General features: G+C 64.1%; 96 protein-coding genes, 2 tRNA genes and 1 other RNA gene. 57 read left to right on the top strand and 42 right to left on the bottom strand.

Annotated features, from left to right (window positions below):
- Positions 1 to 32: 32 nt before the first annotated feature.
- Entirely contained in the window at positions 33 to 785 is a 753-nt protein-coding gene (locus tag ACFOJE_RS14730) for an RsiV family protein (protein ID WP_377815196.1), read from the bottom strand.
- A gap of 162 nt (positions 786 to 947) precedes the next feature.
- Between ACFOJE_RS14730 and ACFOJE_RS14725 the strand changes: the two genes are divergently transcribed.
- The 9 genes from ACFOJE_RS14725 (at position 948) to ACFOJE_RS14685 (ending at position 10,289) form a co-directional block, all read left to right on the top strand.
- Complete coding sequence (locus tag ACFOJE_RS14725) at positions 948 to 1,565, top strand: NUDIX domain-containing protein (protein WP_377815195.1); 618 nt, start codon at positions 948 to 950, stop codon at positions 1,563 to 1,565.
- Positions 1,556 to 2,008: a DUF1249 domain-containing protein gene (locus ACFOJE_RS14720; RefSeq protein WP_377815193.1), complete on the top strand. Its 453-nt coding sequence runs from the start codon at positions 1,556 to 1,558 to the stop codon at positions 2,006 to 2,008. The genes ACFOJE_RS14725 and ACFOJE_RS14720 overlap by 10 nt, the downstream gene beginning before the upstream one ends.
- Positions 2,009 to 2,114: 106 nt before the next feature.
- A complete protein-coding gene (gene cpdA / locus ACFOJE_RS14715) occupies positions 2,115 to 2,927 on the top strand; it encodes a 3',5'-cyclic-AMP phosphodiesterase (protein WP_377815192.1) in 813 nt (270 codons plus the stop codon).
- Positions 2,928 to 3,048: 121 nt separating this feature from the next.
- On the top strand, positions 3,049 to 3,669 hold the full coding sequence (locus ACFOJE_RS14710) for a YqiA/YcfP family alpha/beta fold hydrolase (RefSeq protein ID WP_377815230.1): 621 nt from the start codon (positions 3,049 to 3,051) through the stop codon (positions 3,667 to 3,669).
- Between the two features lie 11 nt (positions 3,670 to 3,680).
- Positions 3,681 to 5,573, top strand: coding sequence for a DNA topoisomerase IV subunit B (gene parE, locus ACFOJE_RS14705; protein WP_377815191.1), 1,893 nt, complete (start codon positions 3,681 to 3,683; stop codon positions 5,571 to 5,573).
- Positions 5,573 to 6,649: an esterase-like activity of phytase family protein gene (locus tag ACFOJE_RS14700; RefSeq protein WP_377815190.1), complete on the top strand. Its 1,077-nt coding sequence runs from the start codon at positions 5,573 to 5,575 to the stop codon at positions 6,647 to 6,649. Before parE ends, ACFOJE_RS14700 begins: the two co-directional genes overlap by 1 nt.
- A 4-nt stretch (positions 6,650 to 6,653) precedes the next feature.
- Complete coding sequence (gene parC, locus ACFOJE_RS14695) at positions 6,654 to 8,912, top strand: DNA topoisomerase IV subunit A (protein ID WP_377815189.1); 2,259 nt, start codon at positions 6,654 to 6,656, stop codon at positions 8,910 to 8,912.
- A gap of 139 nt (positions 8,913 to 9,051) precedes the next feature.
- Positions 9,052 to 9,759 (top strand): PqiC family protein, encoded by a 708-nt coding sequence (locus ACFOJE_RS14690; RefSeq protein ID WP_377815188.1) that lies wholly within the window; start codon positions 9,052 to 9,054, stop codon positions 9,757 to 9,759.
- Between the two features lie 134 nt (positions 9,760 to 9,893).
- Entirely contained in the window at positions 9,894 to 10,289 is a 396-nt protein-coding gene (locus ACFOJE_RS14685; RefSeq protein ID WP_377815187.1) for a DUF4280 domain-containing protein, read from the top strand.
- 15 nt (positions 10,290 to 10,304) lie between these two features.
- Here the strand turns inward: ACFOJE_RS14685 and ACFOJE_RS14680 are convergent, their stop codons facing one another.
- From ACFOJE_RS14680 to tssB, 11 genes are all read right to left on the bottom strand, one after another.
- On the bottom strand, positions 10,305 to 10,850 hold the full coding sequence (locus tag ACFOJE_RS14680; protein ID WP_377815186.1) for a toxin-antitoxin system YwqK family antitoxin: 546 nt from the start codon (positions 10,848 to 10,850) through the stop codon (positions 10,305 to 10,307).
- A gap of 9 nt (positions 10,851 to 10,859) precedes the next feature.
- A complete protein-coding gene (gene tssI / locus ACFOJE_RS14675; RefSeq protein WP_377815185.1) occupies positions 10,860 to 12,848 on the bottom strand; it encodes a type VI secretion system Vgr family protein in 1,989 nt (662 codons plus the stop codon).
- Positions 12,849 to 13,080: 232 nt separating this feature from the next.
- Positions 13,081 to 13,821, bottom strand: coding sequence for a hypothetical protein (locus ACFOJE_RS14670; RefSeq protein ID WP_377815184.1), 741 nt, complete (start codon positions 13,819 to 13,821; stop codon positions 13,081 to 13,083).
- Between the two features lie 241 nt (positions 13,822 to 14,062).
- Positions 14,063 to 14,863 (bottom strand): hypothetical protein, encoded by an 801-nt coding sequence (locus tag ACFOJE_RS14665; RefSeq protein ID WP_377815183.1) that lies wholly within the window; start codon positions 14,861 to 14,863, stop codon positions 14,063 to 14,065.
- 390 nt (positions 14,864 to 15,253) lie between these two features.
- Entirely contained in the window at positions 15,254 to 17,806 is a 2,553-nt protein-coding gene (gene tssH / locus ACFOJE_RS14660) for a type VI secretion system ATPase TssH (RefSeq protein ID WP_377815182.1), read from the bottom strand.
- Position 17,807: 1 nt separating this feature from the next.
- Positions 17,808 to 18,827 carry a type VI secretion system baseplate subunit TssG gene (tssG, locus tag ACFOJE_RS14655; RefSeq protein ID WP_377815181.1) on the bottom strand — a complete coding sequence of 340 codons (1,020 nt, stop codon included), beginning with the start codon at positions 18,825 to 18,827 and terminating at the stop codon, positions 17,808 to 17,810.
- Entirely contained in the window at positions 18,791 to 20,584 is a 1,794-nt protein-coding gene (tssF, locus tag ACFOJE_RS14650; RefSeq protein ID WP_377815180.1) for a type VI secretion system baseplate subunit TssF, read from the bottom strand. The genes tssG and tssF overlap by 37 nt, the downstream gene beginning before the upstream one ends.
- The gene (gene tssE, locus ACFOJE_RS14645) at positions 20,568 to 21,014 is read right to left on the bottom strand and encodes a type VI secretion system baseplate subunit TssE (RefSeq protein ID WP_377815179.1); all 447 of its coding nucleotides are present in this window, start codon (positions 21,012 to 21,014) and stop codon (positions 20,568 to 20,570) included. The genes tssF and tssE overlap by 17 nt, the downstream gene beginning before the upstream one ends.
- A 15-nt stretch (positions 21,015 to 21,029) precedes the next feature.
- The gene (locus tag ACFOJE_RS14640; protein WP_377815178.1) at positions 21,030 to 21,527 is read right to left on the bottom strand and encodes an Hcp family type VI secretion system effector; all 498 of its coding nucleotides are present in this window, start codon (positions 21,525 to 21,527) and stop codon (positions 21,030 to 21,032) included.
- Positions 21,528 to 21,604: 77 nt separating this feature from the next.
- Complete coding sequence (gene tssC / locus ACFOJE_RS14635) at positions 21,605 to 23,086, bottom strand: type VI secretion system contractile sheath large subunit (protein ID WP_377815177.1); 1,482 nt, start codon at positions 23,084 to 23,086, stop codon at positions 21,605 to 21,607.
- 31 nt (positions 23,087 to 23,117) lie between these two features.
- The gene (gene tssB, locus ACFOJE_RS14630; protein WP_377815176.1) at positions 23,118 to 23,681 is read right to left on the bottom strand and encodes a type VI secretion system contractile sheath small subunit; all 564 of its coding nucleotides are present in this window, start codon (positions 23,679 to 23,681) and stop codon (positions 23,118 to 23,120) included.
- Between the two features lie 192 nt (positions 23,682 to 23,873).
- Here tssB and ACFOJE_RS14625 point away from each other — a divergent pair, with 192 nt between their 5' ends.
- From ACFOJE_RS14625 to tssA, 5 genes are read left to right on the top strand one after another with little or no spacing between them, the layout of a single operon-like run.
- The gene (locus ACFOJE_RS14625; RefSeq protein WP_377815175.1) at positions 23,874 to 24,368 is read left to right on the top strand and encodes a type VI secretion protein; all 495 of its coding nucleotides are present in this window, start codon (positions 23,874 to 23,876) and stop codon (positions 24,366 to 24,368) included.
- A 53-nt stretch (positions 24,369 to 24,421) separates the two neighbouring features.
- Positions 24,422 to 25,762 carry a type VI secretion system baseplate subunit TssK gene (tssK, locus tag ACFOJE_RS14620; RefSeq protein ID WP_377815174.1) on the top strand — a complete coding sequence of 447 codons (1,341 nt, stop codon included), beginning with the start codon at positions 24,422 to 24,424 and terminating at the stop codon, positions 25,760 to 25,762.
- 17 nt (positions 25,763 to 25,779) lie between these two features.
- On the top strand, positions 25,780 to 26,544 hold the full coding sequence (locus ACFOJE_RS14615) for a DotU family type IV/VI secretion system protein (protein WP_377815173.1): 765 nt from the start codon (positions 25,780 to 25,782) through the stop codon (positions 26,542 to 26,544).
- Positions 26,541 to 30,353: a type VI secretion system protein gene (locus ACFOJE_RS14610; protein WP_377815172.1), complete on the top strand. Its 3,813-nt coding sequence runs from the start codon at positions 26,541 to 26,543 to the stop codon at positions 30,351 to 30,353. Before ACFOJE_RS14615 ends, ACFOJE_RS14610 begins: the two co-directional genes overlap by 4 nt.
- A gap of 15 nt (positions 30,354 to 30,368) precedes the next feature.
- On the top strand, positions 30,369 to 31,463 hold the full coding sequence (gene tssA, locus ACFOJE_RS14605) for a type VI secretion system protein TssA (RefSeq protein WP_377815171.1): 1,095 nt from the start codon (positions 30,369 to 30,371) through the stop codon (positions 31,461 to 31,463).
- Between the two features lie 1,591 nt (positions 31,464 to 33,054).
- Here the strand turns inward: tssA and ssrA are convergent.
- Positions 33,055 to 33,433, bottom strand: a transfer-messenger RNA (tmRNA) gene (gene ssrA / locus ACFOJE_RS14600).
- A 131-nt stretch (positions 33,434 to 33,564) separates the two neighbouring features.
- Here ssrA and ACFOJE_RS14595 point away from each other — a divergent pair.
- On the top strand, positions 33,565 to 36,114 hold the full coding sequence (locus tag ACFOJE_RS14595) for a sensor histidine kinase (protein ID WP_377815170.1): 2,550 nt from the start codon (positions 33,565 to 33,567) through the stop codon (positions 36,112 to 36,114).
- A gap of 9 nt (positions 36,115 to 36,123) precedes the next feature.
- Here ACFOJE_RS14595 and ACFOJE_RS14590 read toward each other — a convergent pair whose 3' ends face one another.
- The 6 genes from ACFOJE_RS14590 to ACFOJE_RS14565 all read right to left on the bottom strand — a co-directional run bounded on the left by ACFOJE_RS14590 (position 36,124) and on the right by ACFOJE_RS14565 (position 44,046).
- Positions 36,124 to 36,369 (bottom strand): hypothetical protein, encoded by a 246-nt coding sequence (locus ACFOJE_RS14590; RefSeq protein ID WP_377815169.1) that lies wholly within the window; start codon positions 36,367 to 36,369, stop codon positions 36,124 to 36,126.
- 221 nt (positions 36,370 to 36,590) lie between these two features.
- A complete protein-coding gene (locus tag ACFOJE_RS14585; protein WP_377815168.1) occupies positions 36,591 to 39,398 on the bottom strand; it encodes an FAD-binding and (Fe-S)-binding domain-containing protein in 2,808 nt (935 codons plus the stop codon).
- Positions 39,395 to 40,066, bottom strand: a complete 672-nt coding sequence (locus ACFOJE_RS14580) for a LutC/YkgG family protein (RefSeq protein ID WP_377815167.1) — start codon at positions 40,064 to 40,066, stop codon at positions 39,395 to 39,397. Before ACFOJE_RS14580 ends, ACFOJE_RS14585 begins: the two co-directional genes overlap by 4 nt.
- 2 nt (positions 40,067 to 40,068) lie before the next feature.
- Positions 40,069 to 41,514: a LutB/LldF family L-lactate oxidation iron-sulfur protein gene (locus ACFOJE_RS14575; protein WP_377815166.1), complete on the bottom strand. Its 1,446-nt coding sequence runs from the start codon at positions 41,512 to 41,514 to the stop codon at positions 40,069 to 40,071.
- Positions 41,511 to 42,332, bottom strand: a complete 822-nt coding sequence (locus ACFOJE_RS14570; protein WP_377815165.1) for a (Fe-S)-binding protein — start codon at positions 42,330 to 42,332, stop codon at positions 41,511 to 41,513. Before ACFOJE_RS14570 ends, ACFOJE_RS14575 begins: the two co-directional genes overlap by 4 nt.
- A 28-nt stretch (positions 42,333 to 42,360) precedes the next feature.
- On the bottom strand, positions 42,361 to 44,046 hold the full coding sequence (locus ACFOJE_RS14565; protein WP_377815164.1) for a lactate permease LctP family transporter: 1,686 nt from the start codon (positions 44,044 to 44,046) through the stop codon (positions 42,361 to 42,363).
- 381 nt (positions 44,047 to 44,427) lie between these two features.
- On the opposite strand from ACFOJE_RS14565, the gene ACFOJE_RS14560 reads away from it, so the two are divergent.
- Positions 44,428 to 45,210, top strand: coding sequence for a GntR family transcriptional regulator (locus tag ACFOJE_RS14560; protein WP_377815162.1), 783 nt, complete (start codon positions 44,428 to 44,430; stop codon positions 45,208 to 45,210).
- 40 nt (positions 45,211 to 45,250) lie between these two features.
- On the opposite strand, the gene smpB is transcribed toward ACFOJE_RS14560, so the two are convergent.
- Positions 45,251 to 45,733 carry an SsrA-binding protein SmpB gene (smpB, locus tag ACFOJE_RS14555; protein ID WP_377815161.1) on the bottom strand — a complete coding sequence of 161 codons (483 nt, stop codon included), beginning with the start codon at positions 45,731 to 45,733 and terminating at the stop codon, positions 45,251 to 45,253.
- A gap of 254 nt (positions 45,734 to 45,987) precedes the next feature.
- On the opposite strand from smpB, the gene ACFOJE_RS14550 reads away from it, so the two are divergent.
- Complete coding sequence (locus ACFOJE_RS14550; RefSeq protein ID WP_377815160.1) at positions 45,988 to 46,422, top strand: type II toxin-antitoxin system RatA family toxin; 435 nt, start codon at positions 45,988 to 45,990, stop codon at positions 46,420 to 46,422.
- The gene (locus ACFOJE_RS14545; RefSeq protein WP_377815159.1) at positions 46,415 to 46,738 is read left to right on the top strand and encodes an RnfH family protein; all 324 of its coding nucleotides are present in this window, start codon (positions 46,415 to 46,417) and stop codon (positions 46,736 to 46,738) included. Before ACFOJE_RS14550 ends, ACFOJE_RS14545 begins: the two co-directional genes overlap by 8 nt.
- Positions 46,739 to 46,801: 63 nt before the next feature.
- Here ACFOJE_RS14545 and ACFOJE_RS14540 read toward each other — a convergent pair whose 3' ends face one another.
- Positions 46,802 to 47,302, bottom strand: coding sequence for an outer membrane protein assembly factor BamE (locus ACFOJE_RS14540; protein WP_377815158.1), 501 nt, complete (start codon positions 47,300 to 47,302; stop codon positions 46,802 to 46,804).
- Between the two features lie 92 nt (positions 47,303 to 47,394).
- Between ACFOJE_RS14540 and fur the strand changes: the two genes are divergently transcribed.
- Positions 47,395 to 47,799: a ferric iron uptake transcriptional regulator gene (fur, locus tag ACFOJE_RS14535; RefSeq protein ID WP_377815229.1), complete on the top strand. Its 405-nt coding sequence runs from the start codon at positions 47,395 to 47,397 to the stop codon at positions 47,797 to 47,799.
- A 68-nt stretch (positions 47,800 to 47,867) separates the two neighbouring features.
- Here fur and recN read toward each other — a convergent pair whose 3' ends face one another.
- On the bottom strand, positions 47,868 to 49,544 hold the full coding sequence (recN, locus tag ACFOJE_RS14530) for a DNA repair protein RecN (RefSeq protein WP_377815157.1): 1,677 nt from the start codon (positions 49,542 to 49,544) through the stop codon (positions 47,868 to 47,870).
- 189 nt (positions 49,545 to 49,733) lie between these two features.
- Between recN and grpE the strand changes: the two genes are divergently transcribed.
- The 8 genes from grpE to ACFOJE_RS14490 all read left to right on the top strand — a co-directional run bounded on the left by grpE (position 49,734) and on the right by ACFOJE_RS14490 (position 59,921).
- Positions 49,734 to 50,285: a nucleotide exchange factor GrpE gene (gene grpE / locus ACFOJE_RS14525; protein ID WP_377815156.1), complete on the top strand. Its 552-nt coding sequence runs from the start codon at positions 49,734 to 49,736 to the stop codon at positions 50,283 to 50,285.
- Positions 50,286 to 50,414: 129 nt separating this feature from the next.
- On the top strand, positions 50,415 to 52,334 hold the full coding sequence (gene dnaK / locus ACFOJE_RS14520; RefSeq protein ID WP_377815155.1) for a molecular chaperone DnaK: 1,920 nt from the start codon (positions 50,415 to 50,417) through the stop codon (positions 52,332 to 52,334).
- Between the two features lie 127 nt (positions 52,335 to 52,461).
- On the top strand, positions 52,462 to 53,583 hold the full coding sequence (gene dnaJ, locus ACFOJE_RS14515) for a molecular chaperone DnaJ (protein ID WP_377815154.1): 1,122 nt from the start codon (positions 52,462 to 52,464) through the stop codon (positions 53,581 to 53,583).
- Between the two features lie 69 nt (positions 53,584 to 53,652).
- Entirely contained in the window at positions 53,653 to 54,456 is an 804-nt protein-coding gene (dapB, locus tag ACFOJE_RS14510; protein ID WP_377815153.1) for a 4-hydroxy-tetrahydrodipicolinate reductase, read from the top strand.
- A 181-nt stretch (positions 54,457 to 54,637) separates the two neighbouring features.
- Positions 54,638 to 55,774, top strand: a complete 1,137-nt coding sequence (gene carA / locus ACFOJE_RS14505) for a glutamine-hydrolyzing carbamoyl-phosphate synthase small subunit (RefSeq protein ID WP_377815151.1) — start codon at positions 54,638 to 54,640, stop codon at positions 55,772 to 55,774.
- A gap of 37 nt (positions 55,775 to 55,811) precedes the next feature.
- Positions 55,812 to 59,033, top strand: a complete 3,222-nt coding sequence (carB, locus tag ACFOJE_RS14500) for a carbamoyl-phosphate synthase large subunit (protein ID WP_377815150.1) — start codon at positions 55,812 to 55,814, stop codon at positions 59,031 to 59,033.
- Positions 59,030 to 59,506 (top strand): transcription elongation factor GreA, encoded by a 477-nt coding sequence (gene greA, locus ACFOJE_RS14495; protein ID WP_377815149.1) that lies wholly within the window; start codon positions 59,030 to 59,032, stop codon positions 59,504 to 59,506. Before carB ends, greA begins: the two co-directional genes overlap by 4 nt.
- On the top strand, positions 59,484 to 59,921 hold the full coding sequence (locus tag ACFOJE_RS14490; protein WP_377815147.1) for a DUF4149 domain-containing protein: 438 nt from the start codon (positions 59,484 to 59,486) through the stop codon (positions 59,919 to 59,921). Before greA ends, ACFOJE_RS14490 begins: the two co-directional genes overlap by 23 nt.
- 25 nt (positions 59,922 to 59,946) lie before the next feature.
- Here the strand turns inward: ACFOJE_RS14490 and yhbY are convergent, their stop codons facing one another.
- A complete protein-coding gene (gene yhbY / locus ACFOJE_RS14485) occupies positions 59,947 to 60,258 on the bottom strand; it encodes a ribosome assembly RNA-binding protein YhbY (protein ID WP_377815145.1) in 312 nt (103 codons plus the stop codon).
- An 88-nt stretch (positions 60,259 to 60,346) separates the two neighbouring features.
- On the opposite strand from yhbY, the gene rlmE reads away from it, so the two are divergent.
- From rlmE to ACFOJE_RS14405, 16 genes are all read left to right on the top strand, one after another.
- Positions 60,347 to 60,970: a 23S rRNA (uridine(2552)-2'-O)-methyltransferase RlmE gene (gene rlmE / locus ACFOJE_RS14480; RefSeq protein WP_377815143.1), complete on the top strand. Its 624-nt coding sequence runs from the start codon at positions 60,347 to 60,349 to the stop codon at positions 60,968 to 60,970.
- Between the two features lie 161 nt (positions 60,971 to 61,131).
- Positions 61,132 to 63,045, top strand: a complete 1,914-nt coding sequence (gene ftsH, locus ACFOJE_RS14475; protein WP_377815141.1) for an ATP-dependent zinc metalloprotease FtsH — start codon at positions 61,132 to 61,134, stop codon at positions 63,043 to 63,045.
- Positions 63,046 to 63,054: 9 nt separating this feature from the next.
- Entirely contained in the window at positions 63,055 to 63,903 is an 849-nt protein-coding gene (gene folP / locus ACFOJE_RS14470) for a dihydropteroate synthase (protein ID WP_377815139.1), read from the top strand.
- 13 nt (positions 63,904 to 63,916) lie between these two features.
- The gene (gene glmM, locus ACFOJE_RS14465; RefSeq protein ID WP_377815137.1) at positions 63,917 to 65,254 is read left to right on the top strand and encodes a phosphoglucosamine mutase; all 1,338 of its coding nucleotides are present in this window, start codon (positions 63,917 to 63,919) and stop codon (positions 65,252 to 65,254) included.
- 64 nt (positions 65,255 to 65,318) lie between these two features.
- A complete protein-coding gene (tpiA, locus tag ACFOJE_RS14460) occupies positions 65,319 to 66,074 on the top strand; it encodes a triose-phosphate isomerase (protein WP_377815135.1) in 756 nt (251 codons plus the stop codon).
- A 2-nt stretch (positions 66,075 to 66,076) separates the two neighbouring features.
- Positions 66,077 to 66,460, top strand: coding sequence for a preprotein translocase subunit SecG (gene secG / locus ACFOJE_RS14455; protein ID WP_377815133.1), 384 nt, complete (start codon positions 66,077 to 66,079; stop codon positions 66,458 to 66,460).
- A gap of 7 nt (positions 66,461 to 66,467) precedes the next feature.
- A tRNA-Leu gene (locus ACFOJE_RS14450) sits at positions 66,468 to 66,553 on the top strand.
- Between the two features lie 97 nt (positions 66,554 to 66,650).
- A tRNA-Met gene (locus ACFOJE_RS14445) sits at positions 66,651 to 66,727 on the top strand.
- 134 nt (positions 66,728 to 66,861) lie between these two features.
- Complete coding sequence (rimP, locus tag ACFOJE_RS14440; RefSeq protein WP_377815130.1) at positions 66,862 to 67,320, top strand: ribosome maturation factor RimP; 459 nt, start codon at positions 66,862 to 66,864, stop codon at positions 67,318 to 67,320.
- A gap of 45 nt (positions 67,321 to 67,365) precedes the next feature.
- Complete coding sequence (gene nusA / locus ACFOJE_RS14435) at positions 67,366 to 68,847, top strand: transcription termination factor NusA (RefSeq protein WP_377815128.1); 1,482 nt, start codon at positions 67,366 to 67,368, stop codon at positions 68,845 to 68,847.
- A 26-nt stretch (positions 68,848 to 68,873) separates the two neighbouring features.
- Positions 68,874 to 71,390, top strand: a complete 2,517-nt coding sequence (gene infB, locus ACFOJE_RS14430; protein WP_377815126.1) for a translation initiation factor IF-2 — start codon at positions 68,874 to 68,876, stop codon at positions 71,388 to 71,390.
- Positions 71,391 to 71,515: 125 nt separating this feature from the next.
- On the top strand, positions 71,516 to 71,905 hold the full coding sequence (gene rbfA, locus ACFOJE_RS14425) for a 30S ribosome-binding factor RbfA (protein WP_377815124.1): 390 nt from the start codon (positions 71,516 to 71,518) through the stop codon (positions 71,903 to 71,905).
- 3 nt (positions 71,906 to 71,908) lie between these two features.
- Positions 71,909 to 72,826, top strand: a complete 918-nt coding sequence (gene truB, locus ACFOJE_RS14420; protein WP_377815122.1) for a tRNA pseudouridine(55) synthase TruB — start codon at positions 71,909 to 71,911, stop codon at positions 72,824 to 72,826.
- A 144-nt stretch (positions 72,827 to 72,970) separates the two neighbouring features.
- Complete coding sequence (rpsO, locus tag ACFOJE_RS14415) at positions 72,971 to 73,240, top strand: 30S ribosomal protein S15 (RefSeq protein ID WP_377815120.1); 270 nt, start codon at positions 72,971 to 72,973, stop codon at positions 73,238 to 73,240.
- Positions 73,241 to 73,402: 162 nt separating this feature from the next.
- A complete protein-coding gene (gene pnp / locus ACFOJE_RS14410) occupies positions 73,403 to 75,508 on the top strand; it encodes a polyribonucleotide nucleotidyltransferase (protein WP_377815118.1) in 2,106 nt (701 codons plus the stop codon).
- A 425-nt stretch (positions 75,509 to 75,933) separates the two neighbouring features.
- Entirely contained in the window at positions 75,934 to 76,245 is a 312-nt protein-coding gene (locus ACFOJE_RS14405; protein WP_377815228.1) for a BON domain-containing protein, read from the top strand.
- Between the two features lie 45 nt (positions 76,246 to 76,290).
- Here the strand turns inward: ACFOJE_RS14405 and ACFOJE_RS14400 are convergent, their stop codons facing one another.
- The 16 genes from ACFOJE_RS14400 to dksA all read right to left on the bottom strand — a co-directional run bounded on the left by ACFOJE_RS14400 (position 76,291) and on the right by dksA (position 95,592).
- Complete coding sequence (locus tag ACFOJE_RS14400; RefSeq protein WP_377815117.1) at positions 76,291 to 76,590, bottom strand: DUF2845 domain-containing protein; 300 nt, start codon at positions 76,588 to 76,590, stop codon at positions 76,291 to 76,293.
- A gap of 39 nt (positions 76,591 to 76,629) precedes the next feature.
- Positions 76,630 to 76,932: a DUF2845 domain-containing protein gene (locus tag ACFOJE_RS14395; protein ID WP_377815115.1), complete on the bottom strand. Its 303-nt coding sequence runs from the start codon at positions 76,930 to 76,932 to the stop codon at positions 76,630 to 76,632.
- Entirely contained in the window at positions 76,932 to 79,853 is a 2,922-nt protein-coding gene (locus tag ACFOJE_RS14390) for a DUF748 domain-containing protein (RefSeq protein ID WP_377815113.1), read from the bottom strand. Before ACFOJE_RS14390 ends, ACFOJE_RS14395 begins: the two co-directional genes overlap by 1 nt.
- A 95-nt stretch (positions 79,854 to 79,948) precedes the next feature.
- On the bottom strand, positions 79,949 to 80,827 hold the full coding sequence (locus ACFOJE_RS14385; protein ID WP_377815112.1) for an oxygenase MpaB family protein: 879 nt from the start codon (positions 80,825 to 80,827) through the stop codon (positions 79,949 to 79,951).
- Positions 80,828 to 80,879: 52 nt separating this feature from the next.
- A complete protein-coding gene (acs, locus tag ACFOJE_RS14380; protein ID WP_377815110.1) occupies positions 80,880 to 82,817 on the bottom strand; it encodes an acetate--CoA ligase in 1,938 nt (645 codons plus the stop codon).
- A 126-nt stretch (positions 82,818 to 82,943) separates the two neighbouring features.
- Positions 82,944 to 84,608: a glucose-6-phosphate isomerase gene (gene pgi, locus ACFOJE_RS14375; RefSeq protein ID WP_377815108.1), complete on the bottom strand. Its 1,665-nt coding sequence runs from the start codon at positions 84,606 to 84,608 to the stop codon at positions 82,944 to 82,946.
- A gap of 96 nt (positions 84,609 to 84,704) precedes the next feature.
- On the bottom strand, positions 84,705 to 85,085 hold the full coding sequence (gene panD / locus ACFOJE_RS14370; RefSeq protein WP_377815106.1) for an aspartate 1-decarboxylase: 381 nt from the start codon (positions 85,083 to 85,085) through the stop codon (positions 84,705 to 84,707).
- A gap of 123 nt (positions 85,086 to 85,208) precedes the next feature.
- Positions 85,209 to 86,066: a pantoate--beta-alanine ligase gene (gene panC, locus ACFOJE_RS14365; protein ID WP_377815104.1), complete on the bottom strand. Its 858-nt coding sequence runs from the start codon at positions 86,064 to 86,066 to the stop codon at positions 85,209 to 85,211.
- Positions 86,063 to 86,863: a 3-methyl-2-oxobutanoate hydroxymethyltransferase gene (gene panB, locus ACFOJE_RS14360; protein WP_377815102.1), complete on the bottom strand. Its 801-nt coding sequence runs from the start codon at positions 86,861 to 86,863 to the stop codon at positions 86,063 to 86,065. The genes panC and panB overlap by 4 nt, the downstream gene beginning before the upstream one ends.
- A gap of 107 nt (positions 86,864 to 86,970) precedes the next feature.
- Entirely contained in the window at positions 86,971 to 87,468 is a 498-nt protein-coding gene (gene folK / locus ACFOJE_RS14355; protein ID WP_377815100.1) for a 2-amino-4-hydroxy-6-hydroxymethyldihydropteridine diphosphokinase, read from the bottom strand.
- A 2-nt stretch (positions 87,469 to 87,470) separates the two neighbouring features.
- Positions 87,471 to 88,871, bottom strand: a complete 1,401-nt coding sequence (locus ACFOJE_RS14350; protein WP_377815098.1) for a polynucleotide adenylyltransferase PcnB — start codon at positions 88,869 to 88,871, stop codon at positions 87,471 to 87,473.
- 638 nt (positions 88,872 to 89,509) lie between these two features.
- On the bottom strand, positions 89,510 to 90,925 hold the full coding sequence (locus ACFOJE_RS14345) for a sigma-54-dependent transcriptional regulator (protein WP_377815096.1): 1,416 nt from the start codon (positions 90,923 to 90,925) through the stop codon (positions 89,510 to 89,512).
- A 22-nt stretch (positions 90,926 to 90,947) separates the two neighbouring features.
- Positions 90,948 to 93,899, bottom strand: a complete 2,952-nt coding sequence (locus tag ACFOJE_RS14340; RefSeq protein WP_377815094.1) for a sensor histidine kinase — start codon at positions 93,897 to 93,899, stop codon at positions 90,948 to 90,950.
- Positions 93,883 to 94,059 carry a hypothetical protein gene (locus ACFOJE_RS14335; protein WP_377815093.1) on the bottom strand — a complete coding sequence of 59 codons (177 nt, stop codon included), beginning with the start codon at positions 94,057 to 94,059 and terminating at the stop codon, positions 93,883 to 93,885. Before ACFOJE_RS14335 ends, ACFOJE_RS14340 begins: the two co-directional genes overlap by 17 nt.
- A 98-nt stretch (positions 94,060 to 94,157) precedes the next feature.
- Positions 94,158 to 95,063, bottom strand: a complete 906-nt coding sequence (gene gluQRS, locus ACFOJE_RS14330; protein ID WP_377815091.1) for a tRNA glutamyl-Q(34) synthetase GluQRS — start codon at positions 95,061 to 95,063, stop codon at positions 94,158 to 94,160.
- Between the two features lie 85 nt (positions 95,064 to 95,148).
- The gene (dksA, locus tag ACFOJE_RS14325) at positions 95,149 to 95,592 is read right to left on the bottom strand and encodes an RNA polymerase-binding protein DksA (RefSeq protein ID WP_377815089.1); all 444 of its coding nucleotides are present in this window, start codon (positions 95,590 to 95,592) and stop codon (positions 95,149 to 95,151) included.
- 196 nt (positions 95,593 to 95,788) lie between these two features.
- Between dksA and ACFOJE_RS14320 the strand changes: the two genes are divergently transcribed.
- Together ACFOJE_RS14320 and sfsA are read left to right on the top strand one after the other, a co-directional pair.
- The gene (locus tag ACFOJE_RS14320; RefSeq protein WP_377815087.1) at positions 95,789 to 96,961 is read left to right on the top strand and encodes a pyridoxal phosphate-dependent aminotransferase; all 1,173 of its coding nucleotides are present in this window, start codon (positions 95,789 to 95,791) and stop codon (positions 96,959 to 96,961) included.
- Positions 96,961 to 97,686 carry a DNA/RNA nuclease SfsA gene (sfsA, locus tag ACFOJE_RS14315; RefSeq protein WP_377815085.1) on the top strand — a complete coding sequence of 242 codons (726 nt, stop codon included), beginning with the start codon at positions 96,961 to 96,963 and terminating at the stop codon, positions 97,684 to 97,686. Before ACFOJE_RS14320 ends, sfsA begins: the two co-directional genes overlap by 1 nt.
- A gap of 30 nt (positions 97,687 to 97,716) precedes the next feature.
- Here sfsA and ACFOJE_RS14310 read toward each other — a convergent pair whose 3' ends face one another.
- Complete coding sequence (locus ACFOJE_RS14310) at positions 97,717 to 98,034, bottom strand: Rieske (2Fe-2S) protein (RefSeq protein WP_377815083.1); 318 nt, start codon at positions 98,032 to 98,034, stop codon at positions 97,717 to 97,719.
- A 120-nt stretch (positions 98,035 to 98,154) separates the two neighbouring features.
- Here ACFOJE_RS14310 and ACFOJE_RS14305 point away from each other — a divergent pair, with 120 nt between their 5' ends.
- Genes ACFOJE_RS14305 through ACFOJE_RS14295 form a run of 3 tightly spaced genes read left to right on the top strand, consistent with a single transcriptional unit; the run spans position 98,155 to position 100,882 of the window.
- On the top strand, positions 98,155 to 99,192 hold the full coding sequence (locus ACFOJE_RS14305) for a FecCD family ABC transporter permease (RefSeq protein WP_377815081.1): 1,038 nt from the start codon (positions 98,155 to 98,157) through the stop codon (positions 99,190 to 99,192).
- Entirely contained in the window at positions 99,192 to 99,959 is a 768-nt protein-coding gene (locus ACFOJE_RS14300) for a heme ABC transporter ATP-binding protein (RefSeq protein ID WP_377815079.1), read from the top strand. The genes ACFOJE_RS14305 and ACFOJE_RS14300 overlap by 1 nt, the downstream gene beginning before the upstream one ends.
- 11 nt (positions 99,960 to 99,970) lie before the next feature.
- On the top strand, positions 99,971 to 100,882 hold the full coding sequence (locus ACFOJE_RS14295) for a ChaN family lipoprotein (RefSeq protein ID WP_377815077.1): 912 nt from the start codon (positions 99,971 to 99,973) through the stop codon (positions 100,880 to 100,882).
- A gap of 192 nt (positions 100,883 to 101,074) precedes the next feature.
- Here the strand turns inward: ACFOJE_RS14295 and ACFOJE_RS14290 are convergent, their stop codons facing one another.
- The gene (locus ACFOJE_RS14290) at positions 101,075 to 102,637 is read right to left on the bottom strand and encodes a bifunctional aminoglycoside phosphotransferase/ATP-binding protein (RefSeq protein WP_377815076.1); all 1,563 of its coding nucleotides are present in this window, start codon (positions 102,635 to 102,637) and stop codon (positions 101,075 to 101,077) included.
- A 116-nt stretch (positions 102,638 to 102,753) separates the two neighbouring features.
- Here ACFOJE_RS14290 and mrcB point away from each other — a divergent pair, with 116 nt between their 5' ends.
- The 3 genes from mrcB to ACFOJE_RS14275 are packed head-to-tail and all read left to right on the top strand — an operon-like array spanning position 102,754 to position 106,200.
- The gene (mrcB, locus tag ACFOJE_RS14285; protein WP_377815075.1) at positions 102,754 to 105,063 is read left to right on the top strand and encodes a penicillin-binding protein 1B; all 2,310 of its coding nucleotides are present in this window, start codon (positions 102,754 to 102,756) and stop codon (positions 105,061 to 105,063) included.
- Positions 105,064 to 105,079: 16 nt separating this feature from the next.
- A complete protein-coding gene (locus ACFOJE_RS14280; RefSeq protein WP_377815074.1) occupies positions 105,080 to 105,871 on the top strand; it encodes a tetratricopeptide repeat protein in 792 nt (263 codons plus the stop codon).
- Positions 105,871 to 106,200 (top strand): YqcC family protein, encoded by a 330-nt coding sequence (locus tag ACFOJE_RS14275; protein ID WP_377815073.1) that lies wholly within the window; start codon positions 105,871 to 105,873, stop codon positions 106,198 to 106,200. Before ACFOJE_RS14280 ends, ACFOJE_RS14275 begins: the two co-directional genes overlap by 1 nt.
- Before the next feature lie 15 nt (positions 106,201 to 106,215).
- Here the strand turns inward: ACFOJE_RS14275 and ACFOJE_RS14270 are convergent, their stop codons facing one another.
- Entirely contained in the window at positions 106,216 to 106,647 is a 432-nt protein-coding gene (locus ACFOJE_RS14270) for a DUF4124 domain-containing protein (protein ID WP_377815072.1), read from the bottom strand.
- Positions 106,648 to 107,051: 404 nt separating this feature from the next.
- On the opposite strand from ACFOJE_RS14270, the gene ACFOJE_RS14265 reads away from it, so the two are divergent.
- The 6 genes from ACFOJE_RS14265 (at position 107,052) to msrQ (ending at position 112,978) form a co-directional block, all read left to right on the top strand.
- Positions 107,052 to 108,776, top strand: coding sequence for an acetolactate synthase 3 large subunit (locus ACFOJE_RS14265; RefSeq protein WP_377815071.1), 1,725 nt, complete (start codon positions 107,052 to 107,054; stop codon positions 108,774 to 108,776).
- 2 nt (positions 108,777 to 108,778) lie between these two features.
- Positions 108,779 to 109,270 carry an acetolactate synthase small subunit gene (gene ilvN / locus ACFOJE_RS14260; protein ID WP_377815070.1) on the top strand — a complete coding sequence of 164 codons (492 nt, stop codon included), beginning with the start codon at positions 108,779 to 108,781 and terminating at the stop codon, positions 109,268 to 109,270.
- 43 nt (positions 109,271 to 109,313) lie between these two features.
- Entirely contained in the window at positions 109,314 to 110,330 is a 1,017-nt protein-coding gene (gene ilvC / locus ACFOJE_RS14255) for a ketol-acid reductoisomerase (protein ID WP_377815068.1), read from the top strand.
- Between the two features lie 151 nt (positions 110,331 to 110,481).
- Positions 110,482 to 111,300, top strand: a complete 819-nt coding sequence (gene pssA / locus ACFOJE_RS14250; protein ID WP_377815067.1) for a CDP-diacylglycerol--serine O-phosphatidyltransferase — start codon at positions 110,482 to 110,484, stop codon at positions 111,298 to 111,300.
- 59 nt (positions 111,301 to 111,359) lie between these two features.
- Positions 111,360 to 112,361 carry a protein-methionine-sulfoxide reductase catalytic subunit MsrP gene (gene msrP / locus ACFOJE_RS14245; RefSeq protein ID WP_377815065.1) on the top strand — a complete coding sequence of 334 codons (1,002 nt, stop codon included), beginning with the start codon at positions 111,360 to 111,362 and terminating at the stop codon, positions 112,359 to 112,361.
- Entirely contained in the window at positions 112,361 to 112,978 is a 618-nt protein-coding gene (gene msrQ / locus ACFOJE_RS14240) for a protein-methionine-sulfoxide reductase heme-binding subunit MsrQ (RefSeq protein ID WP_377815064.1), read from the top strand. Before msrP ends, msrQ begins: the two co-directional genes overlap by 1 nt.
- Positions 112,979 to 113,128 lie beyond the last annotated feature (150 nt).

Here is a 113,128-nt window from a genome sequence, read left to right as displayed (position 1 = left end):
GGCTTCCGGGCTTCGGCCCGGAAGCCGCTTCGTCATTTTTTGCCCCTGGGAAAGTATTCCGCCTTGAGGATGCCGTTGAGCTGTGGGTAGGGGATCAGCAGCTCCGGATGGCCGCTGGAATAGGGGGCGATGCTGTAGACGTCGTACTTGAGCAGCAGGCCGCTGCGGCTGAGGGCGATGTGCGGGGTCTTGCGGAAGGGCCAGATACGGGTGAACTGTTCGTCGGCGGCGAAGCCCTGGGCGACCAGCCAGCGCCGGTGCGCCTCCTCGGCCTTGGCCCAGAAAGCCTCCTCCTGGCCCGGCAGCAGCAGGTCGGACAGTTCGAGGGCCTTGTGCTGGCGCCGGTCGAAATCGATGAAGCCGCGTCCGGGCTGGCCATGGGCGCCGCCGGTATAACGATAGCTGGACAGTTCGATGAGGATGCGTCCGTCGGCCTGCTCGCGCACCTGGGCCTGCAGGTAGCTGCTCCAGCCGGGGCGGGCGCTGGCCAGGAAGTCGCGTTCGTGACTGGCCAGCGAGGCCGGCAGCGGCGCGCCGGGGCCGTCGGCGGCCAGTTCCAGGAGACGGCGCTCGATCAGTCGGTCCAGGGCCGGCTCGGCAGGAAAATGCAGGGTGTCTATATTCACCAGCGGGCATTCCTCGCCGTGACAGCCGGCTGGCGTGTGTTCCCAGGCATGGCGCTCGTACCTAGCCGGCTCGTCGGAAGGGGCGAGGCTCTGGCAGGCGCTCAGGAGCAGGCCGAGGCTGGCGCTGATGAGCAGTTTCGGAAGGGCGTGGGAATTCATCGGGGCCTTTACAGTCGTTAGTGGATCGTCCGGATCGAACCGGGCTTGCCGGGCGCGCGGCTGCAAGAGTGACAACTCGTCGGGTTTCTGCAAAGAGGCTGCTTTAGCCAGAACGGCGCGCTAGGATGACAGCGAATTAAACCTCAAAGAGCGAGCGGTGGAATGAGCGAATTCTTCAAGCCCGACCCGGATGCGGTGGAAATCCTGCGTCGCGAGAGCTGCTTCAGCGGCTTCTACCGTCTGGAGCGCCTGCATCTGCGGCATCGGCAGTTTTCCGGCGAAATGGGGCCGCTGCTCAGCCGCGAGCTGTTCGTGCGCCACGATGCGGTCTGCGTGCTGCCCTACGACCCGCAGCGCGACGAGGTCGTGCTGATCGAGCAGTTCCGCGTCGGCAGCATGGGCAAGTGCAGCAATCCCTGGCTGCTTGAGCTGGTCGCCGGTCTGATCGACAAGGACGAGGAGCCCGACCAGGTGGCGCGCCGCGAGGCGGTCGAGGAAGCGGGGCTGGTGCTCGGCGAGCTGTGGCCGATCAGCCGCTACTTCCCGTCCCCGGGCGGCAGCGACGAACTGGTCCATCTGTACGTGGGCCGCTGCAACAGCGAGGGGGCCGGCGGGATTCACGGCCTGGCCGAGGAGGGCGAGGACATCAGGGTGCATGTGCTGCCTTTCGAGGAGGCGCTGCAGGCGGTCAAGGACGGACGGATCAACAACGCGGCCAGCATCATTGCCCTGCAGTGGCTGGCGCTCAACCGTACCGAGGTATGTGGACTGTGGCTGTGAGTCTGTTGCGCGAGCGCTACCGGGTCGACCTGATCGACCTGCAGTCGACCTGCGAGGCCAACTATGCGCGGCTGATGCGGCTCTTGCCGGACATGCGCGACATGCCCACCGCCCGGCGGGTGGGGGTCAGCCAGGGCGAGCGGCTGCTCGGCGTGCTGGCCCTGGAGGTGCTCGAGGCCTGTCCCTATACCACCACCCTGCAGGTGCGTCAGGAGCACGGTCTGCCTTGGCTGCCGGCGCCACGGCTGGAGGTGCGGGTCTACCACGATGCGCGCATGGCCGAAGTGGTCTGCGCGGAGAGGGCGCGGCGCTTCCGCAGCCGCTATGCCTATCCCAACGCCGCCATGCACCAGCCGGACGAGAAGACCCAGCTCAATCTGTTCCTCGGCGAGTGGCTGAGCTACTGTCTGGCTTGCGGACACGAGCTGGAGCCGGTTGTCTGAAGCCGAAGGCGCTCGTTAATTTTCTGTGAACCGTGCCTGATTCCCGGGCTTACCCTGATATTGCATTGCTACGATAATCTGCCTGCTTCTGTCCTAGGAGAAGGTCTTGTCGAGCCCGTCCGCCCCCCCTGTTGATACCTCGTTGCTGCTGGTGCAGCTGACCGACAGTCATCTGTTCGCCGATGCCGGAAAACGGCTGCTCGGCATGCAGACGCAGGACAGCTTGCGACAGGTGATCAAGCTGGTCTTGCGCGAGCAGCCGCGGATCGACATGGTGCTGGCCAGTGGCGATATCTCCCAGGACGGCACGGCCGAGTCCTACGCGCACTTCCGCCGTCTGTGCACGGAGCTGCCCGCCCCCGTGCGCTGGGTCCCCGGCAATCACGACGAGCTGCTGCCCCTGGAGCAGGCCGCCGAGGGCACCGAACTACTGGAGCCCGTCACCGAGCTGGGCGGCTGGCGTATCGTGATGCTGGACTCCTCGATTCCCGGGGCGGTGCCGGGGCGTCTGTCCGACGAGCAGCTGGCCCTGCTCGAGCGCTCCCTGCAGGAGGCTCCCGAGCGGCACCATCTGATCTGCCTGCACCACCACCCGGTGTCCATCGGCAGCGCCTGGATGGAGCCCATCGGCCTGCGCAACGCCGAGGCCCTGTTCGCCCTTCTGGATCGCTACCCGCAGGTGCGCGGCCTGCTCTGGGGGCACGTGCATCAGGAATACGATCGGATGCGCCAGGGCGTGCGTCTGCTGGCATCGCCTTCGACCTGCGTGCAGTTCACCCCTGGCTGCGACGATTTCAGCGTCAGCCAGGAGGCGCCCGGCTACCGCTGGCTGCGCCTGCACGCGGACGGGCGCCTGGAGACCGGCGTTTCCCGGGTGACGGGATATCGCTTCGTGATCGATTACGGCAAGGGCTATTGAGTTCCAGCCGCAGGCAGCAGGCCTGGTGTCGCGGTGCGGCGCCAGGCAAAGTCGCGGGATGGCTTGAGTGAGTCGCTTCGCGCTTGTAGCCTTCCCCTTTCGCCACTGCCGCCTACTCCCCATGCCCAGCGCCGCGCCGACCATTCTCTATATCCACGGGTTCAACAGCTCGCCGGCTTCCGGCAAGGCGCGGCAACTGCTCGGCGCCATGCGCGGACTCGGGCTGGAGGAGCGATTGCTGGTGCCGGAGCTGCACCATCACCCGCGGCAGGCCATCGCCCAGCTCGAGGCGGCGATCGCCGAGCTGAGGAGCCCCTTGCTGGTCGGCAGCTCACTGGGCGGCTACTATGCGACCTTCCTGGCCGAGCGCCACGGGCTCAAGGCCCTGCTGGTCAATCCGGCGGTCGCTCCGCACCGGCTGCTGCTGGGCGACTATCTCGGTCCGCAGACCAATCTGTACACCGGCGAGGTCTGGCAGCTCACCGAGGATCACGTGACCGCGCTGGCCGAGCTGGAGGTGCCGCCGCCCCGGAGTCCGGAGCGCTACCGGGTATGGCTGCAGACCGGCGACGAGACCCTCGACTATCGGCTCGCCGAGGCTTACTACCGAGACTGCACGCTGCAGATCCAGGCGGGCGGCGATCATGCTTTCCAGGGCTTTGCCGAGCGCATCCCCGAGCTGCTGGTGTTTGCCGGCTTCGCTCCCGGGCGGTGGCGCGATTTCAACTTTTCCGATCTCTGAACAAGGCAACCATGGCCCAGACTTACAACGCGGACGCCATCGAAGTCCTCTCCGGTCTCGATCCGGTGCGCAAGCGCCCGGGCATGTACACCGACACCACGCGGCCCAACCACCTGGCCCAGGAGGTGATCGACAACAGCGTCGACGAGGCTCTGGCCGGCCACGCGAAATCCGTGCAGGTGATCCTGCATGCCGACAACTCCCTCGAGGTCATCGACGACGGCCGCGGTATGCCGGTGGACATCCACCCGGAAGAGGGCGTGCCGGGGGTCGAGCTGATCCTCACCAAGCTGCATGCCGGCGGCAAGTTCTCCAACAAGAACTACCAGTTCTCCGGCGGCCTGCACGGCGTCGGCATCTCGGTGGTCAACGCCCTGTCGACCCGGGTGGTCGTCACGGTCAAGCGCGACGGCAACGAGTACCGCATGAGCTTCGCCGACGGCTTCAAGGCCAGCGACCTAGAGATCGTCGGTAGCGTCGGCAAGCGCAATACCGGCACCAGCGTGCACTTCTGGCCGGACCCGAAATACTTCGACTCGCCGAAGTTCTCGGTGAGCCGCCTCAAGCACGTGCTCAAGGCCAAGGCGGTACTCTGCCCGGGCCTGTACGTCAGCTTCGAGGACAAGGCCAGCGGCGAGAAGACCGAATGGCACTACGAAGATGGCCTGCGCTCGTACCTGAGCGATGCCCTCGGCGACTTCGTGCGCCTGCCCGAGGAGCCCTTCATCGGCAGCTTCGCCGCCAGCAAGGAAGCGGTGGACTGGGCCGTGCTCTGGCTGCCGGAGGGCGGTGAGAGCGTGCAGGAGAGCTACGTCAACCTGATCCCCACCGCCCAGGGCGGCACCCACGTCAACGGCCTGCGCCAGGGCCTGCTGGACGCCATGCGTGAGTTCTGCGAGTTCAGAAACCTCTTGCCGCGCGGGGTCAAGCTGGCGCCCGAGGATATCTGGGAGCGCATCGCCTTCGTCCTCTCCATGAAGCTCGCTGAGCCGCAGTTCTCCGGGCAGACCAAGGAGCGCCTATCGTCCCGCGAAGCCGCCGCCTTCGTCGCCGGAGTGGTCAAGGATGCCTTCAGCCTCTGGCTCAACGAGCACCCGGAGCTGGGCCTTGCGCTGGCCGAACTGGCGATCAGCAACGCCGGCCGCCGACTCAAGGCGGGCAAGAAGGTCGAGCGCAAGAAGATCACCCAAGGCCCGGCGCTGCCCGGCAAGCTGGCCGACTGCGCCGGGCAGGACCCGCTGCGCGCCGAGCTGTTCCTGGTGGAAGGGGACTCGGCCGGCGGCAGCGCCAAGCAGGCGCGGGACAAGGAGTTCCAGGCGATCATGCCGCTGCGCGGGAAGATCCTGAACACCTGGGAAGTGGACGGCGGCGAGGTGCTGGCCAGCCAGGAGGTGCACGACATCGCCGTGGCCATCGGCATCGACCCGGGCTCCGCCGATCTGTCCCAGCTGCGCTACGGCAAGATCTGCATCCTCGCCGACGCCGACTCCGACGGTCTGCACATCGCCACCTTGCTGTGCGCCCTGTTCGTCCGCCACTTCCGCCCGCTGGTGGATGCCGGCCACGTCTACGTGGCGATGCCGCCGCTGTACCGCATCGACTTGGGCAAGGACATCTACTATGCGCTGGACGAGGCCGAGCGTGACGGCATCCTCGAACGCCTGGCCGCCGAGAAGAAGCGCGGCAAGCCCCAGGTCACCCGCTTCAAGGGCCTCGGCGAGATGAACCCGCTGCAGCTGCGGGAAACCACCATGGACCCGAACACCCGGCGTCTGGTGCAGCTGACCTTGGACGACTTCGACGCCACCGCCGAGATCATGGACATGCTGCTGGCGAAGAAGCGCGCCGGCGACCGCAAGAGCTGGCTGGAATCCAAGGGCAACCTCGCCGAGGTCCTGAGCTGATGCGGCGCTGGCTGCTGCTGGCCCTGTGCCTGGTCAGCGCGGCGTTGCAGGCCGAACCGGCGCCGGAGTCGTTGCGCCTGGTCGCCGAACACCCGGTCGACGACATGGTGAGCGGCAACCTTTCCGGCCTGGCGCGCTGCGGCGGCGAGTTCTGGGCGGTTTCCGACCGCGACGACGAGCGTCTCTATCGCCTGCACGATGCGGCACCGGTCTGGCGGGCGGAGGCGCAGACCTTCAGCATCCCGCCGGTGCCGGCCAGCGGCCTGCCCTGGGGGCTGCGCACCCGCGCCTGGCTGCTGGGCAAGGTGCGCGGTGGCGAAATGGATTTCGAGGGGCTGACCTGCGACGCCCAGGGCAACCGTTATCTGGTCAGCGAGGCGCATGCCGCCGTGCTGCAGCTGCCGCTCCAGGGCGAGCCGCAGTGGCTGGAGCTGCCGGCGCCCCTGCTGCGCCAGGCCCGCGCCAGCGGCATGCTGCTGCAGATCAACGGGATGCTCGAGGGGATCGCCATCGACCCGGCCGGCCAGCGCCTGTGGCTGGCCGCCGAGCGCGAACGCCGAGGACTGCTGGTCAGCCACTGGATCCGGGAGCGCTGGCGCTGCAGCGGCAGTTGCGTGCTGCTCAGCGAGGACGGCCCGGAGGAGGCCCCGGCGGCGTTGCGGGCCAAGCGAGCATGGTCGAAGAGTTTCAGCGGCCTGGCCTTCTACGACGGTCGGCTGTTCACCCTGGAGCGCCTGTCCCACCGCATCTGCCGGCGCGATCCGAACACCGGGCAGGTCGAGCGCTGCTGGTCGTTCGCCGAGGAAGCGCTCACCGATGCCCGACGCTACCGCAACCAGCCCTGGGGCTCGGCCGAAGCCCTGTGGATCGACGCCGACGGCGCCTGGGTCGGCGTTGACAACGGTAGCCATAATCCCCGTGGCGACGGCGAGGCCAGACCGATCGTCTGGCATTTCGCCGTCCCCGCCGGCGGCTGGACGGGCGCGGCCGAGCCGCCGGCGCTCCAGCCTCCGGCTTCGCATTCATTCGGCGTGACGGCACCTTCGCCAGCGCGCCAGACACCTCTTGTGGACTGACTTCATGAACCACTCCTCAGATCTCAGCCTGGATGGCGTGGAGCGTCGCTCCCTGGCCGATTTCACCGAGCAGGCCTACCTCAACTACTCCATGTACGTGATCATGGACCGCGCCCTGCCGCACATCGGCGACGGCCTGAAGCCCGTGCAGCGGCGCATCGTCTACGCCATGAGCGAACTGGGCCTGGATGCCGACGCCAAGCACAAGAAGTCGGCGCGCACCGTCGGCGACGTGCTCGGCAAGTTCCACCCCCACGGCGACTCAGCCTGCTACGAGGCCATGGTGCTGATGGCCCAGCCGTTCAGCTACCGCTATACGCTGATCGACGGACAGGGCAACTGGGGCGCGCCAGACGATCCCAAGTCCTTCGCCGCCATGCGTTACACCGAGGCGCGTCTGTCGCGCTATTCGGAGGTGCTGCTGTCCGAACTGGGGCAGGGCACCGCCGACTGGGTGCCCAACTTCGACGGCACCCTGAACGAGCCGGCGGTGCTGCCGGCGCGGCTGCCCAACCTGCTGCTCAACGGCACCACCGGCATCGCCGTGGGCATGGCCACCGACGTGCCGCCGCACAACCTGCGCGAGGTCGCCAGCGCCTGCGTGCACCTGCTGGACGAGCCGCATGCCAGCATCGAACAGCTCTGCGAGCACATCCCGGGGCCGGACTTCCCGACCGAGGCGGAGATCGTCACGCCCCGGGCCGATCTGCTGAAGATCTACGAGAGCGGCCGCGGCTCGGTGCGCATGCGCGCGGTGTACCGCATCGAGGATGGCGACGTGGTGATCACCGCGCTGCCGCACCAGGTCTCCGGAGCCAAGGTGCTGGAGCAGATCGCCGCGCAGATGCAGGCCAAGAAGCTGCCAATGGTCGCCGACCTGCGCGACGAATCCGACCACGAGAACCCCTGCCGCATCGTCATCATCCCGCGCTCCAACCGGGTCGACGTGGAAGGGCTGATGCAGCACCTGTTCGCCACCACCGATCTGGAGTCCAGCTACCGGGTCAACCTCAACATCATCGGCCTGGACGGCAAGCCGCAGGTGAAGAACCTGCACGCCCTGCTCAGCGAGTGGCTGGTGTTCCGCATCGGTACCGTGCGCCGGCGCTTGCAGTTCCGCCTGGACAAGGTGGAGAAGCGCCTGCATCTGTTGGAAGGCCTGCTGATCGCCTTCCTCAACCTCGACGAGGTGATCCGCATTATCCGCACCGAGGACCAGCCCAAGCCGGTGCTGATGGAGCGCTTCGGACTGACCGAAGTGCAGGCCGACTACATCCTCGACACCCGCTTGCGCCAGCTGGCGCGTCTGGAGGAGATGAAGATCCGCGGCGAGCAGAACGAACTGGCCAAGGAGCGCGAACAACTGCTGGCGCTGCTCGGCAGCGAGGCCAAGCTGAAGAAGCTGGTGCGCAAGGAGCTGCTGGCCGACGCGGAAACTTATGGCGATCCGCGGCGCTCGCCGATCGTCGAGCGCACCGAGGCCCGGGCGCTGTCGGAAACCGAGCTGATGCCCACCGAGCCGGTGACCGTGGTGCTTTCCGAGAAGGGCTGGGTGCGCTGCGCCAAGGGCCACGACATCGATGCGGCGGCGCTCTCCTACAAGGCTGGTGACAATTTCAAGGCTGCGGCCCAGGGCAAATCCAACCAGTATGCGGTCTTCATCGATTCCTCCGGCCGCAGCTATTCCCTGCCTGCCCACTCGCTGCCGTCGGCGCGCGGGCAGGGCGAGCCGCTGACCGGGCGCCTGACCCCGCCCCCGGGGGCGAGCTTCGAATGCGTGCTGCTGCCCGAGGACGAGGCGCTCTACGTGGCGGCATCCGACGCCGGCTACGGCTTCGTGGTCAAGGGTGAGGATCTGCAGGCGAAGAACAAGGCCGGCAAGGCGCTGCTCAGCCTGCCGGCCGGTGCCAAGGTGCTGCCGCCGCGGCCGCTGAACGACCTCGACGAGGACTGGCTGGCCGCGGTGACCACCGAGGGCCGCCTGCTGCTGTTCAAGGTCGCCGACCTGCCGCAGCTGGCCAAAGGCAAGGGCAACAAGATCATCGGCATTCCGGGGGACCGGGTCGTCAGCCGCGAGGAGTATCTCTGCGATCTCGTCGTCTGCTCCGCGGCCGCGACGCTGGTCCTGCAGGCCGGCAAGCGGACCCTGTCGCTCAGGCCGAGCGATCTGGAGCACTACAAGGGCGAGCGGGGGCGGCGCGGCAACAAGTTGCCGCGCGGTTTCCAGAGGGTCGATGCGATATTGGTCGAAGAGCCTGCATAATGGCAGAATGCATGGGCAACATGCTGCACATCACGGATCGATACATTGACAAGCATGAGTCGCTCGGCGCACAGCCGCCGGGTGGATGCCGGACGAGCGCCGTCTGGCTGCCGTCAGGCGACTCTTTGGGTGAGGATTGATGAGACGGCTGCATTTTCCTTCTCTTGTTCTATTGGTTGCCTTTTCTCTTCTGGGCGGGTGTTCGGCTTTCCAGTCGCCCAAGCTCTACACGCTCGATAGCGGCAACCCCGAGATCCCCGAACGCAACGGCGTCGCCGTCCTGCTCGACCCGGTGGAATTGGCGGATTACCTGAAGCGCGATACCGCGCTGGTCCAGCGCAATGCGGATGGTAGCCTCAGTACCGTTCGCCACGCCGAGTGGGCGGGCGATCTGCAAGGCAACATCGACCAACTGCTGTTGCGCCAGTTGGCCTGGCGCCTGGGCAGCCAGCGCCTGGCGCTGGAGCCGGCGCAGGGCTTCAAGCCGGACGTGACGGTGGAGGTCAGCGTCTCCCGGCTCGATTCCGGCCCGGAACAGCCGGTGGTGCTGGAGGCGCAGTGGCGCCTGCTGGATCGGCAGGGGCAACTGAGCGACAGTCGCCTGGTCCAGTTGCAGGAAATCCATAGCGGGACCATCGCCGATCAGGTCCGGGCACAGAGCGCGGTGCTGCAGCGCCTGGCCGATCAGATGGCGCAGGCCATCCGCCCCCTGGCCCAGCGCCCTGCGTCGCAGGCGTCGCGCAAGACCGCACAACGGTCCCGGCCGAAGGTGGTAATACCACAACCGGCCGAACCGGCGATTCCGATGGCGACGCCGACCCGGAATGTCGAGGTCTACCGCTTCTAGCTGAGGGCCGGCGCGATCCGCCGGGGGTTCGGGCCGCTGCCCACGGCACGCTTCCCCGGCAAGCGGAGGTCTGCCGGTTCCGGGAAAGACAATCAGAGAGCGCTCCCGGAGCGCCTGTCGTATGAGGAGGCCCGATGTCCTGCCCCCAGGTCTGCAGCACCGCGACCCTCACGTGCAGCTTCGGCCTAGCGCCGTCGATGCTGAACGTTCTGCCGGTCAACCGCACGCTGACCAACAACCTTCCCGCGGCGAATCTTTCCGACCATATCCCGTTGGTCAATGTCCTGCCCTTCGGCCTGTGCCAGAGTCTGGCCAATCCGACCGTGGCGGCGGCGACGGCGGCGGCCTCCGGCGTACTGACGCCGATGCCCTGCATTCCCGCCACGGCCACGCCCTGGATTCCCGGCGGTGCTCCCTCCGTGCTCTTAGGCAATATGCCGGCACTGGATGCCAACGGCACGCTGATGTGCAACTGGGGTGGGGTGATCAAGATCGTCGCGCCGGGCCAGGTGCAGATGCTGATTCCCTGAGCCTGCCGCAGGCCTTCAGGCTTCGTCGGGCTCCGTCCAGCGCCGCCACCACCAGCTCAGCCGGGAAAGCGGTTTACCCTGCTCGTCCAGCGGGCGGCCGTCCGCCGCGTACATCCGCGCCGGCTCCAGCAATCGACCCTGGCGATACTGGGCGCTCAGTGCCAGCCGGCCGTTGGCATGGAAGCGCCGGTACGGCCCCTCCCGCACGCCGTCCCGATAATGCTCGACCTCCACCGGACTGCCATCGGCGAAGTAGTTGATCGCTTCACCATGCAGTTGTCCCTGGCGATAGCCGGCCTTACGCTGTAGCCAGCCTTCCGGCGCATGGAAGGTGGCGATGCCGTGCAGTCTGCCCTGGGCATAGACCATCTGCGCGGCGGGTTTGCCATTGGGATGGTAGAGCACCAGCGGACCCTCCAGCTCGCCCCGGCGGTAGGTCAGGCTGGCTTGCGGCCGGTCTGAGTCCTCTATCCGCAAGGGGCCTTCGAGGCGGCCGTCGAGTAGGGTGCCGGAGAGGTGGCTATCGCCGCGGGCGAGGTCGAATTTGCCGGATGGGGTCATGGATATTCCTCAGTTGACCTTGATCAGGCCACCCTTGATGGTCAGCATGCCGCCCCCATCCACCGTCTGCTCGGCGCCGGCCTTGCTGGTCAGGCTGACGCCGGCGTCGTTGGTCAGGGTGGTGCCGGCCTTGTTCTCCAGCGAAGTGCCGGCCTTCTGGGTGATCGAGGTGCCGGCCAGATGGCTCAGAGACAGGTCGCTCTTGGCGGTGAAGTCGCCACCGCTCTGCAGGGTCAGGGTGCCGCTCACCTTGATGGTCAGGTTGCCGTCCACCGTGAGCTCGTAGTTGCCGCTGACCTTGTGGTTGTAGTTGCCGCCGGTGCTGTGGGTCTGGTCGGCACCGACGGTGACGGTGCGGCTGTCCTTCACGTCGAGGGTATCGCTGCCGGTCTGGATGGTCACCGTGCGCTTGCCCTTCTCCAGGGTGATGGTCTCGTCGCCTTCCTTCACCGTGCGGGTGCGGGCGTTCTGCACCGTGAGGGTCTCGTCGTGGCCGATGGCGGCAGTGCTGTCGTTGAGCACGTTCACCTTCAGGTCCTTCTGCGCCTGGAGGAAGACCTCCTCGGCGTCCTTCTTGTCCTCGAAACGCAGCTCGTTGAACCCGCCGCCGCCCTTGGAGGAATTGGTCTTGATGCCGGACTGGGTCTGGTTGTCCGGTAGCGCATAGGGCAGGGTGTTGTCGCCGTTGTAGACGCAGCCGGTGACCAGCGGGCGGTCCGGGTCGCCGTCGATGAAGGTGACGATCACCTCCTGGCCGATACGCGGGATGAACTGCATGCCGAAGCCCTTGCCGCTCCAGGGCAGCACCACGCGCACCCAGCAGGACGAGGTCTCGTCGTTCTTGCCGTCACGGTCCCAGGGGAACTGGATCTTGATGCGGCCGTACTGGTCGGTCCAGATCTCCTCGCCGGCCTTGCCCACCACCTGCGCGGTCTGGGTGTGCATGCGCGGCTTGGGCGTGACCCGTGGCGGGCGGTAGGCGGTGGCCTTGGGGATGGCCTCGAAGCGGTTACGGTAGTGCTCGTGGCTGGCGTCATGGGTGACGGAGGTCACCACCCAGTCGATGTTGAGGCTGGCGTCGTCATGCCCGGTGAGGGTGAACCAGTGGCCGGGCACCAGCCAGCGGCAGTCGCTCTCGCCGATCAGGCGCTTCTCCTGGCTGCGCAGCCCGTCTACGCGCTGTTTGGTCAACGCATCGCCCCGCGCCTTGGCGATGTAGCCGCCCGGGTGCTCGTACATCGACAGCGGCCCGGCCAGCGCCTCGGCCTTGCTGTAGAGCGAGGTGGTGGGGGTGGTGAAGGCGTAGTCCGTGGCGCTGTACACCCCGCTCACCGCCTGCACGCTGTACTGCGCCGAGCGGATGCCATGCAGCTCACGCACGCCGACGCCCTGGCCCAGGTAGGGCACCTTCGGCCCGTTGGGGATCTGCACGAAGGCATCGCTGCTGTCGCCCAGCACCAGGGTGTGCTTGCCGTCCTCGTGGGTGAAGAACCAGAAGATCCCTTCCTCCTCCAGCAACCGCGAGACGAAGGCGAAATCGGTCTCGCCGTACTGCACGCAGTACTCGCGCGGCTGGTAGCTGCCGGAGAGCGACAGCTTGAAGTCGGTGAAGCCGTGGGCCTTGAAAATCGTGGTGACGATGTCGCTGGTGGAAAGGTTCTGGAATACCCGGTTGTTGCTGGCCAGTGTCAGCCACCAGAGCCAGGGACGAAGGACCACCTGGTAGCGGTCGGCGGTGGCATCGGCGGGGAGCTGGCGGATCTCGGCGACCAGGGCGTCGAGGGGGCGCCGGTTGGCGTCGTTGTAGAGGGTGAGGGTGAGGGTGACGTGGGTGGCAATGGCATCGGGGAGGGTGAGGGCGGTGGCGCTGTTGCCGTTGAGGGTGAGGCTGCCCAGCTCGTTCAATGCCTCGTCACCGGAAAGCACCTGAGGGTAAAGATCAGCCAGTGCGGGGGCGCTGAGGGATAGGCTGCTGTTGGTGTCGGTGGGGCGGGGCATCAGGAACCTCGTTCAGCCTAGTTTGGGGGTATGGTCAGAATACATCGGCAGATGCTTAATATGGATTTTCTGAGGATGTGCTTGAGGGTAATGCTCCGTTATATTGACTCTTTAGATTTCTATGTGCAGTAAGTCCATTAATTGCCGATCGAACTATGGAAAGAGAGCGTTTCTAGCTTTTCGTCAGCGGTTTTTCTAGCTGTCTCGCGTTTAGTCGTTCTTGAGGTGAGAGTCAGACAACTACCAGCCAGCCGATTCCGTCCACGCAACTGCTTTCCTCCCATTTAATACCCTTGGTCGTTACTTGAACCGGCTTTGTTGTTGGTAGTTTAAGGCTTGTTTCGAGTTTGTTTAGAAGGTCTTCCAGATTCCCCCCTCGAGGTGTTGCGGCGACAGGGTTATTTCCTGGTGTAACGACGTCATAGTGTTTATCGATTCTGTCGCTAATGCTTGAGTTGGTCTGAGAAAAGCCTAGATATAGGTTGTCATCCGCCTTGTCGAATTCGTTGAGAATACTATTAAATTCCGCAGCGGCGTTCGGTTTGCTAGATTTCTGCGACAGGTCACTCTGAATGCTGCTGATCGTGGAGGTCGCATAACCTGAATAACCAACGCCATTGAGGCCGCATACTAGATTGAATAAATTGGTCCAAGCGGCGTCAGTCTTGGGAGGGTTTGCATTGGCCAGAGCTAACATGCATCGCTCAATACCTGCGTAGGGGATTTTATGGCATATGGCATAACCATATGTTGATAAAAAATTTTTTGCCTTCATTTTTTTGGCAATCTGGTAATAATTTCCTTTTCCCGATGGATCAAGAATAGTAAGCAAGTTCTGCTCGGCTTCATTCAAAGGCTGCTTGTTGATGATATCCAGTACAATGTTGGCAAGTGTGGAAATGTTAAGGTGTCCGCTTGGGCGGCTGCCGTTTGAGATGAAGTTATCTAACCCTTGGTTGTAAATTATGCTCATCTGGTGGAATCCGTACTATTAGATTTCATGGTAAACTTAGCGTCTGTTGGGTGTTTTTGTTAAAGTAAGGGCGAAAAGAGCAGCGAAAAAAGAGGTGGATATATTGTTTGGTAGGTGAGGGTGTTGGTAAATAAATTAGTTTTTTTGCATCATGGGGCGTTGCTGGAATTGAAGTGGTGGTGGCGTTTTGGTGTATGCCCTTCTTCGGGCTTCGATAATGACTGTTTCCAATTCTAAGATTTCAATACTCATCGTTTTCCCAGTAGGCCTTGGTAGAATTAGACTGTACGCTAGTTGGGGTGTTGAGATGCGTCCGTAACTTTAAACCGTACAGTGCTTTTACGAGGTGGTTGTCGGTTACCAATTTGCCGTTCAGCCAGCGCACCTTCACTTCGATGGTATTAGTTTCGGCAAATCCGTTCCCCATGCTGCTGTAAAGGCGACTGCTTGTCTGGCTTTGCGTGACGACAGCTAGGAAGCTAGCAGGGCGATTTCCTTGTAAATAGGGAAGCAAGGTAGAATTGCTAGTAGCCTTGTTGATGGCAGCCGCTGTGGCATCCGATACAGCAGACTCGACTGCGGCCTTAATGTTTGACAGTGTCGGGACGTGCAGGTGGTCGAATGGCCATGGATTTTCTTCCGAATATATATAGAGCTGAATCGCCCTTCGACGGTCTCCGACACGTTCGCCGAAATCTCCGGCGAGCTGCTTCATTGCCTTATATAAAGCCTTTTTTACTTCCGCTGGATTATCGGCCACAGTGACTTTCTGCTGGATCGCTTTATCGGTGAGAACAATATCTGCCACACCCTTGGGTTGGATAGGATTCTGGTTCTTGCCGATGGCATATCTATAATATTGCTCGACCTGTTCGATTTGCCCTAGCGATGTTGCAACGAGATTATTTGCCTGGCTGTTCATGTAATCGAGAACGAATTTTTCGTTGACCGATAGGGGGGCTTTTCCCTCCAGAATATCGCAGATTAATAACATTCTGCCAATCGAATCTTCAAGTGCTTGCAGCTTGTTTCTCAGGCCCATGGAGGCAGCTTCCTTCTTGATATGGATCGCTTAGTTAGTTCTAATTCTCAAGCTCTACGCGTGCCGGGGTAGTAATCCCATTGATTTCATCATGATTCGTGCTAGTGGTGATTTCAAATATATAGTCATGGCTTTGAAGTTGTTTAGCTTTCGCTAGGAGGCAAGCTTGAGAGTGTTAAGGAATTGCTGTTAATCAAAATGGGTATTTATTTTTGCTTGGTGATGATGTCAGTTAATCTGCCTCCATTTTTTGGATGATTGCTTGCTTTAAGTCGCAGTGTGGGTAATAAAGCTTCATGCAGGTTTCTATTTCTCCTTCGTTCAACTAGTGAGCAAAATTGGTTTAAGTTATTTGTGCATAGGTTTCTAAGGCGATGGTCAAATGTAGGTTTAGGTTTCCAACACCCACTCCGCCAACTTCCCCGTCACCTGTGCCATCAGCACATTCTCGATATCTCTCGCCCCCGCCGAGCTGCACCTGGCGAGAACGGCCTTGACGATTGCCGGATCGAAATCGAACTGCTTGCCGGTGGCGGCCTTGTAGCGCTCCCGCAGTTTTTCCAGCTTGGCCAGGACGATGCCTTCCAGCGTGGTTTCGTCCAACGGGCGGTAGGGCACGATGGTCATGCGGGCGAGGAAGGCGGGGCGGAAGGCCTGTAGCAGCACCTTGCGCAGGCGTTCGTTGAAGGCGTCGCTGCCGAGCTGGTCGGTGGGGGTGTCCAGCACCAGTTCGGCACCGACGTTGCTGGTGGCGAGCATCACGGTGTTCTTGAAGTCCACCACCAGGCCGGTGCCGTCTTCCATCACGCCCTTGTCGAAGACGTTGTAGAAGGCTTCCAGCACATCGGAGTGGGCCTTTTCGATCTCGTCCAGCAGCACCACGGAGTAGGGCCGGCGACGCACCGCTTCGGTGAGCACGCCGCCCGAGCCGTAGCCGACGTAGCCGGGCGGGGCGCCCTTGAGCTGGCTGACGGTGTGGGCCTCCTGATACTCGGAGAGGTTGATGCTGATGAGGTTACGTTCGCCGCCGTAGAGGGCGTCGGCCAGGGCGTAGGCGGTCTCGGTCTTGCCGACGCCGGTGGGGCCGACCAGCAGAAACACGCCCACCGGTTTAGCCGGGTCGGTGAGGCCGGCGCGGTAGGCCTGGATGCGCTGGGCGATGGTGGCGAGCGCCGCGTCCTGGCCCATCACCCGCTGGCCCATGCGCTGGGCTAGGGTGCGGATGGCGTGGGCCTCGTCGGCGAGCATCTTGCCGACCGGAATGCCGGTCCAGCCGGCGATCACCGCGGCCACGGCCTTGGAGTCCACCTGTTCCGGGACCAGCGGGTCGTCCTGGCGAATGGCTTCCAGGCCGGCTTCCAGGCGCAGCAGCTCGGCGGCCAGGTGGTCGATGCGCCCGTCGAGCTCCTCGTCGGGATGGCGGGCATCGGCACCGTCGCTCAGGGCGAGCAGTTCCCGGCGGGTCTCCAGCAGGGCACGCACGGCCTGGCGCTCTTCCTGCCAGCGGCTTTCCAGCTCGCGGATCGTCGCGGCGTTGCCGGTCGACTCGTCCTCCAGGGCGGTGATGCGCTCGCGGTGGTCGAGACCGGTAGCCTGCTCGCGGCGCAGGCGTCGCAGCTCTTCCTCCAGCGCCAGCTCGCGGTGGCGCAGGCTCTCCAGCGGCGGCGGCACGTCGTGCTGGCCGAGGGCGACGCGGGCGCAGGCGGTGTCCAGCACGCTGATGGCCTTGTCCGGCAACTGGCGGCCGGAGATGTAGCGGTGCGAGAGCTTCACCGCGTCCTGGATGGCCGCGTCCAGCACCTGCACGCCGTGATGCTGTTCCAGCTTGGCGGCGACGCCGCGCAGCATCTCCACGGCGGTGGCCTCGTCCGGCTCCTCGACCTGCACCAGCTGGAAGCGCCGGGCCAGGGCCGGGTCCTTCTCGAAGTACTTCTTGTATTCCAGCCAGGTGGTGGCCGCCAGGGTGCGCAGCTCTCCGCGGGCCAGGGCCGGCTTGAGCAGGTTGGCGGCGTCGCTGCCGCCCTCGCTGCCGCCGGCGCCGATCAGGGTGTGGGCCTCGTCGATGAACAGGATGATCGGCTGCTCGCTGTTGCGCACGGCGTCGATCACCCCCTTGAGGCGCTGCTCGAACTCGCCCTTGACCCCGGCGCCGGCCTGCAGCAGGCCGAGGTCGAGCACCCGCAGGATCACATCCTGCAGCGACGGCGGTACTTCGCCGGAGGCGATGCGCAAGGCCAGGCCCTCGACCACCGCAGTCTTGCCGACGCCCGGCGCGCCGACCAGGATCGGGTTGTTCTGCCGGCGGCGCAGGAGGATGTCGACGCACTGGCGGATCTCGCCGTCGCGGCCGACGATGGGGTCGATGCGTCCGGCGCGGGCGTCGGCGGTGAGGTCCTGGGTGTACTGGTCGAGGATCTCGTCGCGCGGGCCCGGCCGCTCGGCTTTGCCTTTCGTCGCTGCGCGCGCGGCGGCCGGCTGCTCGCGGGAGCTTTGAGTCCACTCGGCCAGATTCTGGCGCAGCGCCTCGCGCGGGATGCGCAGCAGCGACGAGGCGCTGTTCAGCAGCAGGCTGCGGCGTTCCTCGCGGTCGAGCAGGGCCAGCAGCAGGAGCCCGGAGCGGATGCTGTCCTGGCCGAGCAGGCTGGCCTGCACCACGGCATCTTCGAGCAGGCCGACGGTCTGCGCGGAGAGCGCCGGGGTACGGGTGTTACCGGCCCGGAACAGCTCCAGCGCGCAGTTGATCTCGCTGGCCACGGCGTCGCGCTCCAGGCCGAAGCGCGGCAGCAGATGGGCGAAGTCGCCACCCTCGACATCCAGCAGCTCCAGCAGCAGGTGCTCGATTTCCACGTAGTGGTGGGTGCGCTGCAGGCAGCGCTGGGCGGCGTGCTCCAGGGCTCGACGACATTCCGGGTTGAGGCGTCCGATCAGGCTGCCGAGTTCCATGTCAGGCGACCTCCGTGTGGTACAGGCGGGTATCGAGGCGGCGGATATCGCTGTCGGCCTGTCGGTGCAGTCCGCCGCTCCAGTTGAGTCGCGGCGGCGCGCGGCGGTCCAGCGCCAGCGGCCGGGCGCCCTTGACCAGCAGGCGCAGCGCGCAGTCCAGGTCCGGGCCGAAGTAGAGGGCGGCCAGGCCGGCGAGTTGCCGGTGGGCTTCGCCGCCCGGCAGGAACGGCTCGGCCTGTTCCGGCTCCAGCGGGCCGAGGATCAGGCGGATGCCGGCATGTTCGTCCCAGACCCGGGTGCCGGCCACGGCGTCCCGGCCCAGGCGCAGGTTGCGACGGCCATGGCCGAGTACGCTGCGGCTGGCCGTCGGGATCGGTCGCCAGGCCCCTTGGTAGGCTTCGGCCTGCACCGGTAGGCGGAAATGGTGGCGGGCGATGGCGGCAAAGCCGGCCAGCGAGCGCCGGCCGCCGGCGAACAGCGTGCTGCGGGCGAGGATCGCCGCGTCCGGCAGGGCCTGGCGCTCGCGCAGTCCCTGCGGCAGCAGGCCGGCGAAGGCGCGCAGCTGGTCGTGCACCGGCGTGCTCTGCGGGGCGTCGAAGCCCAGGGCGATGCGGTGCTTGCGCAGAGTGCGGTAGAGCAGGCTGAGCAGGCGGTGCTGGAACAGGTCGAGGAACTCGGCGGGGGCATGGTCCTTCTGCCGGGCTTGTTGCTGCAGCCATTCCTGGTAGGCGTAGGGCAGCGGCCCGTCGGGCCCGCCGAGGCCGAAGACCGGCGTGCTCAGCAGTGGCCGCCCGTCGTCCCCGTCCTCCAGACTTTGCACCTGGCTGGCGGCGAACAGCGGCGTCAGCGGGCCGCGCAGGCGCAGCGCCTCGGCGCCAGGCACGCTGCCGCTGCCCAGCGGCGTCGCCTGCGGGCGTTCGCGCTCGAGCAGCAGCAGCGCTTGCAGCAGCTCGAAGGCCTGCGGCTCGCGGCGTAGGCGCGCGCTCAGAGGGAGAGCGGCATTCCGGCGGGCGGCTGCCATGTCTTGATCTCCTTGTCGGCCTGGACCAGCGTGGTGCGCACGAAGCGGTTGGCACTGGCATAAAGCGAAAAGAACTGCGCGAGGACGCCGGAAAACAGCACGGCGCTGCTGCCGATGAAATGCTGCGGGTCGAGGTGGACGCGCACGCCCAGACCGTTGCGCCAGCCGCGCCAGGCGTCCTCGCCGACCCGGGCGACGATGCGTTCGCAGTCGAGCCGGGTCAGCCCGTCGATCTGCCGGCGTGCGGCGGGCTCGTCGCCCAGGTTGTGCAGCTGGAGCATTTCCCGGAGCGCGTCCAGGGCTCGCTCGCCCTCCACCAGCGAGAGATGGTTGAGGGTCAGTTGCGAAACCAGGCGCCAGCGCGATTCGCCGCCCAGCCGGGGCAGGGTCTGCGGCGTCGGCGGGTTGCGCAGGATGGCGCGGGCCACCGGGCCGGGGCGCTCGAAGTCCAGCCGGGTTCCGGCGGCCAGGGATTCGGCGAGGTGCCGGCTGGTGCACAGCAGTTCGGCTGTCAGGCTGTAATCTGGAGCCTCTCGCTGCGGATCGAAGCGGGTGTCGACCAGGCTCAGCAGCAGGTCGCTGCCCAGTCGGTTCGGCGCGAGCCCGAAGATGCGCCGTGCGTGCCAGTAGAGGCGCTGCTCGCCGAGGGCGTGCTGACAGCCGTAATAAGCCGGAACCTGCCGCACCCCGTCGGCCGAGCAGGCGCGCAGCGTGCGGATGCTGTGGATCTCCACGCTGTTCTCCCGGTAGCTGTCGGCGACCAGTCGGTACTCGCTGCGCGTGCCGTCCGGGCGCAGGGGCTCGGAGGTGCGCGGGAACAGGTTGATCAGCGGGGCGCAGCCGAGCGCCAGGTCGGTCGCCTGCAGGTGGAGGCGGCCGGTCGGGGCGCGGTCGAAAGCGATGTACAGCTGGAGTTCCTCGCCCGTGCCCGGCGGGGCCTGTACGGGAACGTCGAAGAAGGCGAACTTGTCCGGAAAGGCGAAGTATTCGGCCAGCAGGCGCAGTCCGGGATGGACGCCGTCCTCGTCCGGCAGCAGGGCCTCGTCGGCGGCGAAACCGAGCGGCTGCGGCAGACCGGCGATAGCCTGTGGCCGAGTGCCGGGCGGTCCGGCGAGGACCTGCAGGGTATGGGCGCCGAGCAGGTCGTAGAGACTGGCATTGACCATCGGCGAAGCGGCCAGGTGCAGGCGCAGCCGGCGGACGGGCAACGCCTGCCAGCTGGCCGGGGGCAGGCAGCGCAGGCTCAGGCGCAGGGCGGCGCGGGCCTGGGCGACACCGGTCAGGGCGCAGGCGGCGTCGCCGGCGAGAAAGCTCGCCTCGGCGATCTCCAGCGGCCACAGTTCCACCTCGGCGGTGGTGCGAAAATGCACGCTGGCGCCGTCGGCGCCGGTGACGAACAGCGGTGTATCGCGCGGCAGCCGATAGCCTTCGGCGAGATTGCCCTTGGTCGGGTCCGGTTCGAACCGGACGATGGCGCAGGAGGGCAGGGGACGCAGGGCCAGGGGGTAGAGCTGCTCCAGCAGGGCGTCGCTGAACTCGCTGTAGTCGTCGTCAAGGCGCCGCTGCAGGCGCGCGGCGAGCAGGGCGAAGCCCTCCAGCAGGCGTTCGACGTGGGGGTCCGGGCATTCGCCGGGGGACAGCTCCAGGCGTCGGGCGACCTTGGGATAGCGTTCGGCGAAGGCCGAGCCGGCATGGCGCAGCCAGGTGAGCTCGCGTTGGTAGTAGTCGAGCAACGTCTCGTCAATCGAGCTGCTCATGGCGTACCTCGAAACCGCCGTCGCCTTCCTCGATCAGGAAGGCGGCGGGCCAACGGCGCTGGCCGTCGCGCAGGGCACCGCTCAGGCGCACCCGCAGTCGCTGGCGCTGGCCCTCGATGGGCAGCAGCTCGACCTCGGCCAGTTGCAGGCGCGGCTCGAACTGCCCGATGGCTGCGCGGATCTCCCGGCTCAGCAGCCGGCGGTCGGCGCTGTGGTCCGCGTACAGGGCGCTCCAGTCGGCGATGCCGTAGTCGAGCACGCTCGACGGTGTGGTGAGCGGGCGCGACCCGCGGCGGGTATTGAGCAGCCGCAGCAGCTCGCGCCGCACCGAGTCGGCCAGTGCATCCCGGTCGAACTCCGCGGCTGCGTCGTCCGCCGCCGTGGCGGCAAGGCGCTCGAACAGCGGCGGGCGGAGCTTGGATTCCAGCATGCCGGACGGGTCCCGTTACTTGACCACCTTGTTGGCGGCCAGGTCCCAGGTGGAGGCGGAGGTGCCTTCCTTGCTGCCGTCGTTCTTCTGGGCGGTCAGTTCCCATTTGATCTTGGTGAAGTTCAGGGACAGGGTCTCCACCGGCTTGCCGCCGGCCCCGCCGCTGACGCTGACGTTGGACAGCACCACGTTGTTCAGGGTGTAGACGATGAAGGGCAGGATCTTGCCGTCGTTTTCCGAGGCGTTGCGCCCGATGGTGATCTTCACCTCGGGGATGGACTTGCCGGCGCAGCAGTATTCGTTGAGGGTCGGGGTCGAGGTGTCGACGAATTTGGTCACGGTGAACTCGCCGATGTGCGGCTTGCCGGAGGTGCGCTCCGTGTTGCTGACATCGTTGGTCACCTGCATGGCCACGTTGTGGCTGTAGGACATCAATTCGATCTTGTCGCTGTAGCCCTCGAGCAGGCAGTCGCCTTTGATTTCGTCGCCGAGGTCGAGAATGATCGCATCCATCGCGTGGAGCTCCTGAGTCTATGCCGTATGGGTAAGGGGAAAGCACACCCGCCGGGCTTGGCCGGCGGGCGCGACGGTCAGGCGGCGGCCGGCGGCGGCAGCATGGCGACCAGGCGGATCGAGGCGGTCAGCTCCTCCAACTGGAAGTGCGGCCGGAGGAAGACCGTGGCGCGGTAAACGCCGGGCTTGCCGGCGACCTCGGTGACGTCGACCCGCGCTTCGCGCAGCGGGTACTGCGCCTTGATCTCCTGCGGGGCGTTGTCGTTGATCAGCACGTAGTCGGCGATCCAGTTGTTCAGGTAGGTCTGGACGTTATCGCGGGTCATGAAGCTGCCAATCTTGTCGCGCATGATCACCTTGAGGTAATGGGCGAAGCGCGAGGCGGCCAGCACATAGGGCAGCATGGCCGAGACGCGGGCGTTGGCGTTGGCCTCGTTGGTGTTGTAGACCTTGGGCTTGTTGGTGGTCTGGCTGCCGAAGAACACCGCGAGGTCGCTGTTCTTCTTGTGGCAGAGGGCGACGAAGCCGAGGTCGTTGAGCTCCTTCTCGCGGCGGTCGGTGATCGCCACCTCGGTCGGGCACTTCAGCGAGATGTCGCCGGAGCTGGTACGGAAGGTATGGGTCGGCAGGCCGGCGACGGCGCCGCCGCCTTCCACGCCGCGGATCGCCGCGCACCAGCCGTAGAGGGCGAAGGCTTCGGTGATGCGCAGGGCCAGCGCCCAGGCGGCGTTGCCCCAGAGGTACTTGCTGTGGTCGCTGCCGTCCACGTCCTCCACGTAGTTCATGCCTTCGACCGGCCTGGTCTCCGGTCCGTAGGGCAGGCGCAGGAGGAAGTTCGGCAGGACCAGGGAGACGTAGCGCGAGTCTTCGCTTTCGCGGAAGGCGCGCCACTTGATCAGCTCCTGGCTCTCGAAGATCTTCGCCAGGTCACGCGGCACGGCCAGTTCGGTGAAGCTGCCCATGTCGAACAGGCGCGGGCTGGCGGCGGCGATGAAGGGGGCGTGGGCGGCGGCGGCGACGTTGGAGATCTTCTCCAGCAGACCGATGTCCTGGGGGTGGCGGCCGAAGGCGTAATCGCCGACCAGCAGGCTGAACGGATGCCCGCCGAAGGTGCCGTACTCCTCTTCGTAGATCTTCTTGAACAGCGCGCTCTGGTCGAATTCGACGGCCTTTTCCAGGTCCGTCTGCAGCTCCTTCTGCGACACGTTGAGCAGGCGCAGCTTCAGGCGCGAGCTGGTCTCGGTGTTCTTCACCAGCATGTACAGGCCACGCCAGGAGGCTTCCAGCTTCTGCAGATCGGGGTGATGCAGGATCTCGTTGAGCTGGTCGCTGATCAGGGCGTCGATCTGGGCGATGCGGTCGTTGATCATCGACACGGTGTCCTTGTCGACGGCCATGCCTTCGTCGAGGACCTGGGTGGCGAATTCCGCGAGCATGTCGCGGGCGTAGTCCTGCTGGCTCTCGTCGTGGGCCATGCGGCCTTCGGCGACGATGCGGTCGAGCAGGGACAGGGTGATGTTCTCGCTGGTTTGGGTCTCGCCGGCAGACGACTGGGCCATGGCGAATCCTCCTTGAAAGGGTGGTGGTCGGTCAGGCTTGCGGTTCTGCTGCCGGCTCTTCGGCCGTCGGTTCGACACTGGCAGCGGCGGCCGGGGCCTCGCCCTGCGGACGGGCCGAGCGGATCTCTTGCAGGCCTTGGGTGTTGTCCACGACCTCCTGCAGGAGCTTGTCCAGGTCGTCGTTGCCGTCGAGCTTGGTGAGCAGGTCGCGCAGGCGCTGGCGCGCCTCGAACAGCCGGCGCAGCGGCGTCACCTGCTTGACGATGCTGACGGGATCGAAGTCGTCGATGTGGTTGAAGCGGAGTTCGACGTTCAGTTTGCTGCCGTCGTCGCTGAGGGTGTTGTCCACTTGGATGGTGGTGCGGGGGGCGATGGAGGCGAGGACGTCGTTGAAATTGTCGCGGTCGATCTCGACGAAGCGGCGATCGAGCAGTCTGGGCAGGGGCTTTTCCGGTTTGCCGGACAGGTCGGCGAGGATGCCGACGACCAGGGGAAGCTCCTTCTTCTCGATGGCGTTGCCGGTTTCTACGTCGTACGTGATCTGTACGCGGGGAGGGCGAATCCTATCGAGCTTATGCTGCGTACTCTCGGCCATGGGGGCGATTGACTCCGATGCGGTGGTTCGAGCGCAATGCATCGGTACTTTCCCGGCCATCGCACTCCCTTGCGCGGACCAATCGGGCGCGCTAGCTCCAGCTGGTCCAGTCGAACTCGTCATATCAACGAGCTATGAAAAAAGGTAAAACGGGTTTATAAGGGAATGCAAGCAAAACCTTTATTAGAATTTATGAGACAGGGAAAGTTCAACCCATTAGTCAGGATTTTTGGTCTGTGTGTCGTCGCGGCGCTGAGTGGCTGCGGTCTCTTCGCCCCCAAGGTCGAGTTGGACTCCCTGACCCTGGACGTGGCGCCGCGGGCCAATGACAACACCCCGATCGCGGTCGACTTCGTCGCCGTACGGGATCCGGAACTGCTGAAGCTGATGTCCGGAATGTCCGCCAAGCAGTGGTTCGCCGAGCGCGAGCAGTTGCAGCTCGATTACCGCAACGCCTTCTCGGTATGGGGGCTGGAGCTGGTGCCGGGCCAGGTCCTGGCGTTCGACCGCTTCCCCTTGTCCGGAACGCCCGCCGCCGGGCTTCTGGTTTTCTCCAGCTACGACACGCCGGGCGTCCACCGTCTGCGGCTGGACGAGATGAGCGTGGTGCTGCTGCGTTTCGAGAACCGGGACATGCGGCTGTTCGGCCCGGACGAGCAGCGCTACGGGTTGCGCTGGTTCCACTGATCGATGGTCGCGACGGACTTTTTCGCGCGTTTCCGAACGCTAAAGGGATTCGTATGAGTGTGTTACCCGAGGCAGTCTGCTGGCACGAAGGCATGCAGCTCTTGCCCCAGCATTTTCAGCTCCAGGAATTGCGCGCGGAGGCGCTGGCCGGACATCTGGCCAGGGCCGGCAATCCCTGGTTCTGGGGCGTCGAGACCCTGGAGGTCGACCTGCCTGCCCTCTCGGCCGGACGGGTGCGTCTGACCGCCATCGAGGCCACCTTTCCGGACGGGCTGCCGATCCGGCTGCGGGCTGGTAGCGAGGAGGGAGCGCTGGAGCTGGATGTGGCGGAGGCGATCGCCGCCTCCGCCGATGCCACGGTCACCGTCTATCTCGCGATCACCCCCCGCGCGCGCGCGGGCCAGCTGTTGCCGCTGAGCGGCGGGCGGTTGCGCTCGGCGGTCGGCGATGCGGTGCCCGATCTGGCCAGCGGCGAGCATCCGGAGCCGATCGTCGTCTGGCGACCGAGCCTTCGTCTGGTCACCGGCGAAGGACGGGCGGATTCGGTGTGCATTCCCCTGCTGCGGATCGGGCGGGAGGGTGGCGGCTATGTCCGGTTGCCCTATGTCGCGCCGACGCCGCGCATTGTTCCGGAGTCCCCCTTGGGCGAGAAGGTCCAGGCCCTGTGCGCCCGGGCCCGGGAGAAGTGCGTGTTCCTCGCGGGGCGTCTGCGCCAGGCCCAGCAGGCGGGCAACGCCGAGGACATCGCCGAGCTCCGGCTGCAACTGGCGGCCGTCTGGGCCCGGCTGCCGGAGGTGGAGGCGATGCTGAACGGGCGGATCGCCGATCCGGCGAGTCTGCACTGGCTGCTGGTCGGCATGGCCGGCTCCTGGTCCGTGCTCGATCCCCTGGCTGGCGTCCCGGCTTTCCGCGCCCTGGAGTTCGACGAACTGCTGCGGGGCTACGACGAGGTGCTCGACTGGCTCGGGGCGGCGCTGACGCGAATCCGCGCCGGCTACCGGAGCATGCCCTTCGAGCGGGACCGTCAGGGCTTCCATATCCTGCTGCCGGACCGGGAGCAGCCCCGCCAGCGCCTGGTGATCGGTCTGCGCATGCCGGCCGGCGTCGGCGAGCAGGCGGCGCGGGAGTGGCTGGAGCAGGCCATCGTCGCCTCCGAGGCGCATGTCTCGACCCTGGCCCGCCAGCGCATGGGCGGTCTTCCCCGGCAGCCCATGAATCGCCAGGAGCAGGTCGCCTACGGCGTCGGCGAGGACACGCGGCTCTTCGTGCTGCAGGCGACGGGCGACTGGTTCGATCCCCGTCAGGCGCTGCGCATCGTGTCCGGCGGCTCGGTCTCCGGCAGCCAGCCCTGGGAGATCGTGCTGTTCGCCAGCGCGCCGGGCGAAGGAAGCTAGCGCAGCAAGGAGCCATCATGGTCAGACAGGAAGTTGATCTGTATTCGTCGCGGCCTGGCGAGGCGCCACTGAGTTCCGCTTTCGGCCAGGCCTGGCGCGCATGGCTGGATTTTCGCCGCGACCTCGACGGCGCCGAGGACAGCGAGAGCGACCTCGTCGCACGGGTGGCCGAGCAGGCCGGAGGCATCGTCCGCCGGCTCTGGCGCGGTGCTTTCGCCAGTGCTGGCGACTCGCCGACTCAGGTCAAGGAGATGGTTTACGCCTTCGTCGCGCTGGTCGACGAGAGCCTGCTGTTCAACCCCTGGCCTGGGCAGGCGGCCTGGCAGGAGAAGCCGCTGGAGCTGCGCCTGTATGGCAGTCGCAAGGCCGGCGAGCGCATTCCGCGGGCGATCAAGACGCTCCTCGAGGAGCGGGCGCCGGCCACCCGGGATCTGGCCAATGTCTATCTGCAGTGCCTGATCCTAGGCTTCCACGGTCATCTGCGGGGTCCGCGGGGGCAGGCGCTTCACGAGAAATGGCGCCACGCGCTGTTCGACTTCGCCTGGCAGCGCGAGCCCGCCATGGCCGATGTGACCGAGTTGATCGGCAGTCCGGCGGCCGTCGAGCCGGTGCGCCTGCCGTCCCGCCGCTCGTTGCCCGACACCCTGCGTCTCGCTCTGGCGATCCTGGGCGGGGCCGTGCTGTTGACGCTGGTCGGCCACCTGTTCTGGCGCGACATTGCCGGTTCGCTGGAACCGGTCCTGTCGACCGAGCAGACGCTCATGCCGGAGCAGAAGCCATGACCCTGCCGGAAATCGACGCAGCCATCATCGTCGTGGTCCTGCTGCTGCTCGCCGCCGCGCTGTTCGTGTTCTGGCTGCGCGGCAAGGTGGGCTCGGCCGTGAGCGGCTTCTATGCCGCCGTCCGCCAGATGGAGCAAGACAGGGCGGTCAACGACCGCTACCAGACGCCCTGGCTGCTGATGCTCGGCGACCAGGACCGGTGTACCCAGTTGTGCTTGGACTGGCGATTGAAGGCGGCCGGCAAGCCCGCCTGGTTCGGCAGTTGGTGGAGCGACGCGGACGGCGCGATGCTGGCCGTGCCGGATACCCTGTGCCTGCAGGAGGAGGGGCGCTCCTCCCGCTCCGGCGCCTGGTGGCGCCTGCTAGGGCTGTTGCTGCGGTTGCGCTCGAGTCGCCCGCTGGATGGGGTAATCTGGGTGGTTCCGGCGGCATCCTTGCTGGACCCCGAGCAGGCCGTGGCCAAGGGCCTGGTCGCACGGCGCACCTTCATCGAGCTGCTGCAGCGCCTGGGGCTCAGCCTGCCGGTCTATGTCCTGGTCACCGGCATGGAAGAAGTGCCCGGTTTCCACGAGCTGACCGCGGCGCTGCCCGAGGAGGCGCGCGATAGGCCACTGGGCTGGTCCTCGCCGTTCGCGCCCGACGCCGCCTGGCAATCCCACTGGAGCGACATGGCCCTCGACCGCCTGAGCGGCGTCCTGTCCGAGGCGATCGTCGAGGTCGGTGCGCTGACGGGGCAGATCGGCGAAGAGCTCTACCGTCTCCCGCAGCGCTTCGAGGACATGCGCGACGGACTCCACGCGTTGATCGATCCGGTATTCCAGGGCAACTCCCTGGGCGAGGCGCCGCGCTTTCGCGGTCTGTATTTCATCGGCGGACAGTCGGCTGCCGGCAGCGAGACCGAGTGGGCGCTGTCGGGGCTCGGCGTGCCGCCCTTGCGTGGCGTGTTCTCCCTCCAGCTCTGGCAGCGCCGCATATTGGCCGAACAGGGGCTGGCCCAGGCGGTTCCGCGCATCCTCCAGCTGCGCCAGCGCTGGCAGAAGGTGGTCGGTTGCGCCGCTCTCGCACTCGGTGCCCTCTGGATCGGCTCCATGCTGTGGGTCTGGCATGGCTCGTCGCGGGATGCCGAGGAACTGGCCAGCCAGATACAGGAGACCCGCAACCACTATGTGGCGCTCGGCGATGACGCGCGTCACCGGGAGCTGGCTCGACAGAACGCGCAGGCCTTCTGGGGGCTGCTGGAGCGGGCGCCGCGCTGGCATTTCGCCTCGGTGGCCTTCCCGACCTCCTGGCTCTCGCCGCTCGACGGATGTCTGCAGGAGACCCTAGCGGGCGCCGCCAGGGAGCGCCTGTTCCAGCCACTGCACGACCAGATGGTCGCCGACCTGGAAGAGCTGAGCGCGATCCGCAATACCGCGCGGCATTCCAACCTCGAGGGCGACGCTCCCGAGCAGTGGCAGAACTACGTCCTGGCCCGGACCCTGGTCGAGCGGGTAGTGCGGATCGAGCGGCAGAACCGCTGGTTCGCCGAACTCCTGGGGCGTCCCCAGGCGCCGCTGGAGACGCTGGCGGCCCTCGGCAAGGACTCCCTGGGGCTGCAGCCGGGGGCCGGGCCGATGCGTCACGAGGTCTTCTACAACCAGATCCTGCGCACCGCCCCCTCGCCGGCGATGCAGCCCTTGAACCTGCATGGGAACAGGGTGGTCGCCGAGCACTTCCAGGGGCTGATGCAGCTGTGGCTGACCCAGTATTTCCTGGCCGACAACTTCGTCCGCCCGGCCGGCTATCTGAAGATCCACACCCAGAAGCTGCAGGCCGGATACGGCAACTCCCTGCAGGAACTGGAGGAAGTGGATGGTCTGATCGACAACCTGCAGGACCTGATCGCCATGACCAACTCGGCCTGGGGCCGCGGCAACGGGCGCGATCTGGTGCCGGGATACGAGGCGCTGCTGGACAGCGTGCGCGAGAGCACGCTGCTCGGGCCTGCGGTGGAGCAGGCCATCAACCACGAAGCGTCCCGGCTGCAGAAGAGCTTCCGCGATCAGTGGATCGCCCAGGCCGGTTCGAGCGGCAACCTGCTGGTGCTGCAAAGCGGCGGTACTCTGCAGTTGCAGGACCATGTCTCCGGGCTGGACAAGTCCATCGAGAACCTGCTGCGGCATGACTTCGTCGCCGTCGCCCTGCAGCAGGAGGACGAGGCGGAATCCCGTACCCAGCCGCTGGCCATCGATGCCCGTGCGCTCGACGACGCGCTGGGTTACCACGCCAGCTACAAGGTCTACGCCAGCCAGGAACTGTCGCAGATTCCGCCGCAGTATCGTGCCGCTCTGCTCGGGGCGGCCGCGCGCTCGGTCACCCAGGCGATGTGGAGCGCCCTCGAGTCGAAGGCCGATGCCCTGAGCCTGGGCGGCGAGCAGGCGTTCGACGTGCCGGCCGACAAGGCGCTACAGCTACAGGAGGCATTCGCCGATCTGAACCGCAGCGATCTCGCCCAGGCACTGCTGGACAATCTCAATCGCAGAGCGCTGGGCGACGTGAAGAGGGCTCTGGCCGAGATCGAGGCGTTGCCCATGTTCCACCAGGCTTACGACGTCGGCCTGTGGGACGGCAGCAAGAACCTGGGCGTGCGGATGTTCCGCTCCCAAGATCTGCAGGATCTCAAGCAGGGGCTGGCGCAGCAGTTCGCCGTCATGCTGGATTCCACGCAGGCGAGCACCCGTGCTCTTGAGTGGCTGCAGATGCACCGTTCGCAGCTGTCGCTGGCCGACTACGAAAAGGTCTTGCGCCTGACGGCCCTGGGCGAGGAGATGCTCAAGCACAAGGCGCAGAACCCGGCCAGCGCACCGGCGCTGTTCCAGCAACTGGTCGCCCGCGATTTCGTCGAGATGGACAGCGAGAACTGCGCCGGCATTCTCCAGGCGGCCTATCTGGCGCCCGGAAGCGACGACCTCTCCCGACGCGGCCAGGCGTTGTGGGATAACGCCCGGCAGCGTTGCGATTTCCTCCAGCAGCAGCGGGCGGCCGAGGCCTGGAACAGTCTGGCTGACTATTTCAATCAGTACCTGGCCGACCGCTTCCCGTTCGCCTACAACACGCGGGCCGCCGATGCCGACCCCGACCGGGTGCGCTACATGCTGCGGCTGATCGACCAGCACATGGCTCAGGCGGAGGCCGGGCTGCAGCTCGCCCAGCCGCAGGACCGGCAGGCCGCGCAGGATTTCCTGCTGCGCCTGAAGCAGGCCGCCGGCTGGCTGAAGCCCCTGCTGGAGCGGGACGAAAACGGCAAGGAGGGAGTCGATGTCGAGGTGCGCTGGCGTACCGACCGTGTCGATGAGCAGGGCGCCGATCAGGTGATCGCCTGGGTGCTGCAGTCGGGGCGCCGGGAGATCGCCTATCCGGGCGACGACCAGCAGCGAGTGCACTGGACCGAGGGGACTCCGATCAAACTGGTGCTTCGCTGGGCGAAGAACGGCTCGCTACGCCCGGTGAACGATCCGCAGCAGCCCAGCCTGGCGGTCTACGATCTCGAGGCCGGCTGGGAGTACACGGGCCCCTGGGCGCTCCTGCGACTGATGCGAACCCATGTCGCGGTGCAGCGTCAGCCGAACATCGACTACACCGACTTCCCGCTGACGTTCCAGTTGCCCGTCTACGGAAGCGACAACGGAGACGGGCGGGCGATGATGTTCATGCGCGTTGCGCTGATGACCCAGGGGGGCAAGGCTCCGCTCTCCATCCAGTCGCTTCCGGTGCGGGCCCCGCGCTCCCCGTTCGGCGCGCGCTCGTTCCCATTGCAGCAGTACTGGTGAGCTTTGGAGGTAGTCTTGAACTCGGCCGTACATTCGCTTTCCCCATCGCTCGCCAGCTTGCTCGAGCCACTGTCGGTCGAGTCGCCCTGCGGCCCGAGCCTGCGTTACGACCCCGATCTCGATCGGCTGCGCGACGCCCGCCGGGAAGACGACGCGAGCCTGCCGAGCGGTGTCTGGCAGGCAGAGATCAAGCGCAGCGATTGGGCGGCGGTGGAGATGCTGGCCAGCCAGCTCCTGCTGACCCGCAGCAAGGACCTGATGGTAGCGGCTTGGCTTGGAGAGGCCTGGCTGCATCGCAAGACCTGGGAGGGGCTTCCCTCGGCGCTGGACCTGGTGATCGGGCTGTGCGAGCGCTACCCGGAGGAACTGCATCCGCAGGCCGAGGACGGGGACCGCTCTTGGCGGGCGGCGCCCCTCGACTGGCTGATTCGCCGATACTCGGAGCTGCTGCTGGTCCGCCTGCCCCTGTTCGAGCCGGAGATCGACGAGGTCGGTCCCTTCGCCCTGAACGATTGGCGGCAACTGCAGCTGCGTCAGGTCGCCGCCAACGATAGCAAGGTAGCCAAGACCTCTGCTGAGGAGGCTCGCCACCGCCAGCAGAAGCTGAACGAGCGCATCCGGAGCACGCCGCTTGATATCTGGCTGCAGCGCCGGGCCTATCTCGAGCAGAGTGCACGCTCCCTGGATGATCTGGAGCGCTGGAGCGACGTCTATCTAGGCGATCTGGCGCCAGCTTTAGGCCCCCTGCGGGAAGTCGTTCGTCAGCTCATCGTCCTGATGCAGGAGTTCATAGCCATGCACCCGCAAGCGTCCGCAGCCATCCTGTCCGCATCCGTCGCCCCCGAAGAGCCTGAGCCTGCTCCCCTGGCGAATGCTCCTGTCGCGAGCGTGCCCTCCCAAGGGGCCCCCGCCAGCCGCGAGCAGGCCTATCGCCAACTGAGCCTGATCGCCGACTACCTCGCCCGTACCGAGCCGCACAGTCCCGTGCCGTACCTGATCCACCGGGCAGTGGAGTGGGGCAACAGACCCCTCAGCGACCTGCTCTCCGAATTGCTGTCGGCCGACCCTGAGGCCCGGCGCGTTTGGACCTTGCTGGGTATCTTGAAGTGATGGCTGCTGGAGGGTGGCTCAGATTGAGGGGCATCGAGCCAGAGAGGGAGGGGCGAGGAGCAAAGCATCGAGTGGATGAGCATGCCCTCGTGCCGGCCTGGTGGGTATACCGGGTGCTACCGGGTACTAGATAGAACAAAGCCCCGCAAATCGGGGCTTGTCGAGTGATTGGTGGAGCCGGGGGGATTTGAACCCCTTCCTGCCATGGATAGTTTCGGCGTTCGCTGGATAGGCATTGCCACTTCATGGGCTGCATGTGGTTGCTGTTGGACTCGTTAGGTCTGTATTGGCATGCGTCTAGGCAATGTTTGGGCAAAGTAGTATGCATGCCCCTCCTCGGTCGTCCTGGTCTCCGATGGCGGGGGTACGCGCATCCTTCCCATGTCCTCCTGCCGTTGGATCGATCAGGGGCGCTACGTGCTCTGCGATGTCGATGGCGAACGGGTGACGCCTTGGACTGGTCGCGGCGCAGTGACGCGCGTAGTCGATCCAGAAGCCTCCCCTGCTCCGTTATCACCAGCCGAGGCGAGTAGCGAGCGGAGCGACCTACGCGCCTCGGCTGGGGATAACGGGTAGGTGGTGCCGATGGTTCGCCTGCCGGGTCGCTTCGCGGCTCCAGGCCTGACGTCCCTGTAACACGTCAGATAGCAGGGATATACAACGGATAGGATTGGATAGGTTTGGTTTTTTGGGGCGCATGTCTTGTCCATGGCGCTTAATAGGGAGTGTGCTTGCTTGATACTTAAAACATATGTATGTTTGATGCATGGTATACATTGAAAGGATGTTCTTTTTATGAGGTTCTCAGCCGATGATCGTAGGGAGCTGTTGAGGCTCATTTCTGAGATTAATGGCTACTCGAAAGCTCAGGCAAAGTCCTTTTTTGATGTGCTGTCACCGGCTGAGAGACCAGTGGTTTTGAGGGGTTTGAGGCAGCAAAAGGCGGATTTGGATGCTTCGCCAGTTTCAGTTTCATTGGGGTTTTTCGGTAGTTCCTCTCAGGTCATAGATGTTCAAGCAGATCCTGCCCCTTTGCCTGTGGAGAGTCCTGGCAAGCGTTCTAAGCCCAAAAAGGTGCCGTATACGTTGCTTCTTCAGCCAGAGCAGCTGGAAGCCTTGAAATCGTGTTCGGAAAGTGATGGTGAGACGGTTTCGTACCATATCAGGCAGGCGATTAGGAGCTATCTAGATGAGTTACATAAGCGAGGGGCGGGAAAGTCCCATTGATGAGTTGCAGCTGATTCTGAGGGCCTTTGAGGGGCTTGGGGTGCTCTCAGATTCGTCGTGTTATGAGGGAGAGTTAGTAGGGGCGTTGATTCGCCAGCTTAACAAACGCTTTGCGGATGAGTTGGCCAGGCTCGGGAGCGAATCAAAAGTCGTTACGCTACCTTCGCTGAGGCCCGTTTAGCGCGCTTCGCTTGCATTTGCTGGGCTCCTCCCAGGAGGGGGGCTAGCGAAGTCTGTCCCCCTCCTGGGAGGAGCAAGCAAGCGAAGCGCGCTAGGGGGCTGGCAAGAATTGGGGGAAAAGGACTGTGAAAAGCAAAACCCCCTGAAATTCTCTAGGAAAATCAGGGGGTTAGCGTTGTTGATTTGGTGGAGCCGGGGGGATTTGAACCCCCGTCCGTCAGCTCTCCGCTATCGGTTCTACATGCTTAGCCAGCTCTACTGAGTTAACTCCGCGCCGCCCGAGTGGCAGGGTGCTTGGAGCGAGCTGTATAGATTTTAGCCGTTACGTCTACAGCGAACTTGGCGGCGATCCTGTTCTATCTGACGATCACTTCGGGTTTACAGGCATCCCCTGGTGATCGCTGGCGCCGAAGCGACCAGATGAAGGTTAGGCGGCTAGCGCGTAACCTTCGTAGTTGTCGTCGTTGGCAACTATGAGTTTGCAACAGTGGATTTACGAGTTCTGTTACCAACTCGGCATGCCCCTCAAGTTTCGTTACCGGCGTCGAATCCTAATCGGCCCCAAAACCTTTGGTTGGTATGAAAAGTGTACGGCAAAGGTCGTAGAACGTCGATACCCGAATAGGGGGAGAAAGCCCTCGGTCGACTGCTATATGATGTTTCCTTTTGTTTCGCAGGAGGCGTGTGGATCGGTATGTCGCGCGCAACGCGTTGTTCCCTGCGTCAATGGATCTGGCGGGCCTTTGTCCAGTGCACCTTGATTCCGTTGATTCTGGTCGAGTCTGTGCTGATTGGCGTCTATCTGGTGAGCAACCTGGCCATTCGCGACTCCCAGCTCGAGCATCTGCAGGAAAATGCGCTACAGGCCCTTGCCGTATCCGCCCGGCGGGAGGTGGATCTCGTCGATCGCCGCCTCCAGGAGGTCGAGCGGCAGACCCTGATTCTGCGCAAGGCGGCTGCCAATGCCTTGCAGGATTCGCGTTTTCAGCCGGATGAGCTGGAGCGCACCAGACATGTGCTCAGCCCGGACGGGGTGTACTACGCCCGCAGCAACGACGGGCGCGCCGCTTCCTTCTATTCCAGCCACACCCCGGTGGCGAGCCAGGATCGCGCCAAGGCACTACACCTGTCGCAGCTGGACCCGCTGATGAAGGCGATCGAGGAGAGCAGTCCTCTGGTCAGCGCCGTCTATTTCAATAGCTGGGACAGCTACAACCGCGTCTATCCGTTCTTCTCCACGCTGGACCGGTATCCCCATGACATGGCGATACCTGACTACAGCTTCTATTACCTGGCCGACGCCAGCCACAACCCCGCGCGCGAAGCGGTATGGACCGATGTCTATCTCGATCCTGCCGGCCAGGGCTGGATGATGTCGTCGATAGCGCCGGTTTACCGGGGGGATTTCCTCGAAGGGGTCGTGGGCGTCGATATCACCGTGGGCCAGATGCTCGACGAGATCGGCCAGCTCCAGGTCCCCTGGGGGGGCTACGCCGTGCTGGTCGGCCGGGACAATCGCATCATGGCCCTGCCGCAGGCCGGGGAGCGGGAGTTCGGCCTGCGCGAGCTTCGCGAGCATACCTACGCCGGGGCCGTTCGCCAGGATCAGGCCAAGCCTGAGCAGTTCGATCTGGGCACCAGGCCGCAGATGCAGCCGCTGCTGCAGGCGATGAGCAAGGGCGATGGGCGGGTGCAATCCCTGGTGCTCGATGGGCACCGGCATCTGGTGGCCTGGAGCGAGATCCCGCAGACCGGCTGGCGTCTGCTTCTGATCGTCGACGAGGACAAGATCTTCCAGGCGACCCGGGGGCTCGCCTCCCACTACCAGCAGATCGGCTATCTGCTGATCGCCGGCCTGGTGCTGTTCTACGTGATGTTCTTCGTCTGGATGTGGCTGCGCTCGCAGCGCCTGAGCGACGACCTGGAGGGCTCCTTCAGCGGCATCGAGCAGATGCTGCGCCAGCTGGGGCAGGGCGACTTCGAGCCTTCCGCGCCAGCCCAGCGGATCATCGAGCTGGATTCCATGACCAAGGCGATACGCCAGACCGGGCGCCAGCTGCAGGCCAAGGAGCAGGAGCGCTCCCGGGCCCAGAAGCTGCTGGAGCTGGTCATGGAGAGCACCACCGAAAGCCTCTGGGAAGTCGATACCCGCAAGAGGCAGATCAAGCTGAGCTATCGCTTCGCCAAGCGCTTCAATCTGAAGGCCAACCTGATGACCTTCGATGAGCTGAACCACTACGTCCACCCGGACGATCGGGAGCGGCTCGCCCAGTTGCGCCGGCGGTTCTTCTCGGGGGTCGACAATGCGCTGGATGCGGAGTACCGCTGCATCGACCGGGAAGGTCGCTCGTTCTGGCTGCTGGCCCGCGGCCAGGCCCTTGAGCGGGACGGCGAGGGGCGGGTACTGCGCGCTGCGGGCACCCATGTGGATATCTCGCGGCTGAAACAGGTGCAGGAAGACCTGCGCAAGGCCACCCTGGAGGCCCAGGAGGCCAGTCGCGCCAAGAGCCGCTTCCTATCCAGCATGAGCCACGAGCTACGCACGCCGCTGAATGCCATCCAGGGGTTCGCGCAACTGATCGAACTGGAGCTGGAGGGCAAGGCCGGGGTCAGCCAAGAGTCCGACTACGCCCGGGAAATCATCAATGCCAGCCGCCACCTCACCGCGCTGGTGGACGACATCCTCGATCTCTCCAGCATCGAGTCCCAGCGCCGGCAGCTGCAGCTCGGGCCGGTGGAAGTCGGCGCGCTGTTCGACAGCTGCGCCGAGATGATCCAGCCGCAGATCCGGGAGCAGGGGCTGCGCTTTCAGGTCAGGAGCGTGGACCCGCCCCTATACGTGAAGGCCGATGCCCGTCGCCTGCGGCAGATCCTCCTGAATCTGCTGTCTAATGCGATCAAGTACAACCGCCCGCAGGGCAGCATCGTGCTGGGATACGAGGTTCGCTCGGACTGTGTGCGCCTGTGGGTGGAGGACTCCGGGACGGGGCTCGACAGCGAGCAGCAGAAGCGCTTGTTCCAGCCCTTTCAGCGACTCGGGCGGGAAGGCTCGAACATCCCGGGAGCCGGTATCGGCCTGGTGCTTTGCTACGAACTGGCCGCGCTGATGGACGGCAGCATCGGCTTCGAGAGCGAGCCCGGCCGCGGCAGCCGCTTCTGGGTCGATCTGCGCAGCAGCGCGGCGGTGCCGGACACCGATGTCGCCGAGACCAAGGGGGCGGTCGGGGAGTCCGGCGAAGACTGAGCGGGCGCCTCACTCGCTGCTTTTCAGGATTTTCAGCGCCAGGCCCAGGGTCTTTTGCGCCTGGCCCTCCTTCCCGGCCTCGTGCAGTTTCTCGCCCTCGGCGCGCAGTTGCCGCACCTTGGCCAAGGTGGCGGCGTCCCTCGGCGGATCGCTGCTTAGCATCTGGTCGATCTCGGCCATCTGGGGCGGGTATTGCGCGGCCAGGAGCGGCAGGCTGAGCAGGCTGGCGCAGATGAAGAGGAGCAGGCGTTCCATGGCGCACCTCCGAGAGGAAGAAATTTCCAGTATAGGCGGGAGTGAGCGGTCGGCGACGAAGCCCAGCCGCCTGTCCGCCGCCTCTGCACCCGCTGCGAGGAAAGGCGGCGGGCGGCACGGGCGTCCCATCGATATTCGCCCATTCGCCATGCCCCGGCGCTGACCTGCGGCAAAAAAATCCCCGCACGGGGCGGGGATCTTTGGGGGCGGACTCGGCTGTTTCAGGCCCTGGGCCGCGTCACCCGGTCGACCAGGTAGACCAGGCCGTGGTAGTCGATGCCGCCGTGACGGCTCAGACCGATCTCGCAGGTGCGGCTGGTGGACACCCCTTCGCCGCAGTACTGCACCGCGTCCTTCAGCGAGCGCAAGGCATGGGTGTTCAGTTCGGGGACGTTGAAGCCCTTGTCGCCAGCGAAGCCGCAGCAGTGGATGCCTTCGGGCACCACCATCTGCTCCGTGCACAGGCGGACGATGTCGAGCAGGCCCTGCGCCTCGCCGAGGTGCTGGGTGCTGCAGGTGACGTGCACCGCCACCGGCGCCTGCTGCGGGGTGAACTCCAGGCGCTCCAGCAGGTGGGTGCGGATGAAGCGCACTGGATCGAAGATCTGCAGGCGCGGATCGTCCAGGTCCTGGAGCAGGCGCAGGGTGCACGGGCTGGTGTCGCAGTAGATCGGATCGAGGCCGCCGCGGCTGGCCTGCAGCAGGGCGAACAGGAGCTCCTGGCGCTTGGCGTCGGCCTGCTGCGGGTAGCCTTTGGAAGCGAACGGCTGGCCGCAGCACAGGTTGTCCAGGTTGTCCGGGAACACCACCTGGTAACCGGCCTTCTCCAGCAGCGCGCGGGTCTTGTCGAGCAGCGGCACCTGTTCGGCGTCGCCGGCGGCCGGGCCCATGGCGCGCGACACGCAGGCCGCCAGGTAGACCACTCGCGGTTTTTCCGTTGTCGCCGGCGTTTCCGGCAGCGCCAGCTTGACCGCCTGCGGCATCGCCGGCGTCCACTGCGGCAGGCGCTCGCCGGAGAGTCGGCGCAAGCCGGCCGAGGCGTTCGCCAGCAACGGCGCGCCGAGCAGGCGGCGGCTGCCGTCGGCCAGGCGCAGGGTCAGGCGGGTGCCGCGCATCACTGCGGCGAAATTGCGCGCCAGCCAGGTCGCGGTGCTGGCATGCTGCGCGGCGCCGGCACGCAGCTTGCGCACCAGATCGCCGGTATTGATGCCGACTGGGCAGCGCTGGGAGCAGAGGCCTGTGGCGGCGCAGGTGTCGACGCCCTGGTAGTGGTAGGCGCGCTCCAGCTCCGCGGTGTCGATGCCGGCGCGCTTGCGCGCCTGGATGTCGCGCCAGATGACGATGCGCTGGCGCGGCGTCAGGGTCAGCCCGCGCGACGGGCAGACCGGCTCGCAGAAGCCGCATTCGATGCACTTGTCGACGATCTCGTCGGCGGCCGGCAGCGGCTTGAGGTTCTTCAAGTGGATCTCGGGATCTTCCGAGAGCACCACGTCGGGGTTGAGGATGCCCTGGGGATCGAGCAGGCGCTTGATTCGCCACATCAGTTGGTAGGCTTCGCTGCCCCACTCCAGCTCGACGAACGGCGCCATGTTGCGCCCGGTGCCGTGCTCGGCCTTGAGCGCGCCGCCGAACTCCACCGCCACCAGTTGCGCCACCTCGCCCATGAACGCCTCGTAGCGCGCCTTTTCCGCGTCGCTGTCGAAGCCCTGGGTGAAGACGAAGTGCAGGTTGCCCTCCAGCGCGTGGCCGAACAGGATCGCCTCGTCGTAGCGGTGCTTGTCGAGCAGCTCGAGCAGACGGTTGACGCCCTCGGCCAGACGCTCGACCGGGAAGGTGACATCCTCGATGATTACCGTGGTGCCGGTCCGGCGCACCGCGCCGACCGCCGGGAAGGTGTCCTTGCGGATCTTCCATAGCTGATTGTAGACCGCCGGGTCCTCGCTGAAGTCGACCTGCTTCTCCACCGGGAAGTCGGCGATGGCCGCCATGATCTGCCCGATCTGCTCGTGCAGCAGGCTCCGGCTGGCGGCGCGCGACTCGATCAAGAGCGCGCAGGCACCGTTCGACAGCTCCTTCACCCACGCCGGCATGCCCTTCATGTTCTCCACCGAGCGCAGGCTGCGGCGGTCGAGCAGTTCCACGGCGGACACAGGCTGGCGCTTGAGCACCGGCACCGCGCGGCAGCAGGTCTCGACGTCGGGGAAGACGATCAGCGCGCTGGCCTTGTGCGGATGGTCCGGCACCGTGTGGTAGGTCACCGCGCTGATGAAGCCGAGGGTGCCCTCGGAGCCGACCATCAGGTGGTTGAGGATGTCCAGCGGCTCGTCGAAGTCGACCAGCGCGTTGAGCGAGAAGCCGGTGGTGTTCTTCAGCCGGTACTTGTGGCGGATCTTCGCGGCCAGTTCGGTATTGGCGCGGGTTTCTCTACCCAGTTGGGCCAACTGTTCGAGCAGCGTGGCGTGGCTCTGGCGGAAGGCTTCGACGCTGGCCGGGTCCTCGCTGTCGACCACGGTGCCGTCGGCCAGCACCAGGCGCAGGCCGGCGAGGGTCTGGTAGCTGTTCTGCGCGGTGCCGCAGCACATGCCGCTGGAATTGTTGGCGACGATGCCGCCGATCTTCGCCGCGTTGATCGACGCCGGGTCCGGGCCGATCTTGCGCTGGAAGGGCGCCAGCACGCTGTTGGCGCTGGCGCCGATCACTCCCGGCTGCAGACGGATCTGCGCGCCGTCCTGGCGGATCTCGCGGCCGTTCCAGTTGTCGCCGAGGACGATCAGCACCGAATCGCTGATCGCCTGGCCGGACAGGCTGGTGCCGGCGGCGCGGAAGGTCACCGGCACGCGGGAGGCGGAGGCCTGCTTGAGCAACTCGACCACTTCGCGCTCGGACTCGACGCGCAGCACCAGTTGGGGGATCAGCCGGTAGAAGCTGGCGTCGGTGCCGAAGGCCAGGGTCGAGAGCGGGTCGTCGAAGCGCCGCTCGCGGGGAATCAGCCGCTCGACGGCGTTCAGGAAGGAAAAAGGCAGACTCATGCGTCCTCCAGGATCAGCACGACCAGATCCTTGGGGCCGTGGGCGCCGTAGGCGAGGACCTGCTCGATGTCGGCGGTCTTCGACGGCCCGGAAACCAGCAGGGCGTTGGTCGGCATGCCGGCCGCCCAGCGCATCTTCTGCTGGACCTCGTAGAAGTTGTCGTACACCTCGCTGGCCTTGAGCAGGGCGAAGTGTATCGGCGGCACCAGGCTCATCAGCCGCGGCTCGCGGCGATCCGGCCAGAGGATCAGGCTGCCGGTGGCGGCGATGGCGCCGAGGGTGCCGGTCAGGCTGGCAGGGGTGTCGTTGAACAGCTCGGCCTTCCACTCCTCGACCGGGCGGTCGTAGGCCTTGAGTCGCGGCAGCCCTTCGCGGCCGGCGAAGTGTGCGTCGAGCTGGGCGCCGTGCTCGGTTGCGGGGGCGATCAGCAGGCTGGGCAGCTGACGCTCGGCGAGTAGGCGCTCGAGCAGAGCCGGCCAGTCGGCGCGGGTGGTCAGGTGGGTTTCGGTGTGCACCGCTTCCATCAGCTGGCGCAGGCGGGTGATGCGCTCGCTGGCCGGGTAGGTCCAGGGCGCGGTCACCAGTTGCACGTCGTAGTCGTCGGTCACTGGCTGGGTGCCGGCCAGGCTGTTGCGCAGCTTGGCGAGGATGTTGGCTTTGGCGCTCATGCTCATTTTCCCAGATGTTCGCGGGCCAGCTCGTGCAGCGAGCGGGGCGCCGGTTTCGGCGCGCTGTGGTTCTGCGTCCAGGGGCCGATGCTGTCCGGCATCAGGTCGCGCAGGCGGGTGGCGAGCAGGCCGGCGGCGCGGAACAGCGCCGGTCGGGTATTGAGCAGGCGCCAGCCTTTCCACAGCAGACGCTCGCTCGGCGAGTACTTGCTGCCCTGGCCGCGCATCACCCGGTTCGGAGCGTCCGGCTTCTTGACGTTCTCCTCGCGCAGGCGGCGCAGCAGGGCGGGGATCGGGATCTTCACCGGGCAGACCTCGCCACAGGCGCCGCAGAGGGAGGAGGCGGACGGGTGGTCCGGGGTGTTCTCCAGGCCCATCAGGTGCGGCGAGATGATCTTGCCGATCGGCCCGGGATAGACGGTGCCGTAGGCCTGACCGCCGATGCGGGTGTAGACCGGGCAGTGGTTCATGCAGGCGCCGCAGCGGATGCAGTTCAGCGTCTGGCGCAGTTCGCCGTCGGCGAAGGCCTGGCTGCGGCCGTTGTCCAGCAGCACCAGGTGGACCTCCCGCGGCCCGTCCAGTTCGTCGGCCTTGCGCGGCCCGGAAATCATGTTGACGTAGGTGGTGATGCCCTGGCCCAGCGCCGAGCGGGTCAGCAGCGAGAGCAGCGGCACCACGTCGCGCAGGTTCTCCACCACCTTCTCGATGCCGGTGACGGCGATGTGCACCGGCGGCACCGTGGTGCTCATGCGGCCATTGCCCTCGTTCTCCACCAAGAGCAGGGTGCCGGTTTCGGCCGCCGCGAAGTTGACCCCGGAAACGCCGATGTCGGCCTCGAAGAACTTCTGCCGCAGCACGCGCCGGCCGGTCTGGATCAGTGCATCGACGTCTTCGGTGTACTCCACGCCGAGCTTGTCGTGGAACAGATTGGCCACCTGGCGGGCGTTCTTGTGGATCGCCGGCATGATGATGTGGGTGGGCTTCTCGTGGTCGAGCTGGATGATGTACTCGCCCATGTCGGATTCCAGGGCTTCGACGCCGTGGGTCTCCAGCACATGGTTCATCTCCATCTCTTCGCTGACCATGGACTTGCCCTTGATCACCCGCTTGGCCTCGTGGGCGCGGATGATGGACAGGACGATGTCGTTGGCCTGCTCCACCGTTTCCGCCCAGTGCACCTTGACCCCGTTGTGGATCAGGTTGGCCTCCAGCCGTTCGAGCAGTTCGGGCAGCTTGGACAGGGCGCGGGCGCGCACGTGGTTGCCCAGCTCGCGCAGGTGCTCGCGCTCGTGCTCGTCCGGCATCGACGCCAGACGCTTGGCCATCAGCGAGTCCATGGCCTTGCGCATGTTGCCGCGCAGCTGGTAGTCCTGCAGCGCTTCGTGGGCGTTGTGCTTGAGTTCGCGGCTGGAGATCTCCAGCGCGGGGATGCGGGCCTGGGTGTTCATCGGCTGCCTCCGGTGCGCTGCCAGAGGAAGCTGGCCAGGTGCTGGCCACGCAGCGGGGCGTTCTGCTTCTCCAGGGCGCCGTTGATGTTCAGCAGGCAGCCGCAGTCGGCGCTGACCACCTGGGCGGCGCCGGATTCCTGCAGGGCGCGGGTCTTGTCGGCGACCATGGCGCCGGAGATGTCCGGCATGCGCACGCTGAAGGTGCCGCCGAAGCCGCAGCACTCGCTCTCGTGATCGTGCTCGACGCGCTCGACCCGTTCCAGCTGGGCGAGCAGGGCACGGCCGTGCAGGTGGGTGTTCATCTCGCGCCGCGCCGAGCAGGAGGTGTGCAGGGCGACCCGGGCCTGCGCGCCCTGGTCCTTGAGCTCGACCTTGCACACGTGGAGGAGGAACTCGGCCAGTTCGAAGGTGCGCTCGGCCAGGGCCTGCACTTGCCTGAGCGTCGCCGGCTCGTCCTTGAACAGCTCCGCGTAGTGCTGGCGAATCATCCCGGCGCAGGAGCCGGACGGCACCACCAGCGGCCAGTCCTCGCGGAACAGCTTGAGCTGGGCGCGCGCCACGGCGCGCGCCTCCTCGGTGTAACCGGAGGTGTAGGCCGGCTGGCCGCAGCAGCTCTGCGCCTGCGGGAAGTGCACGCGGATGCCCTCGCGCTCGAGCAGGCGGATGGCGTCGAGCCCGGCCTCGGGAAAGAACAGGTCGAGCACGCAGGTACCGAACAGGTAGACCTGACCCGGCTTGGCCGGGTACTGCCGCGGCTCGGGCAGCGGCGGCGCGATGCGGGTCGCGTTCGGCGCGGCGTTGTAGAACAGATCGCTCATGGGCAATCGCCTCCTCCGGTGTGGCGTGTCAGTGAATCAACATGCCGGTGAACACATAGGCCTGGGCCAGGGTGATCAGGCCGACCATGGCGGCGAAGATCAGGCTGTGCTTGAGCGTGAAGCGGAACAGGTCCGACTCCTTGCCGACCAGGCCGGTGGCGGCGCAGGCCACGGCGATGGACTGCGGGGAGATCATCTTGCCGGTCACCCCGCCGCTGGTGTTGGCTGCGACCAGCAGGGTCTGGTCGACGCCGATCTGTTGGGCGGTGGTGGACTGCAGCGAGCTGAACAGGGCGTTGGACGAGGTGTCCGAGCCGGTCAGGAAGACACCCAGCCAGCCGAGGAACGGCGAGAAGAACGGGAAGGCCGCGCCAGTGCCGGCCAGCACCAGGGCGAGGGTGGAGGACATGCCCGAGTAGTTGGTGACGAAGGCGAAGGCCAGCACCATGCCGATGGAGAGGATCGGCAGCTTCAGCTCGAGGACGGTGTCCCGCAAGGTGGTCAGACCAGTTTTCAGGTCCACCTTGAGGATCAGCATCGAGATCAGCGCGGAGAAGAAGATCGCGGTGCCGGTGGCGGACACCGGGTCCAGCTTGAAGACCGCGGCGATCGGCGTCGGCTGGGCGACGATCGGGGCGACCTTGATCACCAGCTTGTCCAGGTGGGGAATGGCGAACTGGAAGACCCAGGCTTCCAGCGGGCCGCCGGTGGCGAACAGGGCCTTGAGCGGCTTCAGGGTCCAGATCGTGACCATGGCGGTGAGGATCAGGAACGGCGACCAGGCCTTGAGGATCTGCCCCAGACTGTAGGGCGACGGGTTGCCGCTGCGCGGGCCGCCGAACCCGCCGAGTACCGCACCGCCGCCGGAGATGCCGACCACTGCCGCCGCTTCGGCCCGCTTGGGCTGCCAGAGGTGGAGGAACAGGGTCAGGGATACCAGGCTGACCAGCGCCGAGGTGATGTCCGGCAGTTCCGGGCCGATGAAGTTGGACGTGAAGTACTGGGTCAGGGAGAAGCTGCCCCCGGCCACCAGAGCCGCCGGCCAGGTCTCCTTGATGCCACGCCAGCCGTCCATCATCGCCACCAGCCAGAACGGCACGATGATCGACAGCAGCGGCAGCTGGCGGCCAGCCATGGCACCGATATTGAAAGCGTCGATGCCGGTGACCTGGCCGGCGACGATGATCGGGATGCCCAGGGCGCCGAAGGCCACCGGTGCGGTGTTGGCGATCAGGCAGAGGCCGGCGGCGTACAGCGGGTTGAAGCCGAGGCCGACGAGCAGGGCGGCGGTGATCGCCACCGGTGCGCCGAAGCCGGCGGCGCCTTCGAGGAAGGCGCCGAAGGAGAAGCCGATCAGCAATACCTGCAGGCGCTGGTCGTCGGTGATCGACAGGACCGAGCTGCGGATCACCTCGAACTGGCCGCTCTTCACGGTCAGCTTGTAGAGGAACACGGCGGCGACGATGATCCAGGCGATCGGCCAGAGGCCGTAGAGGAAGCCGTAGCCGGCGGCGGCCAGGGCCATGTCCGTGGGCATGTTGAAGGCGAAGATCGCCACCAGCACGGATAGCAGCAGGGTGATGCTGCCGGCGACGTGGCCCTTCATGCGAAATACCGCCAGGGCGAGGAAGAAGAAGACGATCGGGATGGCTGCGGGCAGGGCCGACAAGACGAGACTGCCGAGCGGATTGTAGAGCTGTTGCCAGGCTTGCATATGGGGGTTCCCTGATTGTTGTTAGATGGGCGCACGTCGAGCGGCCAGACTGGAGTGCGGTCCTTTTGGGAATCCAGTCCGGCGGACTTGATATTGGTCTTACCAATTTACAAAATTGTTCGGTCAGAGTAAGAGTCCGTCGCCGGCCCTGTCAATTCTCGTCTCTACGACCAATGGCGAGTTCCTTCTCCTGGGACTTTTCGACCGGGCTGCCGGCGTCGGCTGGATGCGGCATCGGCTCGGTGAGCATTCCGGGCGCTCTAAGGGGCTTCGGTCGGATCTTCGTCCACCGGCGTCTCCTGAAGGGGGAGGGACGCGATAGACTTGGCGGCTGAGCAGTCGAGCCCCGGATGGCCGGGAAAAAGCAGAGGTTATCGAGTTATGGAAATTGACCAGGTGCGCCAGCGCCGCTTGTCGGATCACATCGTCGCGCGGATTGAAACCCTGATCCTCGAAGGTACGCTGAAGGCCGGCGAGCGGCTGCCCGCCGAGCGGGTCCTGGCCGAGCAGTTCGGCGTCTCGCGGCCGTCGCTGCGCGAGGCCATCCAGAAGCTGGTGGCCAGGGGGCTGCTGGTGAGTCGGCAGGGTGGCGGAACCTACGTGGCCGATTCGCTCGGCTCGACCTTCAGCGATCCGTTGCTGCAGCTGCTGGAGAGCAATCCCGAGGCGCAGCGCGATCTGCTGGAGCTGCGGCATACGCTGGAGGGGTCATGCGCCTACTATGCGGCCCTGCGTGCCACCAAGGTGGATCACGAGCGTCTGCATCTGGCGTTCGAGGCGCTGCAGGACTGCTATCAGCGCCACGACGAGGTCAGTCGCGCCGAGGAAGGGGCGGCGGATGCGAGCTTCCATCTGGCGATCGCCGAGGCCAGCCACAATGCGGTACTGCTGCACACCATCAAGGGGCTGTTCGATCTGCTCAAGCGCAACGTGGTGACCAATATCGGCGGCATGTACGCCCAGCGCAGCGAGACCCGCAAGCAGCTGATGGGGCAGCATCGGGAACTCTACGAGGCGATCATCGAAGGGCGCGCGGAGGAGGCGCGGGAGATCGCCAATCGGCACATTCATTACGTGCAGGAAGTGCTGGCCGAGGCGCAACAGCAAGCGCGGCGCCTGGCCCGCTCGCAGCGACGCCAGGAACATGCGGACGGCAAGCTCTGATGGAGGGCTCGGGCAGGCGGCCAGCGCGATGCGCTGGCGCTTATTCGCCCTTGCCCTTGGTGCGCATGGCGCGCTGGATCTCCCGGTCGGAGTCGCGCTCCTTCTCGGTATGGCGCTTGTCGAACTCTTTCTTGCCCTTGGCCAGGGCGATCTCGCACTTGATCAGGTGCTTCTTCCAGTACAGGGATAGCGCAACGCAGGTGTAGCCTTTCTGCTGCACCGCGCCGATCAGCCTGTCGAGCTCGCGCTTGTGCAGCAGCAGCTTGCGCGTGCGGGTCGGGTCGGCGATCACGTGGGTACTGGCGGTGGTCAGCGGGGTGATGTGGCTGCCCATCAGCCAGGCCTCGCCGTCCTTCAGGAGGACATAGCTGTCGACCAGTTGCGCCTTGCCCGCACGCAGGCTCTTCACCTCCCAGCCAGCCAGGGCCAGACCGGCCTCGAACTTCTGCTCGATGAAGTAGTCATGCAGCGCTTTCTTGTTGAGGGCGATGCTGCCCTGCGGTTGTTTCTTTTGCTTAGCCATAGGGCGCGCATTATATGCAGTTGGAATCGAGCTGGCGACACCAGGCTTGAGGGGGCGCGGCTAATCTCGGACAATGCCCGATCTTTGCTGCATGCCTATGGATGCAGACATGGCGAACGAGAAGGTCGTCGCCGGCATGGCTTCCCGGATACGTCCGCTGCCCATGCGAGCCTTCTGCACTGCTTCCGTCGAGCGCGCTCGGCGGTCCGGTCGCGTTTGCCTGCGAATTGACGAAGTAACCGAGAGTTCATTGAATGGCGACTCGCATCCACCGCTCGGCCTTGCTGCCCTATCCGGCGCGGGCCCTCTATGATCTGGTCAACGACGTGGCCCGTTATCCGGACTTTCTTCCCTGGTGCAGCTCCACCGAGGTGCTGGAAGTCAACGAGACGCAGATGCGCGCGAGGCTGGAGGTGGCCAAGGGCGGACTGAGCCAGCGCTTTCTCACCCGCAATTCGCTGAGGCTGGGCGAAAGCATCGAGATGCATCTGGAGGAGGGCCCCTTCACCCATCTGCACGGGATCTGGACCTTCAAGGCTCTCGGCGAGAAGGCCTGCAAGATCAGCCTCGATCTGACCTTCGACTACGCGGGCTCGCTGGTCAAGGCGACCCTGGGACCATTGTTCAATCAGGCGGCCAATACCCTGGTGGACGCATTCTGCGAGCGTGCCAAGCAGATCTATGGATAAGCAGAGCATCGTCGTCGAGGTGGTGTATGCGTTGCCTGACCGGCAGTGGCTCATCAGCCTGACGGTGCCGCGGGGCGCCACCGTTCGTGAGGCTGCGCTGCGCTGCGGTCTGGACCGACATTTCCCCGGTCTGGATCTGGCGAACAGTCCGCTGGGCATCTTCGGCAAGGCGGTGCCCAGACCGGAAGAGCGTGAGCTAGAGACGGGAGATCGGGTGGAGATCTACCGGCCTCTGATCGCAGATCCCAAGGAGGTTCGCAAGCGGCGCGCCGAGAAGGCAGCGAGGTTCCGGGTGGGTGAGGAAGCGGGTGGCTGAGTCGTTCGCACCTGTGAAAGAATGAAAGAAGCCCGGAGGCCCGGGCTTCTTCCTGGCACTGGCTCAGGGGCGAGGGTCGAGGGGTTCGGGAACTGGAACGGGTACGGGCTTGGCTTCGTCCACGCTACGCTGGATTCGTTCCTGCAACGAGCCGGGCTTGGCTCCTTGCTGCTGTTCGAGGGTGGTCTCGGTGCCCTTGCCAAGGATCTCTTCGTCGCGGCTGGCTCCGGGCATGAAGTCGCCGGATAGACCGACCAGTCGGTCGTTGGCATCGAACGTCAGGGTCACGCGTTCCTGCTGACGCTGGCCGCCGCCCGGCTGGATGCTGTATAGGTAGTCCCAGCGGTCGGCATGGAAGGTATCGGTAACCAGCGGATTGCCCATGATAAACCGCACTTGGCTACGGGTCATTCCGGGGCGCAACTGGTCTATCATGTCTTGCGTTACGACATTGCCCTGCTGGATGTCGATTTTGTACACGCCAGGAATAATTGATGAGCAGCCGTTTAGTGCGAGCAGGCCTGCGAAGGTGAGGCTGCTCAGCATGAGCTTGGTGTTTTGCATTGCTGGGCGATTTCCACTATCTGGCTGGGCAACGAATCCGGGATGATACCCGCATTGGAGGAGGCTGCGAAGCTGCAGCGATTAAGTCAACTATGGTTGAAAACAACGAACTGCGTAAAGTCGGCCTGAAAGTAACCTTGCCGCGCGTCAAGATCCTGCAGATGCTCGACTCCGCCGGTCAGCGCCACATGAGTGCGGAAGATGTCTACAAGGCGTTGATGGATGCGGGTGAAGATGTGGGGCTGGCTACGGTGTATCGGGTGCTGACCCAGTTCGAGGCGGCGGGCCTGGTGGTGCGGCACAATTTCGACGGAGGCCATGCGGTATTCGAGCTGGCTGACAGCGGTCATCACGACCATATGGTCTGCGTGGATACCGGCGAGGTGATCGAATTCTTCGACCCCGAGATCGAGAAGCTGCAGCGGGAAATCGTCCGTAAGCACGGTTTCGATCTGGTCGATCACAACCTGGTACTCTACGTGCGCAAGACCTCCTGACCGGGCTTTCCGGTATGCGGGATGAAAAGCGGAGGCGACCCTGGGGTCGCCTTTTTCTCGGCCGGGATTCAGGCCGCCCGGGCCGTGCCGATCATCTGTCGGGCGTGGGCCAGGGATTCCTCGGTCAGGTCCACGCCGCCCAGCATGCGGGCGATCTCTTCCACTCGCTGTCCGCCATCCAGCAGGCTGACCGCGGTGCGTGTCTCGGCGCTGCCGCGTGCCTTGTGCACGAACAGGTGGTTGTGCCCCTGGGCCGCGACTTGGGGCAGGTGGGTGACGGTCAGGACCTGACCGCGTTGGCCGAGCTGGCGTAGTAGCTGGCCGACCACCTCGGCGGTCGGGCCGCCGATGCCGACGTCCACTTCGTCGAATACCAGGGTCGGTATGTGCGAGGTCTGGGCGGTGATGACCTGGATCGCCAGGCTGATGCGTGACAGCTCGCCACCCGAGGCTACCTTGGCCAGGGACTTCAGGGGCTGGCCGGGGTTGGCGCTGACTAGGAACTCGACCTGTTCGAGTCCCTGGGGGTGGAGTTCGTCCGATCCGTGCGGTCGCAGCTCGATGCTGAAGCGCCCGCCGGGCATGCCCAGGCGCTGCATTTCCTGCTCCACCGCCTGTCCTAGGTGCCGGGCCGAATCCTGGCGGAGTCGGCTGAGTTCCTGGGCCCTTTCCCCGTAATGGCGGGCATAGGCGGCCAGCTCCTCCTGCAGGCGCTCTATGGCCTCGTCATCCGCATTCAGCTCTTCCAGCTCGGTCAGCAGCCGTTGCTGCAGAGCGGGCAGCTCGCCCGGCTGGGTCCGATGCTTGCGCGCCAGCGTATAGATGGTGTCGAGGCGCTCCTCGATGCGCTGCTGGCGCTCCGGGTCGGCATCGAAATGGTCGATGAAGCGGTTCAGTTCGCCGACTGCCTCCTCTATCTGGATCTGTGCGCTGGCGAGCAGGTTGATCGCCTCGCCGAGAGCTGCTGGCTGGCTGTGCTGGCTGGTCAGTCGCTGCAGGCCGGTGGTCAGGACGGATAGCACGTTGCCTCCTTCGCTCTCGCTGCACTGATCGATCACCTGGCGACAGCTGCCGAGCAGGCTACCGGCGTTGGCCAGGGTCTTGTGTTCCTGTTCCAGTTGCTCCAGTTCGTTGTCGCCTAGGGCCAGATTCTCCAACTCCTCCAACTGGTAGCTGAGCAGTTGTTGGCGGGCGCGCTGCTCGTCGCTGGCGTTGGTCAGTCGCTCCAGCGTTTGCTGGGTCTGACGCCAGCGCTGGGCGGCGAGCTGCACCTGGCGGGCCAGCTCGCTGGCGCCGGCGTATTCGTCTAGCAATCGGCGGTGGGTGTCGGCTTTCAGCAGCGACTGGTGCTCGTGCTGGCTGTGGATGTCGATCAGTCGTTCGCCGAGGGACTTGAGATCGCCCAGCGGGCAGGGGGAGCCGTTGATATAGGCCCGCGAGCGTCCTTCCGCGGTGATCACCCGGCGCAGGATGCAGGGGCCGTCGCTTTCCAAATCGCGTTCGGCGAGCCAGTTGCGTGCCTCGGGGATCCGTTCCAGATCGAAGCTGGCGAGAATGTCGGCTTTGTCTGCGCCCGGACGCACCACGCCGCTGTCGGCGCGATCGCCCAGCGCCAGGCCCAGGGCGTCCAGCATGATCGACTTGCCGGCTCCGGTTTCGCCGGTGATCACCGTCATTCCCGCATCCAGTTCCAGATCCAGATGTTCGACGATGGCGTAGTTGTGTATGGACAGGTGCACCAGCATGGCGAGGCTCCCGAAAAAAAGCGTTGGCTGTGCATTTATACAGTAGCTGATTTTGCACTGGCAATCCGTCCAGGTGCGAAAGTCCATCGTGGTTGGCTTTTTTCCCTTGAAGCGCGGATTTGCATCCCCATATAGGCCGGCAGAAGCCCCGGGCCTTGTCTCGTGGCCACTTTTTGAAAGGAGAGATGCATGGCTGACGAACAGAACTTGGATACCCAGTCGACTGAGGCGAATCCTGCTGCCACCGAAGCTGCTGGCGAAAATCTGGCCGCCCGTGTGCAGACGCTGGAGGAGCAGTTGGCGGCTGCCCAGGATCAGGCCCTGCGCGCCGCGGCAGAACTGCAGAACGTGCGTCGACGTGCCGAGCAGGACGTGGAGAAGGCGCACAAGTTCGCTCTGGAGAAGTTCGCCCTGGATCTTCTCGGTGTGATGGACAGTCTGGAGCGAGGCCTGGAGCTGAGCGATCCGAACGACGAGTCGATCAAGCCGATGCGCGAAGGCATGGAGCTAACCCTGAAAATGCTCCACGACGTGTTCAAGCGCTACCACCTCGAGCAGCTCGATCCCCATGGCGCGCCCTTCAATCCCGAGCATCACCAGGCGATGGCGATGGAGGAGAGCGACACCGCCGAGCCGAACAGCGTGCTGAAGGTGTTCCAGAAGGGCTACCTGCTCAGCGGTCGCCTGTTGCGTCCGGCGATGGTCGTGGTCAGCAAGGCTCCGTCGAAAGACAAGCCTTGAAATCCGGTGGCTGGCTCCCCATCTAGTGTGTCAAGCGTTTATCTGGCTTCGTGCCGGTTCTAGACGGCGCGGATCAACAGGCCCCGGAAGCGACGGCGGCCTGCCAAATCAAAGTTTCGGAGAGTGAATATGGGCAAAATCATCGGTATCGACCTGGGCACGACCAACTCCTGCGTGGCCATCCTGGAAAACGGTAGCGTCAAGGTGATCGAGAATGCCGAAGGCGCGCGCACTACCCCGTCGATCATCGCCTACACCAACGACGGCGAGACCCTGGTCGGTCAGAGCGCCAAGCGCCAGGCGGTGACCAATCCGCACAACACCCTGTTCGCGGTGAAGCGCCTGATCGGCCGCCGCTTCGACGAGGGCGTGGTGCAGAAGGACATCCAGCTGGTGCCCTACAAGATCGTCAAGGCCGATAACGGCGACGCCTGGGTCGAGGTCAAGAATCAGAAGATGGCTCCGCCGCAGATCAGCGCCGAAGTGCTGAAGAAGATGAAGAAGACCGCCGAGGACTATCTCGGCGAGCCGGTCACCGAAGCGGTGATCACCGTGCCGGCTTACTTCAACGACAGCCAGCGCCAGGCCACCAAGGATGCCGGCCGCATCGCCGGTCTCGAGGTCAAGCGCATCATCAACGAGCCGACCGCGGCCGCGCTGGCTTACGGCATGGACAAGGCCAAGGGCGACCACACCATCATCGTCTACGACCTGGGCGGCGGTACCTTCGACGTGTCGGTGATCGAGATCGCCGAGGTCGACGGCGAGCACCAGTTCGAAGTGCTGGCCACCAACGGTGACACCTTCCTCGGCGGCGAAGACTTCGACCTGCGCCTGATCGACTACCTCGCCGACGAGTTCAAGAAGGAAAGCGGCATCGACCTGAAAGGCGACCCGCTGGCCATGCAGCGTCTGAAGGAAGCCGCCGAGAAGGCCAAGATTGAGCTGTCCTCTAGCCAGCAGACCGACGTGAACCTGCCGTACATCACTGCCGATCAGACCGGTCCGAAGCACCTGAACGTGAAGATCTCCCGCGCCAAGCTGGAGGCTCTGGTCGAGGATCTGGTCGAGCGTACCATCGAGCCCTGCCGTGTCGCCCTGAAGGACGCCGGCATCGATCCTTCGAAGATCGACGAGGTGATCCTGGTCGGCGGCCAGACCCGTATGCCGCTGGTGCAGAAGAAGGTCGCCGAGTTCTTCGGCAAGGAACCGCGCAAGGACGTCAACCCGGACGAAGCCGTGGCCATGGGCGCCGCCATCCAGGGTGCCGTGCTGGCCGGTGACGTGAAGGACGTGCTGCTGCTCGACGTGTCCCCGCTGACCCTGGGTATCGAGACCCTGGGCGGTGTGATGACTCCGCTGATCGAGAAGAACACCACCATCCCGACCAAGAAGTCGCAGGTGTTCTCCACCGCCGACGACAACCAGAATGCCGTGACCATCCACGTGCTGCAGGGCGAGCGCAAGCAGGCCGCGCAGAACAAGTCGCTGGGCAAGTTCGACCTGGCCGACATCCCGCCGGCGCCGCGCGGCGTGCCGCAGATCGAAGTGACCTTCGACATCGATGCCAACGGTATCCTGCACGTGTCGGCGAAGGACAAGGCCACCGGCAAGCAGCAGTCCATCGTGATCAAGGCCAACTCCGGCCTGTCCGAGGAAGAAATCCAGAAGATGGTTCGCGATGCCGAGGCCAATGCCGAGGAGGACCGCAAGTTCGAAGAGCTGGTCTCCGCTCGCAACCAGGGCGACCAGCTGGTCCACGCTACCCGCAAGATGGTCACCGATGCCGGAGACAAGGTCAGCGCCGACGAGAAGGCCTCCATCGAGAAGGCCATCGCCGAGCTGGAAGCTGCCGTCAAAGGTGACGACAAGACTGCCATCGAAGCCAAGATGAACGCCCTGTCTCAGGTCACCACGCCGCTGGCGCAGAAGATGTACGCCGAGCAGGCGGAGGCCGGCGAAGCTGCGCAGGGTGGTGAGAAGGCCAAGGCGGACGACGTGGTCGATGCCGAGTTCGAAGAAGTGAAAGACGGTAAGGACAACAAGTAAGCGTCACGCTTGCTTCTGCCTCGTTCCGCCGCAGCCGGTGACGCTGCGGCGGGCCTGAACCGCCACGCGGGAGCTTGCTCCCGCGTCGGCGTGTCTGGGGCAGACGAATCCGGAGTGCATACGATTTATGTCAAAGCGTGATTATTACGAGGTGCTCGGGGTCCAGCGTGGAGCCAGCGAGGCGGATCTGAAGAAGGCCTACCGCCGCCTGGCCATGAAGTACCACCCGGATCGTAATCCCGACGACAAGTCGGCCGAGGAAAAATTCAAGGAAGTCAACGAGGCTTACGAGATCCTCTCCGACTCCAGCAAGCGTGCCGCCTATGATCAGTACGGACACGCCGGCGTCGATGCGCAGATGGGGGGCGCTGGGTTCGGCGGGGGGGCGAGCTTCTCCGACATCTTCGGCGATGTGTTCAGCGATTTCTTCGGTGGCGGTCGCGGCGGCGCCCGTGGCGGTCCGCAGCGCGGAAGCGACCTGCGCTATACCTTGGAGCTGAACCTGGAAGAGGCAGTGCGTGGCACTTCGGTGACTATTCGCGTGCCGACCCTGGTGCACTGCAAGACCTGCGACGGCAGCGGGGCGAAGAAGGGGACGGCGCCGGTCACCTGCACCACCTGCGGCGGCATAGGTCAGGTGCGCATGCAACAGGGCTTCTTCTCGGTGCAGCAGACCTGCCCGCGCTGCCATGGTGCTGGCAAGATGATCTCCGACCCCTGTCCGAGCTGCCATGGCCAGGGGCGCGTGGAAGAGCACAAGACCCTGTCGGTGAAGGTTCCGGCCGGAGTCGACAGCGGCGATCGCATCCGCCTGGCCGGCGAGGGCGAGGCCGGTACCCTGGGTGGCCCGCCCGGCGATCTGTACGTGGTGGTCAGCGTGCGCGAGCACCCGATCTTCCAGCGCGACGGCAAACATCTGTACTGCGAGGTGCCGATCAGCTTCGCCGATGCGGCGCTTGGCGGCGAGCTGGAAGTGCCTACACTGGATGGGCGGGTCAAGCTGAAGATCCCGGAAGGTACCCAGACCGGCAAGCTGTTCCGTCTGCGCGGCAAGGGCGTGGCCCCGGTGCGCGGCGGGGCTGCTGGTGATCTGATGTGTCGTGTGGTCGTCGAAACACCGGTGAGTCTGAATCGGCGCCAGCGCGAGCTGCTTGAGGAGTTCCGCGGTACGCTTCAAGGCAATAGCGTCCATTCGCCCAAGGCCAGCGGCTGGTTCGAGGGCGTAAAGCGTTTTTTCGGCGATTTGTAGGTTGAGCGACCCAGGTCGCCGCTGCGGGGTTCGCGCCTCCCGGGCGGCCTTGGGTGTTGGAGTTTACGTATGCGACGTATTGCAGTGATGGGCGCCGCCGGGCGCATGGGCAGGACCCTGATCGAGGCTGTGCAGCAGGCGCCGGGCGCCGGCTTGACGGCGGCCATCGACCGGCCGGACAGCACCCTGGTGGGTGCCGATGCCGGCGAGTTGGCCGGATTGGGGCGGGTCGGCGTGGTCGTTTCCGATCATCTGGAGAAAGTGATCGATGAGTTCGACGTGCTGATCGATTTCACCCATCCGAGCGTGACCCTGAACAATCTGGAGGTCTGTCGCAAGGCTGGCAAGGCGATGGTGATCGGTACCACCGGCTTCACGGTCGAGGAAAGGCAGCGGCTGGCCGAGGTCGCGCGGGAAATCCCGATCGTCTTCGCCGCCAACTTCAGCGTCGGGGTCAATCTTTGCCTCAAGCTGCTCGACACGGCGGCCCGGGTGCTGGGCGACGAGGTGGACATCGAGGTCATCGAGGCGCATCACCGTCACAAGGTAGACGCGCCTTCCGGTACCGCCCTGCGCATGGGGGAAGTGGTCGCCAATGCGCTGGGGCGTGACCTGCAGAAGGTGGCGGTTTACGGCCGCGAAGGTCAGACCGGCGCCCGGGCGCGCGAGACTATCGGCTTCGCTACCGTCCGTGCTGGCGATATCGTGGGGGACCACACCGTGCTGTTCGCGGCGGAAGGCGAGCGGGTCGAGATCACCCACAAGGCCTCCAGTCGCATGACCTTCGCCAAGGGGGCGGTGCGTGCGGCGCTCTGGCTGGAGGGCAGGACGGCTGCCCTGTACGACATGCAGGATGTGCTCGCGCTGCGATAATAGCCGAGCGGTAGGCTCGGTCGGTGGACCGAAAAAGCCTTTTACTGTACACTGCAACTTTAGTGTGTCCACTAAAAGCACGCAGACAATCGGAAAAAGAGCGGGATGATGTGTTCACACGTCATTCCGCTTTTTTACAACCTGCGAATGCTTTGCCAGGCTTGATTTACGGGAGGTCTTCTTGACTAAGCCAGCCATACTCGCCCTTGCTGATGGCAGCATCTTTCGCGGCGAAGCCATTGGAGCCGATGGCCATACCATCGGCGAGGTGGTGTTCAACACCGCCATGACCGGCTATCAGGAGATTCTCACCGATCCTTCCTATGCCCAGCAGATCGTCACTCTGACCTATCCGCACATCGGCAATACCGGAACCACCCCGGAAGATGCCGAGGCCAGTCAGGTCTGGGCCGCCGGTCTGATCATCCGCGATCTGCCCCTGCTGGCCAGTAACTGGCGCAACAAGCAGTCGCTGCCGGATTACCTGAAGGAGAACGGTACCGTTGCCATCGCCGGCATCGACACCCGGCGCCTCACCCGCATTCTCCGTGAAAAGGGCTCGCAGAACGGCTGCATCCTCGCCGGCGACGACGCGACCGAGGAGAAGGCGCTGGAGCTGGCGCGCAGCTTCCCCGGCCTGAAAGGCATGGACCTGGCCAAGGTGGTCAGCTGCAAGCAGCCCTACGAATGGCGCTCCAGCGTGTGGAGCCTCGACACCGACAGCCATCCGGAAATCCCTACTGGCGAGCTGCCTTACCACGTGGTCGCCTACGACTACGGCGTCAAGCTGAACATCCTGCGCATGCTGGTGGCGCGCGGCTGCCGCCTCACCGTGGTGCCGGCGCAGACTCCGGCCAGCGAAGTGCTGGCGCTGAATCCCGATGGCGTGTTCCTGTCCAACGGTCCCGGCGACCCCGAGCCCTGCGACTACGCCATCAAGGCGATCCGGGATATCCTCGAAACCGACATTCCGGTATTCGGCATCTGCCTCGGCCACCAGTTGCTGGCCCTAGCCTCCGGCGCGAAGACCGTGAAGATGGGGCATGGCCATCACGGCGCCAACCATCCGGTGCAGGATCTCGATACCAGCGTGGTGATGATCACCAGCCAGAACCACGGCTTCGCCGTGGACGAGGGCACGCTGCCGGCCAATTTGCGACCGACCCACAAGTCCCTGTTCGACGGCACCCTGCAGGGCATCGAGCGCACCGACAAGTCTGCCTTCAGCTTCCAGGGTCACCCCGAGGCGAGCCCCGGGCCGCACGACGTCGCCCCGCTGTTCGATCGCTTCATCGAAGCCATGGCCAAACGCCGCTAAGCCTGCCGACCTGACCTACGGATTCGAGTGAGTAAACATGCCAAAACGTACAGACATTAAAAGTATCCTGATCCTCGGCGCCGGTCCCATCGTCATCGGTCAGGCCTGCGAGTTCGACTACTCCGGCGCCCAGGCTTGCAAGGCGCTGAAGGAAGAAGGCTTCCGCGTCATTCTGGTGAACTCCAACCCGGCCACCATCATGACCGATCCGGCCATGGCCGACGCCACCTATATCGAGCCGATCAAGTGGCAAACCGTGGCCAAGATCATCGAGAAGGAGCGTCCCGACGCACTGCTGCCGACCATGGGCGGCCAGACCGCGCTGAACTGCGCCCTGGATCTGGAAAAGCACGGCGTGCTGGAGCAGTTCGGGGTCGAGATGATCGGTGCCAATGCCGACACCATCGACAAGGCCGAGGACCGCTCGCGTTTCGACAAGGCCATGCGTGACATCGGTCTGGAGTGCCCGCGCTCCGGCATCGCCCACAACATGGATGAAGCCTACGGCGTGCTGGACAAGGTCGGCTTCCCGTGCATCATCCGTCCGTCGTTCACCATGGGGGGGACCGGCGGCGGCATTGCCTACAACCGCGAAGAGTTCGAGGAGATCTGCACCCGAGGTCTCGACCTGTCGCCGACCAGCGAACTGCTGATCGACGAGTCGCTGATCGGCTGGAAGGAATACGAGATGGAGGTGGTCCGCGACAAGAAGGACAACTGCATCATCGTCTGTTCCATCGAGAACTTCGATCCGATGGGCGTGCACACCGGCGACTCCATCACCGTGGCCCCGGCGCAGACTCTGACCGATAAGGAATACCAGATCATGCGCAACGCATCGCTTGCGGTGCTGCGCGAGATCGGCGTGGAGACCGGCGGCTCCAACGTGCAGTTCGGCATCAACCCGGACAATGGCCGCATGGTCGTGATCGAGATGAACCCGCGCGTGTCGCGTTCCTCGGCGCTGGCCTCCAAGGCCACCGGCTTCCCGATCGCCAAGATCGCCGCCAAGCTGGCGGTGGGCTATACCCTCGACGAGCTGTCCAACGACATCACCGGCGGGCGCACCCCGGCGTCCTTCGAGCCGGCCATCGATTACGTGGTCACCAAGGTGCCGCGTTTCGCCTTCGAGAAGTTCCCCAAGGCTGACGCCCGTTTGACCACCCAGATGAAGTCCGTCGGCGAGGTGATGGCCATCGGTCGTACCTTCCAGGAGTCCGTGCAGAAGGCGCTGCGCGGACTGGAAGTCGGCGTCGCCGGCTTCGATCCCAAGCTGGACCTGGGCAAGCCGGAAGCCGAAAGCATCCTCAAACGCGAGCTGACCGTGCCGGGCGCCGAGCGCATCTGGTACGTGGCCGATGCCTTCCGCGCCGGCAAGAGCATCGAGGACGTGTTCGCCCTGACCAAGATCGATCCCTGGTTCCTGGTGCAGATCGAGGATCTGGTCAAGGAAGAGGAGCGGGTCAAGACCCTCGGCCTGTCCAGCATCGATCGGGATCTGATGTGGAAGCTCAAGCGCAAGGGCTTCTCCGATGCGCGTCTGGCCAAGCTGCTCGGCATCACCGAGAAGAACCTGCGCAGCCACCGGCAGAAGCTCAAGGTCGTACCGGTGTACAAGCGCGTCGACACTTGCGCCGCCGAGTTCGCCACAGACACCGCCTACATGTACTCCACCTATGAGGAGGAGTGCGAGGCCAATCCGTCGAGCCGCGACAAGATCATGGTTATCGGCGGCGGTCCCAACCGCATCGGTCAGGGTATCGAGTTCGACTACTGCTGCGTGCATGCCGCCTTGGCCATGCGTGAAGACGGTTACGAGACCATCATGGTCAACTGCAACCCGGAAACCGTCTCCACCGACTACGACACCTCCGACCGCCTGTACTTCGAGCCGGTGACCTTGGAGGACGTGCTGGAGATCGTCCGGGTCGAGCAGCCCAAGGGCGTGATCGTGCAGTATGGCGGCCAAACGCCGCTGAAGATCTGTCGTGCTCTGGAAGAGGCCGGTGTACCCATCATCGGCACCAGCCCGGATGCAATCGACCGTGCCGAGGACCGCGAGCGCTTCCAGCACATGGTCGAGCGCCTCAATCTGCGCCAGCCGCCGAACGCCACTGCCCGCAGCGAGGACGAGGCTATCGCCGCCTCCAAGGTGATCGGCTACCCGCTGGTGGTTCGTCCGTCCTACGTGCTGGGCGGTCGTGCCATGGAAATCGTCTACGAAGAGGAAGAGCTCAAGCGCTACATGCGCGAGGCCGTGCAGGTGTCCAACGACAGCCCTGTGCTGTTGGATCACTTCCTGAATTGCGCCATCGAGGTCGATATCGATGCAGTGTGCGATGGTGAAGACGTGGTCATTGGCGCGATCATGCAGCACATCGAACAGGCCGGCGTGCACTCCGGCGACTCCGCCTGCTCGCTGCCGCCCTATTCGCTGCCGGCGCGTATCCAGGACGACATTCGCGAGCAGGTCAAGAAGATGGCCCTGGAACTCGGCGTGGTCGGCCTGATGAACGTGCAGATGGCCGTGCAGGGCGAAGACATCTACGTACTCGAAGTGAACCCGCGCGCTTCGCGGACCGTTCCTTTCGTCTCCAAGTGCATCGGCGTATCGCTGGCCAAGGTGGCGGCGCGCGTCATGGCCGGCAAGACGCTCAAGGAAATCGGCTTCACTCGCGAGATCATCCCGACCTATTACAGCGTCAAGGAAGCGGTGTTCCCCTTCGCCAAGTTCCCGGGCGTCGACCCGATCCTCGGCCCGGAAATGAAGTCCACCGGCGAGGTGATGGGCGTCGGCGACAGCTTCGCCGAAGCCTTCGCCAAGGCTCAGGTCGGGGCGAGCGAGGTATTGCCGAGCGGCGGCTGCGCCTTCATCAGCGTCCGTGAGGATGACAAGCCGTTCGTCGCCGACGTGGCGCGTAACCTGATCGCTCTGGGCTTCGAAGTGGTCGCCACTGCCGGTACCGCCAAGGTGATCGAGGCTGCCGGGCTGCCGGTTCGTCGGGTGAACAAGGTGACCGAGGGCCGTCCGCATGTGGTCGACATGATCAAGAACGACGAGGTCAATCTCATCATCAACACCACCGAGGGGCGTCAGTCGATTGCAGACTCCTTCTCGATCCGTCGCAACGCCCTGCAGCACAAGATCTGCATCACTACCACCATCGCCGGTGGTCAGGCGATCTGTGAGGCGCTGAAGTTCGGTCCCGAGAAGACCGTGCGCCGTCTGCAGGATCTCCATGCAGGAATCAACGCATGACTAAATTTCCGATGACTGTCCAGGGCGCTCGCGCCCTGGAGGAAGAGCTCAAGCATCTGAAGACCGAACTGCGCCCGCAGATCACCCAGGCCATCGCCGAAGCTCGTGAGCTGGGGGATCTCAAGGAGAACGCCGAGTATCATGCGGCCCGCGAGCAGCAGGGCATGGTCGAGGCGCGAATCCGTGACATCGAAGGCCGTCTGCAGAATGCGCAGATCATCGACGTTACGACGATTCCGCATTCCGGCAAGGTGATCTTCGGCACCACCGTGGATATCGCCAATGTGGAAACCGACGAGACGGTGACCTACCAGATCGTCGGCGACGACGAGGCGGACATCAAGCAGGGCAAGCTCTCGGTGAGTTCGCCCATCGCCCGCGCTCTGATCGGCAAGGAGGAGGGCGATGTGGTGGTGGTGAAGACGCCGAGCGGCACGGTCGAGTACGAGATTGTCGAAGTCCGCCATATATAAGCGGCAGATATCGAGGGCGGGGGCGATCAGTTGGCAGCTGGCTCAGACTTTCTGGGTCGGCGGCCTCTGGCTGTTGCGCTTCGTCATGCTCCCTGCATTAGAGAAAATCGGTCTGGCGCCCTTGCTGGTCGAGGATGTCGCTGATGGCCTGTCGCCATTGATGGTGGGCTTTGCACTGTTCTGCGCAGGGCTGCAGGCGCTGGTACTGGCTCAGGCCGAGGGGCTCGGCAGCCTCTGGCGCGATCTGCGCGGGCAATTGCTGCTGACGGTGCTGACGATGGGATTTTTGTTTCTCGTCGTCCGTGCTTGGCTGCCCGATGCCCAGCGCTGGCTGACGTTCAATTATCTGGTGCTGGCTTTCTGCGGCGTGCTGCTGGTTCTGCAGCCGGGACCGGACGAAAGCCGCAGGCCTTGAGGCCGCGGCCTGGTCGGTTCCCGATTCAGCCTTGGAATCGGCTGATATTGGACAGGTTCTTGTTCGGCTTCGGGTTCTTGCGATAGATCAGCGCCATCTTGCCGATCACCTGAGCCAGCTCGCAACGGGCGATTTCGCAAAGCTCGGCGATCACGGCCTGGCGGTCCTCGCGTTCGGCGAGATTGATCTTCACCTTGATCAGCTCATGGTCGTTGAGGGCACGATCCAGCTCGGCCAGGACGCCTTCGGTCAAACCATTCTCGGCCACGATCAATACAGGTTTCAGGTGGTGGCCGATAGATTTGAATTGTTTCTTCTGCTCTTGAGTGAGCGCCATAATCTGACCTCTGCGTCTGATCCTGTTAAAAAGCGGCGGCTAGTGTACCCGAGCGACCCGGGGCCGCCCAGCCAAACACGAGGTGCCTGTGGCCCGATCAAAGACTAGTCATCGTTGGCTCAAGGAGCACTTCGATGATCCCTATGTGAAGATGGCGCAGAAGGACGGCTATCGTTCGCGCGCCAGCTACAAATTGCTCGAGATCCAAGAAAAGGATCATATCCTGCGTCCCGGGATGACCGTGGTCGATCTCGGGGCGGCACCGGGCGGCTGGTCGCAGGTGACCAGCCGAGTGATTGGCGACCGGGGGCGGTTGATCGCTTCCGATATACTGGAAATGGACAGCATCCCGGACGTCGCCTTCATTCAAGGAGATTTTACCGACGATCAGGTTTTCCAGCGGATACTCGCGGCTATCGGCGACAATCCGGTCGACCTTGTGATTTCCGACATGGCCCCCAATATGAGTGGGGTGAGAGCTGCCGATCAGCCGCGGGCAATGTATCTCTGCGAGCTGGCACTGGATCTGGCGGCTCGTGTGCTAAGGCCCGGTGGCGATTTTTTGATCAAGGTCTTTCAGGGTGAAGGTTTCGATCAATACCTGAAGCAGGTTCGAGAAAGCTTCGATAAGGTGCAGATGCGTAAGCCGACATCCTCCCGAGACCGCTCCCGCGAGCAGTATTTGCTCGCACGTGGCTTCCTTGGAGCCTAAGCTCGACAAGTCGGCCCGTTTGGCTAGGTTTCATAAAGGGTTACAGACGGTGCCTGCCCGGGGCAGGGGTTGTGTAGTAAGTTAGGCAGGTAAACATACCAGCCGTCATGCGGGGCGTGCTCGAGGCTGAGACTGCTCCAGAGGGTAGCTAATTGAACGATATGGCAAAGAACCTGATCCTGTGGTTGATCATCGCCGCCGTACTGGTAACGGTGATGAACAACTTCTCCAGCCCGAACGAGCCGCAGACGCTGAACTACTCGGACTTCATTCAACAAGTCAAGGACGGCAAGGTTGAGCGGGTAACGGTGGACGGCTTCGTCATCACCGGCCAGCGCACCGACGGGGATTCCTTCAAGACCATCCGTCCTGCCATTCAGGATGGCGGTCTGATCGGCGATCTGATCGACAACAACGTGCAGATCGAGGGCAAGCAGCCCGAGCAGCAGAGCATCTGGACGCAGTTGCTGGTCGCCAGTTTCCCGATACTGGTGATCATTGCGGTGTTCATGTTCTTCATGCGCCAGATGCAGGGCGGCGCCGGCGGCAAAGGCGGGCCGATGAGTTTCGGCAAGAGCAAGGCGCGTCTTCTGTCCGAGGACCAGGTCAAGACCACCTTTGCCGATGTCGCGGGCTGCGACGAGGCCAAGGAAGAAGTGCGCGAGCTGGTCGAGTTCCTGCGCGATCCAGGCAAATTCCAGCGCCTGGGCGGCCGCATCCCGCGTGGCGTGCTGATGGTCGGCCCACCCGGCACCGGTAAGACTTTGCTGGCCAAGGCCATCGCCGGCGAAGCCAAGGTGCCGTTCTTCACTATTTCCGGCTCCGACTTCGTCGAAATGTTCGTCGGCGTCGGTGCCAGCCGCGTCCGCGACATGTTTGATCAGGCCAAGAAGCACGCACCCTGCATCATCTTCATTGACGAAATCGATGCGGTGGGTCGTCACCGGGGCGCCGGTCTTGGTGGTGGGCACGACGAGCGGGAGCAGACCCTTAACCAGTTGCTGGTGGAGATGGATGGTTTCGAGATGAACGATGGCATCATCGTCATTGCCGCGACCAACCGTCCTGATGTACTCGATCCAGCGTTGTTGCGCCCGGGCCGGTTCGATCGCCAGGTGGTCGTCGGGCTTCCGGATATCCGTGGTCGCGAGCAGATCCTCAAGGTGCACATGCGCAAGGTTCCGGTCTCCGATGATGTCAATCCGGCGGTGATTGCTCGTGGAACTCCGGGATTCTCCGGTGCCGATCTGGCTAATCTGGTCAACGAGGCATCGTTGTTCGCCGCGCGCGCCAACAAGCGCATCGTCGAAATGCGTGAGTTCGAATTGGCCAAGGACAAGATCATGATGGGCGCCGAGCGCAAGACCATGGTCATGTCCGAGAAGGAGAAGCTCAATACGGCCTATCACGAGGCCGGCCATGCGATCGTCGGTCGGCTGGTTCCTGAGCACGATCCGGTCTACAAGGTGTCCATCATCCCTCGTGGTCGGGCATTGGGCGTGACCATGTTCCTGCCGGAGGAGGACCGCTACAGCCTATCCAAGCGCGCCCTGACCAGTCAGATCTGCTCGCTGTTCGGCGGACGCATCGCCGAGGAAATGACGCTAGGGTTCGAAGGCGTTACTACCGGCGCCTCGAACGACATCATGCGTGCCACCCAAATCGCGCGAAACATGGTGACCAAGTGGGGGCTGTCGGAGAAGTTGGGGCCATTGATGTATGCCGAGGAAGAGGGGGAGGTGTTTCTCGGACGCAGTGCCGCTACTCAGCATGCCAACGTGTCGGCCGAGACTGCACGATTGATCGATCAGGAGGTGCGCAGCATTATCGACGGCTGCTATGGCACGGCCAAGCAGCTTCTTTCGGACAATCGCGACAAGTTGGACAAAATGGCCGAGGCCCTGATGAAGTACGAAACCATCGATGCTGATCAGATCGATGACATCATGGCGGGGCGCTCTGTTCGTGAGCCCAAGGATTGGCAAGGTGGCTCCGGTACATCAGGTACGTCTGCTCCCAAAGAGGGGGCAGGACGTCCTGAGACTCCGATTGGTGGACCTGCCGGCGAACACTAAGGTTTTCTGATGACTCTCATGTCTTCGACCCGGTTGCCTTGTGGCAACCGGGTTCTTGATTTGTCTCATCCGAAAGTGATGGGAATTCTCAACGTTACGCCTGATTCGTTTTCTGATGGCGGTCGTTTCAGTCTGCGCGACGCAGCGCTGCGCCATGCCGAGAGCATGGTGAATGCCGGAGCAGCGATAATCGATATCGGTGGCGAATCGACGCGTCCGGGGGCTCCAACTGTCTCTGCCCACGAAGAGCTCGAGCGGGTGGCGCCAATCGTCGAGGCTGTCGGCGCAGAGCTCGATATCATCGTCTCCGTTGACACCTCTACTCCAGAGGTAATGCGTGAGGTGGCCAGGCTTGGAGCGGGCTTGATCAATGATGTGCGGTCATTGCAACGAGAGGGGGCGCTCGAGGCCGCGGCGGAAAGCGGACTACCAGTTTGCCTGATGCACATGCGCGGCGAGCCTGGAACCATGCAGATTGATCCGCGCTATCAAGACCTCATGGGCGAGGTCAAGGAGTTCCTCGGAGAGCGCATGCGTGCCTGTGCTGCAGCTGGAATTTCTTCTGAAAAGATTATTCTTGATCCTGGATTCGGTTTCGCCAAGACGCTGAAGCACAATCTCAGCCTGTTTCGCCATATGGAGGGGCTGCATAGCTTTGGGCGTCCATTGCTGGTCGGTGTCTCACGAAAGAGCATGATCGGTCAGGCCTTGGGACGCGAAGTTGGTGAACGTCTTTATGGCAGCCTGGCTCTCGCAGCCTTGGCTGTAGTGAAAGGGGCGCACATTGTGCGGGTCCATGATGTGGCGGAAACGGTCGATGTAGTGCGCATGATTGATGCGGTACAGACGGCTGAATAGCAGGAGGGAAAGAATGAGCAGGAAATATTTCGGCACTGACGGTATTCGTGGGCTGGTTGGCGAGTACCCCATCACCCCGGATTTCATGCTCAAGCTTGGCTGGGCAGCGGGTAAGGCTTTCAGTCGTCAGGGTGCCTGCCGGGTACTGGTTGGCAAGGATACCCGCATTTCTGGCTACATGTTCGAGTCTGCGTTGGAGGCCGGTCTGTCCGCGGCCGGTGCCGATGTAATGCTGCTGGGGCCGATGCCGACGCCAGCCATCGCCTACTTGACTCGTACTTTTCATGCAGAGGCTGGGATCGTCATCAGCGCTTCGCACAATCCTCATTTCGATAATGGCATCAAGTTCTTCTCCGGACATGGCACCAAGCTGCCGGATGAGGTCGAACTGATGATCGAGGAGTTGATTGACTCGCCCATGAGAGTGGTCGACTCGGCTGCATTGGGCAAGGTTTCCAGAATCAGTGATGCTGCGGGGCGTTATATCGAATTCTGCAAGAGCAGTGTTCCCAGCAGTACCGATTTTTCCGGATTGAAGATAGTCATCGATTGTGCGCATGGAGCTACCTATAAGGTCGCTCCGAGTGTCTTTCGAGAGCTCGGTGCTCAAGTCTCCGTGCTGGCGGCGCAGCCCGATGGATTGAATATCAATGCGGAGTGCGGCTCCACCCACATTGCTGCGTTGCAGGCCGAGGTGGTGGTGCAAAAAGCCGATCTCGGTATCGCCTTCGACGGTGATGGAGATCGAGTATTGATGGTCGATCATACCGGGGCGGTGGTGGATGGTGATGAGTTGCTGTTCCTCATTGCCAAGGATCTGCTCGGGCTTGGCAGGCTTAAGGGGGGCGTTGTTGGAACGCTGATGAGTAATCTCGGTCTGGAGTTGGCTTTGCAGGATCTCGAGATCCCCTTCGTGCGTGCGAAGGTCGGGGATCGCTATGTGATGGCCGAGCTCTTGGAGCGAGGCTGGCTGCTCGGCGGAGAAAACTCCGGGCATATAGTCTGTTGCGAGCACACGACCACTGGGGACGCCATAATCTCTGCGCTGCAGGTTTTAATGGCGTTACGTCGCTGCGGACAGACTCTGGCCGAGGCGCGCCAAGGGATGCGTAAATGCCCGCAGGTGCTGGTCAATGTTCGCTACTCTGGAAGCCAGGACCCAGTGGTTCACCCGGCGGTACGGGAGGCATGCGAGTGCGTTACCGAACTCATGGCTGGTCGTGGTCGCGTTCTGCTCCGTAAGTCTGGTACCGAACCTCTTGTTCGAGTAATGGTCGAAGGGGACGACGAATCACAAGTACGCGCCCATGCTGAACAGCTGGCGAAAGTTGTTGAAAAGGTATGTGCTTGATTCGCTTGCCTGTTCTTGTTCGCTTGTATAGAATCTGCGCCCACTTAGATTGACGAGGTAAAGCATGCGTCGCCCTCTGGTTGCCGGTAACTGGAAAATGCACGGTACCCGCGCCAGTGTCGCAGAGCTCATTCAAGGCGTACGCCGGTTGGGTTTTGTGGATGGGGTTGATGTTGCTGTTCTTCCTTCCTGTTTGCATATTGCTCAGGTGGTCGAAGGGCTCAGAGGTATTCCTGTTTCTGTGGGTGCGCAAAATTGTGCATCACAATCTGATCAGGGTGCTTTGAGCGGTGAGGTTGCATCCACTCAGTTGGTAGATGCTGGTTGTGTCTGGAGTTTGGTTGGGCATTCTGAGCGGCGTCAGATTCTGGGTGAAGATGATGCTTTGGTTGTGCGCAAGTTTGCCGCGGCTCAGGTTGGGGGGTTGATTCCCATACTCTGTGTCGGTGAAACCCTAGAGCAGCGTCGGTCTGGTGAGACGTTGGATGTGATAGTGCGTCAGATTGGCTCGCTTGTCGATGCGCTGGGGGTGGAGGTATTCTCTCGGGCAGTTGTTGCGTATGAGCCGGTGTGGGCGATTGGGAGTGGGTTGACAGCAACTCCAGATCAGGCTCAGGAGGTTCATGCTGCTATCCGTGCGCAAATCGCTGTGAAGAGCAGTGCTGTTGCAGATGGGCTGAGGATTTTGTACGGCGGTAGCGTTAAATCTTCGAATGCTGTTGAATTGTTCGGTATGCCGGACATCGATGGGGGGCTGGTAGGTGGCGCCTCCCTCAATGCGGATGAGTTCGGTGCGATTTGTCGTGCCGCGGGAAGCTGAAGATGCTGGAAACGGTTGTTGTCGTCTTTCACTTGTTGGCTGCGCTGGGTGTCATCGCTCTGGTGTTGTTGCAGCAGGGGAAGGGTGCGGATGCTGGGGCTTCTTTCGGTTCTGGGGCATCGGCTACCGTGTTCGGTAGTCAGGGTTCTTCTACCTTTCTAAGTCGCGTTACTGCTATACTTGCAACGCTTTTTTTCTTGACCAGTCTTGGGTTAGGCTTTGTAGCTAAGCAAAAGACTGAGGCACTGGACGAAGTCGGGCTGCCGAGTCCGGCGGCTCTTGAGGTTCAGCAAAGCAAGCCGGCGGTCGAAGATGTGCCGGTGCTCCAGGGTCAAAAGCCGGTGGATAGTAACGCTGACGTGCCGGGAGCGAAGGAGCAGAATTAAAGGTTTTGCCGAGGTGGTGGAATTGGTAGACACGCTACCTTGAGGTGGTAGTGGCCATAGGCTGTAGGGGTTCGAGTCCCCTCCTCGGTACCAAATCAAGAGGCCCGCTGAAAAGCGGGCCTTCTTGTTGGTGGAAGGTGCGGTTGACCTAGGAAAGGGTTCGGTCGTATACTTCCGCTCCAGCTTTTGACGCGGGGTGGAGCAGTCTGGTAGCTCGTCGGGCTCATAACCCGAAGGTCGTTGGTTCAAATCCAGCCCCCGCAACCAGTTGTAGCTGAGCCCCTTTTTAGGGGCTTTTTGCTAGGTGGGTACTTGTGCTGGCAAGCGGCACTCATGGCAGAACGGAAGGGAATGGGCGTTGCGCCCATTTTTTATTTGCACAGCATGCGCGAGGGGTTCAGGTGTCGAGCAAGCTAGAACAGTTGCAGGCCTTGTTGGCCCCGGTAGTGGAGGCGCTCGGCTACGAGTGCTGGGGCATCGAGTTCCTGTCTCAAGGGCGGCATTCTCTGCTGCGTATCTATATCGATCATGCCAATGGCATCCTCGTCGATGACTGTGAAAAGGTGAGTCGCCAGGTTAGCGGGATCCTTGATGTCGAGGATCCGATCAGCAGCGAGTACACCCTCGAAGTATCCTCCCCGGGTATGGACCGACCATTGTTTACCCTTGAGCAGTTCGCACGGTATCCCGGCGAGCAGGTGAAGATCAAACTGAGGTCTCCCTTCGAAGGACGGCGCAACTTTCAGGGCCTCCTGCGTGGCGTAGAGGAGCAGGACGTGGTGGTGTTGGTGGATGAGCATGAATACCTACTGCCGATCGATCTGATCGACAAGGCCAATATCATTCCCCGTTTTGACTAAGTCGCGGATCCCGCGGATCCAATGGATTGCAAAGGCGAGCGTACGATGAGCAAAGAAGTACTGCTGGTTGTTGAGTCGGTATCCAACGAGAAGGGTGTACCGGCCGGCGTGATTTTTGAAGCTTTGGAGCTGGCACTGGCCACCGCTACCAAGAAGCGCTATGAGGATGAAGTCGATCTGCGCGTACAGATCAATCGCCACACCGGAGACTATGACACGTACCGTCGGTGGACAGTGGTCGAGGATGACCTTCTGGAAAACCCTGCCGCCGAGCTGACCTTGGCGCAGGCCCGGGAGCGTAATCCTGATGCCAAGATAGGGGACATGATCGAAGAAAAGATCGAGTCCATCGAGTTTGGTCGTATCGCTGCGCAGACTGCCAAGCAGGTGATCGTGCAGAAGGTCCGCGAAGCCGAGCGCGCTCAGGTGGTCGATGCCTACCGTGAGCGGGTCGGGGAAATCGTGTCCGGTACGGTCAAAAAAGTGACCCGCGACAATGTCATCGTCGATCTCGGTAACAACGCTGAGGCTCTGTTGGCTCGGGAAGACATCATTCCTCGCGAGACATTCAGGGTCGGTGCCCGGGTACGTGCCTTGCTCAAGGAAATTCGTCCGGAAAATCGTGGCCCACAGCTGATACTGTCGAGAACGGCGCCGGGGATGCTGATCGAGTTGTTCACGATCGAAGTGCCGGAAATCGCCGAAGGGCTGATCGAGGTGAGGGCGGCTTCCCGCGATCCGGGCTCCCGCGCCAAGATCGCAGTGCGCTCCCGGGACAAACGTATCGATCCCCAAGGCGCCTGTATCGGCATGCGGGGTTCCCGCGTTCAGGCCGTTTCTGGCGAACTGGGTGGCGAGCGTGTGGATATCGTGCTCTGGGATGACAACCCTGCTCAGTTCGTGATCAATGCCATGGCCCCGGCCGAGGTGGCCGCGATCATCGTCGATGAAGATGCTCATGCCATGGATGTCGCTGTGGCAGAGGACAATCTGGCCCAAGCCATTGGCCGAGGCGGGCAGAACGTGCGGCTGGCCAGCCAGTTGACCGGTTGGACCCTCAACGTCATGACCGAAGCTGATATCCAGGCCAAGCAGCAGGCTGAAACCGGCGATATTCTGCGTTCCTTCGTCGAGGAACTGGAAGTCGACGAAGAGTTGGCTCAGGTATTGGTGGAGGAAGGGTTCACCAGCCTGGAAGAGATTGCCTATGTACCGATGGAAGAAATGCTCGGCATTGAGGGTTTCGATGAGGAAATCGTCAACGAACTGCGCATGCGTGCCAAGGACCGCCTGCTGACGAAGGCCATCGCTACAGAAGAAAAGCTAGCTGATGCCCAACCGGCCGAAGACCTGCTCTCTCTGGAGGGTATGGATAAGGAGCTGGCGGTGGAGCTGGCGATGCGCGGAGTGGTTAACCGCGAAGACCTGGCTGAGCAGTCGATTGACGACCTGCTTGACATCGACGGCATGGATGAAGAGCGTGCCGGCAAGCTGATCATGGCCGCTCGAGCCCATTGGTTCGAGTAAGCATTACGGCCTGAGGAGAGAGATGCATGACGCAAGTCACGGTGAAAGAACTGGCCCAGGTGGTCGATACACCGGTCGAGCGCCTGCTGCAGCAGATGCGGGAGGCGGGACTGTCGCACACCAGCGCCGAGCAGGTTGTGACCGATAACGAGAAGCAGGCCTTATTGGCCCATCTCAAAAGCAGTCACGGCGTGAAGCTGGAAGAGCCGCGCAAGATCACCCTGAAGCGCAAGACCACCACAACTCTCAAAGTGGCGGGCAGCAAGACCATTAGTGTCGAGGTGCGCAAGAAAAAGACTTATGTCAAACGTAGCCCCGACGAGCTGGAGGCCGAGAAGCAGCGCGAACTGGAAGAGCAGCGCGCTGCCGAGGAAGCTGCGGCGCGCCTGAAGGCCGATGAGGAAGCCAAACGCCGTGCTGCTGAGGAAGAGGCTCGGCGCCAGGCCGAGCAAGCGACCGCGATCTCAGTGGCCAAGGCTGTAGAAGTACCTGCGCCTGAGGTGACTGAGCCCCAGGTGGAAGCCGCGCCCGCGCGAACTGTGAGCAATGAGGAGCGCAAGCGCGAAGAGGCTCGTCGCTCGGAAAAGGTGCGTGTGATCGACGATGAGCGTCGCGACCGCAAGAATGCTCAGCATCGCCCATCGATCAAGGAAAAGGCTGTCGCTCCTCGTCCCTCGGTACGCCCCGGTGCGGATGAAGAGGACCGCTTCCGTCGCGGTGGCAGTCGCGCTGGCAAATCCAAGCTGAAGAAGCGCAACGTGCATGGCTTCCAGAGCCCGACCGGTCCGGTCGTGCGCGAGGTGACCATTGGCGAGACCATCACTGTGGCCGAATTGGCTGCACAGATGGCGGTCAAGGGCGCCGAGGTGGTCAAGTTCATGTTCAAGATGGGCACTCCGGTGACCATCAACCAGGTGCTCGATCAGGAAACCGCGCAGCTGGTGGCTGAAGAGATGGGGCACAAGGTCAAGCTGGTCAGCGAGAATGCGCTGGAAGAGCAGCTGGCCGAGTCGCTCAAATTCGAGGGCGAGGCGCTTTCCCGCGCGCCGGTGGTCACCGTCATGGGTCACGTCGACCATGGCAAGACCTCTTTGCTCGACTACATCCGTCGAGCCAAGGTGGCGGCAGGCGAGGCCGGTGGTATCACCCAGCACATCGGTGCCTACCATGTGGAAACCGACCGGGGCATGATCACTTTCCTGGACACCCCCGGTCACGCAGCGTTCACCGCCATGCGTGCGCGTGGCGCCAAGGCTACCGACATCGTGATCCTAGTGGTGGCGGCCGACGACGGCGTGATGCCCCAGACCGAGGAGGCTGTGCAGCATGCGAAGGCTGCGGGCGTGCCTATCGTGGTCGCAGTGAACAAGATCGACAAGCCGGATGCCGATCTTGACCGGATCAAGAACGGTCTGGCTGCACTGGACGTGATTCCGGAGGAGTGGGGTGGCGACACCCAGTTCGTTCCCGTCTCCGCTAAGGTCGGTACCGGTATCGACGAACTGCTCGAAGCCGTGCTGCTGCAGGCCGAGGTGCTGGAGCTGAAAGCGACCCCTTCGGCTCCTGGCCGTGGTGTAGTGGTCGAATCGCGTCTCGACAAGGGACGTGGCCCTGTCGCCACCGTACTGGTGCAGGACGGTACCTTGCGTCAAGGCGACATGGTCCTGGTCGGAGTCAACTATGGCCGCGTGCGGGCCATGCTCGACGAGAACGGCAAGCCCATCAAGGAGGCTGGCCCTTCCATTCCGGTGGAAATCCTCGGCCTGGACGGTACGCCGGATGCTGGCGACGAGCTGACCGTAGTGGCCGACGAGAAGAAGGCCCGCGAAGTGGCCCTGTTCCGCCAGGGCAAGTTCCGCGAGGTGAAGCTGGCGCGTCAGCATTCCGCGAAGCTGGAGAACATCTTCGAGACCATGGGGCAGGACGAGAAGAAGACTCTCAACATCGTCCTCAAGTCCGATGTGCGTGGCTCGCTGGAGGCCCTGCAGGGTGCCCTCTCGGAGCTTGGCAACGAGGAAGTCCAGGTGCGCGTGGTGGGCGGTGGCGTCGGTGGTATCACCGAGAGCGATGCCAACCTGGCCCTGGCCTCCAATGCAGTACTGTTCGGCTTTAACGTGCGTGCCGATGCCGGCGCCCGCAAGATCGTCGAGCAGGAAGGCTTGGATCTGCGCTATTACAACGTCATCTACGACATCATCGAGGACGTGAAGAAGGCGCTGACGGGCATGCTGGGCAGCGAAGTCCGGGAAAACATCCTGGGCGTCGCCGAGGTGCGCGATGTTTTCCGCTCGCCGAAGTTCGGCGCTATCGCCGGCTGCATGGTGGTCGAGGGCATGGTTCATCGCAATCGGCCGATCCGTGTGCTGCGCGACGACGTGGTGATCTTCGAGGGCGAGTTGGAATCCCTGCGCCGTTACAAGGACGATGTTGCCGAGGTGCGTGCCGGCATGGAATGCGGTATCGGCGTGAAGAGCTACAACGACGTCAAGGTCGGCGACAAGATCGAAGTGTACGAGAAAGTCCAGGTGGCTCGGACGCTGTAACCCAGCACAGCGGCAAGTGACAAGCGGCAAGCTCCAAGCGTGGCGACGCTCGCCTCGGCTTGGGCTTGCCGCTCCCGTTTGTGGCTACATGATTTTTGAGAGCTTTACGGCTCGAGGCAGATTCCATGGCCAAAGATTACAGTCGTACCCAACGCATCGGCGATCAGATGCAGCGCGAGCTGTCCCTGCTGATCCAACGAGAGATCAAGGACCCGCGCCTCGGTATGGTCACCATCACCGGTGTCCAGGTCGTTCGAGATCTTTCCCACGCCAAGGTGTTCATCACCGTCATGGGCAAGGAAGACAGCGCCCAGGAGATCGAGCGCAATCTGGAGATCCTCAATGAAGCCGCCGGCTTTCTGCGGATGCTGCTGGGTAAGTCGATGAAGCTGCGAACCATCCCGCAACTGCATTTCTGCTATGACGCCAGCATTCGCCGCGGTGTCGAGCTTTCTGCGCTGATCGAGCGAGCCGTGGCGGAAGACCGCCTGCATGCAGGTAAGGGCGAGGAGTAAGGCGTGGCCCAGGTCAAACGTATTCGCCGCAAGATCGATGGCATCCTGGTTCTCGACAAGCCGCGCGGGCTGACGTCCAACGCCGCGCTGCAGAAGATCCGTTGGCTGTTGAACGCGGAGAAGGCCGGTCATACCGGCAGTCTCGATCCACTGGCCACTGGTGTTCTCCCACTTTGCTTCGGCGAGGCGACCAAGTTCTCCCAGTACCTTCTGGATGCCGACAAGGGCTACGAGACCCTGATGCATCTTGGCGTGACCACCGCGACCGGCGATGCCGAGGGGGAAGTGCTCGAGCGTCGTGACGTGAGCGTCGATCGAGATGCCCTCGAAGCGGTCCTGTCGCGCTTTCGTGGCGAGATTAGCCAGATTCCGCCAATGTATTCGGCGCTCAAGCGCGATGGTCAACCGCTCTACAAGCTGGCTCGTGCTGGCGAAGTAGTGGAGCGCGAGCCGCGTTCTGTTACTATTGGGCGCTTGGATTTGCTGAGTTTCGAACCCCCGTTCGCCCGACTTTCGGTGGCCTGCAGCAAGGGCACCTATATTCGCACTTTGGTCGAGGATATCGGCCAGGCGCTGGGCGCCGGCGCCCATGTCGCGGAGTTGCGGCGGACCCAGGCCGGGCCTTTCAGCCTGGACCAGGCGATCAGTCTGGAGAGCCTTGAGCAGGCCCACGCCGAGGGTGGCAGCGAAGCGCTGGACCGTTTCCTCCTGCCGGCCGACAGCGGTCTGGAGCATTGGCCCCTGCTGCAGCTCTCCGAGCACAGCAGTTATTACTGGCTGCACGGTCAGCCGGTGCGCGCACCACAGGCACCGAAATTCGGCATGGTCCGTGTGCAGGATCACGAAGGTCGCTTCATCGGCATCGGTGAGGTGAGCGACGATGGGCGCATTGCGCCGCGTCGACTGATTCGGTCGGAATGACCGACGCCGCGGCGGATTGGCCCGATCGCGGTTAAACATAGCCGGTCGGAACCGGCTATAACGAGGGTGGCTGTCAGCAGGCACGGTCATTCCCCTTCTATCCAAACGGGAGATATCCCGGCCTGTTCACTCTAGGAGCCCATCATGGCACTGAGCGTTGAAGAAAAAGCCCAGATCGTTAACGAGTACAAGCAAGCTGAAGGCGATACCGGTTCTCCGGAAGTGCAGGTTGCCCTGCTGACCGCCAACATCAACAAGCTGCAGGAACACTTCAAGGCCAACGGCAAAGACCACCATTCCCGTCGTGGCCTGATCCGCATGGTCAACCAGCGCCGCAAGCTGCTGGACTACCTGAAGGGTAAGGACACCACTCGTTACAGCACCCTGATCGGTCGTCTGGGTCTGCGTCGCTAAGACGCGCCACGCCGGAAGCGGGGAGCGGGAGGCTGGAAGTGAGACATCGTGCTTGCTTCCAGCCTTTTGCTTTCAGCTCCCGGCTTTTTCAGGAAGCGAACAGGGTCCGACTCCCCCCTTCCTGAGGATTTCCCCCAAGGCAACAAAGAGAAGGAAAGTACCGTGAATCCGGTTATCAAGAAGTTCCAATTCGGTCAGTCGACCGTCACCCTCGAGACCGGTCGCATCGCGCGCCAGGCCTCGGGTGCCGTGATGGTCACCATTGATGACGACATCACCGTCCTGGTCACCGTGGTCGCAGCCAAGCAGGCTGACCCGGGCAAGGGGTTCTTCCCGCTGTCCGTGCACTACCAGGAGAAGACCTACGCCGCCGGCCGCATCCCCGGTGGATTCTTCAAGCGCGAAGGCCGTCCTTCGGAGAAGGAAACCCTGACTTCGCGCCTGATCGACCGTCCGATCCGTCCGCTGTTCCCGGAAGGCTTCATGAATGAGGTACAGGTGATCTGTACCGTACTGTCCACCAGCAAGAAGACCGACCCGGACATCGCCTCGATGATCGGCACCTCTGCCGCCCTGGCGGTTTCCGGCATTCCGTTCAACGGCCCGATCGGCGCCGCCCGCGTGGGTTACCACGAGGAAACCGGCTACCTGCTGAACCCGAGCTACGAGCAGCTCAAGGCTTCCCGCCTGGACATGGTGGTGGCCGGTACCGAATCCGCAGTACTGATGGTCGAGTCCGAAGCCGAGGAGCTGACCGAAGACCAGATGCTCGGTGCCGTGCTGTTCGCCCACGAGGAATTCCAGGCCGTGATCCAGGCCATCAAGGAATTCGCCGCCGAGGCCGGCAAGCCCGCCTGGAACTGGGAGCCGCCGGCCCCCAACAGCCCCCTGCTGAACGCCATCCGCGCCGAATTCGGCGAGGCCATCTCCCAGGCCTACACCATCACCTTGAAGCAGGATCGCTATGGCCGCCTGGACGAGCTGCGTGATCAGGCAGTGGCCAAGCTGGCCGGCGAGGAAGGCCAGTATGGCGTCGACGAGGTGAAAAGCGCCTTCGGTGAGATCGAATACCGCACCGTGCGTGAGAACATCGTCAACGGCAAGCCGCGTATCGATGGCCGCGATACCCGTACCGTTCGCCCGCTGAAGGTCGAAGTCGGCGTGCTGCCGAAGACCCACGGCTCCGCCCTGTTCACCCGCGGCGAGACCCAGGCGCTGGTGGTGGCCACGCTCGGCACTGCGCGCGACGCCCAGCTGCTCGACACCCTGGAAGGCGAGCGCAAGGACACCTTCATGCTGCACTACAACTTCCCGCCGTTCTCGGTGGGCGAGTGCGGCCGCATGGGCAGCGCCGGCCGTCGCGAGATCGGCCACGGTCGTCTGGCCCGCCGCGGCGTGCAGGCCATGCTGCCGAAGGAAGAGGAATTCCCCTACACCGTGCGTGTGGTTTCCGAGATTACCGAGTCCAACGGCTCCAGCTCCATGGCGTCGGTCTGCGGCGCCTCCCTGGCGCTGATGGACGCCGGTGTGCCGATGAAGGCGCCGGTGGCCGGTATCGCCATGGGCCTGGTCAAGGAGGGCGAGAAGTTCGCCGTGCTGACCGATATTCTCGGCGACGAGGACCACTTGGGCGACATGGACTTCAAGGTGGCCGGTACCGCCAACGGCGTCACCGCACTGCAGATGGACATCAAGATCCAGGGCATCACCGAGGAGATCATGGAAATCGCCCTGAACCAGGCGCTGGAAGCCCGTCTGCACATCCTCGGTCAGATGAGCCAGGTCATCGCCCAGTCGCGCAGCGAGCTGTCGGTCAACGCCCCGACCATGCTGGCCATGAAGATCGATCCGGACAAGATCCGCGACGTGATCGGCAAGGGCGGCGCCACCATCCGCGCTATCTGCGAGGAGACCAAGGCCTCCATCGACATCGAGGACAACGGTTCGGTGAAGATCTTCGGCGAGACCCGCGAGGCCGCCGAAGCCGCCAAGCAGCGCGTGCTGTCCATCACTGCCGAAGCCGAGATCGGCAAGGTTTACGTCGGCAAGGTCGAGCGCATCGTCGACTTCGGTGCCTTCGTCAACATCCTGCCGGGCAAGGACGGTCTGGTGCACATCTCGCAGATCAGCGACCAGCGCATCGAGAAAGTCACCGACGTGCTCAAGGAAGGTCAGGAGGTGAAGGTGCTGGTGCTGGATGTGGATAACCGTGGCCGCATCAAGCTGTCGATGAAGGACGTCGCTGCTGCCGAGGCTTCCGGCGTGTAACGACGACGCTTTCCGGCGCGAAAAAGAGGGCCTGTCAGGCCCTCTTTTTTTTTGCGGCTCGAAAGCTGCCGGATCATGCAAGCTGCAACCTGCAAATAACGCCAGTCTTGCAGCTTGCAACATACGGGACTTGATGGCCTTACATAATTCCCTGATTAAACAACGAATCTTGTTCCTTCCGGTTTGGCACGGGGCTTGCGACCACTCAGACAGGCAGTCACTTCCGCCAGAAGAGAGGAACCGAAGACATGAGCAAGTCCTTCCACAAATGGACCCTCGTCACTGCTACCGCCATCGCCATGGGCTCGTTGATGCACAGCGCCCTGGCGGATGGCTCCACGGTCCAGGGTAAGCCGCTGTTCGTCGCCGCTGGTGATTCCGCCGGCGATACCATGGAGCGGGCTGGACACAAGGCTGGCGAAACCATGGAGAAAGGCGGTGAAAAGGCCAGCGATACTATGGACGACGCTGGTGAGACTATGGACAAGGCCGGTGACACCATGAACAAGGCCGGCCGGTCGGTATCCGACACCTGGATCACCAGCAAGGTCAAGGCCAGTTTCCTGGCCGACGACAGCCTGAGCGGCACGGATATCAAGGTGGAGACCAACAAGGGTGTCGTGTCGCTTTCCGGCACCGTGGCCAGCAAGGCGGAGAAGAAGCTGGCCATTCAGAAGGCGAAGGGCATCGAGGGCGTCAGGGACGTTTCGGCCGAAGGGTTGGATGTCGCCGACTAGCCTGTCACCGGGCCCTTCTCGAGCATGGGAGGGGCTCGTCCTGATTCACCGTCCGCGTCGACTGTCGATATCGACCAGTCGGTTGCCTTCGAAGCGCAGGTAGTAGTACATGCCGTTGCGCGGGCCGTAGACCCATTCCTCCACCCGGACCTCTTGGAGGAAGCCCCATTCATCCACCCTTTCCCGGTAGCCCAGGAAGTCGCGGCTGACCGGTTCGCCGCATTTGGCCTCGACTTCCTGGACCGGATCGTCGGTGCTGACAAGATGACTGTCACAGCGCAGCGTGTCGGCGTGAAGCGGGCCTGCCAGCAGCAGGCCGAGCAAGGAAACAATGCGGATATTCATCACGGGGCCTGCACAGAATCCGAGATTGGCTGCCTGCCTTCAGAGCCGGCGTCGCGTATCGATGCGGACCAGGCGATTGCCCTCGAATTCCAGGAAATAGTACATGCCGTTGTACGGGCCGTAGACCCATTCCTCCAGCTTCAAGTCATACTGTCCCTGGCGTTCGACGCTGTAGCCGAGCAGGTCGCGCTCCCGCGGCGCGCCGCATTTCTGTTCGACTTCGAAGGCCCGGTCTCCCACGCTGACCAGCTGGCTGCCGCAGCGCAGGGTGTCGGCGTACGCGGGCAGGCAAAGGAAGGTAGGTAGCAGATAGAGCGATCGTAGCAACTTCTTCTGCGCCATCACTCGCTCCCCAGATGCAAGGGTACGCTGACCTTGTCATCGGCCGAGGACTCGCCGACGTTGACGTCCAGCTGGTAGATGCGCTGGTCGTCCAGGCCGCCGCGCTCGACCAGATAGCGTTTGATGTTGGCGGCACGCGCCTGGGCCAATTGTCGTAGCAGCAATGTGCTGTTGCTCCAGGAGTCGAGCACCGCCTGGCGCATCTGGCTGGCGCGCTGTTCCTGTTTCAGTTTCGCCCATTCCGTCGGCGGCTGCTGCTTCAGACGGCTGCGATAGATGCCCTCTAGCAGCGGCGCTTTCTCCTTGTCCGGCACTTCCAGTTGTTCGGCGCTGGCCGGCACGCTTTCGCCGCGGCGCTGCAGCATGCGGTAGTAGACGATACGGTATTCCCGCTCTAGGCGTTGCTCGGCGAGCAGCGGCCCGTCGCTGGGTTGGGAGCTCATGCCCTCGATCTCCAGGCGCAGCTGCGGGCGCTGCTTCAGGCCCTCGCCGAGGGTATCCAGATTGCGCTGCGCCTTGGGCTCGAGTTCGCTCGAGCCCGGCCGGAAATCGACCTGGCCGAGGTCGACATCGGGCGCGCTGCCCTGAACGAGACCGCCGATGAACTTGAAGGGGGCCTCTGCCGCCCGCAGTACCAGGTTGCGCAGGGTCTTCCAGACGATGGGCATGATGCTGAACTCGGGGTTGTTCAGGTCGCCCTGCACCGGCAGATCAATGGCGATCCGCCCCTGGGTATCCTTCAGCAGCGCCACCGCCAAACGTATCGGCAGATCCACCGCGCTCGGGCTGTCGACCCGCTCGCCGAGTTGCAACTGTTCGAGGACCACCTTGTTCTCCGCGTTCAGTCGACCGTTCTGGATGCGGTAGTGCAGATCCAGGTCGAGCCGGCCCTTGCGGATGCGATAGCCGGCGAACTTGCCGGAGTAGGGGGTCAGGGTGGTCAGTTCTACGCGCTGGAAGCGGGTGGCGATGTCCAGACGCTCAAGGGGATTGAAGGGGGTGAGGCCGCCCTCGATGGTGACCGGTGCGTAGCGATCGACCTTGCCCTTGATATCCACCGAGGCCGGTGCCGGTTGGCGGTTGTCCAGCGTGCCGATGTGGCCGTTGAGTTGCTGGATGGCCGTAGCGAAGTTCGGCCGCAGACTGAAGTCGGCGAAGTTGGCCGAACCGTCGCGGATGTCGACGGCGCCGATGTGGATGCCCAGCGGCTTGCCGCCGGTTTCCGGCTTTTCGTTCGGCGCTGCGGCCGGCTGCTGGGGCTTGGCGATCAGCAGCTCGCCGACGTTGGTGGTCAGGTCCTCGTTGATGATGAAGCGGGCGTACGGTTGGCTGAAGGTGACCTGGTCGATGCTCAGTTGCTCGCCGTGACGATAATTCAGGCCATCCAGGGTCAGTTGCTGCCATTTGACGAAGTCACGGCTCTTCAGGGTGTCCAGGGTATGCAGCTGCTTGACCACGGCTTTGCCGCCAACGCTGAGCGCCAGCGGCGAGCCGCCCTGCAGCTCGACCTGCAGGTCTCCATCGAGCTGGCCGCTGCGCAGCTCCAGGCGCATGAGTGGGCTGATGTAGGACTGCGCCAGGCGCAGATCCAGATCCCGGCTTTCGACCTGCAGCCGGGCGCTCAGCGGCGTCTGCTGGACCTGGCCGGCGATCTGTACCTGGCCCTGGCCGATGGCGCTGTTCAGCTTGAGCTGGAAGGGCGACTGGCCGCGGCTGTCGAAGTCCCGCAGATCGAGATCCAGGGGGCCGACCAGCAACTCCACGTCCTGCTCCGGTACCCGGTCGGTCAGATGCAGCCGGGTACCGCGCATCTGGGCATCTTGCAGCAAAACTTGCCAGGCCGGCTTCCGGGTGTCCGGCGTCGGGGACGCGGCATCGGCGGGGGCGGCGGTGCCCGGCTGTTCCGGCGTTTTCGCGCCGGTGGCGAAGAGCGCCTGCCAGTCCAGGGTGCCGTTGGGTTCGCGAGCCGCCCAGGCTTCCAGTCCCTGGCTGCGCAGTTGGCCGATCACCACCTGCTGCTTGGCCAGATCGAACGAGGTGTTGCCGATCTCCAGGCTCTGCAGACGGGCCAGGGGCCGGCCATCCGGCGCCTCGATGGCGAATGGCGAGAGGGTCACGGAGGCGTTGCGCAGGGTCAGCTGGGGCTTGTCCGCCAGGTCCAGCTGGTATTCGGTGCTCAGGCTGAGAGCTCCTTCCTTCAGCTCCAGCGGCAGGTTCTGCCGCACGTAGGGCCACAGCGACTGCAAGCCCAATCGGTCGATCCCGAGCCTGCCGCTGGAGGATAGCGGCATCAGGCTGAGCTGGCCGCTCCAGTCAATCCTCCCGCCTTGGGGATTGTTCGCCAGTAGGGTGAGCTCGGCGGACTCGCTGGGCAAGGTGCTGAGGTTGGCCAGCTCGAAGGAGATGGCGTCATAGCGCAGCTCGACCGACTGGCTCGGGCGCTGGTCCTGGAAGTGCAGGCGGCCCTGGTCCAGCCGGAGACGCTCCAGGCGCAGAGGAAAGGGCTTGCCCGCAGGCTTCTGCGGCTGCTCGGCGGCGGGTTTCGGGAGGTCGAGCAGCGCGAGCAGATTAAGCTTGCCCTGCGGGTCGAGGCGTACCTCCAGCTGCGGACGCTCGAGATGAAGATCGGCCAGATGCAGGGCGCCGGTCCACAGGCTGTCCCATTGCAGATTGCCGTGCAGGTGTTCGAAGGCCAACTGCTCGGCTCCGGCTTCGCCCAGTCGCAGCTGGTACAGGTCGAGCTTCAGGCTGAAGGGGTTGAACTCCAGTCGTTCCAGCCGGGCCGGGACGACGACATACTGCTCCAGCTGCTGGTTGATGACCCGCAACGCGAGCCCCGGGAGAATCAGGAAGCCGAGCAGGCTGTAGAGGCCGATCATGACCAGCAGGGTCGCAACCGTGCGTTTGAGTCCTTGGCGCATTGCAGAGGTATTCCGTGGTAATTCACAGGGGAGTATGACATGCACCTTTGCTTTCGAGAGCCAACCCGCACGCGTTTCGCCGAGGCTCGGCTCGTCTAAGGCCTCCCCGGCAATCCCATGCGCCGTCGGGCCCGATGCAGGGAGCCGTTGCGCACCGCCCAGCGTAGCAGCGGTGCCGTGCCTCCGACCCCGACACGGATCAAGCGGCGCTGCATCGGGTTCAGATGCAGCCCGAGCATCTGCGCTGCCCAGTCCGGCAGCAGGTCGATCCCGGCGCGCAGCATCAGCCAGGCGAAGGGCCTGGCCTGCAGGTTGGGGGCCGGGGCAGCGAGGATGAGGCCCACGACTTCCCGACAGTGATCGTCGCAGCACAGCTGCGGGCGCATCTGCTGCAGATAGTCCGCTACTTCGGTCCGCGAGCGGGGCACCGTGCGGGCGCCCAGGAGTTCGGCGATCAGGGCGATTTCCGCGTAATAGCGATCCTGCTCGGCGCCGGGGAGCCCGGGATTGCGATAACGCAGGTGCGCGTGCAGGAAGCTGCTGACCTCGGCCACGTGCACCCAGGTCAGCAGCTCGGGATCGCTGGCGGCATAGGGCCGGCCATCCGGGGCATGGCCGACGACCCGCTGATGGATGCGGCGCACCCGCGCGATCAGCCAGTCGGCGTCCGCCCGTGATCCGTAGGTGGTGCCGGCCACGAACTGGCCGGTGCGGCGCAGGCGGCCGAGCATGTCCTGGCGAAAGTTCGAATGGTCCCAGACTCCGGCCAGCGCCAGCGGATGCAAGGCCTGCAACAGCAGGCCGCTGATGCCGCCGATGAGCATGCTGGTGAAGTCGCCGTGCACCCGCCAGCAGGCCGAGTCGGGACCGAACAGGCCTGGATCGCCCTTGGGGCTCTCGAAATCGATCTGTCCAAGGGCCAGGCCGCTGATGCCGAGAACCTGGGCTTCGAGACTGCGGCGAAGGAATTTCATATCAGCTCCAGACTGCGGGTTGGCGCTGAGCGTATCGAAGCCCGAAGGCGGGCTATCGGTTCAATCGCTGGTCGATCAGCTCCTGCAGAACGCTTGGGTCGGAGAGGGTCGAGGTGTCGCCCAGGTTGTCCAGTTCGTTGCAGGCGATCTTGCGCAGGATGCGGCGCATGATCTTGCCCGAGCGGGTCTTGGGTAGACGCGGTGCCCATTGCAGGAACTCGGGCTTGGCGAAGCTGCCGATTTCCCGGCTGACCATGGCGATCAGTTCCTGCTTGAGCTGATCGCTGGGCTGGCAGCCGTTCACCAGGGTGACGAAGGCGTAGATGCATTGCCCCTTGACGTCGTGGGGACAGCCGACCACGGCCGCCTCGGCGACGCCGTCGTGCAGTACCAGGGAGCTTTCCACCTCGGCGGTGCCGATACGGTGGCCGGAGACGTTGATCACGTCGTCGATGCGGCCGGTGATCCAGTAGTAGCCGTCCTCGTCGCGCCGCGCGCCGTCACCGCTGAAGTAGTAGCCGGGGTAGGGTTTGAAGTAGGTGTCGATCAGCCGCTGGCGGTCGCCCCAGATGCTGCGGATCTGGCTCGGCCAGCTCGCCTTGATCGCCAGCACGCCGGCGCCGGGGCCGTCGATCTCCCGGCCCTTGTCGTCCAGCAGCGCCGGCTGTACGCCGAAGAACGGGCGGGTCGCCGAGCCCGGCTTGAGCCGGGTCGCCCCCGGCAGCGGCGTGATCATGATGGCGCCGGTTTCGGTCTGCCACCAGGTGTCGACGATCGGGCAGCGGCTCTCGCCGACCACCCGGAAGTACCACTCCCAGGCCTCCGGGTTGATCGGCTCGCCCACCGAGCCGAGCAGGTGCAGGCTGGCGCGGGAGGTCTTCTTCACCGGTGCCTCGCCCTCGCGCATCAGCGAGCGCAGCGCGGTGGGGGCTGTGTAGAAGATGTTCACCCGGTGCTTGTCCACCACCTGCCAGAACCGCGAAGCGTCCGGATAGTTCGGTACGCCCTCGAACATCAGGGATGTGGCGCCGTTGGCCAGGGGGCCGTAGACGATGTAACTGTGCCCGGTGACCCAGCCGATATCCGCGCTGCACCAGTAGATGTCGCCGTCGTGGTAGTCGAATACGTACTTGTGGGTTATCGCCGCTTGCAGCAGGTAGCCGCCGGTAGTATGCAGCACGCCCTTGGGTTTGCCGGTCGAGCCCGAGGTGTAGAGAACGAACAGCGGGTCCTCGGCGTCCACCGGCTCGGCCGGACAGTCGGCGCTGCAGGCGGGCACGGCCTCGTGGTACCAGAGATCGCGCCCCGGCTGCCAGTCGACTTCGCCGCCGGTGCGCCGTACCACGATCATGGTGGAGACGTTCGGGCAGCTGTTCAGGGCCAGGTCGGCGTTGTGCTTGAGCGGCGTGGCCTTGCCGCCGCGGATGCCACCGTCGACGGTGATCAGGGTATGGCAATCGGCATCGAGGATGCGGTCGCGCAGCGCTTCCGGGGAAAAGCCGGCGAACACCACCGAGTGGATGGCACCGATGCGGGCGCAGGCGAGCATGGCGAAGGCCGCTTCCGGGATCATCGGCAGGTAGATGCAGACCCGGTCGCCCTTGCCGACGCCTCGGCTCTTCAGCAGATTGGCCAGGCGGCAGACCTGGTCGTGCAGCTGGCGGTAGGTGATCTGCTTGGACTCGGCCGGATTGTCACCCTCCCAGATCAGCGCCACCTGATCGCCGCGCCGGGCGAGGTGGCGGTCGATGCAGTTGTGGGAGACGTTCAGCCGCCCCCCGGCGAACCAACTGGCCCGGCCCTGGCGCAGATCGCCCTCGTAGACGCTGCGCCAGGGCGCGAACCAGTCGAGAAAGGCCGCGGCCTGCTCGGCCCAGAAGCGCTCCGGCTCCTCGACGGACTGCCGATAAAGGCGCAGATAGGCGTCGTTGTCCAGCAGAGCGCGTTGACGTGCCGCTTCGCTGACGGGGAGGGGGCTGATCTCGAGCATGGCGGTTTCCTTCTTATTGTGTCCGCGATGCTCGTAAGGGTGGACCCGCTATGCGTCGGGTTCAAGTTTCCGGGGCGCCGGCATGGCGCCTCGTGCGGCGCAGGAGCCCTGCGCCGCAGGCTCGACTCAGCCGCGGTGGCGTCCGCGGAAGTAGTCGATGAGCCCCTGGGTAGAGGCGTCCTCGGCCGGATCTTCCTCGCCGTTGGTGAGGCGCTGGTAGACGGCCTTGCCGAGTTCCTTACCCAGTTCGACGCCCCATTGGTCGAAGGCGTTGATTCCCCAGATCACGCTCTGCACGAAGACCTTGTGCTCGTACAGGGCGACCAGGGCCCCCAGCCGGCGCGGACTGATGCGCTCCAGCACCAGAGTGTTGCTCGGCCGGTTGCCGGGGATCACCTTGTGCGGCGCCAGGCGCTGAACCTCGGATTCCGGCCAGCCCTTGGCGCGCAGCTCTTCTTCGGCCTCGGCGCGGGTCTTGCCGCACATGAGGGCCTGGCTCTGCGACAGGCAGTTGGCGTACAGCCACTGATGGTGGTCGGCGATCGGGTTGTGGCTGACCACCGGGACGATGAAGTCCGCCGGAATCAGCAGGGTGCCCTGGTGCAGCAACTGGTGGTAGGCGTGCTGGCCGTTGCAGCCGACGCCGCCCCAGATCACCGGGCCGGTGCTGCAGGATACCGGGGTGCCGTCCTGGCGCACGCTCTTGCCGTTGGACTCCATGTCCAGCTGCTGCAGGTGCTGGGTGATGTTCCGCAGGTAGTGGTCGTAGGGCAGGATGGCATGGCTCTGCGCGCCCCAGAAGTTGCCGTACCAGACGCCGAGCAGGGCCATCAGTACCGGCATGTTCTCCTCGAAGGGCGTGTTCTGGAAGTGCTGGTCCATGCTGTAGGCGCCGGACAGCAGCTCCTTGAAGTTCGACATGCCGATGGCCAGGGCGATCGGCAGGCCGATCGCCGACCACAGGGAGTAGCGGCCGCCTACCCAGTCCCACATCGGGAAGATGTTCTCCTTGCGGATGCCGAAGCTCACCGCGGCCTCGGTATTGCTGGTGACGGCGATGAAGTGGCGGTACAGCTCGCTTTCCGGGCAGCCTTGGGCGAGGCACCAGGTGCGCGCGGCCTGGGCGTTCTTCAGGGTCTCCAGGGTGCCGAAGGATTTCGAGGAGACGATGAACAGGGTGGTCTCGGCGCGCAGGCGGGTGGACAGGTCGTGGAACTCGCTGCCGTCGATATTGGCCAGGTAATGGCAGCGCACGCCGCGCTGGGCGAAGGGCAGCAGGGCCTCGGAAACCAGCTGCGGGCCGAGGAAGGAGCCGCCGATGCCGATGTTCACCACATCGGTGATCGGGTGTTCCGAATAGCCGCGCCAGAGGCCGTCGTGGATGCGCCCGGTCAGCTCGGTCATCTGGTTCAGGACCCGATGGACCAGCGGGATTAGGTTGACGCCGTCCACCACCAGGCGCTTGCCGACCGGCTGGCGCAGGGCGGTGTGCAGGGCCGGGCGGCCCTCCGAGGCGTTCAGCGCTTCGCCGTCGAACAGCGCGCGGATGGCCCGTTCGAGCCCGATCTCCCGCGCCAGGCGTACCAGAAGATCGCGGGTTTCGTTGGTGATCAGGTTCTTCGAGTAGTCGAGAAATAGACCGCAGCCGCTCAGGGAAAAGCGCTTGAAGCGTTCCGGGTCCGCTGCGAAGGCGTCGCGCATGCTGAAGGCCTGCATGGCCTCGCGGTGACGCTCAAGCGCCTGCCAGGAGGGCAGGGCGGTGACATCGAGTGGGTGCTTGTAGTACGGCATAAGGAGCTTCTTCCTTGTACTTGAGCGTTCTATAACAAAAAGCCCGGAGCGTTCCGGGCTTTTCGATTCGGGGCAAGGACGTGCAGGAACTACCTGTCAGGCGACCTGTACCGGGATGGCGTTGCTGGTATGGCTGAGCACGTTGCCGGGGGCCATATACAGGATATGCGGCTTGTGACTGGCCAGCTCCGCCTCGCTGTAATGGGCATAGGCGCAGATGATCAGGCGATCACCTTCCTTGGCCTTGTGCGCGGCGGCGCCGTTGACGGAGATCATCTTCGAGCCTTCCTCGGCGCGGATGGCGTAGGTGGTGAAGCGCTCGCCATTGTCCACGTTGTAAATCTGGATCTGCTCGTACTCGCGGATGCCTGCCAGATCCAGCCATTCTCCATCGATGGCGCAGGAGCCCTCGTAATCGAGCACCGAGTGGGTTACCTCGGCACGGTGCAATTTGGCCTTGAGCATGATGGCATGCATGGCTATTCCTCTTCAGGCTTCCACAAGCGGCGGGTGAGTTTGCCCCAACCTTGTTATGTGATCAAGAACACGGGGGTGTATGGTACGACTGCCCGGCGGCCCAGTACCAGAGCCCCCATGGTTTTATTGACCGGCGATTTCCACGGATAGATTGTCGATCAGTCGCGTATTGCCGATGAAGGCCGCGGCCAGCACGACCAGCTGGTGGTCCGCTGCCGTGGCGGGCCGCAGGCTGTTGGCTTCACGGATCTCCAGGTAGTCGGGACGGAAGCCGGCCCGCTCGAGGGCGGCGAGCCCGTCACGAATCAGACGGTCGAAATCCCGCTCGCCGGCCTGGATGGCGGCGGCCGCGTCGCACAGGGTCCGGTACAGGGCCGGAGCGATTGCGCGCTGCTCCTCGCTGAGGTAGCCGTTGCGCGAGGACAGGGCTAGCCCGTCGCCAGCGCGGACGGTCGGCTCGCCGAAGATCTGCACCGGCATGTTCAGGTCGCGCACCATGGTGCGGATGACCGCCAGCTGCTGGTAATCCTTCTCGCCGAAGATGGCGATGTCCGGCTGGGCGATGTTGAACAGCTTGGTCACCACGGTGGCCACGCCGTCGAAGTGCCCGGGGCGCCTGTCGCCGCACAGCCCTTCGGAAACGCCCGTGACGCTGACCTGGGTCTGGGACTGCAGGCCGCCCGGGTACATCTCCTCGACGCCGGGCACGAACAGCAGGTTGCAGCCGGCGCCGAACAGCTTCTCCTGATCGGCGGCCAGGGTGCGCGGGTAGTTGTCCAGATCTTCGTTCGGGCCGAACTGCAGGGGGTTGACGAAGATGCTGACAACCACGAAGTCGGCGCGCTGCCTGGCTTTTTCCACCAGGGCGATGTGTCCGGCATGCAGGTTGCCCATGGTCGGCACCAGGGCGATACGTTTGCCTTCGCCGCGGGCCCGGGCCACGGCGGCCCGCAGTTCGCGGATGGTCTTGACGGTGATCATGCGGAAAAACCGTGTTCGTCTGAGGGGAATTCGCGTTTCTTCACGGCGCTCACATAGGCGGCGAACGCCCCGTGGAGGCTGTCCTGGCCGGCCATGAAGTTCTTCACGAACTTCGGCATCCGGCCGCTGAGGGAGAGGCCGAGCATGTCGTGCATGACCAGCACCTGGCCGTCGGTGCCGCTACCGGCGCCGATGCCGATGACCGGGACCTGCGCCGCCAGACTGATCTCCGAGGCCAGTTCGCTGGGGACGCACTCCAGCAGCAGCATCGCTGCGCCGGCCCGCTCCAGCGCCTCGGCGTCGTCGCGCAGCCGCTGGGCCTGGGCTTCGCCGCGGCCCTGCACCTTGTAGCCGCCGAACAGGTTCACCGATTGCGGGGTCAGGCCCAGATGCACGCAGGCTGGAATGCCGTTGTCGGCCAGGCGGCTGACGGTCTCTGCGAGCCAGGCGCCTCCCTCCAGTTTGACCATGTGTGCGCCGGCGCGCATCAGCGCGGCGCAGTTCTCCAGCGCCTGGGGCAGGGTGGCATAGGCCATGAACGGCAGGTCGGTGAGAATCATCGCGCCCTGGTTGCCCCGCTTGACGCAGGCGGTGTGGTAGGCCATGTCGGCCACGCTTACCGGTAGGGTGCTGTCGTGGCCCTGCAAGACCATGCCGAGCGAGTCGCCCACCAGCAGTACCTCGACACCGGCCCGGGAGGCCGTATGGGCAAAGGTGGCGTCGTAGCAGGTCAGCATGGTGATCTTCTCACCCTTCTGCTTGAGGCCTTGCAGGGTGGTCCGGGTTACTTCGGGCATCTTGTATTTGTCCTCATCGGTACCGGTCGTGCACCGGTACGGGGCAATGGGAGGCTTATAGTCCGGATGGGGGGGGCGGAAGTCAATTACGGGCTTTGCCGACCCGCCTAGCCCGCACAGTCCGTCTCGCGGCGGCGCAACCCCTCGAACGGGCAGGCGGCGAGCAGTTCGTCGAGCGCGCGGCCGTCCGGCAGGCACAGGTTCGGGGCGATCTCCGCCAGCGGGTAGAGCACGAAGGGGCGGGCTTGCATGTGGTAGTGCGGCACGGTCAGGCGCGGCTCGTCGAGTTGACGATCACCGAACAGCAGGATGTCCAGATCCAGGGTGCGCGGGCCCCAGCGCTCGGCCTTGCGCACGCGGCCCTGATCGAGCTCGATCGTCTGCAGGGCATCAAGCAGCTCGAGCGGCTCCAGCTCGCTGTCCAGGGCGGCGACGGCATTGACGTAGGGCGGCTGGTCGGCAGGCCCCAACGGCTCGCTGTCGTAGAAGGAGGAAACCGCGGCCAGATGCGTGCGCGGCAGCGCCCGCAGGGCAGCGAGGGCCGCGCACAGCTGTTCGTGCGGTTCGGCCAGATTGCTGCCGAGGCCGATGTAGATACGTTCCATGCTCAATCTCCGTAGGTGTTCGGAGCACTTTCCTTGTGTGGTCCACGGCGCTTGCGGGAGCCGCTGCGCCGGCGCTTGCGCGGTGCGCCGCCCTCTTCCTTGTTGCTGAGGGCGCGGATCATGCTGCGTCTTTCGCTGTCGCTGGCCTCCTGATAGTCGGTCCACCAGTCGCCGAGGCCGCCGGTCTGTTCACCGGCCTCTTCGCGCAGCAGGAGAAAATCGTAACCGGCGCGGAAGCGAGGATACTCCAAAAGCAGATCGGCGCGCTTGCCCTGGCGTCGCGGCAGGCGCTCCTGCATGTCCCAGATCTCGCGGATCGGGATGGTGAAACGCTTGGGAACGGCGGTGCGGCGGCATTGTTCGCTGATGACCAAGTGTGCGGCTTCCTGCATCGCCGGGATCGGCGGCATGCCTCGCTCCTGCAGGGCCAGGGCGCGGGCGGGCAGCGCAGGCCAGAGCAGTGCGGCGAAGAGGAAGGCGGGGGTCACCGGCTTGCCTTCCTCGATGCGCGCATCGGTGTTGGCCAGGGCCTGGCGAATCAATCTGCCCGTATAGCCCGGATCGCGCTCGAGGGCCTCGGCACTGGCCGGGAACAGGGGGGCGAACAGGTCGTAGTCGAGGAGCAGCTCGAAGGTGCGCTCACCATGGCCGGAAAGGAACAGCTTGAGCACTTCGTCGAACAGCCGTGCCGAGGGAATGTCCCGCAGCAGCGGCGCCAGCTGACGGATCGGTGCGGCGCTGTGGTGCTCGATGTCGAAGTCGAGCTTGGCGGCGAAGCGCACGGCGCGGAGCATGCGGACCGGATCTTCCTGGTAGCGTTGACGGGGATCTCCGATCAGACGGACCAGACGGTTGTGTATGTCGGGAACGCCGTGGGCGTAATCGAGGATGCGCTCGCTGCTCGGATCGTAGTACAGCGCATTGATGGTGAAGTCGCGCCGCTGGGCGTCCTCCTCCAAGGTGCCGTAGACGTTGTCGCGCAGGATGCGCCCGCTTTCATGGCGCGAGGACTGGCTGCTCTCTTCTTCGTCCTCGCCCTCGGGGTGATGGGCACGGAAGGTGGCAACCTCGATGATTTCCCGGCCGAAGTGCACATGGACCAGCTTGAATCGGCGACCGATGACCCGGGCGTTGCGGAACTCGGCCCGCACCTGCTCGGGGGTGGCATTGGTGGCGACGTCGAAATCCTTCGGCTCATGGTCGAGCAGCAAATCCCGCACGCAACCACCGACCACGTAGGCCTGATAGCCGGCGCCCTGCAGACGCTCGACTACACTGACCGCATGGCGGCTGATCTGTTGGCGACGCAGCGAATGCTGCTGGTTATTCAGCACCTTGGGCGTACTACGCGGTTTGGGGCGGCTCAGGGGCAGGCGGAAAGACTTGAAGAGCTTCTTCAGCATTGGGGTGCACTGTTTGACGGGATGGTCGGCCAGTAGCGAGCTTTTGACCGCAGGATGATTGCAGATTCTAGCATCGGCCGCAGGATGGTGTACGAAGAGGGGAGGGCTGTCAAAGGCACGAAAGGGAGCCGAAGCTCCCTTTCAAGTCGTTGTCACTGGCCCGGGCCTGTCGTTCTTGTTGTCCGACCCGTTCCGGCAAGCCTGAGAGGCTGCCGGGCGGCTCCCCAGTCGGGGAGCCAATAGCGAACAGATTTCTTTGGTTGCCGATACCGCCACCATCATTCGATCCAACCAGTTCAGGTGCTGCCTCGAGGCAGTTTTATTGTTCTCGGTCTGGTTGCGGGCAAGGCCCGACGGGCGGGAATCCACTCCAAAAAGATCGGTTTGCTGCGCCTCCGCATCGTTGTTTTTATAGGGCTGGAGTCGTTACGTGTTGTTTTTATTGCGTTGCTTCTGGCTTGTTGTTGTCGTTGTTCGAATAATATGGCAGTTACCGTGCCATTTTCAAAAATTCATTTTGAATCAATACGTTGGCTATCAGGTGCGTCGGATTCAGGATAGAGAATTCGGCTCGCCGTTACCGGATGGCCCGCTTTCTGTTACCTCGGGTCGGTAGGGTAACAAATCGCCGCTGCCCGTCAGTGATCGGTAGCGGTCGAGGCACCCGAGGGTTTGCGCCGTGGAATGCCCAGCCGCTGGCGACGCTCCCACAGGCATTTGCGACTGATGCCGAGCTTTCGCGCCAGCTCCGTCTCGGTCATGTGATCCTGATGTTCGAGAACGAAATGCTGGAAATAGTCCTCCAGCGACAGGTCCTCGGTTGGCTCATTGGCGCCGCTGCCCTGGTTGAGAGGGGCGTATTCCTCCTCCTCCAGGTTCTCCAGTTCGATGTCGATACCCAGCAGGTCGGCCGAAATCACCGAGCCGTCGCAAAGGATCACCGCTCGCTCGATGGCATTCTCCAGTTCGCGGACGTTGCCCGGCCAGGTGTACTGGCTGATGGTCTTTTCCGCGTCCGGAGCGAATCGCAGCTCGCCACGCTCCATGCGCTTGGCCTGGCGTTGCAGGAAGGCCTTGGCGATTTCCAGGACATCCCCGCCACGCTCGCGCAGCGGCGGCAATTTCAGGGCGATCACGTTGAGGCGGTAGAACAGGTCCTCACGGAACTGGCCGGTCTTGGCCAGCGACTTGAGGTCGCGGTGAGTGGCGGCGATCAGGCGCACGTCGACCTTCTGCGACTGGACCGACCCGACGCGACGGATCTCGCCTTCCTGCAGCACGCGTAGCAGCCGGGCCTGGGCCTCCAGTGGCAATTCGCCGATCTCGTCGAGGAACAGGGTGCCGCCATCGGCGGCTTCCACCAGCCCGGTGCGCCCGGCCGTGGCGCCAGTGAAGGCTCCCTTCTCGTGGCCGAAGAGTTCGGATTCGATCAGCGTCTCCGGAATCGCTGCGCAGTTCACCGAAATCAGCGGGGCCTTGGCGCGTCGCGACAGGTTGTGCAGGGCACGGGCGACCAGCTCCTTGCCGGTACCGGATTCGCCCTGGATCAGCACCGTGGAGTCGGTCGGGGCGACCTTGCGGATCTTGCCGAACAGATCCTGCATGGCCGAGCAGGAGCCGATGATGCCGATATCGCTCTGGGCCTCGCCGGACTGGCTGGTTGCTGCGGTCCCTTGGGACGCGGCGGGAGTCTGCGGGGCGTTCTGCCGCTCGCGGAGGATGCGTGTCACGGCCTGCAGCATCTCGTCGTGGTCGAACGGCTTGGCGATGTAGTCCATCGCGCCCATCTTCATCGAGTCCACCGCCGAGCGCAGGCTGGCGTAGCTGGTCATGATCAGCACCGGGGTGCCTTCGGCCAGTCGGATCAGCTCGGTGCCGGGGGCGCCGGGCAGGCGCAGGTCGCTGATGATCAGATCGAAACTGGGGATGCTGTAGCGCTCCTGGGCTTCCTGCACCGAGCCGGCTTCGCTGACCTCGTACTGATTGCGTTCCAGCAGACGGCGCAGGGCGGAGCGGATGATGGTTTCGTCTTCGACGATCAGGATGTGTGGCATCGGGTGAATTCTCTCGACGGTCTCATGACGCTGGCGTCGCATCGACGTGCCGCGGCAGGGTGATCCGGAAGCGGGTGCCGCGCTGCTGCTCAGGGTCAGCCGGGCTCTCGATGGTGATGCGTCCATAATGCTCTTCCACGATCGAATAGACCAGTGCAAGGCCTAGCCCGGTGCCCTTTCCCGGGTCCTTGGTGGTGAAGAAGGGCTCGAACAGACGGTCGATGATGGCCTTCGGGATGCCGGTGCCTTCGTCTTCGACGATCAGGTCGATGCTGTGCTCGGTCGCCTCGCTGCGGATGTGGATCGCGCTGCCGGGGAGGGAGGCGTCGCGGGCGTTGGACAGCAGGTTGATCAGCACCTGGGCGAGTCGCTGGGGGTCGCCCTCCACGCAGTGCGCGGGGTCGCACAGGTTGAAGAACTGCACCTCGACCCCGTTGCGGTTGAGGGACAGCAGGGAAATGGCCTCCCGGGCGATGTCCGCCAGGCAGACCGACTCGTTGTCCTGCTTGTGGCTGCCGGCGTGGGCGAAGCTCATCAGCGAGCGGACGATGCGGGTCACCCGCTTGGTCTGATCGATGATCTGGTTGCTGATCTCGTTCAGCTCGACATCGTCCTCGTGCTCCTCGCGCAGGTTCTGCGCCAGGCAGGCGATGCCGGTGATCGGGTTGCCGATCTCGTGGGCCACGCCGGCGGCCAGACGGCCGATGCTGGCAAGGCGCTCGGAATGTACCAGCTTGTGCTCCAGCCGCTGGATCTCGGTGAGGTCCTCGACCAGCAGGACCAGGCCGCTGTTGCCCGGCGCCAGGGGTTCGTCGATGGCCGCCTTGTGCAGGTTCAGCCAGCGCATCTGGCCGTCCAGCGACAGCTTCTGCTTGTGCAGGTGGCCGTCCGGACACTCGATGAAGTCCTCCAGGAGAGCCTTCCACGGCTCGTCGAGGGTCGACAGGCTGGAACCGACCACGCGTTCGGACGGAATGCCGGTGAGTTCCTCCATCGCCCGGTTCCACATGAGGATCTCGCGGTCCTTGGCCAGCGAGCAGACTCCCATCGGCAGATCCTGCAGGGTCTGCCGATGGTAGCGACGCAGGGCATCGAGCTCCGCGGCCAGACCGGTCAGCCGCGAGCGGTAGTCCTCGAGGCGGCTCTCGATGAAGTGGATGTCCTCGGTGACGTAGCCTTCGCTGGCGCTCTTGTAGGGCAGGAAGGTCTCGACGATGTCTTGGGCCACGCTCGGCCCCATCAGGCCGGAAAGGTTGGCCTCGATGCGGTCGCGCAGGCGGCGCAGGGCGAAGGGGCGGCTTTCGTCGAAGGGCAGGTGCAGGTCGCGCAGGGCCTGCCGCACCTCGCGCTGGGCGATCTTCGCGCCGAGCGGCTTGCTCAGCTGGGTGGCGAACTCCTGGGCCGAGGTCGCCAGCAGTTCACGGCGCTGGGCCCGGCGCACGTTGTCCACGGCGCAGGCCTCGCCCGCACTGCGTTCCTCCGGGCTCTGCTCGCTGAACAGGGAGACCAGCGACAGCACCAGCACGTTGGTGGCCAGCGAGGCGATCGCCCCGATGTGCCAGCTGTCGGCGTTAGGGACGACGACGGTGTCGAGCAGCGGCAGGTACAGTCCGTCGGGCCCGCCCAGCAGCGGCAGCATCATGCTGACCAGCCAGACGGCCATGCCGGCGAGCAGGCCAGCGATGAAGCCGCGTCGGTTGGCTGTCTGCCAGTAGAGGATCGACAGCACGCCAGGGAAGAACTGCAGGGTAGCGACGAAGGAGGTGATGCCGAGATTGGACAGGTTCTGTTGCGATCCCAGCAGCCGGTAGAAGGCGTAGCCGGCGCCGATGATGGTGATGATCAGTACCCGGCGGGTCCACTTCAGCCAGCTGTAGATGTTGCCCTCGGCTGGCGGCTGATAGAGGGGCAGGACCAGATGGTTGAGGGTCATGCCCGACAAGGCCAGGGTCAGCACGATGATCAGCCCGCTAGAGGCCGACATGCCGCCGATATAGGCCAGCAGGGCCAGCAGCTTGTTGTCCAGCGCCTGGCCCAGGCCCAGGATGAAGTACTCCGGCGTGGTGCTCGCGCCCAGCTTGATTCCCGACCAGAGGATCAGCGGCACGGCCAGGCTCATCAGCAGGAGGAACAGCGGCACGCCCCAGCTGGCGCTGTTCAGACCGCGCGGATTGAGGTTTTCGGTAAAGGCCATGTGATACATGTGCGGCATGACGATGGCCGAGGCGAAGAACACCAGCAGCAGCGTGCGCCAGGGCCCCTCCTGCAGCGGGGATTGCATGGGGGTGAGAGCGGCTTCGTTCTGCTGCAGCCACAGCTCCAGGCCGTGAGGGCCGCCGAAGACGTGATACAGGGCGTAGATGCCGATGCTGGCGACGATCCCCAGCTTGACCAGCGACTCGAAGGCGATGGCGCAGACCAGCCCTTCGTGCTTCTCGCGGGTGGCGATGTGCCTGGAGCCGAAGAGGATAGTGAAGAGGATAGTCAGGGCGCAGAAGATCAGGGCCACCTGCTCCTTCACCGGCTCGTGGGTGAGGATGCCCACCGAGTCGGCGACCGCTTGGAACTGCAGGGCCTGCAGCGGCAGCACCGCGATCAGCATGAGCAGCGTGGTCAGTGCGCCGGCCCAGGTGCTGCGGAAGCGGAAGGCGAACAGGTCGGCCAGGGAGGACAGCTGGTAGGTGCGGGTGATGCGCAGGATCGGGTAGAGCAGCACCGGCGCCAGCATGAATGCCCCGGAAACCCCCAGGTAGCAGGCCAGGAATCCGTAGCCGTACTGATGGGCCATGCCGATGGCGCCATAGAAGGTCCAGGCGCTGGCGAACACGCCGAGAGACAGCGTGTAGACCAGCGGATGCCGGGTGATCCGATGTGGAATCAGGCCCCGCTCGCTGAGCCAGGCGACGCCGAACAGCGTCAGCAGGTAGGCCACGCTGATCAGCAACAGTTCGCTCAGACTAAAGCTCATCGGCATCGGGCTGACTCTGCAGAATGAAGGTGGCCACGATGAGGATGAGCCACAGCAAATAGGGGCGGTACCAGGCCCCTTGGGGGTCGATCCACCAGTCCATGATGGCCGGGGAAAACAGGTAGATCCCCACTACCAGAAGCAGGACCAGCCGATAGATGTACATGGCATCTCTCTCGTGGGACATGCGGTGTGGCCGGGGATGGTAACGGAATGGCCGGTCGGCCGGCCACCGCTGGGGAGTAGCCCTGGGCGCCGGTGGCGTCAGTGCAGATCGGCTTCGGCCAGGGTGCGGCAGCGTGGGATGAGCCCGGCATCCCATTGGGCGGTACCCCAGGCGAGCAGTTCCCGAGGGGCGGCTCCTGCCAGCGCGGCCGGCGGCTGCTGGCCGAGGGCGCGCAGGGTGCGCAGGAGCAGTAGCCCGGCCTGTTCGGTGGGCAGCGGAGGCGAGCGGTAGGACTTGCCGAGCTTGTGCCCGTCCGGCTGGATGACCAACGGCACGTGCAGATAGCGCGGCTGCGGCAGTCCCAGCAGTTCCTGCAGGTAGAGCTGGCGGGGCGTCGAGTCGAGCAGGTCGGCCCCGCGCACCACGTCGGTCACGCCCTGCCAGGCATCGTCGAGCACCACCGCCAACTGGTAGGCGTAGAGGCCGTCTCGGCGGCGGATCACGAAATCGCCGACCTCGCGGCCGAGATGCTGGGCGAAGGAGCCTTGGACCCGGTCGACGAAGCCGTACTTCAGCTCGGGCACGCGCAGGCGGATGGCCGCATCTTCGGGCGGGTGCCCGGCGTTCCGGCAGAACCCCGGGTAGATGCCTCCGTATCCCTCCAGGCGCTTGCGCGAACAGGTGCAGGCATAGGCCAGGCCCTGGTTGAGCAGACGCTCGACCACCTCGGCATAGGCGGCATGCCGCTCGCTCTGGTGCAGCACCGGGCCGTCCCACTCGAAGCCGTAGTTCTCCAGGGTCTGCAGGATGGCGGCCTGGGCGCCGGGGACTTCGCGGGGCGGATCGATGTCCTCCATGCGCAGCAGCCACTGCCCGCCGACGCTGCGAGCGTCGAGGTAGGAGGCCAGGGCGGCGATCAGCGAACCGAAGTGCAGGTAACCGCTGGGCGTGGGTGCGAAGCGACCGATATAGGGGGAAGGCGGGGCGGGGATGGCTGGTGACATGCTGTGGCTAGGCTCCGCTCGTCAAGGCGGAAGGGCGTGGCCGCGGACAGGAACGAAACGGGGCGCCATGGCGCCCCGTCGCAGATCAGGAACCGATCTGTTTTTCCTTGATTTCCGCCAGGGTCTTGCAGTCGATGCATAGGGTGGCGGTGGGGCGGGCTTCGAGGCGGCGGATGCCGATCTCGACGCCGCAGGACTCGCACCAGCCGTACTCGTTGTCCTCGATCAGTTGGAGCGTCTCGTCGATCTTCTTGATCAGCTTGCGCTCGCGGTCACGGGCCCGCAGTTCTAGGCTGAACTCTTCTTCCTGGCTGGCTCGGTCGGCAGGGTCCGGGAAGTTGGCGGCCTCATCCTGCATGTGATGGACGGTCCGGTCGACCTCCTCCATCAGCTCCTTCTTCCACTGGTTGAGGATGTTGGTGAAGTGAGCGCGCATGTTGTCGCTCATGTACTCCTCGCCCTCGGTTTCCGGGTAGGGCACGAAGCCACGAGCCAACTGGTTGTTCTGCTGCTTTGCTTTGGTGGGCATGGATGACCGCCTCGCTCTATCTAATCCATATGCGCAGGAAATGCATCCCTGGCCGACGAAGTCGGCATCCTGCGACTGCAAGCGGGCGAACTTACCAGAACCGTTTCAGCTGCGCCACTCCCTTTGCAGCAGTTGCTGCCACGCTGCTCAGGCCCGGTTAGAATCCGGCCTTTCACCCGATATGAAGGAAGGCCAAATGGCCACGTCCTACAGTGCGCGCAGCCGCGCCATCGAACCCTTTCACGTCATGGCTCTGCTGGAGCGGGCGCACCAGTTGCAAGCCGAAGGCCATGACGTGATCCACCTGGAAATCGGCGAACCCGATTTCACCACGGCCGCACCGATCGTCGCGGCCGGGCAGGCGGCGCTGGCTGCCGGACACACCCGCTACACCTCCGCCCGCGGCCTGCCGCAATTGCGCGAGGCCATCGCCGGCTTCTATGAACGGCGTTACCGATTGAATGTGGACCCCGGTCGTATCCTGATTACTCCCGGCGGCTCCGGTGCCCTTCTGCTGGCCAGCAGTCTGCTGGTCGACCCGGGGCGGCACTGGCTGCTGGCCGACCCCGGCTATCCGTGCAACCGCCATTTCCTGCGTCTGGTGGAGGGCGCCGCGCAGCTGGTGCCGGTGGGCCCCGAGGTGCGCTACCAACTGACCGCGGAACTGGTGGAGCGCCATTGGGAGCGGGACAGCGTCGGCGCCCTGGTCGCCTCGCCGGCCAATCCGACCGGCACGGTGCTGCGTCGGGACGAACTGCTGGCGCTGTCCCGGGCGGTGAGGGCGCGCGACGGCCATCTGGTGGTGGACGAGATCTATCACGGCCTGACCTACGGAATGGATGCGACCAGCGCGCTGGAAGTGGACGATGACGCCTTCGTTCTCAACAGCTTTTCCAAGTATTTCGGCATGACCGGCTGGCGGCTCGGCTGGCTGGTGGCGCCGGAGGCGGCTATCCCGGAGCTGGAGAAGCTGGCGCAGAATCTCTACATCAGCGCCCCCAGCATGGCCCAGCATGCCGCGCTGGCCTGCTTCGAGCCGGAGACGCTGGCGATCCTCGAGTCCCGCCGCGAAGAGTTCGCCCGCCGCCGCGACTACCTGCTGCCGGCGCTGCGCGAATTGGGTTTCGGCATCGCCGTGGTGCCCGAGGGGGCTTTCTATCTTTATGCGGATATTTCGGCCTTCGGCGGCGATGCCTTCGACTTCTGTCGGCATTTCCTGGAGACCGAGCACGTGGCCTTCACTCCGGGCGTCGACTTCGGCCGGCACCTGGCCGGTCGTCACGTGCGCTTCGCCTACACCCAGAGCCTGCCGCGCCTGGAGCAGGCCGTCGAGCGCATCGCCCGCGGCCTGAACAGCTGGGCGCCCTGATGCGTTATGCAAAGCCGCTCGAGGAAGGACGCCTGCTGCGTCGCTACAAGCGCTTCCTCGCCGATATCGAAACTCTGCAGGGCGAGCAGTTGTGCATCCACTGCCCGAACACCGGCTCGATGCTCAATTGCATGGAGGAGGGTGGACGGCTCTGGTTCCAGCGCTCGGACGATCCCAAGCGCAAGCTGCCGGGCACCTGGGAAATCAGCCAGACCCCGCAGGGCCGTCTGGCCTGCGTGAACACGGCGCGGGCCAACGCGCTGGTCGAAGAGGCCCTGCTGGCCGGGCTCATACCGGAGCTGGCCGGATTCGGCGGACTCCGCCGCGAGGTGCGCTTCGGTGTGGAGAACAGCCGGGTGGATTTCTGTCTGGACTATCCGCAGGGCAGGGCCTTCGTCGAGGTGAAGAGCGTCACCCTCGGCTTCGAGGGCAGTCCCGTCGCCGCCTTCCCCGACGCCCCGACCCTGCGCGGTGCCAGGCACCTGCGCGAGCTGACGGCGCTGGCGCGACAGGGGATACGTGCGGTGCAGTTGTATTGCGTGAATCTGTCCGGCATCGAGGCGGTGCGTCCGGCGGCGGAGATCGATCCGGCCTATGCGCAGGCGCTGCGCGATGCCCTGGCCGCCGGCGTCGAGGTGCTGGCCTATGGTGCCGAACTGTCGCCCGAGGAGATCCGTTTGACGCGCCGGCTGGAGGTGCTGTCCGACGCACAGGGTAGAGGGTAGGCGGCGGGCGCCAGCGTTGAACGAATCGCTCTACAGCTCCACCCAGATGCCTTTATCGTCTTCCCGGCACGGGAAGTTCTCCAGCTCCTGTCCGGCGCAGGGGCCGGCGATGCATTCGCCGTTCTCGATCAGGAACAGCGCGCCGTGGCTGGCGCACTGGATCAGGCGGCCGCTGTGGTCGAGGAACTGGTCCGCCTGCCATTCCAGCGGTATGCCGCGGTGCGGGCAACGATTCGCGTAGACGAACACCCGGCCGTCCTTGCGCACGGCCAGCAGCCGGGTCTCGCCCAGCCGGAAGCCACGGCTACGCCCCTCGGTTAGCTCTGCGCTGGCACAGAGAAATTGCATGTGGTCTCTCCAAAAAGTCGGGAATTATCCCGTTCCGGAAGGATGGCGTGAAGCCGGTGGGCTGGCGGTCCGCCGAGCGGTTTCTTATTCTTCGCGCAGATTCGGCCCAAGAACCCAGCCATGACTCCATCCGTTCGCCCCCGTATCCTGTTCGCTGCGCTGGGCCTGTCGCTGCTGCTCGCGCTCTGGCTTTCGCTGGCGCTCGGACCGGTCAGCCTGGGGCTGACCGAGACCCTGCGGGCTTTGCTGCGGCTGTTCGGCCTGCCGCTGCCCGGGACGGGACTGGAGCGGGCCGAGTTGATCGTCGGCCAGATCAGACTGCCGCGCACCCTGCTGGGGATGGCCGTGGGCGGCGTGCTGGCGCTGACCGGTGTTGCGATGCAGGGCCTGTTCCGCAATCCGCTGGCCGATCCGGGGCTGGTCGGGGTGTCCAGCGGGGCGGCCCTGGGCGCGGGGCTGGCCATCGTCGGAACGGCGTACCTGGGGGAGCCGCCGGCCTGGCTTTCGCCCTATTTATTGTCGGCCTGCGCCTTCGGCGGCGGGCTCGGGGTGACCGCTCTGGTCTATCGGCTCGGTCGGCGCGACGGCCAGACCCGGGTCGCCACCATGCTTCTCGCCGGAGTCGCCCTGGCTGCCTTGTCCGGCGCGACGATCGGCCTGTTCAGCTATCTGGCCGACGATGCGACCCTGCGCCGGCTGACCTTCTGGAATCTCGGCAGTCTGGCCGGTGCCAGTTATCCGCGGCTCTGGCCGGTGCTGCTGGCGACCGGAGCCGTGGCCTTCTGGCTGCCGCGTCGGGCCGAGGCGCTGAATGCCCTGCTGCTTGGCGAGTCGGAGGCGCGCCACCTGGGCCTGGATGTGGAGCGCCTGAAGCGCGAGCTGGTGTTCTGCACCGCGCTCGGTGTGGGCGCGGCGGTGGCGGCGGCAGGGCTGATCGGCTTCGTCGGCCTGCTGGTGCCGCATCTGATACGCCTGCTCTGCGGTCCGGATCACCGCGTGCTGCTGCCGGCCGCCATGCTCGCCGGCGCCAGCCTGCTGCTGTTCGCCGATCTGCTAGCGCGGCTGTTGCTGGTTCCTGCCGAATTGCCCCTCGGCATCGTCACGGCACTGCTCGGGGCGCCGTTCTTCCTCTATCTATTGCGTCGGGGAAATTACTGATGCTGCGGGCGGAGCGTCTGGCGGTGCGGCGCGGGCATGCCCTGGTGCTGCGCGACGTCGACCTGGACCTGCCGGCCGGCCAGGTGCTCGGTGTGCTAGGCCCCAACGGCGCGGGCAAGAGTTCGCTGCTGGCGGCGCTCAGCGGTGAGTTGCGCCCGGCCCAGGGGCAGGTGCTGCTGGAGGGGTGTCCGCTGGTCGACTGGCCCGGCCCCGAACGCGCGTGCCGGCTGGCGGTGCTGTCGCAGAGTTCGACGCTGGAGTTCGCCTTCCGCGTCGAGGAGGTGGTCGGCCTCGGCCGGTTGCCCCATGCCAGCGGCCGGGCGCAGGACGAGGCGATAGTCGCGGCGGCGCTGGAATCCGTCGATGCCGCGCACCTGCTCGGGCGCAACTACCTGACGCTGTCCGGCGGCGAGCGCCAGCGGGTCCATCTGGCCCGGGTGCTCGCTCAGCTGTGGCCGGGCGGTGCGGAGCAGACGTTGCTGCTCGACGAGCCGACCTCGATGCTCGATCCGCTGCACCAGCACAGCATCCTCCAGGCGGTGCGTGGCTTCGCCGAGCGCGGCGTCGCCGTGCTGGTGATCCTTCACGATCTGAATCTGGCGGCGCGCTACTGCGATCGTCTGCTCCTGCTCGCCGCCGGCCGGCCGCAGGCGCTCGGCAGCCCGCAGGAGGTCCTGCGCGCCGAGGTGCTGAAGGCGGTCTTCGGCCTGGATGTATTGGTACAACGCCATCCCGTGCGGGGGCACCCGCTGGTGGTGGCACGTTGAGGAGATTGACCATGCGTTTCCTGTTGCTCATCGGCATGGCGTTGTTCGCCGCCTGCCATTCGTTGCCGCCGCTCCCGGCCTGGCAGGCCCCGGAAGGGCGCCAGGATGCAGAGTTGGGCGTCATTCGTGATCTGCGCAGCGGCGCCACCCTCACACCGAACCAGTTGGTCGAGCGCCTGGCGCGGTCGCCGCGGGTTCTGGTCGGCGAACAGCACGACAACCCGGATCACCATGCCCTGCAGGTCTGGCTGCTCCAGGCCATGGCGGAACGGCGCAGGCAGGGCAGTCTGTTGCTGGAGATGCTGCAGCCGGATCAGCAGGTCCGGGTGGATGCACTCAAGGCCGAGTTCGCCGCGGGGCGCGAGCCACAGGCGCTGCCGGAGCGGCTCGCTTGGCAGAAGGGCTGGGACTGGGCCCAATACGGTCCGCTGGTGCGCTATGCGCTGACGCAGCCTTATCCGCTGCTGGCCGCCAATCTGGATTCGCAGGAAATCAGGCGCATCTATGCCGAGCGGCCGACGCTCGAAGGGCGGGCCTCGACCGCGGCCAGCGTGCAGGAGGCTCTGCTTGCGCAGATCGGGGCGTCCCACTGCGGCATGCTGCCGAAGTCGCAATGGCCGGCGATGCTCGCCGTCCAGCAGCAGCGCGACCGGCGCATGGCCGAGCGGCTGCTGGCGGCTCCGGCGCCGGCATTGCTGGTCGCCGGTGCCTATCATGTGCGTCGCGATCAGGGCGTTCCGAGACATCTGATGGATCTGGGCGGCGAGCCGGGCAGCCTGGTGCTGCTGCTGGCCGAGATCGGCAGCCGGGTTCGGGCCGACGAGGCCGATCTCGTCTGGTTCACCCCGGGCGTCGAGAAGAAGGACTATTGCGCGGATATGAGGGCAAAAAAAGACCCGGCAGAGCCGGGTCGAAAACCGTGATTAGCCTGATGAGGAGATACCTGAGAAGAGTGTTGCCCAGACTCTTGCCAGTTACCGGCTGATCTCGCGATCAGTGGCCAGATAATAACAATTCTTATTTGTCGGTCAAGGTTTTCGAGATTTATTCTCATCGAGGCGACGAAAGGCGCCTGGAGAAGCGCCCCTCAATCCGCAGGCCTGTGCCGCGTCCACTCAGCGCTCGGGAAGGCGTTGGCGGATGCGCTCCACCAGTTCCTCCAAGCTCGCTTCGAGATGGGTTTCCACGGGCTTGCTGTGTTGCCGTTCGTCTTCGCTCAGCGGCTCGCGCGAAGCCTGCTGCGCCTTGACTACCGCCAGGGTGGCATCGGACGGATCGCGTCCCTCGACCTGACGCTGGGCCAGCCAGTCGGCGATTACTTCGTCCGGCGCGTGGCAGTCGATGATCAGGAAGGGCACGCCGTTCTCCTCGGCCACCTGGCGGGCGGCACCGCGCTGCGCCTGCTTGAGGTAGGTGGCGTCGATCACCACGGCGAAGCCGGCCTTGAGAATCTCTCCGGCCAGCTGGTGCAGATGCCGGTAGGTCGCTTCGCTGACTTGCGGACGGTAGATGCCGGTGTCCAGCTGTCCCTGCTCGGTCGTCTGCTGCGCGCCGAACAGGCGCTTGCGCTCGACGTCCGAGCGCAGGCGAATGAGGCCGAACTCCTCCACCAGACGCATCGATACATAGCTCTTGCCGACCGCCGAAACCCCGTGGGTGATGGCCAGGAAGCGCGAGGGAATGGCGCTGTAGCGCTCGGCCAGGCCGGCGTAGCTGCGGTACTGCCTCAGGATCGCGGCGCGCTGCTCGGGGTTTTCCTCCTGGAACAGGCGGAACAGGCTGACCTTGCCGCGAACCATGGCGCGGTAGGCCTTATAGAAGTTGAGCAGCGGCAGGGCGGCATAGTCGCCGGTCAGCTCCAGCCAGTTGCTGACGAAGCGGCTGGCGAGGGACTTGAGGCCGCGGTCTTCCAAGTCCATGGCAAGGAAGGCGGCATCCGAGACGATGTCGATCAGGCGGAACGGTTCGTTGAATTCGATGCAGTCGAACAACACCACCTCGCCGTCGAGCAGGGTGGCGTTGCCCAGGTGGATGTCGCCGTGGCATTCGCGGATGAAGCCTTCCGCCTTGCGCCGGGCGAGCAGCGGCCTCAGGCGTTCGAAGCTGGTTTCGGCCCAGGCCTCGAGGGCATCGAGCTGCTGCAGGTCGGCGGCTTCGCTGAGCAGCGGGCGGATCTGCTCGAAATTCTGCCGCACCGGGGCCATCACCGCTTCCGGCGTGCCCAGCGGGTGCTCCAGAGGAACCCGTGGCGCCCTCATATGGAAGTGGGCGATCTGTTCGGCGAGGGCATCGATATGCTCGGGCTTGAGCTCACCGCGCGCCTGCATTTCTCCCAGCAGCTGGCTCTGTGGGAACTGGCGCATCTTCACCGCGTACTCGATCGCCGGGCCGTCGCCGCCCAGGCGCGGGGCTTCGATGCTGCCGGTGATCGGCAGCACGTCTAGGTAGAGGCCGTCGGTGAGGCGCTGGTTCAGCTTCACTTCCTCTTCGCAGAAATGCTTGCGCGCTGCCAGTTCGGTGAAGTCGAGGAAGCCGAAGTTGACGGCTTTCTTGACTTTGTAGGCATAGGGGCCGGTGAGCAGCACCCAGGAGATGTGGGTCTCGACGACCTGGAACTCATCCACCGCATGGGGGTAGAGCGCGGGGTTCTGCAGGGCTTTGATCAGTGCTTGGCTCACGGTCAGTCCTTGCTCGGGGTATATGGGAAGGGCTGCATTATGGGGGCTGCGGGGCCCTCTGCAAACAGCTGGGCGGTGCCTGCCTGCCATGGGTAAAGTGCGTATAATGCGCCGCCATGACGACGACCCGCCCCTCGAAATCCCGCTCCAAACGACCTTCCCGCGGCCTGCGCCACTGGCTGGGCTGGGCCGTGAAACTGTGCCTGGCCGGTCTGGTGGTGCTGGCCGGTTTCGCCGTGTACCTGGACGCCGTGGTACAGGAGAAATTCTCCGGCAAGCGCTGGACCGTGCCGGCCAAGGTATACGCCCGGCCGCTGGAGTTGTTCGGCGGCCTCAAGCTGTCCAAGCAGGACTTCCTCACCGAGCTCGACGCCCTCGGCTACCGCCGCGAGGCGGTCAACGGCCCCGGTTCGGCCTCGGTGGCCGGTAACACCATCGAGCTGCATACCCGTGGCTTTCAGTTTTATGAAGGCGAAGAGCCGGCGCGACATATCCGCGTGCGCTTCGCCGGGAACTCCGTCGCCGGCCTGAGCGGGGCCGATGGCAGCTCGCTGGCCGTGGCGCGCTTGGAGCCGTTGATGATCGGCGGCTTGTATCCGGCGCACAACGAGGACCGTATCCTCATCCAGCTGAACGAGGTGCCGCCCTACCTGCTGGAAACGCTGGTGGCGGTGGAGGACCGCGAGTTCTACAACCACCTGGGCGTCTCCCCCAAATCCATCGTCCGCGCCATGTGGATCAACGCCACCTCCGGTCATGTGCGCCAGGGGGGGAGCACCTTGACCCAGCAGTTGGTCAAGAACTTCTTCTTGAGCAACGAGCGCAGCATCACGCGCAAGGCCACCGAGGCCATGATGGCGGTGCTGCTCGAGCTGCACTACGACAAGAACGAGATTCTCGAGGCCTATCTCAACGAGGTGTTCCTCGGTCAGGACGGCCAGCGTGCGGTGCACGGCTTCGGTCTGGCCAGCCAGTACTTCTTCGGGCAGCCGCTGTCCGAGTTGCAGCTGCATCAGGTCGCGCTGTTGGTCGGAATGGTCAAGGGGCCGACCTACTACAACCCGCGGCGCAATCCGGAGCAGGCGCTGACCCGGCGCAACCTGGTCCTCGATCTGCTGGCCGAGCAGGGTGTGGTCAGCCCCGAGCAGGCTGCCCTGAACAAGCAGAAGCCGCTCGGCGTGACTCCTCGCGGCAGCCTGGCGAACACCTCCTATCCGGCCTTTCTCGATCTGGTCAAGCGCCAGCTGCGGGAGGATTACCAGGAGGCCGATCTGACCGAGGAGGGCCTGCGCATCTTCACCAGCCTGGATCCGATCCTGCAGAACAAGGCCGAGCAGTCCTTGCAGGACACCTTCAAGCGCCTGGGCAAGGGGAGCGAGGAGGTCGAGGCGGCGATGGTCGTGAGCAATCCGGAGACAGGCGAGATCCAGGCGCTGCTCGGCAGCCGCCAGCCGCGCTTCGCCGGTTTCAACCGGGCGCTGGACGCGGTGCGGCCGATCGGCTCGCTGATCAAGCCGGCGATCTATCTCACCGCGCTGGAGCAGCCCAGCCAGTACACCCTGACCAGCTGGGTGGCGGATGCGCCCTTGTCGGTGAAGGGCAAGGACGGGCAGGTCTGGAGTCCGCAGAACTACGATCACAAGGTTCATGGCGACATCTACCTGTACCAGGGCCTGGTCAACTCCTATAACCTGTCGACCGCCAGGCTCGGGCTCGACCTAGGCGTGCCGAACGTGCTGAAGACGCTGCAGCGTCTGGGGGTCGAGCACGACTGGCCGGCCTATCCGTCGATGCTGCTGGGTGCCGGCGGGCTGAGCCCGATGGAGGTGTCCGGCATGTACCTGACCATCGCCAACGGCGGCTTCAACACGCCCCTGCGCGCCATCCGCAGCGTGCTGGCGGCGAATGGCGAGCCGCTCAAGCGCTATCCGTTCCAGATCCAGCAGCGTTTCGATCCGGGTGCCATCTATCTATTGCAGAATGCCATGCAGCGAGTGATGCGCGAGGGCACCGCACGTTCGGTCTACAACCAACTGCCCCAGTCGCTGAACTTGGCCGGCAAGACCGGCACCAGCAACGACTCCCGTGACAGCTGGTTCGCCGGCTTCAGCCAGGATCTGCTGGCGGTGGTCTGGATGGGCCGCGACGACAACGGCAAGACCCCGCTGACCGGCGCGACCGGCGCCCTGCGGGTGTGGACCGACTTCATGCGCCGGGCCGAGCCCATGCCCCTGGAGATGCCGTTGCCGGACAACGTCACTCAGGTCTGGGTGGATGCCTATACCGGCCAGGGAACCGATGCGGGTTGTCCGAATGCCGTACAGATGCCCTATATCCAGGGCAGCGAACCGCCGCCCGGACCCGGTTGTGGCATTCAGGCACCGGTCGAGAACGTGATGGACTGGGTGCGTGGCTGGTTGAATTGAGCAGAGAGGGCGTCAGGTGAAGAAGTGGCTGATCGGCGCAGCGGTGGCATCGACGCTGCTTGGTGGTTGTGCATCGGTGGATCGTGGTGCCATCCCGGTGGTCGAGGAGAGCGGTACGGTCTTTGACGAGCAGGAAGGACGAGGTCCTGTGGCCGTGACGGCGCGCCAGCCGGTCAGGCAAGCCCGGCCAGTCTCCGCCGAGGATTCCGGTGTAGTGGTCATGGTGCCGAGCGGAGCGAGCCGTTCGGCACCCATCCAGGCTTCCCGTTCGTCCAGTATGCCGATCGGTTCGGCTCCCGTTGCGCCCGTAGCATCGCAACCGATCTCCGCTCCGGTCACGGCGCAACCGTCGTACGTTGCACCCTCGCAGCCCACTGCCGTGGCGCCGCCGTCGGCTGCCTCCGGCGGCTATGTCTCCAGAATGCCCACCGGGATTCCCAGCGGCGGTTCCGTTTCGGGGGGCGCTCTGGCTGCCGACGAGCAGCTCGACGGACCGGTCCTCGCCTTGCTCACCACCGCCAAGCAACAGCAGAGCGGGGGAGACCTGAACAGTGCGGCCTCCAGCCTTGAGCGGGCTCAGCGCATCGCACCGCGTGAGCCGCAGGTTCTCTATCGGCTGGCGGAGGTGCGTCTGGCTCAGGGGGATGATGTCCAGGCCGAGCAGTTGGCGCGTCGTGCGCTGACCTACTCCAGCGGCCGTCCCGCCCTGCAGGCCAGCCTGTGGAGTCTGATCGCCCAGGCTCGTGAGCGTCAGGGCGACCCGGCGGGGGCGGCCCAGGCCCGTGAGCGGGCGCGGGTGGTGCGCTGATGGACGAGCGAATCCCGGTCCTGGCCGAGCAGCTGCTGTTGATCGAGCGTGAGCTGCGTCTGCTCGGATTCTGGGCAGCTACGCCGCCTAGTGCCGAAGCCTTGGCCAGCGAGCAGCCTTTCTGCGTGGATACGCTGGACTTCGCGGAGTGGCTGCAGTGGATTTTCTTGCCGCGGATGAAGGGGATCATCGAAAGCGACCAGGCACTTCCCTCGGTCTCGGGAATTCTGTCCATGGCCGAAGTGGTCTACCGGGAGCGTCTCGCCGAGGTCGGGCGTCTTCTGGCGCTTCTCGGCGAGTTCGACCGTCTCGTTTCGGGCGCTCGTTGAGCGCGCCTGTCCAGTTTACTCGCAGCTTTCCTTGATGGCTTTTTGCGCTTCGGCGATTCGTGCCTGACGTTCCTCTTCGGTCAGTCTGCGCATTTCTCCTTCGATCTCGGCCCGCAGACGCGGGTTATTCTCCAGATAGGCCAGGCGGGTGCGTACCGTCTCGCAGTATTTCTTCCGCTCCGCCTCCTTGACCGCGATTTCCCGTTTCACTTTTTTATCGATTGCTTCCTGCTCCGGGTTCTTTTCTTCCAGTGTCGGCAGTTTGGCTGGCGGCGGCATGCGGGAGACCGGGCTGCTGGTGCTGAACGATGCGGCCGGTCTGCCGTTCGGAGGCTGCTCGCTGAAATGGGTGACTCCTTTTTCGTCCACCCAGGTGTAGACCTGACTGGCCATGGCTGTCGCGCTCATCGCGAGCAGCAGGCCGCCGATGAGAGTGATGCGTCGCATGCTGTTTCCTTGAATCGCTTAAGGAGATGGGGCGTCACTATACCGAAATGCCGGTGGTCGCCATCCTGTACCCCGTCACAGCGGTGCATGGAAGAAAGCTGACGCATTACTTGACTTGCAGGGGGGGATTCCGAACAATTCTGCGTTCGCTGTAGTGAGGACGGTCGCAAGCTGGCTTCAGCTCGGCAGACATGAGGCGTCACCCACGCCGACCCGATACACCCGTAACGCGTTACCTCGCGCTGGGTGGGAAGCCCCGCAACACACTCCGGGGGTGTCCCGATACTCGCTCAGTCAGTGCTGACGTTGTCGGCGACTACAGTCGCTCATGCCCTGCTTGGCAGTAAACCTAATCAGGCCGCTCTGTCGCGGGCGGTTATCTGGCGTTCTAGAGGTGAATCAACGTGGAGCTTTTATCCGGCGCTGAAATGGTCGTCCGCTTCCTGCGCGACGAGGGCGTTAAATACATTTACGGATATCCGGGCGGTGCACTTCTGCACATCTATGATGCCCTGTTCAAGGAAAAGGAAGTCACTCACATCCTGGTCCGTCACGAGCAGGCAGCTACCCACATGGCGGATGGCTATGCCCGCGCCACCGGCAAGGCCGGCGTGGTCATGGTGACCTCCGGCCCCGGTGCGACCAATGCCATCACCGGCATCGCCACCGCCTACATGGACTCCATTCCCATGGTGGTGATCTCCGGTCAGGTGCCGAGCAACATGGTGGGAACCGATGCCTTCCAGGAAACCGACATGATCGGTATCTCCCGGCCGATCGTGAAGCACAGTTTCATCGTCAAGCATCCCTCGGAGATTCCCGAGATCCTGAAGAAGGCCTTCTATATCGCCGAATCGGGTCGTCCCGGTCCGGTGGTCGTGGACATTCCGAAGAATATGGGCGACCCGACCCAGAAGTTCGAGTACGTCTATCCGAAGAAGGTCAAGCTGCGCTCCTACAGCCCGGCCGTACGCGGCCACTCCGGACAGATCCGCAAGGCAGCCGAAATGCTGCTGGCGGCCAAGCGCCCGGTCCTGTATTCCGGTGGCGGCGTGATCCTGGGTGGTGCCTCCGCACCGCTGACCGAGCTGGCGAAAATGCTCAATCTGCCAGTGACCAACACCCTGATGGGCCTCGGCGGCTATCCGGGCAACGATCGCCAGTTCCTCGGCATGCTCGGCATGCATGGCAGCTACACCGCCAACCTGGCCATGCACCATGCCGACGTGATTCTCGCCGTCGGGGCGCGCTTCGATGACCGGGTGATCAACGGGCCGGCCAAGTTCTGTCCGAACGCCAAGATCATCCATATCGACATCGACCCGGCCTCGATCTCCAAGACCATCAAGGCGGATGTGCCCATCGTCGGCCCGGTGGACAGCGTTCTCGCCGAGATGGTGGCCATCGTCAAAGAAATCGGCACCACTGCGAACAAGGACGTGATTGCCAGCTGGTGGAAGCAGATCGAAGAGTGGCGCGGCGACCGCGGTCTGTTCCCCTACGACAAGGGCGACGGCAGCATCATCAAGCCGCAGACCGTGATCGAGACGCTCTACGAAGTGACCAAGGGCGAGGCCTATGTCGCTTCGGACGTGGGGCAGCACCAGATGTTCGCCTCCCAGTACTACAAGTTCAGCAAGCCCAATCGCTGGATCAACTCCGGTGGCCTCGGCACCATGGGGTTCGGCTTCCCGGCGGCCATGGGCGTCAAGCTGAGCTTCCCGGATGCGGACGTGGTTTGCGTGACCGGCGAAGGCAGCATCCAGATGAACATCCAGGAGATGTCGACCTGCCTGCAGTACGACCTGCCGGTGAAGATCGTCAACCTGAACAACGGCGCGCTGGGCATGGTCCGCCAGTGGCAGGACATGCAGTACAACAGCCGCTATTCGCACTCCTACATGGAGTCCCTGCCGGACTTCGTCAAGCTGGCCGAGGCCTATGGGCACGTTGGCATTCGCATCACCGAGCTGAAGGATCTCAAGCCGAAGATGGAAGAGGCCTTCGCCATGAAGGACCGTCTGGTGTTCCTCGATATCGCGGTCGATACCAGCGAGCACGTCTATCCGATGCAGATCAAAGACGGCGCGATGCGCGACATGTGGCTGAGCAAGACGGAGCGGACCTGATCATGCGACACATCATTTCCCTGTTGATGGAAAACGAGCCGGGCGCCTTGTCCCGTGTGGTCGGCCTGTTTTCGCAGCGCAACTACAATATCGAAAGCCTCACCGTGGCACCGACCGAGGATCCCACCCTGTCGCGCCTGACCCTGACCACCATCGGTCAGGAAGAGGTGATCGAGCAGATCACCAAGAACCTCAACAAGCTGATCGAGGTGGTCAAGCTGGTGGACCTGTCGGAGAGCACGCACATCGAGCGCGAGCTGATGCTGGTCAAGGTCAAGGCAACCGGCGCCCAGCGCGCCGAAGTCAAGCGCACCACCGACATCTTCCGTGGGCAGATCGTCGACGTCACCACCAGCGTCTACACCATCCAGCTGACCGGAACCAGCGACAAGCTGGACAGTTTCCTGAGTGCCATCGGCACTTCCTCGATCCTGGAAACCGTGCGCAGCGGCGTCACCGGCATCGCCCGTGGCGACAAGGTACTCAGCATTTAACTTTTTAAATGGCCCTACAGGGTCAGATAACAGGGGTAACCTCATGAAAGTGTATTACGACAAAGATTGCGATCTCTCCATCATCCAGGGCAAGAAGGTCGCCATCATCGGTTACGGTTCTCAAGGGCACGCTCACGCCTGCAACCTGAAGGATTCCGGCGTTGACGTCACTGTTGGCCTGCGCTCCGGCTCCTCCTCCGTGGCCAAGGCCGAGGCCCATGGCCTGACCGTCAAGCCGGTGAAGGAAGCGGTCGCTGCTGCCGACCTGGTGATGATCCTGACTCCTGACGAGTTCCAGGGCCGCCTGTACAAGGAAGAGATCGAGCCGAACCTGAAGAAGGGGGCAACCCTGGCCTTCGCTCACGGTTTCTCCATCCACTACAACCAAGTGGTGCCGCGTGCCGACCTCGACGTGATCATGATCGCGCCGAAGGCTCCGGGTCATACCGTGCGTTCCGAGTTCGTCCGTGGCGGCGGCATTCCCGACCTAATCGCCGTCTATCAGGATGCTTCCGGCAATGCCAAGAACGTCGCTCTGTCCTACGCTTGCGGTGTGGGCGGTGGTCGTACCGGCATCATCGAAACCACCTTCAAGGACGAGACCGAGACCGACCTGTTCGGTGAACAGGCAGTCCTGTGCGGCGGTTGCGTCGAACTGGTCAAGGCCGGTTTCGAGACCCTGGTCGAAGCCGGTTATGCGCCGGAAATGGCCTACTTCGAGTGCCTCCACGAGCTGAAGCTGATCGTCGACCTGATGTTCGAGGGCGGCATCGCCAACATGAACTACTCGATCTCCAACAACGCCGAGTACGGTGAATACGTCACCGGTCCGGAAGTGATCAACGAGCAGTCCCGTCAGGCGATGCGCAACGCCCTGAAGCGTATCCAGGATGGCGAGTACGCGAAGATGTTCATCACCGAAGGCGCTGCCAACTATCCGTCGATGACCGCTTATCGCCGCAACAATGCCGCTCATGGTATCGAGGTGGTCGGTGAGAAACTGCGTGCGATGATGCCGTGGATCGCTGCCAACAAGATCGTCGACAAGACCAAGAACTAAGTAAGGGTCTAGGCGAGAAGGAGAAGACGCGGCCCAGGCCGCGTCTTTTCGTTTCAGGTCGGTCTTCTGGTATAAGACCGGCACAACGAGGTCCATAGGTATCTGGCCGTGGGTCTCTTCGAATTCTTCCCGAACCTGCAAGGTGTTGTTCATGAGCGAGTACCCCGAAGGGCCTGGCAACAAGGGCTCTGCAGATGAAAGCCTGCTGCCCATCGATGAGCATATCGAAGAGGGGCATGATGCCGAGGGACGAAGGGTTCGTCATCGTGGCATCTATCTGCTGCCCAATCTGTTCACCACGGGCAATCTGTTCGCCGGCTTCTACTCCATCGTCAATGCGATCAACGGGAATCTATACGTAGCAGCGGCCACGGTTTTCGTCGCCATGGTGCTGGACAGTCTCGATGGCCGCGTCGCGCGCCTGACCAATACCCAGAGTGCTTTTGGTGCCGAATACGATTCGCTGTCCGATATGGTGGCATTCGGTCTGGCGCCGGCCATTCTCGCCTTCGAATGGGCGCTCGGGAGCATGGGAAAAGTCGGCTGGATGGTCGCCTTCATCTATGTGGCCGGCGCTGCTTTGCGTCTGGCTCGTTTCAACACGCAGATCGGCAAGACGGACAAGCGCTTCTTCATCGGGCTCGCCAGTCCGGCTGCGGCAGGTGTGGTGGCTGGAACCGTCTGGGCTTTCAGCGATTTCGGCGTTCAGGGGTCGAATATTGCTTTCCTGATCGCACTACTGGTGGCCGCTGCGGGCATGCTGATGGTCAGCAATATCAAGTACTACAGTTTCAAGGATCTGGATCTAAAGGGGCGTGTGCCGTTCGTGGCCATCCTGGCGGTGGTATTGATCTTTGCCGTTGTCTTCAGTGATCCACCGAGAGTCCTGCTGCTGATCTTCTTGGCCTACGCTGCCTCCGGACCGGTGCAATACTTGTTGCAAATGCGGCGCCGCAAGCGTTCGGCATAAGCCCTACCCTCCGTGCTCCGCAGTGCAGGGATTTTTCTTCTCTGGGTTGCGGAGCCGGCATGCTGATCAAGCTTCCTTCCTCCTCCTCTTCATGCGAATCCGAGGTCACGCCGGAGTCGGTGTATCTGTCTCGGCGAGCCCTTATCGGTAGAGCTACAGGGCTGGCGTTGATGGTGGGATTGCCTGGGGCGGGCGATGCCCGGGCTCGCTATGCCGGTGTCGGGCAGGTTGCATCGCCTCCCTGGTTTGCTGACAAACTGACCTCCGCGCAGTGGGCCAGATCTAGCGGCAATGAGGTACTAACCCCCTTCGAGGATGCCAGCAGCTACAACAACTTTTTCGAGTTCGGTCCGGAAAAGGGAGATCCCGCCCGCCAGGCGGTGGACTTCGAAGTCGAACCCTGGAGCGTAGCGATAGATGGTGAGGTGGCCCGGCCCGGCCGCTACTCCTTGGATACGCTCTGTCAGCCCCATCGTCTCGAAGAGCGGATTTACCGCCTGCGCTGCGTCGAGGCCTGGTCGATGGTCATCCCTTGGCTGGGGTTTCCCTTGTCCGAACTGCTCCGTCGGGTGGAGCCGACCGGGCAGGCGCAGTACGTGCGTTTCGAAGCTCTGTACGACCCTAGGAGGATGGTCGGGCAGCGTTCGGGGTTTTCCCTGATCGACTGGCCCTATGTCGAGGGCTTGCGCCTGGATGAGGCAATGCATCCCTTGACTATTCTGGCGGTCGGTATGTATGGGCGGATCTTGCCTGGACAAAACGGAGCGCCCTTACGTTTGGTTGTGCCATGGAAATATGGGTTCAAGAGCATCAAGTCGATCGTGCGGATCACTCTGACCCGCGAGCAGCCCAAGACCAGTTGGCAAATCATTGCGCCAGAAGACTATGGCTTTTATGCCAATGTGAATCCGGCTGTCGATCACCCCCGCTGGCGTCAGGCCCGCGAGCGGCGTCTACCCAGTGGTCTGTTTCGACCCAATCTCATTCCCACCCGGCTATTCAACGGTTATGACGAAGTGGCGAGTCTCTATGAGGGGCTCGATCTGCGGAAGAATTATTGATGAAGTACCGCGTATGGCGTGGTTTGGTGTTCGTGGCTGCGCTGATCCCGTCTTTGCTCTGGATCTACCAGGCCATAGGATTCGACTTGGGGCCTGATCCTGCCAAGACGCTGCTTGCTCGTCTCGGCTTGGGTGGTCTGATGCTTCTGTTGATCACTCTCTCAATGACGCCGTTGTGGCGGCTCACTCGGTGGATGGGATGGATGGCGGTACGTCGCCAGCTCGGTCTTTGGGCTTTCGCTTATGCCTTGCTCCATATGTTGGTTTATGCCGTCTTTCTGTTGGGGCTGGATGGCGGACAGTTGTTGAAGGATCTGCAAAGGCGCCCGTATATCCTTATTGGCGCTTTGGCATTGCTTGTTCTCCTGATCCTTGCCGTCACTTCGAATCGGTTCTGCATGCGCAAGCTTGGCAAGAGATGGAAGCGACTGCATCGATCGGTTTACGCCGCCCTTATATTGATCGTGTTGCATATGTTTTGGGTGGTGCGTGCGGATCTTTTCGAATGGCTGGTCTATGCCTGCTTGGGGCTACTGTTACTGCTATTGCGTGCGCCTTTCTTCTCCTCCCTTACTTCTCGTGCTCCTCAAGGGCCGGGAGAACCTTTTTCCAATTAAGTGTTGACGCCAGATTTGAGGTCCCTATAATGCGCACCACTTCCGGCGCGGTCCTCACGGAAAACCTCTTTCGAATCAAGGGGTTGGCTAAGAGGGTGGGGTCGGAAGGGTTGCTGGCAGACGGTGTCGAGGCTTCTGAAGCCTCCCGAA

It is taken from the genome of Azotobacter bryophylli, from assembly GCF_042643485.1.
GTDB classification, from domain to species: domain Bacteria; phylum Pseudomonadota; class Gammaproteobacteria; order Pseudomonadales; family Pseudomonadaceae; genus Azotobacter; species Azotobacter bryophylli.
This window is presented reverse-complemented; position numbering and strand designations above follow the sequence as displayed.

Coding starts and splice junctions, on each gene's coding strand:
- dnaK (WP_377815155.1), top strand. CDS start 50,415: ATGGGCAAAATCATCGGTATCGACCTGGGCACGACCAACTCCTGCGTG.
- tssG (WP_377815181.1), bottom strand. CDS start 18,827: ATGGCAGCCGCCCGCCGGAATGCCGCTCTCCCTCTGAGCGCGCGCCTA.
- ACFOJE_RS14595 (WP_377815170.1), top strand. CDS start 33,565: ATGTCGCGCGCAACGCGTTGTTCCCTGCGTCAATGGATCTGGCGGGCC.
- ACFOJE_RS14320 (WP_377815087.1), top strand. CDS start 95,789: ATGGCCACGTCCTACAGTGCGCGCAGCCGCGCCATCGAACCCTTTCAC.
- gluQRS (WP_377815091.1), bottom strand. CDS start 95,063: ATGTCACCAGCCATCCCCGCCCCGCCTTCCCCCTATATCGGTCGCTTC.
- ACFOJE_RS14550 (WP_377815160.1), top strand. CDS start 45,988: ATGGCGACTCGCATCCACCGCTCGGCCTTGCTGCCCTATCCGGCGCGG.
- yhbY (WP_377815145.1), bottom strand. CDS start 60,258: ATGGCGCTCACTCAAGAGCAGAAGAAACAATTCAAATCTATCGGCCAC.
- grpE (WP_377815156.1), top strand. CDS start 49,734: ATGGCTGACGAACAGAACTTGGATACCCAGTCGACTGAGGCGAATCCT.
- folK (WP_377815100.1), bottom strand. CDS start 87,468: ATGGAACGTATCTACATCGGCCTCGGCAGCAATCTGGCCGAACCGCAC.
- tssK (WP_377815174.1), top strand. CDS start 24,422: ATGAGTGTGTTACCCGAGGCAGTCTGCTGGCACGAAGGCATGCAGCTC.
- ACFOJE_RS14350 (WP_377815098.1), bottom strand. CDS start 88,871: ATGCTGAAGAAGCTCTTCAAGTCTTTCCGCCTGCCCCTGAGCCGCCCC.
- panD (WP_377815106.1), bottom strand. CDS start 85,085: ATGCATGCCATCATGCTCAAGGCCAAATTGCACCGTGCCGAGGTAACC.
- ACFOJE_RS14390 (WP_377815113.1), bottom strand. CDS start 79,853: ATGCGCCAAGGACTCAAACGCACGGTTGCGACCCTGCTGGTCATGATC.
- ACFOJE_RS14560 (WP_377815162.1), top strand. CDS start 44,428: ATGGAAATTGACCAGGTGCGCCAGCGCCGCTTGTCGGATCACATCGTC.
- tssH (WP_377815182.1), bottom strand. CDS start 17,806: ATGGAACTCGGCAGCCTGATCGGACGCCTCAACCCGGAATGTCGTCGA.
- ACFOJE_RS14610 (WP_377815172.1), top strand. CDS start 26,541: ATGACCCTGCCGGAAATCGACGCAGCCATCATCGTCGTGGTCCTGCTG.
- ACFOJE_RS14730 (WP_377815196.1), bottom strand. CDS start 785: ATGAATTCCCACGCCCTTCCGAAACTGCTCATCAGCGCCAGCCTCGGC.
- ACFOJE_RS14340 (WP_377815094.1), bottom strand. CDS start 93,899: ATGCCGATGAGCTTTAGTCTGAGCGAACTGTTGCTGATCAGCGTGGCC.
- parC (WP_377815189.1), top strand. CDS start 6,654: ATGAACCACTCCTCAGATCTCAGCCTGGATGGCGTGGAGCGTCGCTCC.
- smpB (WP_377815161.1), bottom strand. CDS start 45,733: ATGGCTAAGCAAAAGAAACAACCGCAGGGCAGCATCGCCCTCAACAAG.
- ACFOJE_RS14680 (WP_377815186.1), bottom strand. CDS start 10,850: ATGACCCCATCCGGCAAATTCGACCTCGCCCGCGGCGATAGCCACCTC.
- tssE (WP_377815179.1), bottom strand. CDS start 21,014: ATGCTGGAATCCAAGCTCCGCCCGCCGCTGTTCGAGCGCCTTGCCGCC.
- rpsO (WP_377815120.1), top strand. CDS start 72,971: ATGGCACTGAGCGTTGAAGAAAAAGCCCAGATCGTTAACGAGTACAAG.
- ACFOJE_RS14545 (WP_377815159.1), top strand. CDS start 46,415: ATGGATAAGCAGAGCATCGTCGTCGAGGTGGTGTATGCGTTGCCTGAC.
- ACFOJE_RS14275 (WP_377815073.1), top strand. CDS start 105,871: ATGGACGAGCGAATCCCGGTCCTGGCCGAGCAGCTGCTGTTGATCGAG.
- ACFOJE_RS14615 (WP_377815173.1), top strand. CDS start 25,780: ATGGTCAGACAGGAAGTTGATCTGTATTCGTCGCGGCCTGGCGAGGCG.
- infB (WP_377815126.1), top strand. CDS start 68,874: ATGACGCAAGTCACGGTGAAAGAACTGGCCCAGGTGGTCGATACACCG.
- tssI (WP_377815185.1), bottom strand. CDS start 12,848: ATGCCCCGCCCCACCGACACCAACAGCAGCCTATCCCTCAGCGCCCCC.
- tssB (WP_377815176.1), bottom strand. CDS start 23,681: ATGGCCGAGAGTACGCAGCATAAGCTCGATAGGATTCGCCCTCCCCGC.
- dnaJ (WP_377815154.1), top strand. CDS start 52,462: ATGTCAAAGCGTGATTATTACGAGGTGCTCGGGGTCCAGCGTGGAGCC.
- panB (WP_377815102.1), bottom strand. CDS start 86,863: ATGCCCGAAGTAACCCGGACCACCCTGCAAGGCCTCAAGCAGAAGGGT.
- ACFOJE_RS14400 (WP_377815117.1), bottom strand. CDS start 76,590: ATGAATATCCGCATTGTTTCCTTGCTCGGCCTGCTGCTGGCAGGCCCG.
- sfsA (WP_377815085.1), top strand. CDS start 96,961: ATGCGTTATGCAAAGCCGCTCGAGGAAGGACGCCTGCTGCGTCGCTAC.
- ACFOJE_RS14385 (WP_377815112.1), bottom strand. CDS start 80,827: ATGAAATTCCTTCGCCGCAGTCTCGAAGCCCAGGTTCTCGGCATCAGC.
- ACFOJE_RS14725 (WP_377815195.1), top strand. CDS start 948: ATGAGCGAATTCTTCAAGCCCGACCCGGATGCGGTGGAAATCCTGCGT.
- ACFOJE_RS14625 (WP_377815175.1), top strand. CDS start 23,874: ATGAGACAGGGAAAGTTCAACCCATTAGTCAGGATTTTTGGTCTGTGT.
- tssF (WP_377815180.1), bottom strand. CDS start 20,584: ATGAGCAGCTCGATTGACGAGACGTTGCTCGACTACTACCAACGCGAG.
- ACFOJE_RS14710 (WP_377815230.1), top strand. CDS start 3,049: ATGCCCAGCGCCGCGCCGACCATTCTCTATATCCACGGGTTCAACAGC.
- ACFOJE_RS14270 (WP_377815072.1), bottom strand. CDS start 106,647: ATGCGACGCATCACTCTCATCGGCGGCCTGCTGCTCGCGATGAGCGCG.
- msrQ (WP_377815064.1), top strand. CDS start 112,361: ATGAAGTACCGCGTATGGCGTGGTTTGGTGTTCGTGGCTGCGCTGATC.
- ACFOJE_RS14690 (WP_377815188.1), top strand. CDS start 9,052: ATGAGACGGCTGCATTTTCCTTCTCTTGTTCTATTGGTTGCCTTTTCT.
- ACFOJE_RS14570 (WP_377815165.1), bottom strand. CDS start 42,332: ATGAGCGATCTGTTCTACAACGCCGCGCCGAACGCGACCCGCATCGCG.
- panC (WP_377815104.1), bottom strand. CDS start 86,066: ATGATCACCGTCAAGACCATCCGCGAACTGCGGGCCGCCGTGGCCCGG.
- ftsH (WP_377815141.1), top strand. CDS start 61,132: ATGGCAAAGAACCTGATCCTGTGGTTGATCATCGCCGCCGTACTGGTA.
- tpiA (WP_377815135.1), top strand. CDS start 65,319: ATGCGTCGCCCTCTGGTTGCCGGTAACTGGAAAATGCACGGTACCCGC.
- ACFOJE_RS14310 (WP_377815083.1), bottom strand. CDS start 98,034: ATGCAATTTCTCTGTGCCAGCGCAGAGCTAACCGAGGGGCGTAGCCGT.
- glmM (WP_377815137.1), top strand. CDS start 63,917: ATGAGCAGGAAATATTTCGGCACTGACGGTATTCGTGGGCTGGTTGGC.
- ACFOJE_RS14405 (WP_377815228.1), top strand. CDS start 75,934: ATGGAGAAAGGCGGTGAAAAGGCCAGCGATACTATGGACGACGCTGGT.
- ACFOJE_RS14590 (WP_377815169.1), bottom strand. CDS start 36,369: ATGGAACGCCTGCTCCTCTTCATCTGCGCCAGCCTGCTCAGCCTGCCG.
- ilvN (WP_377815070.1), top strand. CDS start 108,779: ATGCGACACATCATTTCCCTGTTGATGGAAAACGAGCCGGGCGCCTTG.
- pgi (WP_377815108.1), bottom strand. CDS start 84,608: ATGCCGTACTACAAGCACCCACTCGATGTCACCGCCCTGCCCTCCTGG.
- mrcB (WP_377815075.1), top strand. CDS start 102,754: ATGACGACGACCCGCCCCTCGAAATCCCGCTCCAAACGACCTTCCCGC.
- folP (WP_377815139.1), top strand. CDS start 63,055: ATGACTCTCATGTCTTCGACCCGGTTGCCTTGTGGCAACCGGGTTCTT.
- ACFOJE_RS14540 (WP_377815158.1), bottom strand. CDS start 47,302: ATGCAAAACACCAAGCTCATGCTGAGCAGCCTCACCTTCGCAGGCCTG.
- ACFOJE_RS14300 (WP_377815079.1), top strand. CDS start 99,192: ATGCTGCGGGCGGAGCGTCTGGCGGTGCGGCGCGGGCATGCCCTGGTG.
- ACFOJE_RS14395 (WP_377815115.1), bottom strand. CDS start 76,932: ATGGCGCAGAAGAAGTTGCTACGATCGCTCTATCTGCTACCTACCTTC.
- tssC (WP_377815177.1), bottom strand. CDS start 23,086: ATGGCCCAGTCGTCTGCCGGCGAGACCCAAACCAGCGAGAACATCACC.
- parE (WP_377815191.1), top strand. CDS start 3,681: ATGGCCCAGACTTACAACGCGGACGCCATCGAAGTCCTCTCCGGTCTC.
- ACFOJE_RS14640 (WP_377815178.1), bottom strand. CDS start 21,527: ATGGATGCGATCATTCTCGACCTCGGCGACGAAATCAAAGGCGACTGC.
- dapB (WP_377815153.1), top strand. CDS start 53,653: ATGCGACGTATTGCAGTGATGGGCGCCGCCGGGCGCATGGGCAGGACC.
- ilvC (WP_377815068.1), top strand. CDS start 109,314: ATGAAAGTGTATTACGACAAAGATTGCGATCTCTCCATCATCCAGGGC.
- secG (WP_377815133.1), top strand. CDS start 66,077: ATGCTGGAAACGGTTGTTGTCGTCTTTCACTTGTTGGCTGCGCTGGGT.
- ACFOJE_RS14670 (WP_377815184.1), bottom strand. CDS start 13,821: ATGAGCATAATTTACAACCAAGGGTTAGATAACTTCATCTCAAACGGC.
- recN (WP_377815157.1), bottom strand. CDS start 49,544: ATGCTGGTGCACCTGTCCATACACAACTACGCCATCGTCGAACATCTG.
- ACFOJE_RS14700 (WP_377815190.1), top strand. CDS start 5,573: ATGCGGCGCTGGCTGCTGCTGGCCCTGTGCCTGGTCAGCGCGGCGTTG.
- ACFOJE_RS14565 (WP_377815164.1), bottom strand. CDS start 44,046: ATGCAAGCCTGGCAACAGCTCTACAATCCGCTCGGCAGTCTCGTCTTG.
- rbfA (WP_377815124.1), top strand. CDS start 71,516: ATGGCCAAAGATTACAGTCGTACCCAACGCATCGGCGATCAGATGCAG.
- ACFOJE_RS14345 (WP_377815096.1), bottom strand. CDS start 90,925: ATGCCACACATCCTGATCGTCGAAGACGAAACCATCATCCGCTCCGCC.
- pssA (WP_377815067.1), top strand. CDS start 110,482: ATGAGCGAGTACCCCGAAGGGCCTGGCAACAAGGGCTCTGCAGATGAA.
- ACFOJE_RS14305 (WP_377815081.1), top strand. CDS start 98,155: ATGACTCCATCCGTTCGCCCCCGTATCCTGTTCGCTGCGCTGGGCCTG.
- ACFOJE_RS14585 (WP_377815168.1), bottom strand. CDS start 39,398: ATGAGTCTGCCTTTTTCCTTCCTGAACGCCGTCGAGCGGCTGATTCCC.
- ACFOJE_RS14295 (WP_377815077.1), top strand. CDS start 99,971: ATGCGTTTCCTGTTGCTCATCGGCATGGCGTTGTTCGCCGCCTGCCAT.
- ACFOJE_RS14335 (WP_377815093.1), bottom strand. CDS start 94,059: ATGTACATCTATCGGCTGGTCCTGCTTCTGGTAGTGGGGATCTACCTG.
- fur (WP_377815229.1), top strand. CDS start 47,395: ATGGTTGAAAACAACGAACTGCGTAAAGTCGGCCTGAAAGTAACCTTG.
- greA (WP_377815149.1), top strand. CDS start 59,030: ATGACTAAATTTCCGATGACTGTCCAGGGCGCTCGCGCCCTGGAGGAA.
- nusA (WP_377815128.1), top strand. CDS start 67,366: ATGAGCAAAGAAGTACTGCTGGTTGTTGAGTCGGTATCCAACGAGAAG.
- ACFOJE_RS14575 (WP_377815166.1), bottom strand. CDS start 41,514: ATGAACACCCAGGCCCGCATCCCCGCGCTGGAGATCTCCAGCCGCGAA.
- msrP (WP_377815065.1), top strand. CDS start 111,360: ATGCTGATCAAGCTTCCTTCCTCCTCCTCTTCATGCGAATCCGAGGTC.
- ACFOJE_RS14665 (WP_377815183.1), bottom strand. CDS start 14,863: ATGGGCCTGAGAAACAAGCTGCAAGCACTTGAAGATTCGATTGGCAGA.
- ACFOJE_RS14580 (WP_377815167.1), bottom strand. CDS start 40,066: ATGAGCGCCAAAGCCAACATCCTCGCCAAGCTGCGCAACAGCCTGGCC.
- ACFOJE_RS14685 (WP_377815187.1), top strand. CDS start 9,894: ATGTCCTGCCCCCAGGTCTGCAGCACCGCGACCCTCACGTGCAGCTTC.
- acs (WP_377815110.1), bottom strand. CDS start 82,817: ATGCTCGAGATCAGCCCCCTCCCCGTCAGCGAAGCGGCACGTCAACGC.
- dksA (WP_377815089.1), bottom strand. CDS start 95,592: ATGCCCACCAAAGCAAAGCAGCAGAACAACCAGTTGGCTCGTGGCTTC.
- carB (WP_377815150.1), top strand. CDS start 55,812: ATGCCAAAACGTACAGACATTAAAAGTATCCTGATCCTCGGCGCCGGT.